Source organism: Shewanella livingstonensis (assembly GCF_003855395.1).
Taxonomy (GTDB): Bacteria; Pseudomonadota; Gammaproteobacteria; order Enterobacterales; family Shewanellaceae; genus Shewanella; species Shewanella livingstonensis.
In genome coordinates this window covers 115,343-230,685 of sequence record NZ_CP034015.1, presented here as the reverse complement: position 1 = coordinate 230,685, position 115,343 = coordinate 115,343, and the positions used below count along the sequence as shown (strand labels likewise).

Genomic DNA, 115,343 nt, shown 5'->3' with positions numbered 1-115,343 from the left:
CAACGATGGTTTCTCTCCTGTTGAAGTGATTGCCCCTGGTGTTATTGAACGTAAGTCAGTATCACAACCAATCCAAACTGGTTATAAAGCCGTTGATGCCATGATCCCTATTGGTCGTGGTCAACGTGAATTGATTATTGGTGACCGTCAGACTGGTAAAACAGCGATGGCAATCGATGCAATTATCAACCAGAAAGATTCAGGCATTAAGTGTGTCTATGTAGCCATCGGTCAGAAAGCTTCGACCATTGCTAACGTAGTACGCAAGCTTGAAGAACATGGTGCATTAGCTAACACTATCGTTGTAGTTGCATCAGCTTCAGAAGCTGCCGCACTGCAATATTTAGCGCCATATTCTGGTTGTTCTATGGGTGAATACTTCCGTGACCGCGGTGAAGATTCTTTAATAGTATATGATGATTTGTCTAAGCAAGCAGTTGCTTATCGTCAAATTTCGTTACTATTGAAGCGTCCACCAGGACGTGAAGCTTACCCAGGTGACGTTTTTTATCTACACTCTCGTTTATTAGAGCGTGCTTCACGCGTAAACGTGAATTATGTAGAAAAGTTCACTAAAGGTGCAGTAACAGGTCAAACTGGTTCGTTAACCGCTTTACCTATTATTGAAACCCAAGCTGGTGATGTGTCAGCGTTCGTACCGACCAACGTAATTTCGATTACCGATGGTCAGATCTTCCTTGAAACAGACTTGTTTAACTCAGGACTTCGTCCAGCCGTTAACCCAGGTATTTCTGTTTCTCGTGTTGGTGGTGCCGCGCAGACTAAAATCATCAAGAAACTGTCAGGCGGTATTCGTACAGCACTTGCACAGTATCGAGAGCTTGCTGCGTTCTCACAGTTTGCGTCTGATTTAGATGATGCAACACGTGCTCAACTTGAGCATGGTGAGCGTGTAACCGAATTAATGAAGCAAAAGCAATATGCTCCTATGAGCGTTGCTGCCCAGTCTGTGTCTATTTTCGCAGCTGAAAAAGGCTACCTTAAAGGTGTTGCTTTAAATGAAATCGGTCGCTTCGAAGCCTCTCTGCTTTCATACATGAACAGTCAACATGCTGACCTAATGAACACCATCAATGCTACTGGCGATTATAACGCTGATATCGAAGGTGAGTTAAAGGCAGGCATGGACAAGTTCATTGAAACCCAAACCTGGTAATAATGAACACGGGGTGTCATTAGGCACCTCAGGTCCCAGATTGGAGAGTAGAGATGGCTAGCGCTAAAGAGATTAAAACCAAGATCGCGAGTGTTAAAAATACTCAGAAGATCACTTCCGCTATGGAAATGGTAGCCGCCAGCAAAATGCGCAAAGCGCAGGAACGCATGGCAGCTAGCCGACCATATGCAGAAAATATGCGTAAGGTGATCGGTCACGTAGCGCAAGGTACTCTCGAGTATAAACACCCCTATTTAGAGGTGAGAGATGCCAAGCGGGTTGGTTACATTGTTGTAGCAACCGACCGTGGCCTTTGTGGTGGTTTGAACGTCAATCTATTTAAAAAGGTTGTGTCAGACGTTAAAAAGTGGAAAGAACAAGGCGCAGATATTGAGTTTTGCCCAATTGGTGCCCGTTCTGTTCAGTTTTTTAAAAGCTTTGGCGGTGAAATATCTGCCCATGCATCAGGTTTAGGCGATGCGCCCAAACTTGTTGATTTGATTGGCACAGTACGTGTCATGTTAAAAGCTTACAACGAAGGTAAACTGGATCGTCTGTACATTGTATTTAACAAGTTTGTTAATACAATGACCCAGACTCCTGTGATCGAACAGCTGCTACCTTTACCTAAATCAGATGAAGAAGTAGCTAGTTATCCTTGGGATTATATTTACGAGCCAGATCCAAAAGAAGTTTTGGATGTATTGTTAACTCGTTATGTAGAGTCTCAAGTATATCAAGGTGTTGTTGAGAATATTGCCTCTGAACAGGCTGCCCGTATGGTAGCAATGAAGGCGGCAACAGATAACGCTGGCGAAATGATCGATGATTTGCAACTCGTCTATAACAAAGCTCGTCAGGGTGCGATTACGCAAGAACTGTCGGAAATTGTGTCAGGCGCTGCAGCGGTTTAGGTTTAGGTAACGAAATCAAGTTTAGAGGATTAATCATGAGCACAGGTACTGTTGTCCAAGTAATTGGCGCGGTTGTGGACGTAGAGTTTCCACAAGATTCTGTACCTCGAGTATATGACGCTCTGAAGATCACAGGTGAAGGCCCATGTAATGGTTTGGTGCTGGAAGTTCAGCAGCAGCTAGGTGGTGGTGTTGTTCGTACCATCGCTATGGGTTCTTCTGATGGTCTGCGTCGTGGTCTAGAGGTAGCAAACTCAGGTTCACCAATTACTGTTCCGGTTGGGGTTGCAACCCTTGGCCGTATTATGAACGTATTGGGCGAGCCTATCGATGAAGCGGGTCCTATCGGTGAAGAAGAACGTTATGTTATTCACCGTGCAGCTCCTTCATACGAAGAGCAGTCAAATTCAACTGAGCTTTTAGAGACGGGTATCAAGGTTATCGACCTTGTTTGTCCTTTCGCTAAAGGTGGTAAAGTCGGTCTGTTCGGTGGTGCTGGTGTTGGTAAAACAGTTAACATGATGGAACTGATTAACAACATCGCTAAAGCTCACTCTGGTCTTTCTGTTTTCGCTGGTGTTGGTGAGCGTACCCGTGAGGGTAACGACTTCTACTACGAGATGGAAGATTCAGGCGTATTAGACAAAGTAGCCATGGTTTATGGTCAGATGAACGAGCCTCCAGGAAACCGTTTACGCGTAGCGTTAACTGGCCTGAGTATCGCTGAAAAGTTCCGTGACGAAGGTCGTGACGTATTGTTGTTCGTGGACAACATTTATCGTTACACTCTAGCCGGTACTGAAGTATCTGCACTATTAGGTCGTATGCCGTCAGCAGTAGGTTATCAGCCAACACTAGCTGAAGAGATGGGTGTTCTTCAAGAACGTATCACTTCAACTAAGTCTGGTTCTATTACTTCTGTACAAGCAGTATATGTACCTGCGGATGACTTAACTGATCCGTCACCAGCCACAACCTTCGCTCACTTAGATGCGACTGTTGTATTGTCTCGTCAAATTGCTTCTTTGGGTATCTACCCAGCGGTTGACCCATTGGATTCGACTTCACGTCAGTTAGATCCACAGGTAGTTGGCCAAGAGCATTATGATGTTGCAAACGGTGTACAAACTGTATTACAGCGTTATAAAGAGCTGAAAGACATTATTGCTATCTTGGGCATGGATGAGTTGTCAGATGATGACAAAACCATGGTATACCGAGCTCGTAAGATTGAGCGTTTCTTATCTCAGCCTTTCTTCGTAGCAGAAGTCTTTACTGGTTCTCCTGGTAAGTACGTTTCTCTTAAAGACACCATTCGTGGCTTTAAGGGTATCTTGGATGGTGAGTTCGATCATATCCCAGAGCAAGCGTTCTACATGGTTGGCTCAATCGATGAAGCTGTCGAGAAAGCTAACAAAAAGAAATAACTAGGCCGTAAAGCTTAGTTCTTTAAGGAGAACTTGATGGCAGCCAAAACAGTCCAACTTGATATTGTTAGTGCAGAAAACAGCATCTACCACGGCCAAGTTAGCTTCTTTGAAGTTAATGGTGCTGAAGGTGAGTTAGGTATTATGCCTAATCATGTTGCGTTACTGACAAAAATCAAGCCTGGTATGGCGCGCTTTATCAAGCAAGATGGCAGTGAAGAAGTGTTGTATCTATCAGGTGGTTTACTGGAAGTACAACCTACTGCAATTTCAGTGCTTGCTGATGTAGCATTACGTGCCGATGATATTGATGAGAAAGCTGCTTTAGAAGCCAAAGAACGTGCAGAGCAAGCAATTGCTAACGCGGGATCTGACTTTAATTATGAAGCTGCAGCAATGGAATTAGCCAAATCTTTGGCTCAATTACGTGTTGTTGAATGCATCAAGAAAAATATCACCAGATAATCTGATTATTTGACGCTTAAAAGGCGACTCTTTATGAGTCGCCTTTTTTATTGACCATTATTGGCTAAGTTGGCGCCTTTATTTTCCCTTTGGTTGATATTCCGCTAAAATGTCGACAAATCTCTATCCGTTCATTAAAGGAATGCTCAATGTCGTTAAATGTTGTGATCTTAGCTGCAGGAAAAGGAACTCGGATGCGCTCAGATTTACCTAAAGTGCTGCATCCTATTGCCCATAAAAGTATGGTGCAACATGTAATAGATACTGCCAATTCATTGGGATCATCTGCTATTCAGTTAGTGTATGGCTATGGCGCAGATAAATTACAAACAGCACTTGGTGAGCAACCATTAAACTGGGTATTACAGGCCGAACAATTGGGTACCGGTCATGCAGTTGCACAGGCAAACCCAAACATTAATGACCACGATACAGTATTAATTCTTTATGGTGACGTGCCGCTTATCCAACAATCGACCCTCGAAGCACTATTGATAGCACGTCCAGTCAATGGGTTAGCTATTTTGACGGTAAACTTACCTAATCCTAGTGGTTATGGCCGTATTGTGCGTGAGCATGGCAGCGTAGTAGGGATTATCGAGCAAAAAGATGCTAATGCCGAACAGCTAAAAATTAACGAAGTGAACACCGGTATTATGGCTGTACCGGGTAAACAATTAAAAGCGTGGTTAAATCGCTTATCAAACAACAATGCTCAAGGCGAATACTACCTTACTGACATCATTGCCATGGCTAAAACTGATGGTGTTGAAATTACCACATCTCAACCGCAATCGGCTATCGAAGTTGAAGGGGCTAATAACCGTGTGCAACTTGCGCAATTAGAACGTGCTTATCAGGCTCGAGCTGCAGAAAAAATGATGCTCGATGGCGCTAACTTACGTGATCCTGCCCGTATTGATATTCGTGGTGATGTTAGCGTAGGTATGGACGTGATGATTGATATCAATGTGATATTTCAAGGTAAAGTCACCTTAGGTAATAACGTGACAATTGGAGCAGGCGCGATTTTGATTGATTGCGACATTGCTGATAATGCAGAAATTAAACCTTATACAATCGTTGAAGGCGCCAAGCTTGGACAAGCCGCCAGTGCCGGACCTTTTGCTCGTTTACGCCCAGGGGCAGAGCTTAAAGAAGATGCCCATATAGGTAACTTTGTTGAAATAAAAAAAACTGTTTTAGGTAAAGGTTCTAAAGCGGGTCATTTAGCTTATTTAGGCGACGCTGTTATTGGTGCAGGGGTAAACATTGGTGCGGGTACTATTACCTGTAACTACGATGGTGCCAATAAGTTTATTACCACCATTGAAGATGGTGTATTTGTTGGCAGCGACACGCAATTGATTGCACCTGTTACCATTGGTAAAAATGCGACATTAGGGGCTGGTTCAACCATAACTAAAGATGTTGCAGAAAATGAACTGGTGATTACACGTGTTAAACAGCGCCACATTGCGGGTTGGCAACGGCCGATTAAAATCAAAAAGTAGATTTTTATACTGACTATTCTAAAGCGACCTTAGGTCGCTTTTTTATTATCTTAAAAATTATGAATATTAAACTGACTAAATAAAATAACAAATAAGAGGTTAATTAAGTTTAAATTAATTTTGGTGTGCAGACCCAATTCTTTGATTTTATATAATTTAGATCTATATCACAGTCAATTGTAAAGATTGAAAAGGAAGTTTAAATAAAAACGCTTCTCATTTATATTACTCTCGTTTGTTGGAGTAGAGGTTTCATTGAGGAGTTGTAAATGGTATTTAAATATTCAGTTATAGGTTTAGCAGTTGGTTCAGTATTAATCACGATGCCGGTAATGGCTGAAGTATCTAGTGATACAAACATAGAACGTATTAATGTTATGGGTCGAACTTTTAACGATTATAAAGTCGGTACAGCATCTGGTGCTATGCGCGGTGATATCGACCTAATGGATACCCCACAATCAGTCAATGTGATCCCCGATTTTGTTACCGATGAACAATTGGCAACTAACCTTGCTGAAGTATTAGTTAATGATTCAAGTGTAACGGCTGGGACTACACGCTGGAACCGCCAAGTTTTCAGTATCCGTGGCTTTGAATTAGATTCTGGTAATGGATATTTAATTAATGGCCACCAGCAGTGGTCTCACTACATACAGCCTATTGAAACCCTGCAACAAGTTGAAGTGCTGAAAGGTCCTTCTAGTATGCTGTACGGCCAATCCGGTCCTGGTGGTTTGGTCAATATGGTCACCAAAAAGCCGACTTATGATTCTATGCTTAAGGTAGGTGTCGACACCGATGGTTACGGATCTACCCGTGCGCAGATTGATGCTGGAGGCAGCTTAAATGACGCTCAAAGTATTCGCTATCGCGGCGTGTTAGTTAAGCAAGATACACAATACTGGCGCGAGTATTCTACCACCGAAGAAAATCAAGAGCGCGACCGTTGGTTAGGCTATCTTAATATGGAATTTGATTTAACTGATGATGTATTGTTGTCGGTTAAATACGATCATACCCAAGATAAGGCCGGTATTGATGCTGGTGGTTGGTTAGATGCTCAAGGTGATATTATTGGTAATAATAAAACCGTTTGGGATGCGCCCTGGGCTTTTACTGACAATACCGTTTCTAACTTAGGTGCTGATTTGACCTGGCACATTAGTGATGAGTGGAAAGTAAAAGGGGGATATAACGAACAACAATTTAATCGTCAACGTTTCGACTCTGCACCTCAATATACTACGGATCCTTTTAGCAATGGTTACAGCATAAAACCATTTGATCGCTATGACGACTGGCAGCATAAAACCGCTTATATCGATTTTACTGGCGAGTCTGACTTTGCAGGCATTCAACATCAGTTATTGATCGGTGCAAACTATCTAGATTATTTCTATCAACAACAGATCCAGCGTGGAACAAGCCAAACCGTTATTCCTGGGCAGTCAGTTATTAAGCCTGATCTTGATTATCACCAAAGTAGCAAAGGCGATCCCAGCGAATACAAATATTATGGTTTCTATTTACAAGATTTAATGACGGTAAACCAACAGTGGAAGTTGCTGGCTGGGGTGCGTTATGACGAGCAAAAGAAAGACGGTTTAGGTCAGAACAGTTATGCGGTATCGCCTAAGTTTGGGGCTATTTATTCACCAATGGAAAACGGCAGTATTTACGTTAACTATTCAAAAAGTTTTACTCCGCAAGGTGCTGTTAATAATCAATTTGACGTTAACGATGAACTGGATTTAAAACCTGAGTATGGCATTCAGTACGAAGTGGGTACTAAATGGGAACTGTTTAACGATAGCTTATTACTCACCGCTGCTGCTTTTGATATCACTGTTGAAAATATTACTATCTCTGAGACATTACCGACTCCAATAGATTCTTATACCGATATCACCACCCAAGGTGGTGAGCAGAAACATCGTGGATTTGAAGTGGGTGCTCAAGGTCAGTTAAGTGATAATTGGTTCATGACATCTTCAATGATGTACTTAGATGCTGAATATCACACTGGTGATGAACGTGAAGGTAAAACACCTATTGATGCACCGGAATGGTCAGCTAATATCTGGACTCGCTATGAAATGACCGAAGATTTTGCAATGAATTTTGGTGCTATCTATGTTGGTGAGCGTTTTGCTAATACCGATAACAGTATTAGCAAAGACGATTATGTCCGCTTTGATATTGGTGCTGCTTATACTATGAATATTATGGGGAAAGACGTCAGCGTGCGTGCCAATGTCAGAAATCTATTCGATACTGATTATATTGAAGGTGGTCAGTATAATATGGTTACCATTGGCCAAGACCGTAATTTCAGTGTTGCCGTAGAAGCTAAGTTTTAATAATAAATAAGATTTTATCCACTCGAAGACATTTTCATTTATTATTATCAAAAGCCTCTGCTTAGTGTAGAGGCTTTTTTTGTGCTTTTATTTCAAATTTTGCTGATAAGATCTAGATAAAGTTTCATTTGATGCTAAAATATCTTTCGCTTCGAAACTTATGTGAAAGATAGTTAATTTTAATGACGAAACGTAACACCCAACAACGTCGCCATTCGATCATTAAATTAGTTAATGAACAAGGCGAAGTCAGTGTCGATGAACTGGCGAATCTATTTGCCACTTCTGAAGTGACTATTCGTAAAGATTTAGCCATGCTCGAAACCCATGGACTATTGTTGCGACGTTACGGCGGTGCTGTGCCTGTGCCACAAGAAATGACCCAAATAGCTAGCGAAAACCTATCATTAAATAAACAAGCTATTGCCGCTAAAGCCGCTGAGCTGATCCGCGACCATAACCGGATTATTATTGACAGTGGAAGCACTACATCCGGTATTGTTCAGCAACTCAATGACAAACGTGGTTTGGTGGTGATGACTAACTCATTGCAGTTGGCCAATGCCATCCATGAACTTGAAAACGAACCGACATTATTGATGACCGGTGGAACTTGGGATCCTCATTCAGAGTCTTTTCAAGGTCAAGTAGCAGAGCAAGTATTACGCTCATATAACTTCGACCAACTGTTTATCGGTGCCGACGGTATCGATCTTAATCGCGGTACAACCACGTTTAACGAGCTAACCGGCTTAAGTAAAGTGATGGCAGAAATGTCGCGTGAAGTGGTAGTACTTTTAGAATCGACCAAAATTGGTCGACGTATCCCTAATCTAGAACTGCCGTGGGATGTGGTTAATGTATTGGTTACCGATGACAATATCACTAAAGATGCTGTCGACATTATTTCAGCGCATGGCGTTAGAGTGATACTCGCGCCGTATGCTAACTAAATTAAATTGAAACAATAAAGGAAATTATCATGTGTGGAATAGTAGGCGCCGTGGCGCAAAGGGATGTTGCAGAAATTTTAGTTGAAGGTTTACGCCGTCTTGAATACCGTGGCTATGACTCAGCAGGTATTGCTGTAATCAATAATGGTGAATTAAGCCGTACTCGCCGCGTGGGTAAAGTACAAGAATTATCATCAGCGCTTGACGCAACACCATTAAGTGGCGGCACCGGTATTGCTCATACTCGTTGGGCCACACATGGTGAACCCACTGAGCGCAATGCACACCCACATTTGTCTGAAGGCGATATTGCAGTTGTACACAACGGTATTATTGAAAATCACAACAAATTGCGTGAAAGATTAAAAGATTTAGGTTATGTGTTTTCATCTGATACCGACACCGAAGTTATTTGTCACCTTGTTCACCATGAATTAAAAACAGCCACTAACTTATTAATGGCAGTACAAGCAACCGTTAAGCAGCTTGAAGGTGCCTATGGCACAGTGGTTATTGACCGTCGTGATAGCGAGCGCATGGTTGTTGCCCGAAGCGGTAGCCCATTAGTCATTGGTTATGGCCTGGGTGAAAACTTTGTTGCCTCAGATCAATTAGCATTGCTACCTGTAACGCGTTCATTTGCCTTTTTAGAAGAAGGCGATGTAGCAGAAATTACACGCCGCGACGTTAACATTTTTGACGTGAATGGCAATGCCGTTCAGCGTGAAATAAAAGAGTCGGAAGTGACTCATGATGCGGGTGACAAAGGTGAATATCGTCACTACATGCTTAAAGAAATTTACGAGCAACCTACTGCTATTGCGCACACGTTAGAAGGTCGTATTGCGGGTGGTAAAGTATTAGATTCTGCTTTTGGTGAAAATGCTGCTGAATTTTTAAAAGACATTAAACACGTGCAAATTATTGCCTGTGGTACCAGTTATCATGCCGGTATGGCTGCGCGTTACTGGCTAGAAGATTGGGCTGGCGTATCATGTAACGTTGAAATTGCATCTGAGTTCCGTTACCGCAAGTCGCACTTATTCCCAAATAGCTTATTAGTGACTATTTCACAATCGGGTGAAACAGCGGATACCTTAGCGGCTATGCGTTTAGCAAAAGAGATGGGCTACAAAGCCACCTTAACCATCTGTAACTCAGCAGGTTCATCATTAGTACGTGAATCTGACATGGCGTATATGATGAAAGCTGGCGTAGAAATTGGCGTAGCATCAACTAAAGCCTTTACTGTACAACTTGCTGGCTTGTTAATGTTAACAACAGTTATTGGTCGTCATAATGGCATGTCTAGCGACATGGAAGCCGCTATTACTCAAAGCTTGTTATCAATGCCAGCTAAAGTGGAACAAGCGCTTGGCTTAAATGATGCAATTGCAGAATTAGCAGAAGACTTTGCCGATAAGCAACATGCACTATTCTTAGGCCGTGGTGATCAATATCCAATCGCAATGGAAGGTGCATTAAAGCTAAAAGAGATTTCGTACATTCACGCAGAAGCTTATGCTTCTGGTGAGCTAAAGCACGGTCCATTAGCCTTGATTGATGCCGATATGCCCGTTATCGTGGTTGCGCCAAATAATGAATTACTCGAAAAGCTTAAATCGAACGTTGAAGAAGTACGTGCTCGCGGCGGATTAATGTATGTGTTTGCCGATGTTGATGCTGAGTTTGAATCAGACGACACCATGAAAGTTATCCAAGTTCCACATTGTGATCAGTTCATGGCACCGTTAATTTATACCATCCCATTACAATTATTGTCATATCATGTGGCATTAATTAAAGGTACCGATGTAGACCAACCTCGGAACTTGGCTAAATCAGTTACAGTTGAGTAAGCTTTTGATTTAAATGTAATTTTAATGAAAAACGGTTTCTTAGGAAGCCGTTTTTTATTGGATATAACACTATTATAGTGAGCTGATTTACCATTAATATTTTTGCTGCACCTGTCTATTTCGATAGGGACATCTTATTCCCGATAAATATTATCGTCGCAGCAGTTTAAAATGGGGTTGAGCTAATTAAAGGTGCTGTTGGAGTCGTTGAAGGCTATTGAGGATTGTTTAAATATGGTGATTAAGCTGTCTTGGCAGTTAGTTACTTCGCAAGCAAGATATTATCAAAGCATTGATTAGTTACTATTGTGCACTGGCTTAAATCGTTCGGCACAAAAAATTGGGAGCATGGAGTGTATCCAATGCCCCCGACGGTACATTAATTGCTTATCAATTACTTAGGTAGTAGCACAGTGTCAATCACGTGGATTACACCATTGCTTGCGTTAACATCTGCCATGATAACTTTTGCATTGTTTACCATCACATTACCGTCTTTTACTTCAATGGTAATTGTTTGTCCTTCAACTGTCGTTGCGCTATCTAGCTTAACTACATCTGCAGCTAACACTTTGCCAGCCACAACATGATAAGTTAATACCGCAACAAGCTTATCTTTGTTTTCTGGTTTTAGTAGCATTTCGATAGTGCCTTCAGGCAACTTTGCAAATGCATCATCTGTTGGTGCGAATACCGTAAATGGACCTTTGCCTTTCAGCGTTTCAACAAGCCCTGCTGCTTTAACTGCAGCAACGAGAGTGGTAAACGAGCCATTTTCAGCCGCTACGTCAACAATGTCTTTTTTCATACCATGATGTTCGGCATAAGAAACAGATGAGAACGCTAAACTAGCCACTATGAGAGTCAGTATCGTAGATATTTTCTTTAACATTTTATCTTCCTTTTAGGTGTGTACCACTTTGAGTTCAGCATTAGTTACGCAGCAGTTAATCAACTAGATCAATTTTGTTTCAATGAGCTTGTGAGGTGACGTTGTGTACACTTTGAGGGTAAAAAATCACTAAAATAAGTTTAATTGCATAAATCTGACAGGAAGAGATAGTGATATTTAGCATAGATATTTTTATAGCTTGAAAGCTTGGATTATTCGATGTCGATAAAAATGAAACTCGGCATCCGATAGGGTTATTATTCAAGCATTTTATTAACGATTTACATGACTATTTCTTTGGTTAGTTCAGCATATACCTCATTAAAAGTAAGTGGTTAAGTATTGAAAATTTCAGCTGGCTTATAAGTATAGTTTTTGCCTGTTTTGCCTGTTTTGCCTGTGGCTCTTCTCGTTTATGTATTTTTATACTTAATGTCGTTTACTTTTTATCTAGAATTTAAGTCGCTTGGCATATTTATAGAGTACCTTGATTGTTAGGGTTTTAAGGGCTCTTAGCTGAGTGAGTGTGCTATCTTTACTTTCTTGGGTTACATTAAGCAAAAAAGGGAACAGATACTGTTCCCTTTTTTGATGCAGTGAGTGTCTAGCTATTACCAAACACGAGCAACCAGCCCTTTAAGGTAATAACCTTCAGGGAATGCGCTGCTAATCGGGTGGTCGCTAGCTTGATGCATACGCTCAATAAACTGCACTTCACGTTTGGCATCTAATGCGGCGTCTGCAACCACTTTTTGAAATAAGTCTGACTGCATTAAACCTGAACATGAAAAGGTTAACAGTATTCCACCAGGATTAAGTAACTGCATGGCAATCATATTGATGTCTTTATAACCCCGGCACGCGCCATCAAGTTGTGCCTTATTGTCGGCAAACTTAGGCGGATCTAATACGATAACATCGAAGGTTTTACCTTCATCTCTATATAGGCGTAGCAATTTAAAAACGTCAGCTTCTAGGTAGTTTACGTTGTCATCATTTAGATGATTAATTGCCATATTATCGCGGGCTGTTTGCAGTGCTAGTGATGATACATCGACGTTTTCAATACTCGTCGCTCCAGCTTTTGCGGCATATAAACCAAAGGTGCCAGTGTAACAAAAACAGTTAAGTACCGATTTACCTTTAACAAAACGAGCAGCCATAGCGCGGTTGTCACGTTGATCTAGGTAAAAGCCTGTTTTATGGCCTTTAATTACATCAACAGCAATCTTGATACCGTTTTCTTCAATGATAACAGGCATTGGCGGCAATTCACCGTGCAGTAGCCCTACCACAGGAACCAAACCTTCTTTCTTTCTCGAGTCTACGTCAGAGCGCTCGTAAACTGCGCAATCGGGATATTGAATCACCAACTGCTCTACTATAGTGTCGCGCCACTTTTCAGCGCCAGTGCTTAACAGTTGGCAAACCAATACGTTGGCATAGCGGTCTATGGTGATACCCGGTAAACCGTCCGATTCAGCGGCGATTAAGCGATAGCCGGTTAAGCCTTGTTCGCGGATCAGATCATCACGACCCGCTTGGGCTCTTTTTATGCGTCTGGCAAAGAAGTCGGCATCAATTGCTTCTTCTTTATCGAAGGTCCATATACGCACTTGGATTTGAGATTCTGGCGACCAGGCCCCGCGTCCTAGCCAGCGACCATCATGACCGACGACATCTACTGTGTCTCCGGGCTGTGGTTTTCCGCCATTGACGTTGTGAATACCGTTGGAAAATATCCAAGGGTGGCGTCGCTCTAATGAGCGTTCGCGGCCAGGTTTAAGTTTAATTCTGATAGCCATGGTACTGCCTAATATAAAGTATAAATAAAGAGATAATTACGCTGCGCCCGATAAAGACTGAGTATAGGCCTTGTTCTGGCTTATAAGAGATCATCTAAGCTATACGGCTCAATTTTTGAGGCTTATAAAGTTTAGGGCGACAATGGGGGGATCATAGCGTGTTTTGAGCCTAAAAACCTGACAAATAATAACATAGCGCCATTCGCATTAAGTTACTTACCCCGTTTATTGTTATTTACATTATGGTTTATCGCTGATGTTTTTATTAAAGGCGTATAGCGGCTCAGTCGTACGATAAATAGTTGGTGCTTGTGCTATCAAATGGATCTTCACTATCAGTGATGCTGGTTTCGATATGTTAGCTTGAGAGCGTTAAGCTAAAAAGTGGAATATGTTTAGTTAATGTCGTTTATTTAGAAACATCTTGGAAGGTACATATAGGCTAAACCTATTTAATAGGGGTTAGCCTTGCAAAGGTGTTAGGTTATGATTTTAAATTTGTTTTTTATAACTTAAATAACAATTGCTTAGTTTGTATTTTGCGATTAAGTCGCGGCGCTATCACGTGAGAAAAGCAGAATATAGCCTTTAAATGGTAGTGTTAAATAGTCGGTGTGTATGGGTTTTATATGGCTACTGGTAAACCCAAATTCGGCTAATTTTACACTAAGCTTATTTTTGCGACCGCGGCCTGGGTCGACAATGATAACGTCACATTTTTCGCTGGCATGATTTTTAATAAAATATGCCAATAGCTCCACATGTTCATCTTCATAGAGTAAATCGCTGCCGATGATAACGTCAAAAAGTCCCAGCTTACTAGTGTCATTCGCCCAGTCTACTCGCTCAAAAGTGATGCTTTTACCGTTGTTTAACTGTGTGTTTCTATTAAGGAATTGTTCAACTTCTGGGTGGTAGTCGGTTGCAGTAATATCGGCATTTTTTTCATTGAGTAATAAGCTTGATAGTGCTATTCCACAACCTATTTCCAGAATCCTTTTACCTTCAATTTGGTAATCCAACATATAATTAGCCAGTACTAAACTTGATGGCCAAACAATACCAAAAATTGGCCAGCTCGCAGAGGATATACCGAGTTTTTCGGCAATACCGGTAGGATCATAAAATTCTTGATTGTTGCGTAAAGTACATAGATGAATATCAATTTTACCAAACTCAACGGTTTGGTAGCATAATCGTAGGGCTGTCATTGGGCCGTCTCAAAATTGAGCGCTCTGCCAGCTATTGATAACAAATAAATGACGAAACGAGGGGGAGTTTAGCCAGATTATAGTAGTTTGCTATAAAGGCAATGTATTTAGCTAGTCCGTGCTCTATTAAGCTAATACGTTAATTAAAGACCTTTTAATTAACGCCATCATACTGGTTCTTTATCTACGCTTTGGTTTTTAATATGGTGAGCAATTCTGATACAAACATTACTATTTATGGGTAAAATCGTTATGTATTAATGATATTGTCCAATTATCCTGTCTATTTTCACTTCAACCACCCCCTCATTAGTATTGATTCTACATGTTATCAAAGCCAGTATTTATTTGAACATCTTTGATGTTAGCTCTCGGTTATGTTGTGACATTAATGACAATTAGTTGTTATTAGATATGTGATATACGTATCATAAACTTAATGATAATGGTTTGCATTAACATAACTGTTATGTATAATCCACGCCAATTTACATAGCTTTACATAACATTATAGTTACTCACATTGACTAAATCAGGATGAGAAAATGAAAAAAACGTTAATTGCTGCAACATTACTCGGTCTTTTTGCTAGCAATCAAGCTATCGCGGCTGACGAAACGACTGAATTACGCCAAATTATTGAGCAGCAGCAAAAAGTGCTTAAAGATCTTGAAAAGCGCCTTGAGCAAACTGAAAAGCGTGTAGAAACCACTGCTGATGCAGTAGAAGCAACCGCAACAAGTCAGTCGGCAACCACTATTGGTGGTTATGGTGAATTACACTATAACAATATTAGTAATAACCAAACCGGTGAAGATAAGAAAGAATTCGACTTCCATCGTTTTGTATTGTTTGTTGGCCATGAATTTAATAGCACAACACGTTTTTTCTCTGAGCTAGAAGTAGAGCATTCAATTGCTGGCGAAAGCAAAAAAGGTGAAGTTGAGTTAGAGCAAGCGTATATCGAGCATGACTTTAATGAGATGTTCACGGGTAAAGCGGGTCTATTCTTAATGCCTGTTGGTATTATTAATGAAACTCACGAACCAACTGTCTTTTACGGTGTTGAGCGTAACCCGGTAGAAAAAGACATTATTCCTGCAACATGGTGGGAAGGTGGTTTAAACCTTAATATTAAAGCGGCTCCTGGTTTAGCCTTTGACACTGCAGTGACTTCTGGTTTGTATTTAGATCAAAGCTCTGGATACAAAATCCGTAATGGTCGTCAAAAAGTATCTGAAGCCAAGGGTGAAGATTTAGCTTATACCGGCCGTGTAAAATATACTGCGGTTCCTGGTTTAGAGCTAGCTGCAACGGTTCAATATCAGTCTGATTTAACTCAAGGTACTGCTGGCGTTGATTCTGCCTCAGCAACACTGCTTACTGCACATGCGATTTACAGCATTGAAAACTTTACTGTAAAAGCGTTATACGCTCAGTGGAACATTGATGGTAAAGAAGCAGAAGCTTTAGGTCGTGATAAGCAAAATGGTTTCTATATTGAGCCTGCTTACCGTATTAATGAACAGTTTGGTGTGTTTGCCCGTTACAACGAATGGGATAATAATGCCGGTGATAGTGCCGACACCAAGAAAAAACAAACTAGCGTAGGTGTGAACTATTGGTTACATGAAAACGTCGTGTTTAAAGCGGATTACGAAAACATTGGCGGCGCAGCTGATTCAGACGGTTTCAACCTAGGTGTTGGTTACCAGTTCTAATCGTTGAGTATTCTGAGATAAGATAAACCGATATAACAGATTGTCGGTAAATGGGTGCCAACAGTGTATATTGTTGGCACCCGTATTTTTATGATTGCTGGAAGGCCAATATGCAGACAATATTACGATCATATTTGATGGTGTTTATGCTGGGATTAGCCGTTTGTTGTTCCGCCTTTAATGCTGTCGCTGCCTCACAATATCAGTCAAATGAGGCGTTTATTAGCCAAGCGTTTAATGGCAATAGTGGCGAGTCTAAAGTGTTGTGGCTTGACGATGACCTCAAAAAAACGGTTGAGGCCATTTTAGCTCATCGTTTCAATAAAATGCGTGTGCGTTATTGGTTACACAATAATGAAACCGTATGGATAATGGATGAGATAGGTAAAGAGTCGCCTATTACAGTGGCTATTCATGTAAAAGACCATAAAATTGTACGGACTAAAGTGTTAGTTTATCGTGAAAGTCGCGGTGATGAAGTGCGTCATGATTTTTTTACTGACCAATTTAAATCGGCTAAGTTAGACGAACAATACCAGCTCGATAAACATATTGACGGGATCACAGGGGCGACATTATCGGTCAGGGCGCTAACTAAATTATCGCGCATAGCATTATTACTTCATGCTCATGTGGTGCAATAAGCCATGTTTCAATTCTAGCAGATCATCTCAAGCAGGTTAGTGTGACAAAGACATCTCAACGTAACCGTTTTAGACTTAAGTTTTTACGTGCTCTACGTCCTTGGCATCGACGCTTAGGGTTAGCGAGTGCGCTATTTATCTTATTGTTAGTGTTTACTGGCGTGGCGATAAATCACAGTGATGATTTTGGTTTAGACCAAACACCTGTCACCCAGTCGTGGTTGCTTGATTATTATGGTATTCCGGCTCCTACACATGTTGCGATGTTTTCTGTATTAGATACCCCAAATTTACCGGCATTGCATGTTACCGATAATTTATTGTGGCGGGGTAAACGTGTCATTTTTGAAGGTACACAAACTTTAATTAGTGCCAGTTATGTTACTAACATGCTGGTGGCTATAGATGCTCAACAATTATATTTGTTCGATACCGCAGGGCACTTACAAGAAACTCAAAATAGTAGCACCGGTTTACCGACCGACTTATTAGCACTGGCAGTGGTGGATAATCGCGTGTGGCTAAACACTGATGCTGGAGTTTATCGAGCCGATGAGCAATTAATCGATTGGCAACTCATGGCGCCGATTAAACCATTGAGTTGGCTTATCCCTAATCTGCAAGTTGATGTTGAGTTTATTCAACGTGCCCGCAGTGCACATTTAAATTGGGAGCGGGTAATGCAAGATCTGCATAGCGGTCGCTTATTTGGGGCGTTAACCGTGTGGTTATGGGATTTGTTCGCGCTAGCATTGTTGTTGGTATCATTAAGCGGTTTTTGGATTTGGTATAAACAAAAACCGCCTCGATAATGATTCTATTGGGATTAATTTTTAGGGATTAACGTTCAAACAATTCAACGGTATTAGTGAGCTTACCTGCTAGTGAGCTTAGCTCTATGCCAGCGTCACTAATTTGATAATTACCAGCAGAAACGGTTTCGCCTAACAGTCTAAAGTCTTGCACTTTAAGCTTTACGGTATGGGCTTGTTGTTGCGAAGCTTGTGCCAGCATAGCTGACTCTTGGCTTACTGCCGCAAGAGACAAAATAAGTTGGCGGCTTTGTTCCAGTGTTAACACTAATTGCTTTGCCAATGACACTGACTGTTGAGCTTTTTGCTGATTAGACGCCATATTATCGACTGCAGATTGAATTGAATCGACAATATTGGCTAGCATTGAATTAATCTCCACTGTTGATTGATGGGTGCGCACCGCTAATGTGCGAACTTCATCTGCTACAACCGCAAAACCTCTACCTGTTTCGCCTGCTCTAGCCGCTTCAATTGCGGCATTCAATGACAGTAAATTCGTTTGAGAGGCAATTTCCGCGATGGTTTTTACGACGGTAGCGACTTGTTTACCTGAGTTTTGCAGTGTGAGTAACATGCTGGCTGTCGTTTCAATATCTTGAGCTAATACGCTAATACTGTTGGCCGTCTGTTCAACTTCTTTTTGTCCATCAGCCATGCTTTTCGCACCTTGCTGGGCTGAGTCGGAGGCACTTTGAGAGTGTTGTACACTTTGCTCCATTTGTTGTTCAAGCTGCGACATTACATCAACTAAACTGACTATCGTACTTTGAAGTTCGTCAACAGAGGCGGATGATTTTCCTGTGGTATTACTTAGTTGAGCAACGGTTTGACTAATACTCGCAATGACGTCGTGCACATCATTCATGCCTAGGCGGAATACATTAATTAAGCCATTTACACTGGTAGCAACATTACTAATTTCAACGATACACTCATCAGACAGTTTGGCTTTTAAATTACGATTTTGAGCAATACGGATAAGGTCATTTGACAGTTGTTGTATTGGGGTGGCAATTTGTTTTTGTGCAGCTAGGTATGCCCCAATTGCCACCACTAACATGAGTCCAACTAATACAAAAATTAACATGGTATTGTGACCAAGTTCATTTTGAATATTAATAGCATTGTGGCTAGCTTGGGCAGATATTTCTTCTGCGAGTATATCGAGACGATCTTTAAGATCGTTGGCACTGTTATTTAATGTTGTTAAATGATTACGTGCATTGTCCCAGTTTACCGATGACTTACTCATGGTGTTTTCAAGTGCAGATAACGCGGCATCAAGAGCATTAATTTGTGGCATTAATTGAGTTGATGTCACGGTATTTAACCGCTGGTATTGCTCGTTAAGACTTTTTTCAAGTTTGAGCTTTGTCTGGCTAAACTCGCTAACGTCTATGGTTGTGCCATATAAAGAGTAACCTATTAACACTAGTTCTTTGGCAAGACTTTGTACCCGCGTAATACTGTTAAGTGCGGGTAATGTGCCATCAACAAAGCCGACGACTTCTTGTTTTACTGTTTGGTTGCTGTTATTGAGTAAAATAGCTGCCACTATGGTCATTAACAAAATAGCTGCATAGCCCAGTAGAATACGAGCTTTGATAGTGTTAAAAGCGTTAAACATAGCTAATACCTTAATTGGGTCATTTTTGATCTTCGTATTGATCTCAGTATGGATAAGACCGGATATAAGAAGTGATCTGTTCATTTATTTACTAATATTAAACATATCGGCATATGAGTAAAATTCTTGATTAGAAAGGACTAAATTATCATAGGTTTGGCTCTAATAGCGCTAAAAAAGCGAGCATCTCGGGATGCTCGCAGTGGTGTACTTACTGCCTGTTAAGTCGTTTTAATTTCATCGCCAGAAGCAAATTGAATGGTGTTGCCAAATACAAAGCGATTTGTCACTAATGCGAAGGTAACACAGGCTGCTAAGGTTACTGGCATTAAGTGAATGTAGTGCCAACTTGAATAGAATGGAGAGAATTCAAACGTTAATGAGGCATATAACATTACCCCAAAGATCACCGCACCAATACCTGCTCTAGCATCAATGTTTTTAAACACTAAGCCTACAATAAATATCGATAAAATTGGCATGCTGAGTAAACCATTTAACTGCTGTAATAAGTTAATGATACTTTCTGCTTGTTGGTAAATAGGCACTAATACTAAGGTTAATATGCTGAGCAATAATGTTACCCAGCCACTTAAGCGCACTACGTTAGGATCTTTTTTGATGTAGGCCTCATGTATATCACACACATACAATGCGGTTGCTGAGTTTAATAGACTGTTATAGGTCGATAATACTGCAGCAGCCATTGCTGCAGCAAATACACCCGTTAACCACGTTGGCATAAGATCGCCCACAATACGCCCATAAGCGGCATCACCAATATCACCGTAGAGTTTGTATGACACAATCCCTGGAATAACTACTATTGCTGGTACAATTAAGATACGGATACCTGCTGCAGCAAAAACGCCTTTTTGAGCTTCTTTAAGAGTGGGTGCAGCCATAGCACGTTGGGTTATCGTTTGGTTAGTTCCCCAGTAGAACATTTGGATAAAAATCATCCCCGTTAACAGCGTAGGCCAAGGCAGAGGTGAGTCACTGGCGCCAATAAGGGTAAGCCTATCTGCTGGAATATCTGAAAAATCATAGTTAATAGCATTTAGGGCTAGAAATACCACAAAAATAGCCATGCCCAGTAATAATACTCCCGAGTAAGTATCAGATACCGCTACTGCGCGTAAGCCACCAAAGAAGGCATAAACTGCCCCTAACGACGCAAATGCGACGGCAATATACATCAGGGGAATATCGACGTTAAACATGGTTTGCATGAAGAGTGAACCAGAATAAATGACCGCAGGCATGTAGATAAACGCATTACCTAAAAAGAAAATAGAACCAATTACTGCGCGTATATGTTTGTTATTGTATCTTTTTTCGAGTAACTCAGTTGTGGTTGTGCAGTTGTATTTGTAGTAAACGGGTAAAAATAGTTTAGCCAGAATAATCAGCCCGATAAAAGCAGAAAACTCCCACCATGCCAATAACGCCATCTGATTACCGTTCATACCTACCAGTTGATCGGTACTTAAATTTGTTAACGTGATAGAGCCTGCCACAAAAATCCAACTCAAACCGCCCCCAGCCAGAAAATATTCTTTATTTTGTGTGCTTTGATGACGATTAGCTCCACGACACTTCATATACGTTAATAATCCAATCATTGCCGTTACCAAGGCAAAAACGGATATTTGAATAATATTTTCAGACATTATTGTTTCCTTTCCCAATTTTTGTATTGGGTATTGTTATGCCGCAGCTGAATTTTTACTGACTTCTAGTTTGATACTTTTTATTGGATTGAGTGCCGATATTTTATTATGTTTTTTGATCAACACATTGAGTTGAAATAATGACAATAGCATTGCTTGTAATGGTGCTAAGTAGCCTTGTTGATGCAGTTCGAATAACGTTTCTTGGCTCAGTGTTTGTAGCTTATCTTCATCGATGGTGTATAAACCCGATAAGCTGGGGCTCGTGCCATCTTGATGTTGGATTACAATATTAATGGGTCGCAGTAAACCCAGTTTACTGATGTGTTGGTTAAATTGTTGGGTGTGGATATCATTGTTTATATCAGCTTCAAGCAAGGCTTTTACTTTCGATAAATGCAGTGATGCTTTGCTGTTTGCTTCAAATATAGCTTGTCCTGCTGTCGTTGAAAAAACGGGATGATCTTGGTCAATACCAATAGTGTAGCTTTGTGGGTTATCTGGTGATGTCATTAAAAAAAAGGGGAAGGTTTGCATGTTTGTTGGGGTATATGACGCGGTCCATATACCTTGCTCTACAAACAAGTTACTACCTTGATCAAAGCTGGTAAATGCTGTTAATACCCATTGGCCATTATTGCTGTCACGCACAAATACAATTGGCATACTACACGCCGTTTGGCTGACTTCCGATACATGTACACTCATGATGTTTTGTTGATGAGCAAATTGAATTGCGCTGTCATTTGCTAGTCGTAAATGTTGATGCTGTTGAGGCGTTAATTCTGTTAATTTTTTCATATTATTATTATTCTATTGTTGAGAGTGAGTTAACCACTGTTCAATAAAGTCTCGGTGAGGCGGCAGGGTATTGAGCATCTGCTGCGTGAGCTGAACATTGCGGTTGAGTATCTGAGAAGCTTGGGCATGCTGCTGATATAAATGCGCATGCTGAGAATAGTCAGGACTAAATTCCATACCATAAAGGACATATTGATAACTGGCTGCAGGAAATAACTCGTTCGGACCATTAAAGTCTTTGCTGGTGGGACCTCTATAGGCCCATATACTTAGGTCATCTTGTAAGCTTTGTGGAATAGAGTCTGGATTACAGTGCGCTTGCCAATAAGGTTCAGGTCGCTTGGTTAACATATAGTGCAGTTTAAGAAAATCGACAATACGACCCCAGCGGTATGTCATTTGCTGGTTAAAGCGTTTGGCTGTTAATGCCATTATAGTGTCGTTAACGGGAAGGTTGTCGGCAATATAACGTGCTGATATTTCAACTAACATAATTGCAGTAGCTTCTAGAGGTTCAACAAACCCCGCAGCCATGCCAACTGCAACACAGTTATTTTGCCAATAACGTTCGCGATGACCGCTTTGATAACTGATTTTTTTGACACTTAAGCCTTCTGCTTGTGGTCCTATATAGCGACGTAAGTTAGCTTCAGCTTGTTCATCGGTCATAAACCGGCTGGAGTAAACGTGACCAACACCACGACGATGAGTTAAGCCGATATCCCAAATCCAACCTGAGTCTTGAGCTGTAGCGATAGTGTGCGAGGCAATAGGACTGTGGGGGTTACTGTATGGTACTTGCATCGCTATGGCGCGATCATTAAAGAGTACGTGATCTAACTTCACAAACGGTACATTGAGGGTTTTTCCCAATAACAGCGAAGCAAAACCGCTACAGTCGACAAATAAATCACCGTCGATTGAGTTTTGGTTGGTAATAGAAATATGGCTGATATTACCTTGATTATCGACATGGGCTTGTTCGACCGTGCCAATCACATGCTCGACTGCCAGCTTGGATTTGCAATGTTGCTTTAATAAGTCGGCAAAGGCTCCAGCATCAAGATGGTAGGCATAATTGCAAGTACCTTGGTATTCACCCTCAGCCATGCTGCGAGGCGCAAGGCCTGACTCACAAATGGCGTGTTGAAAGTTAGTTTGCTGAGCATAATCTTTGATGTTGTCAATATACGGGGCTAAGTCAAGACGACCATACCCTAATGGGACAGTAAATGGATGATAATAAAAATCGCCGTTACCGTGTACCCAGTTAACAAATTTTCCGCCTTGTTTAAACGTAGCATTGCAGGCTTTAAAGACTTCGCTTTCGCTCAAACCAATTTGCTGTAAGGTATTTTTCATGGTTGGCCAAGTACCTTCACCTACGCCAACGGTGGGAATGTCAGACGATTCCACTAAGATAATCTTTAAATCATGGCTGGTGTGGCTTTTGTGATGCGATGCAATGATGGCTGCCGTTAACCAACCCGCGGTACCTCCGCCCACAATGATAATTTTTTTGATTGCTTTTGCCATTGGGTTAACATCCTGTTTGCAATTAACTCAGTTTAATATCGGTAGAGACTAAACATTATCACAAGGTCGTTTTACACGTTATATACAAAAAAGACAGGCGCTAGGCGCCTGTCTTTTTTACAGCTTATAACTTAAAACTTACCTCTAACGCCTAAAGAGTAGCGAGAGCCGTTGTCTTCAACCGAATAAATCTGGTTAGCAAAGCGGCCTGTTTGAACTAGCTCTTCTTCAGTGATGTTAATACCTTCAACAAAAACGGAGACATTTTCAGTAAGATCATAGCTGGCGCTAATATCCCATTGACCAAATGTTTCTGTTTTGATTGGCTCACCGTTAAACCCGTTATCTAGCTGACGTAAGAAACCTTCACGATTGTTAAATGCTACACGAGCTTGGAAGTTATCTTGCTCATAAAACATGATTAAGTTTTGTGAGTTACCTAAACCTTCCAGTGCAAAACTTTGAGTACTATTGGCATCCACTTTTACATTGCTATCAACCACGGTAGCGTTAGCTGTAACTCCAAAACCGTTATCAAATATATGTGTTAAAGCCACTTCATAACCCGTAATACGTGCCGATTCACCATTACGTGGGCGCGTTACAGTATAGTCTTCAGATTGGCCATTTAGCTCTTCTGTTGTACCGGCGATAGCGTCAGAACATAGGTCTGAGTTAGTTGTACTACAGTTAAAATCTGGGCCAGTACGATCGGTCATCTGGTAAGTTTCATTACCTGTTAACGTCACAATAAAGTCATCAACTTCCTTGCTGAAAAATGCAAAGCTGAAGATACTCGCATCGTCGTAATACCACTCGTATGACACATCCCAGTTACTTGAGCGGAATGGCTCAAGTGATGGATTACCACCGCTTGCGGTTAAGTTTTGACGACGTGGCTCATTGAAATTAGTCGCAGGTGAAAGCTGTGACATAGTCGGGCGAGTTAATGAGTCGTATACTGCAAAACGTAACACCATATCATCTTGAAGATCTAACTTAACGTTTAAGCTTGGTAATAAGTTTGAGTAGGTTGTACCTTGAGTAATATTTGTTGCTGGACCATAAATATTTTGGAATAACGTTGCATCACTCGTTGGCACTACATCAGAGATATAACTTTGTACCGCACTCACTTCAACATCGGTTGTTGAATAACGAGCACCGACATCGACAGTTAATGGCATATCACCTACGTCATACATGAAGGTAAAGTTCATGTACAAACTGCTAACATCTTCGTTAATGGTATAGCGGTTATTTTGCAGTGTTGGCGTTATTGGATAACCTTCAGCAGCCAAATAATCAACCATGGCATCACCGTCGTAGGTGTAAAAGGTATTAATTAGGCCTGGGAAATAGTTATTGGCGGTATAAGGTCTGAAATTAATAGCATCAATGGGTGCTTCAGTACCGTAACCACAGAACTGACATTGGCTACCAAAAATTTGGTAACTAGACTTTTCACGTTCTTGACGATAAACCCCGAATTTTGCTTTGGTGAAGACTAATGAGTCGGGTGAATACTCGAAATCAGCCTTAAACTCAGTAATTTCATCTTCATCGGTAAATTGATTACCTTTTTCGTTATAGTGTAAACGAGCCAGATTGGCATCAGGTAAGTTACCATTTTCAAAACCACCGTGGAGTACTGTAGGTATTCCGCCTGTGCCGTCAAAGGTATAGCTGTTGGTCATGCCCACAACATTGAAGCGGTCACGGCCAGCGCGATCGTTTTCTGCATTTGAGTTTGATACATCAAAGGTTGCTTTTAGTTGTTCGGTTAGGTCCCATTTAACGTTTAGTCCTACGCCGCTGTTGGTCACATCACGTGAGTTACGAGTATGAGACACAAAGTCTGTTGCTGGGTCGCCACTGCCTTGATGTAACCCTACATCTTGGCTGAACGTTAATAAAGTGCCAGTAGCTGGGTCAATCGTAGCATTACCCACACGGTCTGGCTCAAACCAAGAAGCTAAGTCTGTAACTTGAGAGTCCACTTCGAATTTAGAGATAAAGCCATCAAGTGTAATGCTGACATCTTCAGAGGGTGCATACTGAAATACTAAGCTGCCGTTAGTCCTAGTACGGTCTTGTTGATCAACGATTTGGTCCCAGTTACGTGGGATATAAGCATTGGTAAACAAAACACCGTCACGAGAGTTCGAAATGGTTTGACCACCACGCCAGCCAGCGGTATTGATTTGGTTGATTTGAACTTGGCGCTCTTGGTGACTTACCGCCAGTAATACACCCATAGTTTCATCATTAAAGGTGTTACTGATCAAACCAGAAATAGAAGGTGAAACTTCTTCTGAAAGACTTTCATACATGCCTTTCACAGAGCCTACAAGTTGGAAGCCTGAATAATCAAAAGGTCGAGCCGTAGTGACATCGACCGTACCACCAATACCGCCTTCTTGCATGCTGGCATTAGTCGTTTTGTAAACATTAGCACCGGTAATTTGGTCGGCAGCTAAAACATCGAAGTTAAATTCGCGACCTGCACTGTCGGTTGCTAATTGGCGGCCGTTAACCAGTACAGTGTTAAATTGTGGACCAAAACCACGAACGGTTACAGCTTGGCCTTCACCGCCACTTCGGTCAATCGATACACCGGTAATACGTTGTAGTGATTCGGCAACATTTAAGTCAGGAAACTTACCTAAATCTTCGGCTGAAATGCCATCTGACACCACAGCAGCCGATTTTTTATCGGCCATCGAGTTTTTTAAACTGCTGCGTATCCCCTTTACAGCAATAACTTCTATTTTTTGTTCATTAGCTTGAGTATCTGCTTCTGCTGCAGAGACGCCGTGCACACTACCTAATGCCCCAGCAATGGCAAGTGCTATCGTTGTCCTTTTTCCAAAAGTAGCGATTCCTTTTGTCGACATTTTTCTTTCCCCAGTTGATGTTATTGTTTTTTTATAAACTTTCTTTTTAATTAAAGCTTATTTATCTTATAAATATAGCAATTAAGGTTAAATATCAACCTTTTCTTAACAATAAAGCCGCGATTTAATGATAACTTTTTATACTAACAACTGACTTTATAGTGATAAGTCGTTAATTAATTATCGTTTTTTACTTATTATTTTTTATTGTTAACTTATGTTTCTTATGATTATTTTTTTATTTTATTTATTAAGCTTATTATTTTGCGTCTTAGTCTATTTAGATTATTGGTTTAGTATTCGTTAAACCTTGGTATGGTTGATTAAAACCAAAAATTAACCAATGCTTAACACACCATATTTTTCTAAATGGATATTTATTGTTTTGCTGCTTTCATATCCCATGACATACCTGTGGCATAACGATGAGGGAATCCTTTCCATGCAGGGGTTGGATTTCCTTGTGAGTCCTGCTCATTTGATTGAGCGTTTAATTGTAAGTATGCACATTTATCTTGTTGATTTTTAACATGACAATCCATCATGGCTAACGCAAAGTGCTTATTGATGGTATTGAGTTGAGTATTGCTCCATGCCGGTTCAAAGTAATGGCCGAGGTCTATTTCATTTTGATAAGCAATTTGTGGGGCTGGATGCGGTGCTATATTGTGGCGAGCATTGTGAAAGGTGAGCATGTAAGTCTTGTCGCCACCGGTTTGCTGATATAGTGACTTAATGCCTTTATAACCTGATATATCATCAAGATCACCCGCTACATAGAGCGTTGGTGTCGTTATTTTGGCCAATGCTACAGGGTCAAATAGTTGATAGTTCTCCCCCCAAGGAGCCATGGCAATCATCGCTTTCCATTTAGGATCTACTTTTGCTGGAGCAACTTGACCACCTGCACAGGTATTAAGTAAAGTAATGGCACCATTAATGACATTAAGGTCTTTACTACCGGTAAAGGTAGCAGCAGTTTGTGGGGTAAACTGATAGCAGCCGCCAACAGTGTTAACTGCGCCATATCCTCCCATAGAGTAACCAATTAAACCTGCGCGCTTTGTATCGATAATACTGCTTACAAAATTATCAGCATCCGTAAAATAATCGAGGGTAAATTGTTGATCACGTGAACGGTTTAGTAAGGTACTAAAAAACCCACTAAACGGAGCATTCACCATATCAACATCGGCATTGGTTGAGTCGGTATGATCAATAGCTGCCACCACATATCCATGTGATGCTAGGTGTTCGGCTAAATAAAACATAATAGTACGGTAACCGGTATAACCGTGCGACAACACAATTAATGGAAAAGGTTGGCCTGTTAAATTAACCACTTCGGCGTTACGAGTAGCATTACCTTGTAATATAAACGGCAGCCCTAAACGAGTTTCGTTACGGTATACGGCTTTGGGTTTTATATTGGGTGTTTTGTTGGTTGGATACCACACTTCAACCGTCAACTTCCTGTCTGTTAATGTTTGCGTGCTAGGATTAAATTGCTTTTTATTGATCAGGTTAACTGTTTTGACACCCACTTGATAAATGCCTGTTTGCGCCAGTTCAGGTAACGCTTCTTTTGGTAATGTGTTGGGGTAAAGCTGTTCGGCAACTAATGATTTTTTGAGTGTGCCATTATTGATGCTATCTGCGGCAATCGCTCCAGTAGTACCTAAACATAGCAACGCAATAGAAATAAGTGATTTAGTAAACATTAGTGCTGTCCTTTTCAGTAATGCATGTTCTTCAACATGAGCTGTCTTATCGGGTCATTTTAAGGTGCGATGAGGGCGAAACTTCAGCCCATCGTTTTTAGTGTTCGGCGACCTCAATGTTATTGGCTAAGCGTTTTTACGGTTAATCCTTTGCCTGCGGTGCAAACATAAATATCGGCCTGCAGTTTAAATTGTGCAAAGTAGTGTTGTTCAACGGCGTGTTGAATTGCGGCGACATCTTCATTACGGCATAAGCACACAATGGCTCCGCCAAATCCACCGCCTGTCATGCGAACTGCGCCGCGATCGCCCAGTGCTTGTTGGCAAATTTGCACTAAACCGTCGGTGGCTGGCACCGTGACTTCAAAGTCATGTTTTAATGATTGATGCGATGCGGTCATTAAAATTCTTAGTTGCTCTATGTCGTTATTGACTAATGCTTCTGTTGCCGCAATAACCCGAGTATTTTCGGTTATCACATGATGAGCGCGAGCAAATTCGTTCGCACTCATTTGTGGCTTAGTTTGTATTAGTAAATCTAAATTGGCATCACGTAGGGTGGTTAGCCCCATCTTTTTGGCTGCTTGTTCGCAATCGATACGGCGTTGGTTATATTCGCTGTCGACCAGTTTTCTTGGATAGTTTGAATTCACAATGACGATGGATAAATCTGTCGGAATAGTGACCGATTTGGTATGTAAGTTTTGGCAATCAATTAATAGCGCTTGGTTTTGTTGGCCTTTAGCTGAAATTAACTGGTCCATAATGCCGCACTGGCAATCCATAAAGTCGTTCTCGGCTTCTTGGCCAAATAATGCGATTTGCTCTGCGGTTAAATTAAGGCCGCAAACATGATTAAACATACCTGCAATTGCCACTTCAAGAGCGGCCGATGATGATAAACCACTGCCTTGTGGCACATTGCTTTCGATTAATAGATCCACACCCTGCAGCTGGTGGCCTGCGCGATTAAGTACAAATGCGACTGCGCGAATATAGTTGCCCCATTGTGAAGCCCCGGCACTAATAGATTGATTAACCACAAAGCTTTCTTGCTCATTGGGATACATGGTTGATAACACATTGACAGTATTGTCATCGCGTAAACGATAAAAAACTTGTGTGCGAAAAGTGAGTGCGCACGGTAATACAAAACCTTGATTATAATCGGTGAATTCACCTATCAAGTTAACTCGACCAGGTGCGCTGACAACCCCTTGCGGTGTTGATGAAAACTGCTGCTGAAAAAATGCCTGTAGCGCGTCGTTATTCATTATGGTTTCCTTGAGAGTAATGTATGTCGCTGGCATTTTTTAAAATTTTTGCAGCTGTTTCAGGGCTTAAATCACGTTGACTTTCAGCGAGCATTTCGTAGCCGACCATGTGTTTTTTAACGGTAGCAGAGCGTAATAGTGGTGGGTAAAAATGCGCATGTAAGCGCCAATAACTATTATCGGTTAAGTTGCTTGGGGCGCTGTGCCAACCCATTGAATATGGGAAGCTACAATTAAATACGTTGTCATAACGGGTCGTCAGTACTTTAATGGCTTCAGCTAGCGTAGTAGATTGGGTATCGGTGAGTTGGCCGAACTGGCGGATATCATCTTTACATACTAATAAGGTTTCAAATGGCCATGCGGCCCAAAAAGGGACAATAACTAGCCAATGCTCATTTTCATAGACAACTCTCTCGCCATCTGCAGATTCATGCTTAACATAATCACCGAGTAAATTGCCGCCATGGTTTTGTTGATAAGTACGCTGGTTATCTTGTTCTAACTGTATTTCGGTCGACAGATGATTATGCGCCCACACTTGCCCGTGCGGATGCGGTTGTGAACAACCCATCACTTCGCCTTTATTTTCAAAAATATGCACGCAAGCATATTGCGCTGATAATTCGATATAGTTTTGCTTCCAGGTATCGACCACCGCGCGAATCTCTGCCACGGATAATTCTGGTAAGGTTTTATTATGCTTAGGTGAGAAACAAATTACTCTACACTCACCGGTGGCCTGTTCTATTTCAAATAATGGATTATCATTATTAAGAACTGCTGACGGGTCCGTCGCTTGAGTTGTTAATGCACCAAAGTCGTTAGTAAATACAAAGGTATTATCATAAGCAGGGTTGCAAGTGTCGTTTGCTCGGTGATTACCCGGGCACAAAGGGCATGTCGATTTGTATTCTGGTAGATTCGAAGGGGCGTTTTGTTCTGTCGCGCCTAACCAAGGACGATTATTTCGATGAGGCGACACTAGTACCCACTTGCCTGTTAATGGGTTTTTTCGTCTGTGGGTAAATTCAAACTGACTCATGACAATCCTTTTACTCTATATCTATCTTGTTCAGTAACCAGAACATGCATGATTTCATCTGTACTGATGTGATGATAAATTATGCATGTTAATTTATATGATAAATACTACTATTAAGTTTTTTATTTAACAAGATGTAATCAATTTCGACAAGATCTTTCTAATTTTTCTTGTCAATTAACGACGAGTCACTCTATGATATGGTTAATATATAGTATTTATCATATTTATTTTTGTTAGTGGGATGCGCAAATGGAAGCCGATATAGAAATTGTTGATGTTGTCGTGATTGGTGGCGGCATAAACGGTGTTGGAATAGCGGCCGATGCAGTGGGACGCGGCTTGCGTGTTTTATTATGTGAACAGAATGACTTAGCATCTGCAACATCATCTAATAGCAGTAAGCTTATTCACGGCGGTTTGCGCTATTTAGAACATTATGAGTTTCGTTTGGTAAAAGAATCGTTAGCCGAACGAGAAGTGTTGCTAAAAAAAGCCCCGCATTTAATTACCCCTTTAACATTTAGGCTTCCGCACCAAGCTCACTTGCGCCCAGCTTGGATGATCCGCCTTGGGTTGTTTCTGTATGACAACCTGGCATCTCGTGTCACGCTTAATGCATCTAAAAAAATTAAGTTCACCGAAGATAGTCCTCTAAAGTCAGACATTACTCGAGGCTTTGAATACTCAGATGCCTGGGTTGACGACTCTCGCTTAGTCGTATTAAACGCCCTTGCCGCTAAAGAATTAGGTGCGCAAATTTGTACACAGACTCGTTGCGTCAGTGCCGAACGCGATAATGGTATTTGGAAGCTCACCTTGCAACATCAAGGGGATAAGTCATTGCGTCAGGTGCATGCTAAAACGATTGTTAATGCATCTGGCCCTTGGGTATCTAGCTTATTCTCTAATGTGTTAAAACAGCCTTCACCGCAAAAAATTCGCTTAGTAAAAGGCAGTCATATTGTGGTGCCTAAAATCCATCAACAGCCGCATGCTTATATTTTACAAAATGAAGACCAGCGGATTGTGTTTGTTATCCCATTTGAAGATGACTTTTCATTAATTGGTACCACTGATGTTGATTTTAGCGGCGATCCTAAAGATGTGCACATTGATCAACAAGAAATCAACTATCTGGTTAACATTACCAATCATTACTTTAAAACCACCATCAGCGAACACGATATTGTGCACACGTTTTCAGGGGTTAGGCCGCTTATGGATGATGAGTCTGAATCAGCGCAGTCTGTCACTCGTGATTACACCTTTATTGTTGATGCACCTAAAGACAAAGCCGCTTTATTGTCGGTATTTGGCGGCAAAATTACTACTTACCGTAAATTGGCCGAAGCTGCTGTAAATCGCTTAAAGTTATTTCATCCGCACATGACTAAACCTTGGACAGCATCGCAGGTTTTACCGGGTGGTGATTTTACTGATTTAGTGACGCTTAATCGTATTTATCAGCAACAATACCCTTGGTTAACATCAAAACACATTAGCCGGTTATTGCGAACCTACGGTACACGTACTCAATATATTTTAAATGATGCTGCCAGTATTGATGCATTGGGGATTGATTTTGGCCATGGTTTATCTCAAGCTGAAGTTGATTATGTGATGGCCAATGAGTGGGCATGCTGTAGTGCAGATATTTTATGGCGCCGAACTAAGTTAGGACTGCACTTTTCTGCCGAGCAGCAGCAACATTTAACTGATTACGTGATCAGTAAATTGATCCCATCAGTTATTAAAAATCTAGAGCCACAAGCAAGCACAGTATAATGAAATAGCGTAATACTAAATCAATCTCCGATAAATTAACGTTTGTCGGTTTTTTGTTGTCCCAAGCAGAGGCTATTAACTCAAGTCGTTATTGAAAAATAACAACAGTGAGCACAATGTTAAGCCTTATTATTAATGAGCATTAAGGCGACAAGGTGTGTCGACGATACCAGTAACTTTATGCAACTGATAAATAAAAACATTACCCGACAACGGATAATCGATGAGTTGTTGTTGAGTGAGCTGAACTCGTGATGTGGTTACGATTAACCAGTCTAAATCTGGGCCACCAATAGCGACGCTTGATGGCTGCACTGCAGGTAAGATTAACTTTTCGACTATTTTTCCGTTGGGGTGATAACGTACCACGCTGTGATCGCCCCACTGTGCATTCCACATATAGCCTTGCGCATCCACAGTCGAACCATCGGGAAATACTTGTGTCTTTGTGGTCGCAAACAGCGTTTTATCACTTAGTGTGTGGTGTTTTTCATCATAATGATATTGATTGATACAATGTCGCTCAGAGTCGGCGTGGTACATGATACTGCCATCCGGGCTCCAACATAAACCATTAGAGATAAGAATATCATCGAGTATTTTATGACACTGCTGATGGGAATCGATGCGATATAAATGACCATATTGGCCATCATAGTGCTGCGTTTCTACCATAGTGCCTGCCCAAAAGTTCCCGTTTCGATCGGTACGACCATCATTAAAGCGATTACCCAATACCGTAGCCTCTGGTTGACTAACCCAGTGCAGTGCTTGAGTACCTAAATGGTACAAGGCTACGCCTTGCTCAAATGCCACAATAATATCAAAGTTTGTTGAATCGGCTAAAAAACTAAAGCTGCCAATGCGGTGAGGCAAGGTAAAAGTGTCATATTCTTTGGATGATACACAGTAGCGATGCAGTTGCCCTCGCATGATATCTATCCAATATATAGCTTGGTGCTGCGGGTGCCACAAAGCATTTTCACCTAGCTCATTTTGAGATGGGATAATATGCAATAACTCGCCAATACAAGTATTGATGCCGTTAGTCATGAGTCGATTGTAGTGCATGCTGATACACCACATTAAATCCGGTTAGGGTTGCTTCAGTTACATCCCATAATGTAGTACGAACATCACAATGATGCAGTACTTCAATAAAACATTGGCTTAAATGAGGTGGGCCGATAATGGCGACCGAAGCTAATTCTGTTAGTTGCCATTCTTGTGCCCCCATAGCAGCACGTACATCACAACCAATTAATAGACCTGACAAGTAAGCATGAGCTTGTTTAGTGGAGTACCCCTCAAAAAGCTGTTTGCTGCGAACACTAAATAATCCGTGATAAAAATTATCGTGAGCGGATGACAAGATAAAGTCAGCTCCTTGGATAAATGCCGCAAAATCGAACTCTAAGTCTGATACTTTCTCTTGAATGAGTACGCTGTTAGATGACAGTAGGTCATACAATTCACCTGTTAGTGCTGTTTTGAATAAAACGATCTTACCTTCTTCAATAAGCACCCATTTTGTATGGGTTCCCGGTAAGCACACCAAATGTCGACCGATGAGATGCTGTGGTGCCATGGCAAGCCAACCTAAAAGATGAAATTCTTCTCCGCGCATAGAATCATGAAGTTGATTATAAAGCTGACAACTTAGACCTGGAAAAATAATGACTTGATGGCCTTGGCTGTCAAAGCGAGTGCCAGCGGTGATTACTTCTGTGGGCGAAATAGGACAGGTAAGGTATTGGGTTTCTTTCCAGCCAATGCTTGAACCGATTTGACCTATCATCAATATCGGTAATTTGCCAAAGCGAAGAGCCCAAGGTGCAATACTGTCCATTAACGTGGTTTCAAAATCGGTTTCAATTTTTTTCACCCCGAGGTTATTGGCTTGTTCTAATACGGTGAGTGGTTCGTTGGCCTTAGCGAGGCAAAGATAAGCACGTAAATGACTTGTGCCCCAATCTACAGCAATAAAATGTTGATATTCAGCAAGCAAGCTACGCTCTCCCACCGTCAATATTGATACACTGTCCGGTGATCAATTCGCTATTTTCAGAGGCTAAAAACAGCGCAAGTTTGGCTACATCTGCAGGAGTGATACGACGTTTTAATGCCATCGCTTCTGTCCATTTCAGCTCTTCTTGCTCTGTTAGCCAGCTAGCCAACTGTTTTTCGGTGGCAACCCAACCAGGCAAAATAGCGTTAACGCGAATTCCCGCCTCACCAAACTCTCGCGATAATGAACGTGTCATACCTATTAAGCCTGCTTTAGCTGTAACGTAGCCGGTCATTTGTTGTGAACCTAATAATGCAGTAATAGAACTGAAATTGATGATGCTACCCGAATGTTGTTGCTTCATTAGGGTGTAGGCGGCTTGAGAGGCAAAAAATGCTGGGTCTAAGTTGATTTGCATGCACTTGTGCCAGTCATGGGCTGAAATAGTTTCAACATCTTGGCGAGCATCATTAGCGACATTATTGATGAGTACGTCAAAGCGGCCAAAGTGATCACCCACATCTTTAATGGCTTGTTGTAACAAGGTTGAATCAGTGGCATCTATTGCACGAAACCAAATCGATGACAGTTGATATTCTGCTAACTTTTTCTTGAGTGCTTCAGCAGCTTGATGGTCTATGTCAATAAAAGCCACTTTAGCTTGTTGGCGAGCAAAGGCTTCGACCATGGACGCACCTATGCCACTGGCTCCGCCGGTAATAAAGATGACTTTATCTTTTAAGTCTTGGTATTGGGTTAACTGACTCACTTATAACGCTCCAAACCTATTATTTTGATTATGGTTAACTAGCGGTTCTTTGAGATTAACGTATTAATCCGATAAATGTTGTTAATAATGCTAGTCATTTCTAACATTAACAACGGTTAAAACAAAGTTATATCGGTATTGCATTTAAATATGATATAACAGATTTATGTACTGAATATTGGACAGTAAAAGCATGAACAGTTCTCCACGTCAAAATTTAACTCATCAATTAACGCATGACTTAGGCATTGCCATCGTAAAAGGGGTTTACCCTGTTGGTGAAGGTTTACCGTCTGAAGCTGATTTATGTATTGAATATGATGTCAGCCGCAGTTCAACTCGAGAAGCGGTAAAAATGCTGTCTGCAAAAGGCTTGATTTCATCACGCCCAAAGCAAGGTATTCGGGTATTACCAGAAAGTAATTGGAATATGTTTGATACTGATGTGTTGAAGTGGATTTTAAGCAGCAAGCCCTCATTAGCATTATTGAAAGAGTTTACTCAAGTTCGGGTCGCACTAGAACCACAAGCAGCAGCGCTTGCAGCGATGAATGCGTCTGAAGCGCAATTAGCTGCGATTGAAAAAGCTCTTGAACGTATGGTTGAGGCTGAACAAGGCTTGGATGATCCTTTAGAGGCTGATATTGCCTTCCACACCAGTATTTTGATTGCCAGTGGTAACCGATTTTTTGTACAGTTGACCGAATTTATTGGCACGGCATTGCGCGTGAGCATTCGCTACACTAACAAGATTAAAGGTGTGTCGGGTGCCGATGTGCAAAAACATGCCGAAATATTTAATGCGATTAAAGCCCGTGATCCTAAGCTAGCTCGCACGGCAGTATCGATGATTTTAGATGAAGCCCTTGAGTTGATTGAGTCAAAGTTATAATCAACAAAACACTTATAATCAGACCAATAAAAAAGAGCATCTATATAGGTGCTCTTTTGCTTATGGGGATTAACAAAACGCGGTGTATAAAATATTACTTCAGTTGATTTAATTCAAAAATCAATGATGTTTGTGGGAACGTAACCGGTAACTGCATACCAAAGGTCATTAATGCTTCGCCGCTAAATGTTTGGTTCTCAATCACAGTTAATATCGATTGTGAATAGAATGAAAACCCTGCTGGCCATACGAGTGAAATTTTATAGTCTTTATCAGCATCCAAGCCTGCAAAATGATATTTCGGTGGATTAGTGCGCTGGGTTTCTTTAACACTGTTATAGGCAAACAAGGCCTGAGTTTGTTCTACATTCACAATACCAAAGTTGATTGAGTCACCATCGGTATTTAAACGTACTAACTTGCCGCTGTGAATTAATTGACGATGCTGTTTGTGCAGCTTAATGATTTGTTGTAACTGCTGACGTTCATCATCGGTAAGTTCACGCGGATCCATTTCAATACCCATATGACCAAAGAAAGCCACAGCAGCACGCATCGCGATATTGATATTACGACCAGTAATATGGCAATCACGCGGTCCCACATGAGCACCCATGACTTCAGCAGGGAAGAAGAACGAGCAACCTCGCTGAATAGTGAGTCGATCTAAGGCGTCATTTGAATCAGATGTCCAAACTCGGTCGGTATAGCGCAGTACGCCATAATCAACTCGTGCTCCACCTGATGAGCAGCTTTCAATTTCAACATGTGAGTTTGCTTGCTTTAGGCGTTCAATTAACGCATAAGCTGCTAGTGTTTGTTTATGTACTGCCGGTTTGCCGACTAGATTGCCTGCGTGATTTAAATCGCGGTTCATGTCCCACTTGATATAAAGAATTTTTGGGTATTCAACCAAGATATCGTTAATCGCATTAAATAAATAATCTGTTACCGCAGGGTTGGTCATGTCGAGTACCAGCTGCTTTCTAAATTGCAGTTGTTCATTACCTTCAGTTTGCAGCGTCCATTCAGGATGGTTGCGATATAAGTCACTGTCAGGGTTAACCATTTCAGGCTCAAACCACAACCCAAACTCCATACCCACGTTATTAACATGATCAATGAGGGGTTGCAGACCGTCGGGATAAATCTCACGGTCTACCGTCCAGTCACCTAAACCGGCAAAGTCACCACGACGACCTTTAAACCAACCGTCATCCAGTACAAAGCGCTCTGCACCAATATCTGCGGCTTGGGTTGCTAATGCTTGTAAAACAGCAACATCATGATCAAAGTAAATACCTTCCCAGGTGTTGTAATGCACAGGGCGTGGCTTTTGGCGTACTTTATCGGTAATTAACGACTGGCGTACATATTGATGGAAGTGGTGGGATAAACCGCTAAAACCTTGGTTAGAATAGGCTGTGTATAGCGTTGGGCTTGTATATGATTCATTAGGCGCTAGGGCAAGTTCTCCTGGCATTAATAGCTCGCCTAGTTGGGCGTAGCTGCGACCTTCTGCCAGTAATTCGGCACGCATTTTGTGGTTGCCGCTCCAGCCTAAATGGAAGCCGTAACATTCGCCGCCTTGTTCGTGGGTCAGTTTGTTGTGCATTACCATGCCTGGGAAGTTGTCGTGTGAGGTTTTACCTTTACGGTTTTCACGCACAAAACTGCCTAAGAACATATCAAACGATTTACGTTGAAACTCATTTGACCAACGGCCTTCAAACGACATGATTTGGTCTATGTGTAATGGCATCGGAATCGTCGGCGCGGCACACCAATTTACATTGACACTCGTGTTACCAAGGTTGGTTAATTCGGTGGTGGCACTTAATACATCTGAGTGTGGATTAAGTGTTAAATGATGCTTAACGCTAAGATTGCGCAGACTGTCTACCGACTCGAATATGACTTCGTTGGCATTAGGCTGGATGACTGACGTGAGCTTACCGCCAATAGACCAGGCAATATTATTATCAAATACTTCAATGCCAGGTGCGCCGGTAAAACCTTCACCCATTAGTGGCGATAAGGATATTGGCGCTTCAACCACAACTGAACATTTTGCTTCTTGTCGAGTGTTAAGCTGCTTCATCATGTCGAAGGTGGTTTTGTGTGATAGTTTTTTGCCAAAATAGAGAATAGCAGGCGTTTTATTACTGCAATCGACAACTAAGCTTGTCTGTTGTCCGTTCAGTAAAACGAATTGTGGGTGATGCGACATGATTTGACGTTCCTTGATTGAGAGTCTCGTTTAGCCGTTTGTTGCACAATTAACGTGTTATGCAGTGGATTGAGCCACTCGCATTTGCAACAACATAGCGACGATGTATAACCAGCATATTTAAAATACTATATATCATATAAATAGTGGGTTAGTATATTGTCTATTATTAAAAATTCGTCAAACAATCCCGTAATATTGCTTGTATCTGCAAGTTATAGCCTTAACTATATCGCAATTCGAGCCTGAGGTTTTACGCACAATTTATTGGAGATTATCATGTTAGGAGTTTGCTATTACCCTGAGCATTGGCCTGAATCTATGTGGCAACAAGATGCACAAGAAATGCGTCAGCTTGGATTGCAGTATGTGCGTATTGGCGAGTTTGCTTGGTCTAGAATTGAAACCTGCGATGGTGAGTATTCTTTTGAGTGGTTAGATCGTGCGATTGAAACCTTAGCCAATGAAGGGCTACAAGTGATCATGTGCACCCCTACGGCAACACCGCCAAAGTGGTTAATTGACAAATATCCTGACATTTTACCTGTCGACATTAAAACCGGCACCACACGTGGATTTGGTTCACGTCGTCATTATGACTTTTCGAGCGAAAACTACTTTCGTGAAGCGATGCGTATTTCGACCGTTATCGCTGAACGTTATGGTAAGCATCCAAGTGTGTGTGGCTGGCAAACGGACAATGAAATTGCTTGTCACGATACCACCCATAGTGGTTCGTTAGTCGCTAAACTGGCATTTCAGCAATGGTGTAAAGACTATTATCAAAATGATGTAGAAAAGCTCAATACGGCATGGGGTAATGTGTTTTGGTCGATGGAATACCAAAACTTTGAACAAATAGAATTGCCTATTTTAGCCGTGACCGAAACCAACCCTGCGCATCAGCTAGCCTATCGCCGGTTTAGTTCTGATCAAGTGGTCAAGTTTCACGATGCAATGGTTGATATTATTCGCACTCATGCGCCTAACCGCTTTGTTACCCACAACTTTATTCCTTTGGTCGACACGCAAACCGATAATTTTGCTTTAGCTAAAAACCTCGATTTTGTTAGTTACGATAACTATCCATTAGGCCGTTCAGACATGTTCTTTAAGCACATGCCTGCAGAGCAATTTAAGCCGTATATGCGTACAGGTCATCCTGACTTTTCAAGTTATTCGTTTGACCAAAGTCGTGGTGTAAGTAACAAAAACTTTTGGGTGATGGAACAGCAACCAGGGCCAGTGAACTGGGCTCATCATAATCCGCGTCCTGAAAAAGGCATGGTAAGACTGTGGTCATGGCAAGCATTTGCCCATGGCGCTGACTGCGTGTGCTATTTCCGTTGGCGCCAAGTGCCGTTTGCTCAAGAGCAGATGCATGCAGGTATTAAGCGTAACGACAATTCAAAAGCTGCAGCATGGGCTGAAGTGGAACAAATGCGTGATGAATTGGCCAAAGTCGATTTTACCATTAGCGATCCTGTACAAGCTAAAGTTGCTATTGTTACTGGCGCAAATAGCCAGTGGGTGACCGAGATTGAACGCCAAGGCGACAGTTATAATCACCAACGAGTTGAGTTTGCCTATTATTCGGCATTACGCCAACTTGGTTTAGCGGTAGATTTTGTGTCGGTAGACCATGATTTAACGCCTTATGCATTAGTGGTCGCACCGTGTTTACCGATAGTGCCGCAAGCTTTTGTTGATAAGTGTCAGCAAGCTAAGGTGCATTTGGTCATTGGCCCTCGATCGGGTAGTAAAACGGATGAGTTGTCATTAGTGCCAACTTTAGCACCGGGCGTATTTCAAGCTTTGGTACCAGTGCGGGTGCTATCTACTGAAACCATTCGTCCAGATTGCAGTGAAGTATTGCATTTTAACGGGGCTAAATTTGAAAGTCAGTGCTGGCGAGAAGAGCTAGAACTTGCTGATGGTGTGAATGTTGTCGCGACTTATCATGACGGTAACCCAGCGGTTGCACGTCATCAAAATACCAGTTATGTGGCGACATTAACCTGTGATATTTTTTTACTCGAGTACTTTAAAACACTCGCAACAGAGTTAGATTTAACCATACTTACCTTACCTAAAGATGTACGAGTTGTGCAACGTGGTCAGTATACTTACCTATTCAACTATGCTGGTTATCCGCAAACGGTACCTAGTGAATTACAAGGCCAATATGTGTTGGGCAGTGCAAGTCTTGCTGCCTACGATGTTGCTATTGTTAAACTTGCATAGTGTGTTAGTTAGAATGTACTAGTCAGTACATGTTGCTAAGGTCATGGTCATTAATATGGTCATGGCCTTAACCTACCAACTGTGCAGACTCTATAGATAGTTCAGCTTGCTGGATTTTTTTTGCCTCAATGTTTTTCCACACTTTGTCATGAAAATAAAACACCACGGTATTAACTGCTGGTTCAAGCAGGGCGATGGTGCCACCGATAATAATGCTACCGGTTAATAGGTAGGTAATCGTAAATGCGACACTAAAGTGTAAAATGGCAAAGCTAATAGTCTTTTTCATGGTAAATCCCCCTGTTGATTTATTTAAATGATAACAGTTATCATTATCATGTAAAGAGGGTTAATTCGATTATTACCAATGAAAATTTCGATTACGATTTTTAATCTTAATGCCTAAAATAATAAAAGCCCTTAAAAGGGCTTTAAGCTGGCAAATAAGATGAGTTAATTTAGCGCACACTTATTCGTTGAGATTAGTAATGCCAAGGAAAACGTGAAAAGTCTTGATCGCGCTTTTCTAAAAAGGCATCACGACCTTCTTGAGCTTCTTCGCTAGCATAAGCTAAGCGTGTCGCTTCGCCAGCAAACAATTGCTGTCCAACCAAGCCATCGTCAGCCATATTAAAGCCATACTTAAGCATGCGCATTGCCGTCGGCGATTTAGAGTTAATTTCTTTGGCCCAAACTAAGGCTTCTGTTTCTAATTCGGCATGGGGAATAGCACGGTTAACCATGCCCATATTAAAGGCTTCTTCTGCAGAGTAATTAAATCCAAGGAAGAAGATTTCTCGGGCACGTTTTTGACCAATCATCTTCGCTAAGTATGCACTACCGTATCCTGAGTCAAAACTGCCTACATCTGGGTCGGTTTGTTTAAAGATGGCATGTTCTTTAGAGGCTAAGGTTAAATCACACACTACATGTAAACTATGGCCGCCGCCAACAGCCCAACCCGGTACGACTGCAATCACTATCTTTGGCATAAACCTAATTAAACGCTGCACCTCTAATATATGCAGGCGTCCCATACGTGCGACATCTGGTTTACCTTCTTCGGCCCCTTCATACTTATAGCCATCTTTACCGCGAATACGTTGATCGCCGCCTGCGCAAAATGAGTACTGACCTTTTGCTGATGGTCCATTACCTGTTAACAGAACGCAGCCTACATCAGACCATTGTCTTGCGTGGTCTAAAGCAATAAAAAGTTCATCTACGGTTTTAGGGCGGAATGAATTAAGGCAATCAGGACGATTGATGGCGATACGCACTGTACCTTGGGATTTTGCGCGGTGATAAGTGATGTCTTCAAAGTTGAATCCATCGACAGCATCCCATAAGTCAGGGTCAAAGATGTCTGATACCGATTCAGTTGGTGATTGTGTCATAAAAAAACTAGCCCCTATTATAAGTATTACATAAAGGCTAGGCGTATTTGATACTTAGGTCAATTTGTTACCATAAAACCGTTAACTAACTCGAGTTATTAGATTTTATCGCAAATAAATTGTAAGTTTTCTTTGGTGAACACCGGGTGGTGAGCACTGCTATGGCAGTATTGATCTTTAAATTCTGCTATTGCTTCGTTACTGGTAAATACACCGTCTAACTCGCGAATTTCAATCGTTGATAAGCGCTCATATATTTCCGCCTTAATTTGCGGTAAGTGCTTGTCGATTTTAATGATTTTTGTGCCCGTCATCGAATCAAGCTTTTTGTCCGCCTTAGTAAAGATACTTTTAATGTCATTAATCGGCTTATCAAGCTTATCTGTTTCTGTCGCGAAATAATAAATAACCCCCGCAATTATTGCTAATCCTATCCAGCCTCTCATCTTTTTATCCAATAATGTGTTATTACCTATATAATAAGCTAGTTATCGTTCAATATTAAAGCAGTAAGGCTGTAACATGACGACAGAATCTAACCCCAAGGACTTTTCCAAACAACAACGTATTAAAATTCATCAACCTGATGCTAGTAAAGCAGACAGCTTCAATCCGCGCAACCGTATTTACGTAAGAGCTGTCGATGGCTTATGGACAACCCTACGACGTTATATGGGTTGGATTGCCATGCTGTTCTTCTTACTTCTTCCCTGGTTACCATGGGGAGATCGTCAAGCAGTTTGGTTTCATCTTGCCGAGCAAAAATTTCATGTGTTTGGTTTAACTATTTGGCCACAAGATCTTACCTTACTTGCGGCACTCTTTATGATAGCTGCATTTGGGCTGTTTTTCGTTACCACTTATCTAGGTAGAGTATGGTGTGGTTATACTTGCCCACAAACTGTGTGGACCTTTATCTTTATCTGGTTTGAAGAAAAGTTTGAAGGCGCACGTAATAAACGTATAAAACTAGATCAAATGCCATGGAGTGTTAATAAGCTATGGCGTAAAACAGCTAAACACACATCTTGGTTACTGGTTTCATTACTAACAGCAACTACATTTGTGTCGTACTTTATACCAAGCCGCGAACTCTACATCGATGTTTTTACTCTCAATGCTGGAGGTGGAATATATTTTTGGGTGGTTTTCTTTACCATTGCAACATACGGTAATGCTGGATGGATGCGGGAGATTATGTGTATTCACATGTGTCCTTATGCCCGTTTCCAAGCCGCCATGTTTGATAAAAATACCTATATAGTCGGTTACGACACCCAGCGTGGAGAAACACGTGGTCCTCGTACTCGCAAACAAGATCCAAAAGAGATGGGCTTAGGTGACTGCATCGATTGCGATTTATGTGTACAAGTTTGTCCAACAGGGATTGATATACGTAATGGTCTGCAATACGAATGTATTAACTGTGGTGCTTGTATCGATGCATGCGATAACACGATGGAACGAATGGGATACGACAAAGGGTTGATCAGTTACACCACCGAAAACAAACTGGATGGTATTGAAGAGAAAGTGTTAAGACCTAAGCTAGTGGGTTACGGTGTGGTACTAACCGTCATGATATTAATCTTCATCTATGCCAGCGCAACCATTGCGCCTGTGCGTATGGACGTTATTCGTGATCGAAACTCTCTTTATCGCCAAAACAACCAAGGCAACACCGAGAATACCTTTACGATTAAAATTCTTAATAAAACAGAACAACCACAAGAGTATGAGTTAAGTGTTGAAGGTTTGCCTAATGCTCAATGGATTGGCCCACAGCACGTATCAATAGAATCAGGTGAAGTTATAACCTTGCCAATTAGTATTGCTGTCGATCCTATCGAGTTAAAGAGAAGTATTACTAAAATTGACATTAAAATTACTGCAGTAATAGAAGGTAGTCCAATAGAAATCAAACAGGAAACTAGATTCTTCGGCGATTAGAACTGAGGCAAATAGGCATAAAAGGGACTAACAGTCCCTTTTTTGTTCTTTTCGATTGAAAAAGCACCTGTTAGTCATGTTTTTGCAATATTCAGTGTTTTTATGCTTGCACAAAATCTTGTGTTGCCTATAATGCGCATCCACTGACACGGCAGACAGCGAAAGCGGTCACCGAGTTGGGTTGAGTTAAGTGGTTAATAACACTGAATTCAAGGCGAAAAGAAAGTTTGAAAAAACACTTGACGCCGACACGGGAAAGCGTAGAATACGCACCCCAAGCCAACGACCTAGCGTCTTATGGCGATGTCTGAAAAATCGACATCACGTTCTTTAACAATCTAAACAAGAAATCTGTGTGGACATTCACAGGTATTGAGTTATTCGAAATTGTCTTCTGTTCTTCGGAATGTTGGCAATCAAAAAATTTAAACTCAATGCAACGATGAGTGTTCATAGTAATATGTACAAACGTTATCTAGGTTCTTCGGGATTTAGAAAACAAAATCAGAATTCATTGAGCCGATACATTCTTAAGGGGATGTGTCAAAAGAACTTTAATTGAAGAGTTTGATCATGGCTCAGATTGAACGCTGGCGGCAGGCCTAACACATGCAAGTCGAGCGGTAACACAAGGGAGCTTGCTTCTGAGGTGACGAGCGGCGGACGGGTGAGTAATGCCTAGGGATCTGCCCAGTCGAGGGGGATAACAGTTGGAAACGACTGCTAATACCGCATACGCCCTACGGGGGAAAGGAGGGGACCTTCGGGCCTTCCGCGATTGGATGAACCTAGGTGGGATTAGCTAGTTGGTGAGGTAATGGCTCACCAAGGCGACGATCCCTAGCTGTTCTGAGAGGATGATCAGCCACACTGGGACTGAGACACGGCCCAGACTCCTACGGGAGGCAGCAGTGGGGAATATTGCACAATGGGGGAAACCCTGATGCAGCCATGCCGCGTGTGTGAAGAAGGCCTTCGGGTTGTAAAGCACTTTCAGTAGGGAGGAAAGGTGATGTGTTAATAGCACATTGCTGTGACGTTACCTACAGAAGAAGGACCGGCTAACTCCGTGCCAGCAGCCGCGGTAATACGGAGGGTCCGAGCGTTAATCGGAATTACTGGGCGTAAAGCGTGCGCAGGCGGTTTGTTAAGCCAGATGTGAAATCCCCGGGCTCAACCTGGGAATTGCATTTGGAACTGGCGAACTAGAGTCTTGTAGAGGGGGGTAGAATTCCAGGTGTAGCGGTGAAATGCGTAGATATCTGGAGGAATACCGGTGGCGAAGGCGGCCCCCTGGACAAAGACTGACGCTCATGCACGAAAGCGTGGGGAGCAAACAGGATTAGATACCCTGGTAGTCCACGCCGTAAACGATGTCTACTCGGAGTTTGGTGACTTAGTCACTGGGCTCCCAAGCTAACGCATTAAGTAGACCGCCTGGGGAGTACGGCCGCAAGGTTAAAACTCAAATGAATTGACGGGGGCCCGCACAAGCGGTGGAGCATGTGGTTTAATTCGATGCAACGCGAAGAACCTTACCTACTCTTGACATCCACAGAAGAGACCAGAGATGGACTTGTGCCTTCGGGAACTGTGAGACAGGTGCTGCATGGCTGTCGTCAGCTCGTGTTGTGAAATGTTGGGTTAAGTCCCGCAACGAGCGCAACCCCTATCCTTATTTGCCAGCACGTAATGGTGGGAACTCTAGGGAGACTGCCGGTGATAAACCGGAGGAAGGTGGGGACGACGTCAAGTCATCATGGCCCTTACGAGTAGGGCTACACACGTGCTACAATGGCGTATACAGAGGGTTGCAAAGCCGCGAGGTGGAGCTAATCTCACAAAGTACGTCGTAGTCCGGATCGGAGTCTGCAACTCGACTCCGTGAAGTCGGAATCGCTAGTAATCGTGGATCAGAATGCCACGGTGAATACGTTCCCGGGCCTTGTACACACCGCCCGTCACACCATGGGAGTGGGCTGCAAAAGAAGTGGGTAGTTTAACCTTCGGGAGAACGCTCACCACTTTGTGGTTCATGACTGGGGTGAAGTCGTAACAAGGTAGCCCTAGGGGAACCTGGGGCTGGATCACCTCCTTACCTATACGACTAACTCAATACCTAAAGTGCAGCGATGCATGTGAGTGTTCACACAGATTACTTGTTAACTTCTTCGGAAGTAGAGTGAAATGCGCCGCGAGCCGGTTAGCATTGTTCTTTAACAATTTGGAAAGCTGATAGTACTAACTAAAGGCGCATGGATGATGATTCGTTGTCGTTTGTGTGATTATGTTAGTGCGAAAAACGTTAATGCGAAAGCATTAACACTTGAGTTCTCAATACACTGTTTAAGTGTCTTGAATATTCTAAAAGACTAAGGCGAGTCCACTTCCTGGTCGGGAGTGAGACAAGTAAAAACCAGCTGGTCATGATATGACCCAGAGTTCTTCTCTTGTTAATTCAAGAGTGTGAAACTCATTTGGGTTGTATGGTTAAGTGACCAAGCGTATACGGTGGATGCCTTGGCAGTCAGAGGCGATGAAGGACGTAATAACTTGCGAAAAGCGTTGGCGAGCTAGTAATAAGCATTTGAGCTAACGATATCCGAATGGGGAAACCCGGCCACATAAGTGGTCATCATAACGTGAATACATAGCGTTATGAGGCAAACCCGGGGAACTGAAACATCTAAGTACCCGGAGGAAAAGAAATCAACCGAGATTCCCCTAGTAGCGGCGAGCGAACGGGGATTAGCCCTTAAGTCTATGGGGTGTTAGTGGAATGTGTTGGAAAGCACAGCGGCACAGGGTGATAGCCCCGTACATGAAAACTAACCATAGATGAAAACGAGTAAGGCGGGACACGTGACATCCTGTTTGAATATGGGGGGACCATCCTCCAAGGCTAAATACTCCTGACTGACCGATAGTGAACCAGTACCGTGAGGGAAAGGCGAAAAGAACCCCTGTGAGGGGAGTGAAATAGAACCTGAAACCGTATACGTACAAGCAGTGGGAGCGGTTCTTGAGACCGTGACTGCGTACCTTTTGTATAATGGGTCAGCGACTTACATTTTGTAGCGAGGTTAAGCGAATAGCGGAGCCGTAGGGAAACCGAGTGTTAACTGCGCGTTTAGTTGCAAGGTGTAGACCCGAAACCGAGTGATCTAGCCATGGGCAGGTTGAAGGTTGAGTAACATCAACTGGAGGACCGAACCGACTTATGTTGAAAAATGAGCGGATGACTTGTGGCTGGGGGTGAAAGGCCAATCAAACTCGGAGATATCTGGTTCTCCTCGAAAGCTATTTAGGTAGCGCCTCGAGCGAATACCATTGGGGGTAGAGCACTGTTAAGGCTAGGGGGTCATCCCGACTTACCAACCCTTTGCAAACTCCGAATACCAATGAGTACTACTCGGGAGACAGACAGCGGGTGCTAACGTCCGTTGTCAAAAGGGAAACAACCCAGACCGTCAGCTAAGGTCCCAAAGTACTAGCTAAGTGGGAAACGATGTGGGAAGGCTTAGACAGCTAGGATGTTGGCTTAGAAGCAGCCATCATTTAAAGAAAGCGTAATAGCTCACTAGTCGAGTCGGCCTGCGCGGAAGATTTAACGGGGCTAAGCTAGTCACCGAAGCTACGGGTGCATTTCATTAGAAGTGCGCGGTAGAGGAGCGTTCTGTAAGCCGTTGAAGGTGAAGGGGTAACCCACGCTGGAGGTATCAGAAGTGCGAATGCTGACATGAGTAACGATAAAGGGAGTGAAAAACTCCCTCGCCGAAAGACCAAGGGTTCCTGTCCAACGTTAATCGGGGCAGGGTGAGTCGACTCCTAAGGCGAGGCCGAAAGGCGTAGTCGATGGGAAACAGATTAATATTTCTGTACTTCTGCTAACTGCGATGGAGAGACGGAGAAGGCTAGGCTAGCGCGGCGTTGGTAGTCCGCGTTTAAGGTGGTAGGTTGATTTCTTAGGCAAATCCGGGAAATCGTACTTTAATGTACAGGCTGAGAGCTGATGACGAGTCACTAAGGTGATGAAGTAGTTGATGCCATGCTTCCAGGAAAATCTTCTAAGCTTCAGGTTAGTAGGAATCGTACCCCAAACCGACACAGGTGGTCGGGTAGAGAATACCAAGGCGCTTGAGAGAACTCGGCTGAAGGAACTAGGCAAAATGGTACCGTAACTTCGGGAGAAGGTACGCTGCTGTTGGTGATGGGACTTGCTCCCTAAGCTGACGGCAGTCGCAGATACCAGGTGGCTGCAACTGTTTATCAAAAACACAGCACTGTGCAAAATCGCAAGATGACGTATACGGTGTGACGCCTGCCCGGTGCCGGAAGGTTAATTGATTGGGTTATCTTCGGAGAAGCTCATGATCGAAGCCCCGGTAAACGGCGGCCGTAACTATAACGGTCCTAAGGTAGCGAAATTCCTTGTCGGGTAAGTTCCGACCTGCACGAATGGCGTAATGATGGCCACGCTGTCTCCAGCCGAGACTCAGTGAAGTTGAAATTGCGGTGAAGATGCCGTATACCCGCGGCTAGACGGAAAGACCCCGTGAACCTTTACTATAGCTTGGCACTGAACATTGAACCTACATGTGTAGGATAGGTGGGAGACTTTGAAGCTTGGACGCTAGTCTGAGTGGAGTCAATCTTGAAATACCACCCTTGTAGTTTTGATGTTCTAACTCTGGCCCCTTATCGGGGTTGAGGACAGTGCCTGGTGGGTAGTTTGACTGGGGCGGTCTCCTCCCAAAGAGTAACGGAGGAGCACGAAGGTTGGCTAAGTACGGTCGGACATCGTACGGTTAGTGCAATGGCATAAGCCAGCTTAACTGCGAGACATACACGTCGAGCAGGTACGAAAGTAGGTCATAGTGATCCGGTGGTTCTGAATGGAAGGGCCATCGCTCAACGGATAAAAGGTACTCCGGGGATAACAGGCTGATACCGCCCAAGAGTTCATATCGACGGCGGTGTTTGGCACCTCGATGTCGGCTCATCACATCCTGGGGCTGAAGTCGGTCCCAAGGGTATGGCTGTTCGCCATTTAAAGTGGTACGCGAGCTGGGTTCAGAACGTCGTGAGACAGTTCGGTCCCTATCTGCCGTGGGCGTTGGATGATTGAGGGGAGCTGCTCCTAGTACGAGAGGACCGGAGTGGACGAACCGCTGGTGTTCGGGTTGTCATGCCAATGGCATTGCCCGGTAGCTACGTTCGGAATCGATAACCGCTGAAAGCATCTAAGCGGGAAGCGAGCCCCAAGATGAGTCATCCCTAGAGCTTTAAGCTCTCTAAAGGGCCGTAGGAGACTACTACGTTGATAGGCAAGGTGTGTAAGCGTTGTGAGGCGTTGAGCTAACTTGTACTAATGACCCGTGAGGCTTAACCATACAACCCAGATGGGTTTTACTGACCTTAGTGTTAGAATGAAGCGCTTAAACGGTGTGAAGAGACTCAAAGTAAGATAGAAGCAATCAGCTTTCCGAATTATTATTTAATGCCTAATGAAGAATTAGCGTGTTAGATATGCAAATTTGTCTGGAAACCATAGAGCTGTGGCACCACCTGATCCCATTCCGAACTCAGAAGTGAAACACAGTATCGCCGATGGTAGTGTGGGGTCTCCCCATGCGAGAGTAGGTCATTTCCAGGCGCCTAATTTCTCTTTTACGAAAGAGAAAGTCTACTGATAGTGACATATCAGCGACTTAAAAAGATTTAGCATCGTGCGTAAGCAATTTGCTAAAGGAGCGGTAGTTCAGTTGGTTAGAATACCGGCCTGTCACGCCGGGGGTCGCGGGTTCGAGTCCCGTCCGCTCCGCCAATTACATAGAAGCCTCGTCTTAGACGAGGCTTTTTTGTGTCTGCAATTTGGTCAAATGCGTCAAGACCTTAGCGGTATTATCTATTATTGCTGAGTTTACACCAGCATTTGCGTTATCGTTGAGCAAGTATTGTGTAATGAGTAGAGATTTTGCCATCAAAGCCACAATTTATGCGGCTAAACAAGCTTATCTCTATATAACAGTCTTTGTATTTTATTTGTCTAGATAGTTAACTCTTCACTTCTGTTTCATTGCGGGTCATTAAGTCAGTTCTTTTCTGTAAGGAATACTACTTTGTGCTCCGTTACGCGTTACGGCTATTGAAGATGCCAAATTAGCAAATTCAACAGCTTCAATTAAGGTTTTTCCTTCATCTAACGCCACCATGAGTGCACCGTTAAAAGTGTCGCCAGCTGCTACGGTATCTATAGCATTAACCGTCGGGGTCGGTATGATACTTCCTTGGCCTTTTTCACTGATATAGGCACCTTTACTGCCTAGGGTGATAATAACGATATTAACTCCTCTGCTATGAAGACTTTGTGCGGCTTGTTGCGCACTTTGTTGATCGATAACTTCTATTCCAGTTAAAGCTAAGGCCTCTGTCTCGTTAGGGGTAATAATATCGATTAAATTTAACAAATCGTTATTTAGTTTTGTCGCTGGAGCAGGATTAAGAATCGTAGTGCAATGATTTTGCTTGGCGAGTATTAATGCTTGATGAACACTCTCTAACGAAGTTTCTAGTTGGATTAGTAAGTAATTAGCTTGAGCAAATAATGCGTGTTGCTGCTGAATATGGTGTGCAGATAAATAAGCATTGGCGCCTGGTACAACTCCAATACTGTTCTCGCCATATTGATTAACAAATATTACCGCAGTGCCAGTACTCTTCTTAGCAATTTGATAACAGCCACTCAAATCGATTCCATCAGCGGTCCAATTTGTACGCATTGTTGCTGCATTACTGTCATCACCTAGAGCACTGATAAAATATACTTGTTGCATAGTATTTTTTAACCTAACAGCAGCCACGGCTTGATTGGCTCCTTTTCCTCCAAGTTCTAATCTATATTGCTGACTGATTAAGGTCTGTCCTGCTTGTGGTAATTCGTCGAATGTTAGAACATGATCGGCATTGGCACTGCCGACAACTAGTAATGTACTCATGTTTATCCTTAGTTAGCCATGCCGACAAATTAAATCTGCATGGCATGAGTTCGTTAATAATCGTTTAAACGCTCTACGATAAAGTCGACAAAACCCGTTCGGTTAATATTGAATAGTACTTTGGCATTATGTGGATTATTGGTTAATTGATAGCGATCAACCACTGTCATGCCTTGTGTATACTGTCCTTTAGTTTCAATACCAACCCAGCAATCTACTGCAGTAAATAGTGACGGGTTAAGTAACCATGCGATGGTACATGGATCGTGCAATGGTGCACCGGTAAAACCCCACTTAGGGTCGCGATGGTAAATCATGAAGAAATCGAGAAGTTCTGCAACACATTGTGCAACCGGATTATCAATCTTTCGAATTCGCTCAATATCCTCATCCATAATCTGGGCTTCATGTGTCACATCTAGCCCACACATTACAATTGGCAAACCTGATTTGAACACCATATCAGCTGCTTCTGGGTCGACAAATATGTTGAATTCAGCAGCCGGTGTCCAATTGCCCACACCTGCAGCGCCTCCCATTAGTACGATACTATCGATGTTGCTATGTAATTCAGGATGAGCGGCTAGAAAAAGCGCTATGTTAGTTAGCGGTCCTGTGGGAACAAGAGTGACGGGTTGTTTGCTGTTACGCACTTTATCGGCTATTAACTCAATTGCCGTTTGTGCTACAGGAGCAAAGGCGGGATCTGGTAATTTAGGCCCATCAAGACCGCTTTCCCCATGTACATTGTCAGCAATGATAAGCTCGCGGGCTAGTGGTTTAGGAGCGCCACTTGCAACCGGTATGTCATGCCTACCCAATAACGTAAGTACGCGTAATGCATTGTTTAAGGTCTTGTCTGGTGTTTGGTTACCTGCACTGGTCGTCACAGCGAGTACATCAAGTTTTACTGAGCTGAGTGCTAAAATAAGTGAGATAGCATCATCATGACCGGGATCACAGTCTAGAATTACAGGACGTTTCATGGATAATTTCCTTATTCAATAAGAGGGTATACCATACCATTATGGTCTGTCTCTTGATCAGATCTCATAAGCTCTCGCCATCAGCAATCATTTCTTTCGCGACTCGGTAGCCTACAACATGAGACTGTAATGTACTCCAACCTTCCCAAACCGCCGTCCAGCTTGCGATCCCTGTTCGTTTGGTATCGGTGAAACCACCCAGCTTTGCGATTGATTGATACGCCCACTTCAGACTCGGCGCTCCTTTATCTTTATGCCCTCTAGGCTTATTAAACCGCATTAGCACCTTCCATTCATCTTCTTCGAGCACCGTGTCACAGCGTTGAGCCTCCACTGCTTTGGCCTCCTCAAGCAGCCCTTTTTTACGTAAATAATAAGGGAGGGTGATGGCTTCTCTGAGTTGCAGTAAACGGACGCCGATAAACGCTAAGATTGAAACCGCTCTTTCTAAATTCTTAGGCTCTGTCATTCTTTGGCGCTCAGCTCCTGCACCCGTTTTCCATGCTTTATGAAAATCTTCAATTCGCCATCTTGCGGTGTAAATATCAATAATATGAAGTGCTTGAATTAACGTATCGATTGGCTCTGTTGTTAATAACATCCAGCGCAACGGCTCGGTCACGTTTTTTGATGTTTTTTCTTGAGCGTACACCACATTGACAGGCTGAGTTTCACCTTTTGCTTTGAAGGTAACCTGTGCCACTTTAATGGTTAGCTTGGCTTTTCTGGCTACGCGGTTTACAGGCTTCCCTTTACTATTTTTTGTCCCTTTCTGGGCGATATCGATAGTGTATTCACCCAGTTCTGCTTGTGACTCAAGGTGTTCAAATAACTTAGGTCCTGTCTCAACCAGTGCTCTTGAATGTTTCGCTCGAACAACGAAACGTTCATTATGCTTCTGCTTATCTTGAATATAACTCAATATATCTGCTTCTCTGTCACACACTGAAATGACCCGTGACATGATGTCTCCCAAGCGTTGACGGCAGAAATAGGACGCTTCTGACCACTTACCACTTTCTTTTTCGTCAGCATCTTCAGGGTTATTAGGACGAAGCCAGTATTCTTGATGAATAAGCCCGATAGTCTGAGTCGTGAAGCTGTCTAATAGCAGGGTTGAATGAACCCACCAACCACGTGATTTATCTGTCGTCGTCCCCAGTTTGCCAAGCTCTTGTGCTACTTGGTGTTTGTAACTCAACGCAGTGGTGTCATCAATGGCTAATATCTCAGCATAGGGCTGGGCAAGCTCTGCAGTATGTTGAAAACCAGAAGCTCTAATCACTTCTGGAGAAATGTTGTCATTACGGATCAATCGATAAGCCCCTTCAACTTTAGCTTCATTACCTCGACATGATAAAGCGATTGACTTACCGCTACAACGCGCCATGTCGGCAGCAACTTCGATGACACGGTCAGTGCGACGTGAGTCACCAAATGAACCGTTTTTAAAGTGATTGTATGACCATTGCTCTGCGTTGAAAATAGACATTATTAATCTGCAAATTGATTGAGTTACCAGATCTGATCATCGATTTGTCACAAAGTTCATTTTGCTTCAGATTTGTGTAGAAGAGTCAGCATTATGGTTGTTGTAGGCTTAATGCATAAAAACTAAAAATGTGAGCTAATATACGACAATGAAATAATTAAAAAAAATATATCAACAGTAACTTGCCTTAGGTTGGCCGCAGTTTCAATTATTGTAGTGATCAATAATGTAATTAAACATGTTGTTATAGAGATGAGATTTTACGCTATAGTGTTGTTTTACTGAGTAGGTAGGACTATGAATTGTCGTCTGGGTTGTGTGCTCTGCTGTATCGCGCCTTCTATTACCAGTGTAATACCAGGCATGCCCAAGGGTAAACCTGCTGGGGTGCGTTGTATTCAATTAAATGATGATAATTTTTGTATGATATTTGGTCTGCCAGACCGTCCCGATGTATGTGCTGAGTTTAGTGCAAGTATTGATGCTTGCGGTACGACAAATGAGCAAGCTTTATGGTTGATCACTGATTTGGAGTCTTCAACATGCTAACCTGCATTTATTACTCATCTTGGATATTTTAGACTATGCAATTAACCCGATATACAGATTTTGGTATCCGCATTTTAATGTATCTTGCGGTGCAACCTGAACGAGAAAGTTTATTTCGAATTGCAGAAGTGACGAGTGTATTTGAGCTATCTTCAAACCATGTCGCAAAGATTATTCATCAATTGGGTAAAATGGGATATTTGCAAACGGTCAGAGGCAAAAGTGGTGGCTTTAGATTAGCAAAAGTCGCAGATAAGGTATTAATTGGTCAATTAGTGCGTGATTTAGAAAACACGTTATCACCTATTGACTGTGAATCACCTTACTGCCGTTTTACACCTATATGCCAATTAAAAGGGGTTTTGGCTCAAGCTGTTACAGCATACTTGGCGGTTCTAGATCAATATACGCTAGCTGATATTGTTGCTAATAAATCTGAGATTTTATCTACGTTACCGGACTTATCTATTTCAGTGTTGCAGATAGATTAAGTTGGGTGGCTGCAGCGATATCCATATCATCAAATAATTGAGATGTTGGTACTAATGTGATGCCATTATCACTTAAGCGGGCTAAATTAGCGTTTAAAAAACGAATAGTTTGTGGGTAAGGATGCGCAATAACAATCAGTTTATCTTGCCGTTTCGATTGTGTAATCATCTGCTGGAACTGCTTTTCAAGTGCATGCTTGCTAATGTCATTATCTAAAAATATGTTTCTTCTAAGAGATGGAACTCCGAGTTGCATCGCCTTGTTGCTGGCTTTGGTATATTTAGTGGTAAAGCTATCAACAAAAAACAACTGCTGTTGTTTTAAGCTTTGCATTACCCATAACATCGGCTCATCCATTTGAGTCAGTAAACTGCCCATATGATTATTAGCTCCCTTAGCAAACGGGATACTAGAGAATGCTCTTTGTAATTGTTGTTTAATTTGCACCTCAGTCATGTCATTAGTTAACCCTCCTGGGCCTAATGCTTTGCCATTTAAGGCTTGCATTGGTAGGTGTAACATTATCTCATGGCCTTTTTTATAACCTTCGTTCGCCAGTTTTTGTCCTAACGGAGTGTGAGGTAATACCGATAAAGTGATAGCTGTTGGTAATGACAATGCAGCTTCGTCAGTTAATCGATAACCAATATCGTCAATGATAATGGCTATTTTGGCAGCCGTAGCGGGCATAATGCTACAGAGGCAGAGTAGAATTAATAGTTGATTGCGCACAAATTTAGCTTATTTAGTTGGGTGAATTATATTGTTCAATGATACTGGCACAATTATCGATACAGTTATAGGCACAATAATAGATACAGTTATGACCGTTGATATCGCTGCGGGGCAGCATTACTTTGCTGGGTATTAGTTTGTAAATTATTAGTTGGCAAGGTCTTAGCCAGTATTTATGCTCCGCGATAATTAATTATAGAATCTATAACATATCCTTAAAGTTAAGTTTAACGACAATAATAGGCTGGATCGACAGCTTTACCTTTATTACGGATCTCAAAGTATAGTCCTGGCACACTTTGTCCACCAGAGCGACCTACAAGCGCAATAGACTCACCTGTTTTAACCATATCGCCAGGTTGTCTTAGTAGTGTTTGAGCATGACCATAGAGGCTCATATATCCCTTGCCATGATCAATGACTAGCACCATACCAAAACCTCGTAACCAGTCGGCATAAATTACCTTTCCCGATGCAACAGCATTGATGTTTTGTCCTTCAGGTGCAGCAAGTACAGCACCTTTCCAAACAATTTGACCTGAGCGGCTGCTACCAAAACGGTTACTCATTCTACCGTTCGTTGGCCATTTTAATTTGCCTTTCTGGCTGACTAATCCATCCATCGTTGGATTGGCTTTGGCGGCAACCATAGCTTGTTGTACGATGCGTTTTAAACTCGCCTCTTCTATTTGCAATTGCTCTAACTCTGCCCCTTTACTTGATAGCGTTCGTTGCAATTGAGTTAATGTTTGTTGGCGTTGACCTTGCTCTTTAGTTAATTGCAGGGCCTGCTTTTTTTGTTCTATTACCAATACATTAAGCTTTTGCTGTGCCGTAACTTGCTGTTGTTTTACTTTGTCTAAGTCTATGCTGGTTTGCTTTAGCTGCTTAATCGCTTTAATGCGGGCATTATTTAGAAATTGATAGTAAGCCAGCATGCGCTCAACGGTGGCAGGGTTTTGTTGATTGAGCATCATTTTTGTGTAGTCATGATTCCCGGCCAGGTATGCACTAGACAACTGTTTTGACAGCGTCTCTTGTTGACTACTTTTGAGGCCAGCAAGCTCGACTTGTTGCTTATCAAGATCGCGAAGTTTGCTATTAACGGTCGTGAGTGAAGTTTGTGATTGATTGACTTTTTGAGCGGCCCTTGCAATCGCTTTCTCATCACTTTTAAGCAACGAAATGAGCTTCTCACGTTGCTTGGAAGTATCTTTGAGAGAATTTTGTTGTTGATTGATTTGTGCTTGAATAGACTTCAAAGCCGATTGACGTGAAGACAAATCAGCACTAGTTGCCGTAAATGAAAAGATTAGAAAGCCAGCACAAATGCTGGCTTTAACAAATAAACGAGTTATCACGAGTTAATGTTTACTCTTTAAGGTCAATGATACAGCGTCCACTCATTTCTTTGGGGATGCTTTGGCCCATTAAGGTTAACATAGTTGGCGCAATATCGCTCAAGCGTCCACCATCTTTTATTACCGCATCACGGCCGACATAAATGAAGGGGACTAAGTTACTCGTATGCGCAGTAAATGCTTGCCCGTTAGACGGATCTGTCATTTTCTCTGCGTTACCATGATCGGCAGTAATTAAGCATTCGCCATCGACTTTAGCCAAGGCTTCTACAACACGACCGATACAAGCATCAACAGCTTCACAAGCTTTAACTGCCGCTTCAAATTTACCGCTATGGCCTACCATGTCACCATTTGGATAATTACAAATGATCACATCGTACTTTGTCGACTCAATTGCAGCGACCAATTTATCGGTTAATTCTGTTGAGCTCATTTCAGGTTGCAAATCATAAGTTGCTACTTTTGGTGACTGAATTAAAATGCGATCCTCACCTTCAAATGGCTCTTCCTTGCCACCATTGAAAAAGAAAGTCACATGAGCATATTTTTCAGTTTCTGAAATGCGCAACTGAGTTTTATTTAGATTTTGCAGGGTTTCACCTAAGGTATTAACTAAATCACTCGATGGATAGGCTACCGGAGCATTAATATCTGCTGCATAGTCAGTCAGCATCACAAAGTTGATTTTTGGTGTTTTATTACGTACAAAACCATCAAAATCAGGATTCACAAAGGTACGCGTAATTTGACGAGCACGATCAGCGCGGAAGTTCATAAAGATAAGCGTATCGTTATCATTTAGCTCCACAGCTTCGCCTTGAGCATCAACAATCGCCGATGCCGCAACAAACTCATCGTTTTCGTCACGAGTATATGCCGTGTCAAGCGCTTCAGGCGCAGAACCATAAGTGAACTTGGCTTTACCTTCAGTAATTAATTCGTAGGCTTGTGATACACGGTCCCAACGATTGTCGCGATCCATAGCAAAGTAGCGGCCAATAATTGAGGCTGTACGGCCATGACCTAATTCAGCAAATAGCTCATCAAAGTGAACTAAGCTATTTTTAGCACTACGTGGCGGTGTATCTCGGCCATCTAGAAAGGCGTGTAAATATACCTTAGTTGCACCGCGTTTAACGGCCATACGACACATTGCTTCAATGTGTTCTTCATGGCTGTGCACACCACCGGCAGACAATAGTCCCATTATGTGTACTGCACCGTTAGCGGCAATCGCTTTATCTACTGCATCACTAAGCGCTGGGTTCTGTTCAAACTCATGGTCGGCAATCGCTTTACTAATACGAGTGAGTTCTTGATACACAATGCGGCCAGAACCAATATTGATATGACCGACTTCAGAGTTACCCATTTGACCATCGGGCAAGCCGACGTCAATACCTGAACCTGAGATAAGACTGTGTGCGTATTGTGCATTGAGCTTATCTAAAACAGGGGTGTTAGCATGAAAAACCGCGTTATCTTGCGTGTCTTCACTATGACCCCAGCCATCAAGGATAAGTAATGCGAGTGGACGTTTTTTTGTCATTATGCAAATACCTTATAAAAGTTAAAATAGAAGTGTTATAAAATTTTAATTGTATGAATATTACTACTTATCGATAGCCTACAAAAGGCATATAGGTTTGAAGATATAACCAAAGCTGCTGATAACGAGGGGCGAGTCACGAATAACTCTGCTTAAAGGGTTTATTTTCGGTGTTTCTTTAATGAAAACTACCGAGCAAAACGATATACTCGGGGCCATCTCATCTTAGTCATCGTCAGAGAAATCAGTAATTATGCAAGAATATATGGAATTTTTTAAAGCGAACCCTATGTTAAGTTTAGCGTGGGTCGGCTTGTTTGTAGCACTTGTTGTTAGTGTCATTAAGTCTGGTACATCAAAAGTGAAAAACGTCAGTCATCAAGAGCTAACCCTCATGGTGAATAAGCAAGATGCCAAAGTGGTTGATGTACGTGGAAAAGAAGAATTTAAAAAAGGGCATATTGTTGATGCGCTTAATGTGACCTTATCAGAAATTAAAAATAATCAAGTCTCTAGCCTTGAAAAGTTCAAAACTAGCCCCATTATATTAGTATGTAACTCAGGTATGACATCAGGCCAAGCAGCTCAACTTCTTACGAAACAAGGATTTGAAAACGTGTTTAACCTTAAAGGTGGCATGGGTGAATGGCAAGGTGCAAACTTACCAGTAGTTAAAAGCAAGCGTTAATATTGTTGCTTAATGGTATTCAGTGTTAACGCGTTTGGGAATGCGTTAACATTGTTTATTATCAAGATTTTGCTCGTTATCATTTTTCGAGCTAGATCAACTTTACGGGATAGCACTAATGTTAGATTAATTCTTTATACATTAAGTGTGTAAGCCCAACACAATTAGCTTCACAGAAAAGCTAAATAACATTGATAGGTAGGAAATTATGGCTGAAGTAGCAAACAACGAAGCACAAGCACCACAGTTCAACATTCAGCGTATTTATACAAAGGATTTGTCTTTTGAAACGCCAAACAGCCCAGCTGTTTTCCAGAAAGAATGGAACCCAGAAGTAAAGTTAGATTTAGATACTCGTAGCAACAAGCTGTCTGACGACACATTTGAAGTTATCTTATCGTTAACTGTTACCGCTAAAAATGGCGAAGATACCGCATTTTTATGTGAAGTTCAGCAAGCGGGTATTTTTTCTATTGTTGGCTTAACTGAACAACAACTTGCCCATTCTTTAGGTGCATATTGCCCTAACGTATTATTCCCATATGCACGTGAATTAGTCGGTAGCTTAGTGGGACGTGGTACTTTCCCACAGTTAAACCTTGCACCAGTGAATTTTGATGCTCTATTTGCTCAGTACGTTCAACAGCGTCAGGCTGCTGCAACTGAAGAAGCAACTGCATAATTTATGAATAACGCTACCGAAATTACGGTATTAGGGGCGGGGTCTTATGGCACCGCCCTTGCTATTTCTTTAGCCAGCAACGGCCATAAGACATTGCTTTGGGGTCACGATCCTAAAAGCATGCAAATATTAGCTGACAGTCGCTGTAACGAGCGTTTTTTGCCTGGTATTCAGTTTCCTGATTGTTTAGCAATCGAAGCTGATTTAGGCAAAGCACTCGCGGCAAGCAAAAATATCTTAGTCGTTGTGCCAAGTCATGTGTTTGGTGATGTACTCAAACAAGCCAAACCATTGTTGCGTAAAGATGCGCGGATTGTGTGGGCGACCAAAGGGCTAGAACCCGAAACCGGTCGTTTATTGCAAGATGTTGCCCGTGAACAATTAGGTGAACATTATCCACTCGCAGTGTTGTCTGGCCCTACGTTTGCTAAAGAGTTAGCAGCGGGTTTACCTACCGCTATTTCAGTTGCGGGTACTTGCCCACAGTTTACCCATGACTTAGTCGAATTGCTTCATAGCCCAAAACGCTTGCGTGTATACGCAAATGACGACTTTATCGGCATACAATTAGGCGGCGCGGTTAAAAACGTGATTGCCATTGGTGCCGGTATGTCCGACGGAATTGGCTTTGGTGCAAATGCACGCACCGCACTCATCACCCGTGGTTTAGTTGAACTGAGCCGTTTAGGTGAAGCTATCGGCGCCGATGCATCAACCTTTATGGGGATGGCAGGTTTAGGTGACTTGGTATTAACCTGTACCGATAATCAGTCGCGTAATCGTCGATTTGGCTTGGCTTTAGGTCAAGGCAAAGACGTGATCACCGCCCAAGAAGAAATCGGACAAGTTGTCGAAGGTTACCGTAATACCAAAGAAGTGTTTACCTTGGCTAAACGTTTAGGGGTAGAAATGCCGATTACCGAGCAAATTTACCAAGTATTATACCAAGGTAAATCACCGGTTGAAGCAGCGAAAGAGTTACTCAGCCGTGAGAAAAAATCTGAAACACTGAAAAAATAGTGCAACAGAGCGGCTAAGTTAACCGTGAGTAGATACCAAAAAGGATGCTAAAATAGCATCCTTTTTTGCATTTAATCTTTATCAATTAAATACAAAACAACCCATTTAAAGTGTGGAGTAAAACGTGAAACATCATGACGTAATTATTATCGGCGCCGGCGCGGCAGGATTAATGTGTGCTGCAACCGCGGGCTATCGAGGTCGTGATGTATTGGTGCTGGACAATGCCAAACAAGCTGGCAAAAAAATTCTTATCAGTGGTGGCGGACGTTGTAACTTTACCAACCAAAAGGTTGAGCCCCAGCAGTTTATTTGTGGCAATCCGCATTTTGTTAAATCTGCATTAGCTCGCTATCCTTCAAGCGATTTTATTGAGTTGGTTGAGCGTCATGGTATTGAATACCATGAACGCGATCACGGACAACTATTCTGTAATGACTCCGCTAAAGACATCGTTACCATGTTGATGACCGAGTGCGAATGGGCTGGGGCGAAAGTAACACTTCGCACTGAGATTTTATCGGTTAACAAAACTGATAGCGGCTTTCATTTAAGCACCTCAAGCGGTGATTTAAGTTGTGAGTCGTTAGTCATTGCCACGGGTGGCTTATCAATGCCAAAGCTTGGCGCAACACCTTACGGTTATAAGCTTGCTGAGCAATTTGGCTTAAAAGTATTAACGACCAGCGCTGGCTTAGTGCCTTTTACTTGGCATGCAGATCAAAAAATCCGCTTTGAGCCATTGTCAGGTATTGCTGTGCCAACCACTATCACGGCACAAGATGGCACCCAGTTTAGTGAAGCCTTATTGTTTACTCATCGCGGCTTGTCAGGCCCTGCCGTGTTACAAATTTCAAATTACTGGCATCCCGGTGAAGCTATTTCTATCAATTTACTACCCGGTGAAAACGCGTTAGATAAAATTGAATTTGCGCTTAAACATCATCCAAAACAAAGCCTACGCAATACCCTAAGTCAGTGGTTGCCAAAACGCTTGGTTGAAGCCCTATTTGAAGAGTCTCAACTCGATAAAGCATTAAACCAACTCGGCCACGGCGAGCGAGAAAAACTCGCTAACGACTTAAACGACTGGTCTATTACCATGAATGGCACCGAAGGTTACCGCACCGCAGAAGTCACTTTAGGCGGCGTTGACACCAATGAATTATCATCTAAAACCATGCAAGCTAATAAAGTCTCTGGATTGTACTTTATTGGTGAGGTAATGGACGTAAGTGGTTGGTTAGGGGGCTTTAATTTTCAGTGGGCTTGGAGCTCTGGTGTTGCTGCTGGGTTGGCTGTGTAATGTGTAAAGATGAAATTGCAACGAAGACTATTTGAATTCAACGAAGACAATCTTTTTGTGATAATTGTTTAATTTCAATCGATGGACTCTTTAGAAGGTAAGGTAGTAAAGCGAGACACTCAAGACTTAAATGCTTGCGAGGGACCAATGTTCGATAATATTTTTGAAGTTATAGATGAGGATAAAGCGATTTTTCTCAAAGATAGCTCAGATATGTGTATCGTTATTAGGGAAATTTTGACGGCAAATAAGATATCTAATTCTGCCGAGCATAAGCTAGCTTTGAAACGGATTGAGTAATGCAGAACTTAATGCTGAGTTGGGAAATGAGCTAGATGAGTCGGATGGAATTGTTTGCCAGTATGAAGAGCAATTCTTGAGTTAGTTGTGCTTTTAATTCTATGTGGGCTTCCTACAACAATGACTTGATATGTCGATTAAATCTTTTTTGTGTTGCTTCAAGCCGTGTAACTATGGCGTCAAATAGATCTGGAGTGGTAAAAAAACATACCGCCAGCTACGGCCTCGGCATGATCTTGTGCAATATCCGCTAATCTTTTAGTTTCTGGGATCAGTTTTAGTTCGCCTTGAAGTATCTCTTCGTAATCAACTCCAGGGCTGGCCCATCGGTGCTTTTTCATTTCGATAACGGCTAGCATGGCTTCTGATGTATTGAGGGGATCGGCAAAGTCCATATTTAGAAGGCAATCGACATCGTACCAATGTCGAGCGAGTCTATTTGGGTTGGGGGCTTTTTCTTGGGTTGAAAATTGGTGTAATGCCGTTAATTTCTCCCAGAGAATAAAATCCCTCTGATATGCCATTACGCTAGCTTTTGGTAATACTAGTGATGTGAAATCAGGAATGCTATCCATATAACAATCAACATCGATGATTTCAGTTGGCTTACCTCTGTTTCTACCGCCAAATTCCAATAATATATGATCAAGCTGGTAGTCATTATCGCTGTGGGTTACACGTGGAAAATGGATATCAATTTTTTCACCATGTGAGTCTGGTTCAAGCTCGGCAGACAGTCCTTCTATGTTGTACTGTGCAAGACGATGATTCAGCTTTTCAACTAAGTCGTTGCTCCACTGCATAAGACGTTTCTGTTGTTCATCTCTAAACTTCTTATTTTGGCTCTTGCTTAGAATGCTCTTTTGCCATGCTGCAAGCTCATCATCTTCTGACAATCCAGACAGATCAGCCCAATGAATCGATAAATCAATATCTTCGGAGAAACGCTCAATAGCGCCCCAGCATTTACTGAGTGCTGTTCCACCTTTAAATGCTACCGAGCAGTCACCGAGTAACTTTTCGTCGTATAGTAGGCGAAGAATTTCAGTAACCCAGATATCTTTTTCCAAAAAGTTAGCGACTAAACCATGCTCATGTTGTTGGGCGGCATATGAAAACATGTTTGCAAGGTCTTCATGTTTAGATTTATCGGCGTACAGGTCAAAAATACTCATGATTGAAGACTGTTTTCTAGCTGATTTAATTTAGATTTCCATATTACTAATGCAGGACTATTACTCAATTTTCTAATAACCCTAACAGCTTCTTTTTCTTGTAAATTTAAGCGTTTTATAGCCATCAGCAAGGTAGATACTGGGGTGTGTTCAGGCGAAAGGGAAAGTAACCCTCTAAATAAGGCTCCCTCAGGTTTGTTTATCCACTGCAACTTGGTTTCAGTCGTGTGTTTTACTTGGACAACTTCATTGCCGACGTGAAACTCACGAGATGGTCCTGTTGTCCAATATACGGTTTTAACTGGTGCCTGAGTTTGCATACCGAGCCGATAAGCCACTTCTAGCCCTTGAGGGGTTATTTTATACTTGTTACTCCGCGCCCATGTCTTCGCTACTTCTTCAGCTTTTGCTGTAATTTGAATAGAGGGAATACTGGTCAAGGGTTTTGGGCGGGAATAAATGCCTTTTGCTACACGAGCAACTTGCCCTTCCTTGGTTAATCGGCTCATCGCCTTTTGAACAGATGTCGTAGTGCCTAGAGAGTAAAAACTCTCTATGGAAAATGGAACTCCTCGTTTCATTCGAGATAATCTATTGGCAACTAACGCTGAAACAGACACTGTTAATATCCTGACAAGATGTAATGGGTGTGCTTTAATTGTACTCCAGTTAAAATAAGGTTTGTAGCTATATTTGTGTCAGAATTAATCAAGTCACAATGGGGTTGGGGTGCTAAGGGTTATGTCTTCAAATACTGAACTAGAAATTATAGATAAAAGACTTTCTGAACTAGAAAGTGAGCGACAAATCTTGCTCGCAAGACGCTCAGCTTTGCTGAACTCTAATCTTACGGTGTTACGCTTAAACACTGCTCAGAAGATAGATATCTATATGGGACTTTTTCGTGGACGAAAAGATATTTATGCTAATCGCTGGCAAAGTAAGGAAGGACGTGGCGGCTACTCGGTTAGTTGCCATAATGAATGGCAACAAGGCATATGCTTTAAACCTAAAGTAAAATGTACAGAATGTGTTAATCAAGCATTTAAGTTGTTAGACCAAAGCGCCATATACGGCCACCTTTCAGGTAAACAGACTGTAGGTTTATACCCACTTTTAGAGGATAATTCTTGTTGGTTGCTTGCTGCTGATTTTGATAAGTCAGATTGGCAAGTCGCAGTGCAAGCTTTTAGAAAAGCGTGTAATGAACTGAATATCTCTTGTAGTGTGGAGCGATCTCGCTCAGGCAATGGAGCACATGTATGGGTGTTTTTTGAATCACCAGTATCAGCGAAAGGTGCTAGACAACTAGGTTTTACATTGCTCGATAAAGCGATGGAGTTTCATGCAGGAATTTCATTTGAGTCTTATGACCGACTTTTTCCTAATCAGGATTTTTTACCGATTGGAGGGTTTGGTAACTTAATTGCACTTCCTTTGCAATATACTCCTCGTCAGCAAGCTAATAGTGTATTTATTAATGAAAACTTAATGCCATATGCTGATCAGTGGGCAATATTTGACCTCTATTAAAAAGGTGACTAAACAACAATTAAACGCGATTGTGATAGACACACCTGAGTTGAAGTCTGATTCAAGTAGGAAACCTTGGGAATTAAATTATTCAACAAAATCAGAGTCGATTAGTGGCTGCCCCAAAAAACTAGTATTAGTGTTAGCAAATCGCATATATGTGAACATTACTGAATTACCGCAACCTTTGTTGGCAAAACTAAAGCGAATTGCTAGCTTCTCAAATCCAGTCTTTTTTAAAACTCAAGCTTTACGTTTTTCTACCAATGGGATCCCGCGCTTTATTTGCTTAGCAGAATTAGATAATGGCTATTTATCATTGCCTCGAGGTTGTTTTGATGAGGTGTTACGTTTACTCCAAGACAATATGATTGAAATAGAGTTGGATGATAAACGTAAACTGGGAGTGCGCCTGATGGGATTAACTTTTAATGGTGAGTTGAGGTCTGATCAGAAGAAAGCTGTTGCTGTATTGACAAAGCATGACACAGGTATACTTCATGCACCAACGGCATTTGGTAAAACAATCACCGCAATTGGTCTAATCCATCGACGCAAAGTAAATACTCTTATTTTAGTCCACAGCCGACAGTTATTGGATCAATGGAAAGAGCGTTTAACGGCATTTCTTGACGGTTGCGATGTGGGTTCAATAGGCAGTGGTAAACGAAAACCAACAGGGCAAATTGATATCGCGACTTACCAGAGCTTGATTAACCGCAAAGATAATACTATCGCACCGTTGTTGTATGATTATGGTCAAGTCATCATTGATGAATGCCATCATATTTCAGCACCCAACTACGAAAGGTTGCTGAATGAGGTTCATGCAAAATATATCTTAGGGATCACTGCTACTCCGAATCGTCAGGATGGTCATCAGCCGATAATCTTTATGCAGGCCGGACCAATAAGGCATGTAGTGGCGAATGAAGAGAGTAAGTTTATTCAACAAGTTAAGCTCACAAAGTTACAATCAGAATTGCCATCAGAACTATTAGATGAAGATAGTCGTCCACATATAGCAGATGTTTATCGTTGGTTGATGAATGATGATAAGAGAAATGCCCTTATTATTTCTGATGTGTTAATGGCTGTTTCGCAACAAAGGCATCCTATCATCCTAACTGAGCGGCGGGAACATGCTGAGATATTAGGTGATTTATTGTTAAAAAATAAGATTAGCTTTTCGCTCTTGCGTGGTGCAATGGGCATTAAAGAGCGAGATAGTGTAATGGCGACAATTAATGACACTCAAGTCATCGTGGCAACAGGAAAGTATATTGGTGAAGGATTTGACTTGCCAAAGTTAGATACTTTGTTTCTTGTATTGCCTATCTCTTGGAAAGGTTCGCTTATTCAATATGTTGGTCGAATACAAAGGCAGTTTGCAGGTAAAGATAAAGTAGTCGTGTTTGACTATCTAGACTCTGCTTTACCTATGCTTAACAGAATGTATCAGAAGAGAGCTAAGGGTTATGCTGCTTTGGGGTATAGCATTACCGAGAAAAGCGGTGATTTGCTTCAGGCTAAACTCGTTTTTGATTTATAGGTCAATTTGTAAGCATCGTAATTTAAAAATATACAGATAATATTTCAATAATCTCGAGTTTGTTAACGCTTTACTTTGTAAATCACTAAAAGCAACAAGTATGTGTTAATTGTCATCTGTTAACAGTGACTTATGATTATCTTCGCTATAATTTCATTAAAGTGCTAAATATTGCCGTCCAGTAGCAAGGCCTGCAGTCCAGGGTAATCGCATGAATGTACGTTTTTTGTTCACAATGAATAGTATCATTACAGAACCACTTCCAATCACACATGAAGTGATAACGTCCTGAACAAATGTAGTTTTAAAAAAATACTGAATCTGTTCGTAAAACGTTCGCGATCTCGCCCTGGCCTGCAGCCTTACTTTGTCTTCGCTCTAATTACGCGCTTACAGGTTTTGTGGTCATTAGCGTTGGATTGACTAGATAAGCATTAATGCCGTTTATGTGTAGAGATTCATTTGGGGTTTCAACATCGTTGAACGCTAAACGACTGTTGTCGATTAGAGTTTTTTGTAATGATAATACAGCCAGACAATACTTGTTTATCTAAATGGGCAAGAACTGTAAGGTATGTCTTGTTAGCTAACTTATTTGTTATTATGCCTAGCTAAAATTGTGTTGCGTGAGTGTATTCATGATGCTTTTCCAGTTTGGGTATGCTGTCGATCCAAAATGTATTAATTGCCCATCAAACTTATCTTGTCCTCTGCCACTTAATTGATCATCTATCAATATATCCCCTTTTAGAAGACTTTTATTCGCGCAGATAATTAACTTTTCAGTGAAGGCGATGCCAAAATATTTTTCTATCCATACTCGTTTTTCTGTATATGACAGCGGGTTTCTGTTCGATGGGGCAGTGAGAATATAAGGGTCAAACTTTTCAGATTTGATCAGGGCATTTACACTTTCGACAGCACCTATTATAGGTGTTAGATTTGCGTAAAAACCATATTGTGACTGCGGAAATGCAATGGATGGTGTCAGATTAATAGCTTGATGAAAAGCGGCGGTATAATCACAGAGAACATCATCCATGTCGATGTATATAAGCATTGTCTTATCCTTAAACACTTAAATTCCGCTCAAAGTTAACAATGTCTACATCCGGTTTAATTTTATAAAGTTGGGCTAAACGGCCACCGGATTTAACTTTTTCATCTATCGTTGCAAACATTTCAGAAGCTTCAATACGACGAATTAAGCTCTTACGTTGAATCGATTTACCGATAATTGTTTCAATAACGGTTTTGAGTTGTCCAATCGTAAAATATTCAGGCAAGCAGTATACGGGGACCATGGAATATAATGCTTTTTGTTGAAGGCGCAGTTGCGCTTGCTCAATAATGTATTGATGGTCAAAAGCAATGGATAAGCTTTTTAATTGATTAACATCAATCCACTGCACGTCTTCAACCGTGTCTATATGCGATGACACATCTTGTTCAGCAATTAATGCAAAATAAACCAAGGTAACGCTGAATCCTCTTGGATCTCTATCGCTACTTGAAAATGCCTGTAGTTGTTCAATGTAAGGTGGCGCAATACTGGTTTTTTCTTTTAGCTTTCTCAGTGCGGTTTTATCCGTTGTATCATCAATATCAATATCAACAAACCCGCCAGGTAATCCCCAGCAACCTATAAATGGTTGGTTAGCACGCTTTACCATAAGCACTTTTAATGCCGCATCTTTTACGGTAAATAGCACACTATCTACGGTAAATAATGGGTTTTTGAACTGGTTGATATCGTATTCTTCAGTCATTTCTATTTATCACAACCTCTTTATGTCTTTACGACACATTAATGATTCGCCAGTGTTTCGTCAATTAAAAATAAACATTGACACAATAATGTCCCTGGGACAATAATAATTGTGTCAAAGAGACATTAATAGGAGGTTGTTATGTTTGGTTTAAAATATATAAAAGCAGATCCATCTACACACTTGATGCTATTTAAAAAAGGCAATGTTATTCAAGAAGGCGTAGGAGTCAGTTTTTTCTACTATGCGCCAAGCTCATCATTGGTAGCTATTCCAAGTAACAGTAAGGAACTTCCTTTTGTCTTCAGACTACAAACGGCAGACTTCCAAGAGTTAAGTCTTCAGGGACAAATTACTTATCGGATTGAAAAACCACGTGAGGCAGCAAAAATGCTCAATTTTACTATTGAGCCTACAGGGCAGTATGTTTCTGATGACCCTAAAAAATTAGACGAACGTGTTCAGCGAGCAGTACAAGTGTTACTGCGTAATCATATTGAATCCATGACATTAAAAAATGCATTAACATGCGCTCGACAGCTGACGTTAGACCTTAAGCAAGGATTGGCTAGTATTGACGCTATTACGAGTTTAGGGGTTGGGATTACGGATGTATCACTCACCGCAATCAAACCAACGCCAGAAACAGGCAAGGCACTAGAGGCGGAAATTAGAGAAAGTTTGTTGAAAGAAGCCGATTCAGCAATCTATGCAAGACGTCTAGCCAGTATTGAGCAAGAAAAGAGTGTTAAAGAGTCTGAGCTAGAGACAGAAAAAGCGATTCAAAAGAAACAGCAAGATCTTGAAACATCGAAGTTAGAAGCCGCGCGACTTCGCAAGCAACAACAATTTAAAATTAATCAAGAAACCATCCAAGCTCAAATAGAAGATGAGAAGCAATTAGAGCAGTTAGTTACCATTAATGCTGCAAACGAAAGAGCGCGTGGAGATGTGCAAGCCTATAAAATACAAGTGCAGATGCAAGCCTATCAAAATATTGATATTGAAAAGCTTAAAGTCATGAGTATGAGTGGCATGAAGCCAGAGCAATTGATTGCGCAGGCAATCGAAAACTTGACTCAAGGGGACAATAAGATTGGCAATCTAAATCTCTCACCTGATTTATTATTGGCGTTAACTAATCGACAAGATGGGAGCCGCGGATGATTTCAAACCGAAAAATGGTGGTCGTGACTCGCAAAACTCGGCTTGAAGAGCTTAAGCAAAAATATTGTACTTTAGGCCAAGCTAAGTTTTATATTGAGCATTTAGGTGAGTCATTTACCGATTACGAAGAAGAAAATCATCTTTACACTAAGGTCATCAATATTGCTGTTGATTATCTTAAAACGATTAGCCGCGTACAATTACTTGAACGAAGTGTATTGTCTACTTACCTATTTTCACCAGACGACATTGTTATAGTGATTGGACAAGATGGTTTGGTCGCGAATACTTTGAAGTATCTCAATGGACAACCCGTTATTGCGATTAACCCCATGCCATCAGTGTATGAAGGTAAACTGCTACCTTTTTTGATAGGGGAGCTAAAAGATATTGTTTTACAAACCTTAAGCGGTGCTGTCACCACTGACAATATTTCTATGGCAGAAGTGAACACCAATTTAGGCCAGACGCTTTTAGCCGTAAACGATATATTTATTGGTCCGAAAACACATTCATCTGCACGTTATACATTATCCATTAATGAGCAACATGAAGAGCAAAGTTCAAGCGGTGTGATCATCAGTACCGGCTTGGGTTCTACGGGTTGGTTTAAAAGTATTCTGGCAGGTGCAAGAGGTATCGCAAAGCAACCTATTCAGGATGAGCTTACAAACGGTTTTCCGTGGGCAAGCCCATATCTCTATTACTCCGTTAGGGAGCCATTTCCTTCAATTAAAACCGGTTGCGAACTCGTTTTTGGTCAAATTTCAAATCAATCTGGTTTTTCTATGGCATCAAAAATGCCTGAAAACGGAGTGATATTTTCAGATGGTATTGAACAAGACGCCATTGAGTTCAATGCAGGTGTCGTTGCCTATATTTCAATGAGTTCACGTGTTGGCCATTTGATTAAAAAAGAGTAATTTTTTTAATATCAGTTAGTTGAATTAGCTGTTACTCTTTTTCCTTATACACCAAAAATAGTGTCTCACTGACACAAACACCTTGCTTAAGATTAGCGTCTTTGTTATATTCAATAGTGTCCTACAGACACTATATTAAAGGGAGTTAACATGAATGTATTTAGTCACGATGTATCAGGAAATAAAACGGTATTTAACTATGACACTTTTACTTTTTCTGGCGGTGAAGAGCATATCCGCTTTAATATAGAAGAGATATTAACGTCAGTAAAAATCGAAATTTTTGCTCGTTTAACCAGTTCATCTCAAATTGTAAAATTAATGGTGGCAGTCGATGCACTAAGAAGACTGTCAAATGACAGTATCCCAATTGAACTCGTTATCCCTTATTTCCCTTATGCTCGCCAAGATAGAGTCTGTGTCGAAGGAGAAGCATTAGGTGCTTCTGTTATGGCAAACTTTATCAATCAACTTAATTTTTCTAAAGTCACAATATGGGATGCTCATAGTGACGTATCTCCAGCGCTATTACACCGAGTCATTAATATTCCTCAATTGTCATTGCTTATGCGCTACGAAGCATTATGCCAACGCCTAGCCACGGGAGAGTTAACACTTATTTCTCCTGATGCTGGGGCCAGCAAAAAAACGATAAAAATTGCTGAAGCATTTAAGGGCGAGCCTGAGGTTATTCAAGCTCAGAAAATTCGAGATCTTAAAAGTGGTGACATTATCAGTACCGAAATCTTAGGTGACGTTCAAGGCAAAAAAGTGCTGATTGCAGATGACATTTGTGATGGCGGACGTACTTTTATTGAACTTGCTAAGGTCCTAAGAGATAAAGGCGCTATTGAAGTTTCATTGTTTATTACCCACGGTATTTTCTCAAAAGGCTTAGATGTGTTTGAAGGGTTAATCGATACGATTTACACCACAGATTCGTTTAAACCCGCAGAAGAGTTTACACAAAATAAAAGCATAAAGTTACACATCATCGAGATGTAAGGAAACCCTCATGACTATTACCGCTGCAAGTATGCAAAAAGATGTTTATAAAGAATTTCATAGCCGTGCTTATCATCCAGACGTCACTGAGGTATATGCAAACTTTACCTCAAGAAGTGGCAAGCTGAGTAATGTAGATAATAACGACAAAGTTGCTTTTGTGGGTTTACAGTACTTCATTAAAAGCTATTTACAGGACGAATGGGCTGAATTTTTTAACGTGGATAAAGCCTCTGCCGTTGCCAATCATAAACGCATTCTGAGTGCGATGTTAGGTTACCCCGTTAATGTTCAATATCTAGAAGACCTTCACGATTTAGGTTATTTACCACTCAAAATTAAAGCGTTACCAGAAGGTACATTGGTTCCTTATTTGGTACCACCTATCACTGTTGTTAACACCAAAGAAGGTTTTCAGTGGTTAACTAACATGATTGAAACCGTGTTGAGTTGTGAAAATTGGCCCATTCAAACAAGTGCAACAACGTCAGTAGCCTATTTAAAAGTGTTCAAAGAATTTGCAGCGAAAACCGGGTTACCAATGGATTTTGTGCCTTTTCAGGGGCATGACTTCAGCTTTAGAGGCATGTTTGGTAAACAAGCTGCGGCAATGAGTGGTTTTGGTCATTTGGCTTCTGGTTTAGTCGGTACAGATACCATTCCAGCTGTACTGTTTGCTGAGAAATATTATGGGGCCAACGTTGATACTGAGCTTGTAGGTTGTTCTGTTGATGCGACTGAACATTCGGTGACATGTTCTTGGATCATGGAAGGCGAAATTGAGTTCTTTAGATATTTGATGAAAGAACAGTCGCCAAAAGGAATATTGAGTGTGGTGTCTGACACTTGGGACTTCTGGACGTTGGTGACGGAATATTTACCTCAGTTAAAGCAAGAGATCATGGCCCGTGAAGGCACATTAGTTATCCGCCCTGACTCAGGTGATCCGGTAAAAATTCTGACCGGATATAAAGTCTCTCCAGTCTCTGACTATGCAGAACTGTTTAATACTCAAAATGAGGCTGAAAAAGAGGCCATTATCAATGGTTATGAAGCTTACCGTTGGAATGGAAACTATTTTGCTTTTGAAGAAGAGCAAACCATTAGCTTAATGGATTTTGAAATCAAAGGGCTTATTGAATGCCTTTGGGATATTTTTGGTGGCACTACCACAGACAAAGGTTTTAAGTTACTTGATGAGCATATTGGTGCTATTTACGGTGACGCAATTACATTACCGCGCCAACGTCAAATATTACAGCGTTTAATGGATAAAGGCTTTGCGTCTAAAGTGGTTTTAGGCATTGGTTCGTATAGCTACCAGTATGTCACCCGTGATACTCATGGCTCAGCAGTTAAAGCAACCAGTGTGGTTAAAAACGGTGAGCGGGTCGCGATATTTAAAGATCCTAAAACAGATACTAAGAAAAAATCAGCTAAAGGCTTACTTAAAATCGAGCGCGTTGATGGTGAGTTAGTGTTGTTTGATGATGTTACAGAGATTGAAGAGGATCAAGGTTTACTTGAGACTGTTTTTGAAAATGGCACATTAGTGAAAGAAACGTCACTTGAACAAATACGACAAGTGATTAACGACCAAATTTAATAATAATATCCAATATTAAGCCTATTCATTATCCTGAATAGGCTTTTTTATTGCTGCAATCTTGTATATGTAAATATTCATATATACAATGTTTTTAAGATCCCAGCTGAGCCCGTCATCTATGAAAAAGAAAAGCGTATTGTTTTTGTGTACTGGAAATTCTGCCCGTTCACAAATGGCTGAGGCGTTATTAAGGAGCAAAGCCGCCGATCAATTTGAGGTATTCAGTGCCGGTACTGAGCCGGAGCAAGTTGACCCAAGAGCGATTGACGCAATCCAGAAGTTTGGTGTCGACGCCAGTCATTTAGTGTCTAAAAACGTGCAAACCTTTGCAGGGCAAGCCTTTGACTACGTGATTACGCTTTGCGATAAAGCCAATAGCGAATGCCGCCGTTTTCCTGGGGCTGGTAAGCAACTCGCCTGGGATTTCCCCGATCCTAAAACGCGCAAAGGTAACCATCCTTTCTCCAGCACTTTAACCGAGCTTAACAATCGCTTATCAATGTTTTTGCTGGTGGAAAGTAAGGCGTCTGCAACTGCAACGATGGAAACACCAATCGAAGTTGAACCGCTCGCCGAAGAGGCGCTAACCGATGTTGATCCCATCGCGTTTTATAAGTGCTTAACCGATGATATTCGCCTAAAAACCTTAATGTTGACCCATTATCATGGTGAGTTGTGTGTATGTGAGTTAATGGCGGCGCTAGATGAAGAGAGCCAACCTAAAGTGTCGCGTAATTTAGCCTTATTGAAAAAGGCCAATATTCTAAGCGACAGAAAACACGGTCAGTGGGTTTTTTATCGTATTAATTCAGCATTACCTTTATGGGTTAAGTCCGTTATCGCTCAAACGACAGAGAATAATATTGCCTTGATTTTGCCATACCTTGAGCGATTAGACCGTATGAATAACCGCCCTGATAAAGTCAGTTTCTGCCGTTAACTCATCTCAGTTTTGGCGTTAACTCTATAATGCTTGAGTGCTTAAATTTAGTTCAACTTACTTTAAATTAATGGAACATATCATGACAATTAAAATAGGCATTAACGGTTTTGGCCGTATGGGACGTTTATCAATGCGTGCAGCGTACGATTGGGACGACGTTGAAATTGTACATATTAACGATCCTGCTGGTGACGCGGCTACCTTAGCGCATTTAATGACCTTTGATTCTGTGCATGGGCGCTGGCATCACGAGGCGACTCATCAAGGCGATGCCATTGTGATTAATGGCAAAGCTATTCCATGTACTCAAAACAAAGCCACTCAAGATACCGATTGGTCACAATGCGATGTAGTGATTGAAGCGTCGGGTAAAATCAAAACCAAGGTATTGTTGCAAGCCTATTTAGATCAAGGCGTTAAGCGTGTCGTGGTGACAGCACCAGTGAAAGAAGATGGCGTGCTTAATATTGTAATGGGCGTAAATGATGGCCTTTATGATAAAGCGATTCACCCGATTGTGACGGCGGCGTCTTGTACCACCAACTGTTTAGCGCCAGTGGTTAAAATTATCCACGAAAAGATAGGTATTAAGCATGGCTCAATGACCACAATTCACGACATCACTAATACCCAAACCATTCTGGATGCCCCACACGCTGATTTACGCCGTGCCCGTGCCTGTGGTATCAGTTTAATCCCCACAACAACCGGTTCCGCTACCGCGATTACCCATATATTCCCAGAGTTGAAAGGTAAGTTAAATGGTCATGCGATACGGGTGCCGTTAGCCAATGCGTCGCTCACCGATTGCGTATTTGAAGTGGCTCGCGGAACCACAGTAGAAGAAGTAAACCTGTTATTGAAGCAAGCCGCTGATAGTGAGCTTAAGGGCATTATGGGCTATGAAGAACGTCCATTAGTGTCGGTTGATTATAAAACCGATCCGCGCTCAAGCATTATCGATGCGTTATCGACCATGGTGGTCAATGACACCCAGGTTAAGTTGTATGTGTGGTACGACAATGAATGGGGTTATGCCAACCGTACCGCAGAACTCGCGCGCAAAGTCGGCTTAGCAGATAAGGAATAAGCTTCATGGGGCTGGATTCATTGCGTACCTTATCACCATCGATAAAGCAGTATTTACTGATCACTAGTAATTACTGGGCGTTTACCTTAACCGATGGCGCTTTGCGTATGTTGGTGGTGCTGTATTTCCATCAATTGGGTTACAGCCCGTTAAATATCGCGATGTTGTTTTTGTTTTATGAGATTTTTGGCGTAGTGACTAATCTTATTGGCGGGTGGTTAGGCGCTAAATTAGGCCTTAACAAGACCATGAATATTGGTCTTGGGCTGCAAATTGTGGCGTTGACTATGTTAGCCGTGCCTGCCGATATACTAACTATCGTTTACGTGATGGCTGCGCAAGCCCTATCGGGTATCGCCAAAGATCTCAATAAAATGAGTGCCAAAAGTGCGATTAAAATGCTGGTGCCCAGCGATGCACAAGGCAAGTTGTATCAGTGGGTGGCGATTCTTACTGGCTCCAAAAACGCCTTAAAAGGGGTGGGTTTCTTTTTGGGTGGTTTACTACTGACATTATTAGATTTTCGCGGCGCAGTGCTATTGATGGCAGCCTTGTTAGCTTGTGTGTGGGCTATCAGCTTATTGAGCTTAACCGCGGATTTAGGCAAAGCAAAAAATAAACCTAAATTTACCGATATCTTTTCTAAAAGCCGAGCGATCAATCTGCTGTCGGCTGCGCGGATGTTCTTATTTGGTGCTCGTGACGTGTGGTTTGTGGTGGCATTACCGGTATTTTTAGCGGTTACGTTTGAATGGGATCATTGGTGGGTAGGTGTCTTTATGGCCAGCTGGGTGATTGGCTATGGCATAGTACAATCTTTTGCACCGTATTTTACCGGTAAAACACAAGGCAAGGTTCCAACAGGGCGTTCAGCCTTTTTATGGGCTAGTTATTTATTGCTTATCCCTGCCGCGATTGCATTGGCGTTACATTTTGATTTTTATATCCAGCAGTCATTAATTGGTGGCTTAATGTTATTTGGTGCAGTGTTTGCGATTAATTCATCGCTGCACAGCTACCTTATTATCAGCTATGCCGACAATGATGGTGTGTCACTCGATGTGGGCTTTTATTACATGGCCAACGCAATGGGACGGCTTATTGGCACTGTACTCTCGGGTCTTGTGTATCAAACATACGGTTTAGAAGCTTGTTTGTGGATATCGAGTGGGTTTATTGCTGTTACCACATTAATATCATTTAAGCTTCCGTATACAGTGTAATGCCTTGTGTTATTCTGACGGAGCTTATGTTTTGCTCCTTTTCTTTACTCATTTCGATGCTGGTTCGCTAGTATCTGAAACTCTTACCGGATAATCGGTAAAAATTGCCTACAAGTCTGTGGCTTTTCCATAACCTATTTTTGGTTTTATTTTAAAATCATTAAAAATCAAAGCCTTATGCTGTATCTTCAATGTTGGCACGGTGTTGGCATTAGTTAAAACATACATCGTTGTGTCAATGGTTAATTCTAGATAATTAGGTATGAGGTTTATACCAAAAGGATTGGTTCATCACGCATCATATTGTAAACCGTACACCAAGGAGGTTTTTATGTTGGGCTGGACATTAATGTTTTTAGTTATAGCCGTTATTGCAGGTCTATTTGGTTTTACAGGTATTGCTGGTGCAGCAGCAGGGATCGCAAAAATTATTTTCTTTATCTTCGTTGTACTGCTGGTGATTTCATTACTAGCCAATGCAATTAGAGGTAAAGGTCCCCGAGCATAGTGGTTAATCTGATCTCTCAATTAGAGGTAAGGTTAGCGATATAACGTTATTTGACTACAACCATCATCCAGGAGATGAATATGAAATTATTAAAATTACTAACAATGGCAAGTTTAATGGTGTTTTTAACGGCTGGTTTGTCAGCATGTACAGACAACAAAGCCGAGAATGCTGGCGAGAAAGTCGATGAAATGATGCAAGATGCTGGTAATGCCGTTGAAGATGCTTGTGAAGATGTGAAAGAAGGCATGAAGTCAGAAGATCCTGACTGTTAAATACTATGCCAATCAGATTAACTATTTAATCGGTTTAGGGCCATTAAACTTACTAACGTAATCAAGATGAAATGCTCTAGTAAGTGGCCCTGTATGATTAGATAGTTATAGTGAAAAGTATTGTATTAAGCAGCACGCATGTGCTGCTTTTTTTATAAAAAGGAGGACCACAATGCTCACCCGTATCCATATTAAATATTATTATACTGTTGGTGCGTTATTAGCTTTGTGCTTATGTGTGGCGCTTCCTTATGTGTTACTTAAGCTTGTTTTTGCGTGGATTGCATTGTCGTTAGGGCTAGTGAGTTCAGCTTATTGGTTTAATAGCGCAGGTATTTTCCGTAAAAGCCAAGATGGCAGTATTCCTTGGTATATCAGTTGGAGTTTTATTCCCTTTTTAATGGGTTCCCAGTTATATAACACCTGGGCGAGAAAAAATGACAAAGTCCCCGCAATACAAAAAATTGATAAGCAGTTGTATCTCGCTTGTCGATTATTTCCGAGCGATATAGACCGACTTAAGCATGAAAATATTGATGCTATCTTAGATGTTACTGCCGAGTTTGATGCACTTGAATGGACTTTGCTTGACGAGAACATTGCTTATTTAAATATTCCCGTATTGGATCACAGTGTGCCTACCGTTGCACAGCTGAATCAAGCTATTAATTGGTTACATAACCAAGTTAGTAGCGGCAAAAATGTGGTTGTGCACTGTGCGTTAGGTCGGGGACGTTCAGTGTTGGTGTTAGCGGCTTATTTAGTTTGTCGTGAACAAGGCCGTGATTTTAGTGATGTGCTTAAATCCATCAATAGTATTCGTCAAACCGCGCGGTTAAATAAATGGCAGTTAGCAGCGGTCGAAAAAATGCATAGTCAGAACCAGATTAATATTCATAAACGCGCTTGGTTGATTGTTAACCCTGTGTCTGGTGGTGGTAAGTGGCATGATGAAGCAGACCATATTATCCAAACATTAGCGGATTATTTTCAGCTTGAGGTTTTGTATACCGCTAAAGATAAGTCTGGCGTGCAACTAGCCGAACATGCCAAAAGTAAGGGCGCAGATATTATTATCGCTTGTGGTGGCGATGGCACTGTTAATGAGGTTGCCTCTGTTATTGTTGATAGTGATATCTACTTAGGTATTATTCCAATGGGTACTACCAATGCACTTAGCCACACTTTGTTTGGCGCAACCAGTAAATTTATTCCAGTATCACAAGCGCTTAACATTTTGATTCAAGGACATGCTAAGCGAATTGACACCGCCATGTGCAATGATCAACTAATGTTGCTGCTGGTGGGATTAGGCTTTGAGCAGAAAATGATAGAGAAGGCTGATCGCGACCGCAAAAATGAACTAGGGCAACTTGCCTACCTTAATGGTTTGTGGGAAGCGATAGATGAAAACCAGTCATTATCGATGAGATTACAACTTGATGGTGGTGATATTCAAGTGATTAACACTACCAGTTTAGTGGTTGCTAATGCTGCACCGTTTACCAGTGTATTAGCTCAAGGTAATGGTGAACCCAATATTACCGATGGTTTACTGGATATTACTTGGATTGAAGCCAGTGAAGTCTCGCAGCAACAATTATTGAGCATGACCGAGTTATTATTTGCTGGCTTAACAGGCGTACGTGAAGAGGAACAACAGAGTGGTATTCATCATTTACAAGCTAAAACAATTTATTTAAACACGGATTCGTCGTGTAAATATGTGATTGATGGTGAGTTATTTGAGTCTGAGGATTTGTGCATTAAGGTCAAACCCAAGTCACTAAATGTATTGCTGCCTGAAGCGAACAAACACATTTAATGACTTGGGATGATGTTATAGCTCTTCTGAACTGGTTTGGTCTTCGTATTTACTTAACTTGTTATAAAGGGTTTTAACACTAATACCTAACTGTTTTGCTGTTTCATTCTTATTGCCAGATGATTGATTAAGCGCCTGATAAATGGCTGCTTTTTCAAGTTCATCTAGGCGCATGCCCGCAGGTATTTGTACGTCGTCAGTTAACAGATCCGTTGAAGGTTCTAGAGGTGTCACTGTGATATGGCTAGGTAAAATTTCGTCTTCAGCCAGAATGTATGCACGTTCAATCGCGTGTTTTAATTCGCGGACATTACCGGGCCATTTATGTTGTTGGATAAGGTTAAGTGCATCATCTGAGAAGGCTTTTGTGAGTTTTTCAGCAGTATTACGATACGCTAAAAAATGCTGTGCTAGCCCACTTATGTCTTGTTCTCTGTCACGTAATGGTGGCACCTGGATAGGAAAGTGCGCTAAACGAAAATATAAGTCTTCACGAAAACGTCCAGCATCAATAGCATCAGTTGGATTGCGATTAGTGGCAGCAACAATACGAATATTAGCTTTTTTAAGATGTTGTGAGCCAACAGAGCGGTATTCATGGTTTTCGAGCACGCGTAATAGTTTTACCTGGTGTTCTAGCGGCATTTCGGTGACCTCATCAAGAAATAAGGTACCACCTTCTGCTTGCTCGAATACCCCGCGGTGATCACGATGAGCACCGGTAAAAGCACCTTTTACATGGCCAAACAGTTCGCTATCGACCAGTTCAGGGCTCAATGCGCCGCAGTTAATGGCGATAAATGGCTTGTCGACTCGGTAACTGGCTAAGTGGATAGTATTAGCAACCAGCTCTTTACCGGCACCACTTTCACCGACAATGAGTACGTTACTTTCGGTTACGGCAACTTTACGAACTGTGCGATATAACTTGTGCATTGCACGCGATGAGCCAACCAATAAACCATATTGGTCGAGTTCACTTGAAAATGGCTGTTTAAGCTTAGTTGAGTACGATTTAAAGTCTTGGGCAAAGTCTTCTAAGGTGTCGTTGATGATATCGGCATCGTAAGGTTGACGGAAATGATAACCCGCCATTTTTGACATTAAATGGTCTAAGTTAGGACTCGGTTTACCTTCGGTTAAGAAGATAAACTCAATTTCAGACATTAATGAACTGTCAACGAGCTCAGCGTATTCTTGTTGGCTTAATTGAGACAGCTCAACGATAGCAACATCTATAGAGTTACTTTTAATTTGGTCTAACCATGGCTGATCAACTGAGCTAGCAATCTTATTAAAGTGCTGGCTGCTCGGTAAGGCAAGGAGTCGTGTTTCGCCTTCTTGGCGACGATGTAAATGGTAAAAAAGTGTTGGACGCGGCATACCGATTCACTCCCTGTGGTGTTAAGTCCAATGTCTACCTGCGATGTTGCGATAACAATCAAAGGTGATCATTCTGTGTAGTTAGTCAATTAACTCAAACCTAGGCAAATTATAATAACGTTAACAATTATTAGGTTAATTAAATTTTGCCCATGTATATGGGGGATTGCAGTTTAGCTTTTGCTTAATTAGATGTGCAGTACCCCTATATGTTACACAACCCATATAACAAAGTACCAGTAAAATTATTAAATACAGGAGGATTTACGTTGAAATCATATACTCGAGACGAACAAGTTGAGTCCGATGTGTGGCTATTGCATGAGGCTATTGATTTGTGTCAAGAAGGTGAGCAATTTTATGCCCAAGCTACATTAGAGGCCGACGATTACAACATTAAACGGGTTTTTATCCATATGAGCGATATTAGAAAATGTATGCTATCGCGTTTAACTCCCTTACTGAATGTGGTGAAACCCAGTCAAGTAAGGCCTATAGAAAGTAAAACCTTTTACCAACAATCGTCATATAAATACTATGCTAAGGCTGAGTTATTAATCCATGAGCAACCACTGCAACAAGTGATCGCGGTATTAGTCGAAACCGAGCAACAAGTCCTGACCCAATTAAAGCATGCCGCTAAAAAAACTAATAATCAGCGTGTGGCAGGGCAACTGGCCGAAGGTATTGCATGGCTACAAATGAGTTGCGACACTATGAAGAGTCTCTCAATTGTTAGTACTTAGCTTGCTGCTAACAATAAAAACCCCATGGTAATAATTATTATCATGGGGTTTTTATTGTCCTTTTGGCGGGGTCACCTTTTATTCCAATAGCCGTTAAGTCATTGCGAATCGTAATGAGGACAAATTTACCTAGTGTCGGTAAAAAAGTCCGATAAGGTTACTGTTAACGTTTGTTTAGATATAAGTAAACGGTATTTTTCCTTTATTTAACAGTGCCTTGTCAATGTTGGCGCGGTTCGCGCATTATAATCCTTGATATTAACAGCGGAGGAAATCTTTATGAAAAAGACCACATTATCTGTAGTAATGAGCATTATGTTAGGTTCAATGGCATTCGGTGCAAATGCAGCACAAGATTGGCAGGATGATGCAAAAGATGCGTGGATCGATGGTAAAGCTGAAACCACACTTTTGTTAAACACTAATCTTAATTCATTTGATATTAATACCGATGTACATGATGGCAACGTGACCTTAACGGGTAAAGTTAATAGTAGTGTTGATAAAGCGCTTGCCGAAGAGTTAGTCAAAAGCTTAGAAGGTGTTAAAGACGTAGACAATAAGCTATCGGTAATGAAGCAAGCTAGTGATAAAGACACAAATGATTTAGCTGAAACACTGACTGATTCAAAAGTTGCTACCGTAGTGAAAACACGATTATTATTCTCAGCAGATGTATCGGGTACCGATATTAACGTTGATGTAAAAAATAGCGTAGTCACATTAAAAGGAACAGTATCGAGTGATGCTGAACGTGATTTAGCCGTAACGATTGCTAAAAATACTGATGACGTAAAAGATGTTGTCAACGAGTTACGCGTAACTAAGTAATTTATTCCGTTATACTTAAACCAGCCTTCAGGCTGGTTTTTTTATACCTAAAATAGCTAGATTTGAGGTTTAACTTAAGGATTTAGTGTTGATGATAACAGCTGGATCAACCCCAAGTTTATATTACTCGGATTGGTTAGTTGTGGGGAGTGTATTGGTACTAAGCGGTTGTAGCAGTGTGTTATGCCAAGCCCAAACCGATAAAGAAGTGGATCCAATCAAGCAATATGATGCCCAGACAAGCTGTGAACGTTTGGTTGATGAGCCTATGGATGATAGTCATCATGACGATGCAAATACGCTGTTACTGAAACAATCGATAGCACATAGTATTCGTCAGATTGATTCAGCTTCCTTCGGAGTATAGCAATAATCTAATCCATGACGGCTTGTATGGCAGAGGTTTAATGAAGCCAATATCTTTATGGATAATCGTTTGTGTATTAATTATGTAGAACAGTTTGCAGATAAAAGTGTCTGTTTTTGATTATTGATAACTAAAGTTAGCCGACTGGTCTATTCTTGTTTATCCTGTCTCTAAAAATGGAGGTTAAATGAATAAAAGTGCAGCAAGTAGACAGTCGATATGTGCCGTAGGCGAAAAGCTTTTTGCGTTACACGGTTATAGCGCAGTAGGTATTAAATTAATTCTCGACCAAGTGGGTATTCCTAAAGGATCTTTTTATCATTACTTTGCTAGTAAAGAGGTCTTTGCCGCTGCCGTTGCGGAACATTATTTTCAACAACGCATTCAACCTATTGCTATCGATCCAAGCGTGAGTTTTAAAGCTAACTTATCGGCGATGTTAAATGGATACCATCAACTTATTGATGAACTATTCAGTGGTAATGAGCCACGAGGCTGTTTAATGGGTAACTTGATGGTTGAGGTCAGTAGTCAATCGCCGGTATTGAACCAAACCCTGAATCATCTTTATGATCAATGGTTGAGCTTATTAAGTGCTCTTATCCAGCAAGGTCAACAGCAAGGGCATATTCGTGCAGACTTGCCGGCGTTAACATTAGCGAGTGTTTTTTGGTCAAATTGGCAAGGAACTATGCTACGCTGCCAAATTAAAGTCGATAAAATGGCGGCTAAACGAGCTTTAGTACAGTGTATGCAAATGATGACTCGTTAGATTTACCCGCTGCTAGAGTTATTTTTATTGTGTATTGTGACAAACATATTTATATTTCGGGTGTTTTTCGGTGTTTGGAGTTTTTTGAATTGGCTAAAAGATTATTATTTAGTTGTTTAGTGGTACTGCTGTCTGCATGTGCGTCTAACCCCAAAGTGGTTGTTGCATCTAAGCCTGTAGTAATCCCACCTATGCTTAAGCCCGTGGCACCTATATGGAGCGAGTCCAACCTACTAAGTTTTCATGATCAATGGAAAGGTACTCCGTATCGCTTAGGAGGTTTAAACCGAAATGGCATTGATTGCTCTGGTTTCGTATATTTAGCTTATCTCGATATTGTTGGCGACAAATTACCTCGTACCGTAAATGCGCAGCGGATTTTGGGCAAAGAGGTTCCTCGCAACCAACTTATTATTGGTGATTTGGTCTTTTTCAAAACCGGTAGAACGGCGCGCCATGTAGGGATTTATATGGGCCAAGATCGTTTTTTGCACGCCTCGACTAAGAAAGGGGTTAAAATTTCCAGCTTGAATAATATTTACTGGAAGCCGCGTTTTTGGTTTGCTAAACGCTTAAACAGACCAACCCAGCAACAGAATATATCGCTTGCTAGCCGAGTTCTTTATACGCCACAACAAGACGATTAATCATCTTTTTTGTTCAACGCCATGATTGGCTTAATGTGTTAACGCGGTTTGCTTTCCAATATCAATACAGCATATCAAACCGCTAGAGCAGATAGTGCTAATGCATTCACGGTATTGCTCAGTATAGGGTTTTGTTATGCGTTTACGTAGGCAGTATAGAATAGGCATAAGCATAAAAAAGAGGTCCCCTTAAGGTGACCTCTTTTTTTATCATTGAACCAATAACGTATTTAGTCGTGGGATATAGACGGTTGTGCTAACGCTACTTTATTTTTGCCGCGCTTAGCGAGGGCATAGTAAAACAATGGCGTTAGGATAAGACCAAAAATGGTCACTCCAATCATACCAGCAAACACCGCCACACCAATGGCTTGACGCATTTCTGCACCTGGTCCACTCGAGAACACCATCGGCACTACACCCATAATGAAGGCGATAGACGTCATTAGAATGGGGCGTAAACGTAAGCGGCCCGCTTCAAGAATGGCATCGAATGGTGATAATCCTTTGTCTTGCAGCTCTTTAGCAAATTCAACAATCAAGATGGCGTTTTTGGTCGCCAGCCCCACCAGAACAATCAGTCCGATTTGGGTAAAGATGTTGTTATCGCCACCGTAAATTAATACGCCACTGATTGCCGACAGAATCGTCATCGGAATAATCAAGATAATTGCCAGTGGTAAACTTAGGCTTTCATACTGCGCGGCTAATACCATAAACACTAATAAAATGATTAATGGGAAAATATACACGCCCGCATTACCTGCCAATATCTGTTGGTAGGTGATTTCAGTCCACTCGTAAGTCATGCCATTAGGCAGTGTTTCAGCCAAGATTTTTTCAATCGCAACTTGTGCTTCACCACTACTAAACCCAGGTGCTGCACCGCCGTTAAGCTCCGCAGTAGTAAAACCGTTATAGTGCATAACGCGATCTGGACCTGCGACATTGGCAACGTTAATAAACGAGCCAATCGGTACCATTTCACCCTGATTATTACGTACCTTGAGCTGAGAAATCTGCTCCGGTGTTTGTCTAAACTGTTCGTCAGCTTGAACATTTACCTGGTATGTACGGCCAAATTGGTTGAAATCGTTAGCATAAACCGACCCCATGTAGCCTTGTAGCGTGGCAAACAATTCGTCTAACGATACCGATTGCTGCTTGGCTTTGGTACGGTCTACTTCAACTTCAAGTTGTGGCACGCTGACCTGATAACTTGAGAATACACCCGCTAACTCAGGTGTTGCCCACGCTTTTTGCATCACTTGCATGGTGACTTTATACAATTCTTCGTAACCGTAATCACCACGATCTTGAATTTGTAATCTAAAGCCGCCAATCGTCCCTAAACCTTGTACTGGTGGTGGTGGGAAAATGGCAATAAATGCGCCGTCAATTGCGGCAAACTTTTGATTTAATGCTGCGGCAATGGCGCCTGCTGATAACGATGGATCTTTACGGTCGGCAAAGTCATCGAGCGGCGTAAACAAAATCGCGCTATTGGTACTGTTGGTAAAGCCGTTAATGCTTAAGCCAGGGAAGGCTACAGCATGGGCGACACCCGGTTGATCGAGTGCAATACGCGACATTTCTTTCACGATAGCTTCGGTGCGATCAAGTGATGCAGCATCGGGCAGTTGTGCAAAGGCAATCAAGTATTGCTTGTCTTGGCCTGGTACGTACCCGGTTGGCGTGCTGGCAAATTGTAAGCCAGTTACGCCGACTAAGCCGATATACAACACGCCCACAACCACACCAAAACGAATCACTTTTTTCACTATCCAGCCGTAACCGTCTGATAATTTTGCAAAGAAGCGGTTAAACGGTGTAAATAACCAACCCCCGAGCATTTTGTCCATGCCACGGGTTAAAAAATCTTTCTTATCGTGATGACTCTTAAGCAACAATGCGGCTAATGCAGGGCTTAAGGTTAACGAGTTAATCGCCGAAATAAAGGTCGAAATAGTAATGGTTAAGGCAAACTGTTTATAAAACTGACCCGTTAAACCAGACATAAATGCCGTTGGAATAAATACCGCGGCTAATACCAATGTGGTGGCAATAATCGGACCGGTCACTTCCTTCATGGCTTTTTGCGTTGCCGCTAAAGGGGCTAAACCTTCCTCAATATTACGCTCAACATTTTCCACTACAACAATGGCGTCGTCGACCACAATACCAATCGCCAGCACTAACCCAAACAGTGATAAAGCATTAAGCGAGAAGCCCATTAGGTGCATAAAGGCAAACGTGCCGACTAGCGAAACAGGAACTGCCACTAATGGAATAATAGATGCGCGCCACGTCTGTAGAAATAACACTACCACTAAGACAACTAACAATAGGGCTTCAAGCAGGGTGTGCACCACAGCTTCAATTGAACCGCGTACGAACACCGTCGGGTCATAGACTATGTCGTAAGTTAGGCCTTCAGGAAAGCTTGTAGACAGCTCTTTCATTTTGGCGCGAACGTCATCAGAAATCTGAATTGCGTTTGAGCCCGACGCCTGGAATACCGGTAATGCCGCAGCTTCTTTATTGTCTAACATTGAACGTAATGCGTACGTTGATGCACCTAATTCAACACGAGCAACATCTTTTAGGCGAGTGATTTGAGCCTGATCGCCTACTTTTACAATAATGTCTTCAAATTCTTCTACGTTACTTAAACGACCCTTTACGTTAATCAGTAGTTGAAAATCACTTTCTCCACTGGGTTGAGCTCCTAGGCTACCCGCGGCAGCTTGTTGGTTTTGCTCACGAATAGCGGCAACAACATCATTTGGCGACAAACCAATAGCAGCCATTTTATTAGGGTCTAACCACACTCGCATACTGTAGTCGCCAGCGCCAAATACACGCACAGCACCTACACCATTAATTCGTGCTAGTTCATCTTTAACTTTTAACACCGCGAAGTTAGACAAATAAAGCATGTCATAACGATTATCGGGTGAGGTTAAATGCACCACCATGGTCAAACTGGGTGATGATTTTTCGGTCACAATGCCTAAACGTTGTACTTCTTGTGGCAAACGCGGTTTAGCGCGTTCAACACGGCTTTGTACTTGGGTTTGGGCTAAATCAACATCAGTACCAATCGCAAACGTGACGGTTAAGGTCATGCGGCCATCAGAGGTGGCTTGAGATGACATGTATAACATGTTTTCTACGCCGTTAATTTCTTGCTCTAGTGGTGATGCGACTGTTTCAGCAATCACTTTTGGGTTTGCGCCAGGGTAGTTAGCGGTTACCACTACTGTTGGCGGTACCACTTCTGGATATTCGGTGATCGGTAATTGCCAAACCGCTATCGCGCCAGAGATAAAAAATAATAGCGATAAAACAGCGGCAAAAATCGGTCTTTTAATAAAGAATTGCGACAACATGAAAGTATTCCTTAGCCTTGACTTGCTTCATCAGCAATTTGTGCTGTAAGCGGCTGGTTATCTAATAGTAACTGCGCCTGGTGCAGTGCTTCTATTTGGCTGCTTTCAGCCATTTCGGTTAATTTTGGGGTGATAGTGACGCTAGGACGCACTTTTTGTAAGCTGTTAACGACAATTTTCTCGTCTGGTTGCAAACCGGCGGTCACGATACGTAAGCCGTGGATTTTTTCACCTAAAGTAATACTACGGTATTCAAGGGTGTTTTCATCGTTAACCACCAACACGTACTTGTTGTTTAGATCAGTAAAGATGGCCTTGTCGTCGATTAAAATACCTTGATATGACGCACTACCTGCAATGCTAATACGGGCAAATAAGCCAGGCATTAACATATTCTCTGGGTTAGCAAACGTAGCACGCACACGGATAGTACCGGTTTGTTGATTGACAGCGTTGTCGACAAAATCGATGACACCTTGATAAGTAAATTCGGTTTCATTGGCCAATGCCATTAATACCGTGTTGTTACCCGAGCGTGGATCTTGGCGTTTGTTTTCACCTGAAAGCGATGCATATTTAAGGTAAGTTTGCTCGTCGATATCAAAGTACGCATACATGTTTTCGATTGAAACTAGGCTAGTCAGCTGAGTTTGTCCCGCAGTGACATAGTTACCCGCGGTTTCATTGGCATAAGACACGCGGCCAGTAATTGGCGCGGTGACTTGGGTGTATTCAAGGTTTAGCTTGGCACTGGTTAACGCCGCTTTCACCGAGGCCACCGCTGCAGCTGTTTGGTGCATGTTGCTGCGACGAGTATCAATTAACTCTTCAGAAACCGCTTGTTGACTAAACAATTTGTTTGCACGGTCAAAGTCATTTTTCGCCAATTGATTAGCCGATTGCGCACTGGTTAACTCAGCTTGAAGACGTTCGACTTCAGCGGTAAACACATTTGAGTCAATGGTAAACAACACATCGCCTTTGTTAACCAACGCCCCTTCTTTAAAGTTTACTGATTCGATATAACCCGACACGCGCGGTACCAATGTGACTTTTTCTGGTGCTTGTAAGCGCCCAGTAAACTGGTCCCACTCGGTAATACGTTCATGAATGACGTTAGCAACACTCACTTCAGGGGCTGCAGGTGCACCTGCTTGTTGTTGTGCAGGAGCTTGCCCACAAGCCACAAGTAGCAATGCCGTTAGGCTAACTAACAACGTGGATTGAATTGATTTAAATATAGTCATGTTACTTTCCTCTAATCAATAGCTTTTACGTTGTTTAACGGGCTACTGGTTGCGTTACTTTTGTCTGTTACTACAATTTTATACCGATTGGTATTAAATTGTTCTGTACCGAACGGTAATATATAGATTAAAATAACCCTGTCAACGTATTTTGTACCGATGAGTATGAAATTATTTTGACCAGATGTTCATTTAGTGTAAAGATGAAATAAGCGCATACGATAAAGCGTTTGTTGTGGCACACATTAATCGGTAATTAATCACTCGTTTTGTGATAAACCTGCACACAACTAACACTATTTGTGGTTTAATAATGCGCATAAAATATGCCCGCCTTGGATTGGTATTTTTATTTAACACCATGATAATAAAGGGTTTGTTAATATATGAGGTACGGCTTATGACAATAACAAAAGCAGCTTGTGTTGGTCGCCCACGTGGGTTTGATATCGACATCGCTTTGGAGCAAGCGCTTCATGTGTTTTGGCGTAATGGTTATGAAGGGACTTCTTTAAACGAACTCACCGAGGCGATGGGCATTAAAAAGCCAAGTCTATATGCCGCATTTGGCAATAAAGAACAGTTGTTCTTTAAAGCTATCGACTTATATGAAAATCGACCAGACTCACTGTTTAATATTGCCTTTCAGCACGAGCACATTGCCGATGTCATCCGCGGATTATTGCTCGGTGCCGCCGCCCAGTTTACCGATTGCAGCCACCCACAAGGTTGTGCGTTAATTAACAGCACACTGTCGTGTAGTGAAGCGAGCGAGTCGATTAAACAAACCGTGTTAGCGCGTAAATTAAAGCATAAACAACAGTTGGTCGATCGATTTGAGCAAGCTAAGCACAACGGCGAATTACAAGAACGTTGTGAACCTGTGGTATTGGCTAGCCTGATGACGGCCTTGTTTCAAGGTTTGTCGATGCAGGCGTCGGAAGGGGCAAGCGTTGATGAGTTGCAAAAAGTCGCGACTATGGCTGCTGAAGGTATTTTAACGGTTAGTGTTAAGCGTTGATGCTTTTAAACGCCAGTAAGCTTTAAGCGCGAGTAAGGCTTTAAACGGTAGTACAGCTTTAAGCGAAAGTGCAGCGATAAACCCAATATCGATACAGCGGGTAAACTAGTGGCGAACAGTATCAATCTTGTGGATTTATTGGGTTCAATAGGGCACGGAATACTAACAGTCGCTGGTGGTTATAATGTAAGCTGTTGGTTCAGAAGTAAATTTAATTTACACTATAGCGCAAGTTACCGTTGTCGTTAGGAGTATAACCCTTTGGGTAAAAGTTCATAGATGTACTATTTTTCGGAAAAATAATCCCCAATCAGCGGTAATCGTATCTGTTGGATCCGTCATCACCTAAATGAACCATCAAGTGCTTTGGCAATATGTTCAGCAGGGACTGAAATATAACTTATGGTGGTACTAATCGTTTCCCCATTCAATGTCACTGAACCTGGGTCGGTTTTTTCCTGGCCAGCCAATACTGCTTTTAAATACACTAGTGCGTGTTGACCTTTGTATAAAGTTCATACAAAACTAGTTTGTAATCAAAATAACCTTTAAATACCTATTACAAATGGGAGAAATAGCTCGTTATACAAGTATTCACTGAAATAAAATTGCGCAAATTTACTTCAGCGAATAAAAAACGAACAAAAATCAATAGACCCTAAGATGTTAGCTGATTTTAATGCACCTTGTAAGCCATTTAAATTAGCAATTACCGCATCACTTTTTAAGTTTATAAACTTCGGCACAGCGACAACCGCCAAAATACCTAAAATAATGATCACTACGACTTGCTCGATAAGGGTAAAGCTGTGCGGTTGATTTGTATGCATATAGATAACTCTTTTTTGGTATCAAATTCAGCCAAAGGTGACCATCCTAGCGTATCAATAGCCCCTTAGGTGATGTCATTGTGTAAAGGGTGATCTGTTTATCGATCTGCTATTTTGTGAACTCGCATTTATTTGGTAGATTATCGGTCTATAAGTACATTATTGATTTAACCTCAACTCTAGCTGAGATTGATTTACCCACATTAGGGAAAGATAACCATGAGCAAAGCTAAAATCGGCATCGTAACTGTTAGCGATCGTGCCAGTGCTGGCATATATGAAGATCTGTCTGGTAAGGCGATTATTGATGTATTGAACGAGTATTTAACCTCGGAATGGGAACCGGTTTACAAGGTAATCCCCGATGAGGGTGACGTTATTGAAGCTACATTAATTGATTTAGCCGACAACCAAGACTGCTGTTTAATCGTCACCACCGGCGGAACGGGTCCTTCCAAACGCGATGTTACCCCAGAAGCTACCGAAGCGGTATGCGATAGAATGATGCCAGGCTTTGGTGAACTTATGCGCGCCGAGTCATTAAAGTTTGTGCCAACTGCTATTTTATCCCGCCAAACAGCAGGGCTACGTGGCGACTCATTAATTGTTAATTTACCCGGCAAACCTAAGTCTATCCGTGAATGTTTAGACGCGGTGTTCCCTGCAATTCCGTATTGCATCGACTTAATGGACGGTCCATTTTTGGTGTGTGACGAATCGGTGATTAAGCCGTTTAGACCTAAAGCAAAGTAATATATCTGGCTCTGTATTTGTCTGCTGTTGTTGCAGGAAAATACAGAGCTAATGAAATATAGCGATTATTCATTAATTTTTTTAGAACCGAGTTCATTTTCTGTGATTAATTTAAGTCTGCCTGCTTTGATTACTTTGTAAAAAGTACTTTGAGGTACATTTTCGTACTACACTGGTAATATATCTTCAATAGGGCTAGTCCGTTATGACGTTAAAACGTTTTTCGCTTGTATTATTGTCGTCACTATTACTGACTATAACCATGTTGTTGCTTAGCATTTATTATTTTTTCTACCTTCCAGGGATAAAATCGGAAGTACTAGATCAGCAGCAACAAGAATTTAACTTACTTCACTCTGCATTGTCCTTGTCAAAAAATAGCTTAACTACCTTGTGTTACGATTATGCCGTATGGGATGAGTTGGTTGAATATATCAGTAATCCTACCGATGATTTTGTTCAAAGCAATCTGCCTGACAATGCGTTTGAGGCGGCAAACATTGATGCTGTCTTTGTCATTGATACTAATAATAAGTTGATTTGGGATTATCAGGATGACTCATTAAAATCATCTCGAGCGTCACTCGTTCATTTATTTAATCAGCAAAATACTGAATCTTTTGCCATTTTGCCAACCGCAGATGAAATTGCATCACAAACAGTGTCTAGCCGCAGTGGTTATCTCGTTTTTGACGGGGCTATCATTTACTTTAGTAATACCACTATTTTACCCTCGACTGGTTATGGTGAAATTGCTGGCAGTTTAACGATGGTTCGCTTAGTGGATAAAGCGTTAATTAAAGATATTAGTCGGTTTTCTTTGGTGAAGTTTTCAATTGAGGATGTACAAACATCAACAAAAAATACGCAAGAATTTTTTAGTTTACAGCAAATTGAAACTATTGCTCCATCGCACAGTTGGCTTATCCGTAATACGTTTGATGACCAAGTGGTACAGGTGACTTTACACCATAAAAAAGTGTCGTTACCTAAGGCAGATTGGGTCTCGGTAATATCAATATTGTTGTCAATTGGGTTGATTTTTTCTCTCTCGTTAATGGCATTATCAAGACTGCTTATTAAGCCGCTTATTCATTTTAACAAAAGTATTAATGATTCATCAGATGATAATTTCATCAGCAAAATGGCTTCAAATCATTTTATTGATGAAATCGAAAATGTGTCTTACTCATTTAATCAATTACTGCTTAAGTTTAATGCGCAACAAAATTACTTAGAGACATTAACGGTTCAAGATTCGCTCACAGGTATAACTAACCGTAGAGGTCTTGAAGCATTTTCAAAGCGAATTATTTCACGCTGGCATCTAGAAAATGTTGGTTTTAGTGTGATGATGATTGATGTCGACAATTTTAAGTATTTTAATGATCAACAAGGACATCTTAAAGGCGATGATGCATTAATTACCGTCGCCACTTGTCTGGTTGAGGTTATGGCTCAATATGATGCGCTTGCTGCACGATATGGTGGAGAGGAGTTCTGCATAATTTTACCCGATAATCATCATCAAAATATATTGAAAGTTGCGGAAGATATTCGTGAGTCTATCGAGGAATTGCAGATCTCTAATAATATTGATGACCGAAAATGGCTCACGGTTAGTATTGGTGTGGTGGTGGTTGACGATAAATTAGCCAACATAGGAAAATATAACTTTAGCGATGTTCTGCAATATGCTGATGAGCAACTTTATTTGGCTAAACAAGCGGGGCGTAATACTGTCAGAGTGGCAAAGTTTGGCGACTAAATATGCCTAATACCGATGAGTTAACTCGATATTTGGCATTTTAGCGCAAACACTACAGCTGTTTAAACTGCTGCTTTAAATCAAAGTCACTGTCAGTGACTAGCCTTTCTAACACTTGTACCCGCTCAATCAATGCTTGGTTTTGGGCTTGTAGATCGCTAACACAGCCCGTGTCAGTTTGCTGCTTATGCTTTAAATACTGTTTAAACATTTCTGATGCAGTGGTACCAACAATCACTATAAATACCAGCGCGATGATCGCAATATCGTTGTCCATAATGTGCTCCTTGTTAAGATAATCTTTGATACAACTCAGTTATTCATTTTTATGTAAATCAACCAGCCTTGCCTCAAATAGGTAAGGCTGGAATCACATCGTTATAAATCAACTGTTATAAACTAGGCGTTTTAAACCATCTTCTTATAAACCAAAGACGACTTTTTCACTTTTAAGTGACTTTTCTAAGCCCGCAGCTAATGCAATGGCAATGATCAGTGTGGTCACAGACGAAATAATTAACTGCATCATTGGAATTTCACGGCCTTTAATAAAGTCCATTAAAGCTTGCTGTTGACCTGATACGGGTAACCACTGCAATACGTCTGGAGCTATGTTGTAACTGGCCGCCATAGAAAGTGCCAAGGGGACAAATAACACCATGGTTAAGTATGATTGCGCCTCTTTAAAGCTTTTAGCCATAAACGACACATACAGTTGTAAGGTTGCGGCCATCAAGGCGACTGGAATACCTACTAAGAACATTAAGCCCATAAAATCTTGGCTAATGTTGATGGTAAAGCCAATCTCTTGCCACGGTACAAAGGGGTAAGCCACTTTTGATACCAGTAATATCAAGATTAGCCCGAGCAAAGCAAAACAGGTTACGGCAATAATTTTACCGATGACCAATTGGCGAGTACTCATTGGATGGCTGAGTAATAACGCCAGTGAATTACGTTCGCGCTCACCCGCACTGGTGTCGATGGCGAGATTCATACCAGAAATAAATACTGAGTACATCATGGTAAAAATGGCAATGCCTAAAATCATGCCGCCTTTTGAGTCTGGGGTGGCTTGATCTTCAACATTGATTTTAAGCGGTTGGGTAATACGTGGATTAATACCGCGAGCAATTAAGCGAATACTGCCCATTTCGGCGCTATATGTTTGCAGCTGACGTTCAAGTCTGCGAATCGACTTTTGTAGCTTTTCATCTGAGTTATCTGCAATTAATAACACTTCTGCCGGTTTAGCTTTAGCCATGTTGGCAGCATAATCGTCACTAATAGTTAAGATGATTTTTTTGGCATCTTCGTCTTCACCATGGTTAATGCCGTTATTACTTAAATAGCGCACTAAATCTGGTGCGTTGTCGGCATTGTGGATGTTGATGTTTAAATCTTCTGGACTAGACAGTTGGCCAATTAACACCATAAACATGCCGCACATAATCAGTGGTGTACCGATGGCATAATACAGGCCAGCCATTACCGAGCGTTTGTCGCGTGCGGCATCGATGAGTTCTTTGCGCACCATTGCGAGTATCATTTTCATTATGCTGCAATCCCTTCGTCGGTACCGATAAGTTCGATAAATGCATCTTCTAGAGAGTTTTTACCTGTTTGCTGACACAGTTCGTCAGGGCTACCAATGGCAACCACTTTGCCATTGGCCATCACGATAACGCGATCACACAAGGCGGCGACTTCTTGCATCACGTGGCTTGAAAACAGCACGCAATGACCTTGGTCTTTGAGTTGCAATAAAATGTCGCGCAGTAAGCGGGTGCTCATGACATCAAGTCCGCGAGTCGGTTCATCCAAAATGATATTACTTGGTTTGTGGACTATGGCTTGTGCTAAAGCTGTTTTCATCCGCTGGCCTTGAGAAAAGCCTTTGCAACGACGATCGCTAATATCTTCCAGCTTTAATTGTGCAATTACATCGCTGGTGGCTTGTTTGGCTTGCTTACGCGACATCCCGCTGAGTTCGGCAAAGAAGCTAATGTATTCACGCGGCGTAAGGCGTTCATACAAACCAAAAGGGTCGGGGAATAAGCCCAACTGCTTTTTAGCGCCGATAGGATCAATTGCGACATCAATATCATTGACGGTAGCAGTACCTGAGTCCGGCTTAAGTAAGCCAAACAAGGTGCGTAAACAGGTGGTTTTACCCGCACCATTTGGGCCAAGTAAACCGGTAATTTGACCATTTTCAGCGCTAAAGCTTAAATCGTCTAACGCTTGCACATCGCCAATTCTTTTGGTTAAGTTTGCAACAGTAATCATGATTATTCCTTATCTGCAGCAGTGTTCGCTGGCGCTGTTGTGTCTATGTCTGACGGCGTATCGGCAACTGGCAATGCTTCTACAGTATTCGCATTGAGGTAAAAACTGCGACGTACGTCTTTTTGTAAGCATTCGCCATTAATGTCTTTTACCGATCCCTGTTCAACTAGTTGGGCGACTAAGTCATTACCACAGCTTTGTCCGGCCACGCCGTGAGTAGCGTAAGGAGCAATAAAATGTTTTGAGTGGGTGAGTTTCTCTTGTGCTAACGCGCCCCAGTTAGGTGGCGTTGCTGGGTCTAGCTCGCCAGATAACAATAGGGTTGGAATGTCACTGTGGATGGGTTCACTAAAATTCTCACTCTCAGAGGGCATTGGCCACGCTTGGCAGGTTTTTTCTAGCCCGTCTAGCATGTTGCCACTAATATAGGACTCTTTAGCATCTTTACGCATTTGTTCAGTAATTCGGTGAATATCTTCGCCACACACAACGGATGCGTGCATGCCGATAGCAATACCTGTGCTATCTGCGGTTAAGGTGTAAATGCCTAATATCGGTTGGTAATTACCTTGTGCAGCTTGATGAATTGCATGGGGGATTAGTGCCCGTATGTTTGGCATGTACATCGCCATTCTAATAGCGCCGCTAAACTTGCCACGGGTGAGCAAAAATTCGCTGAGTTCATCTGTCAGCGGATCGCGTACTTGCTGGCTAATGGGTGCTGTCGCTAATTGCAGATCGACTTTGTTGAACTCGTCAGCTAAATCAGGAAATTGCTGCTGGCAAGCCGGGGTGCTAATACAGTCACGCCATAATACATTTAAACCACGCTCTATGGAGCTGCCAATGGCGACAACACTTTGTTGCATTGGCACTACGCCATCTAATGTTACGGTTAATAAGGCTTCAGGATAATGGCGCATATAAAGTTGTGCCATGCGTGTACCATAAGAAATGCCATATAAATGCAGTTTTTGATAACCTAAAAATTGACGTACTGCTTCAAAATCTTTTAAGGCAGAGTTGCTGCCGTATTGGGTAATGTCGGCATCAATTTGGGCTAGGCACTTTTCGGTCATCGCAATCACATCAATATCGTCATCATTCATGCTCAGTAATGCAGTAGTGTCATCATCGCAAGAGAGAATATTCGACTGACCGGTGCCACGCTGATCGATAAGTAAAATATCGCGCTGCTGACGTACCTTTGACAGCATACGATTAAAACCAGCGGCATTTTCGATAGCCGATTGACCTGGGCCACCCGCAATTGCGAGTAAGGCTTCACCTGGATGGGTGTTTTTAATTGCTGGTAAAATAGCAAAATGAATGTCGATTTTTTTGCCATCAGTGAGCTTAGGGTTTTCTAACACACTAATTTTGCCACATTGAAACTGCTCGTCTAAACCGTCTAGGTAACAAGCACTGGTTTTAGCGGGCGCAGCAATATTCACTTCTGCTGCGTCGGCATAGCTATAATTGGCGAGCAAAATAGCAATAGCAACAGCAAACCATTTGCGAGTAAGCGTTACCGATTGGCATAAGCCTGGACGCTTAATCCGCTTGGCTAAGACTGTGTTGACAAACTTCCTGTTGATCATCGGAACGTTTCCTTTTTGCATTTCATGACGATTATGATACCTTAGCACTTAGTGTATGAGTGTATCAATGTATTAATACAGTTGTTAAAGGCTAATGTTAGAATTAATAAATGTCAACCCCAGCAGTGGTGAACCCATCTATCGACAGTTGCACGATCAAATCGTGCGCTTAATTGTCGGCGGGCAATTGCACCCCGAAGATGTTTTGCCTTCGGTACGCCAACTTGCCGAGCATTTAGCGGTAAACCCGATGACGGTATCACGTGCTATGCAGCAACTTGTCGACCAAGGTTGGGTTGAGCGCCGTCGTGGCCAGCCGTCACGCGTGGCCGCCAGAACCGCGGCCAATAATGATTCTGGCAGCAGTTTGTTGGCACCACAATTAACTGCATTAGTTGAGCAGGCACGGCAGCTAGGGGTCGATTATGACCAGTTACAAGTATTGTTGGAACAATTTTGGAATAAAGAATAGCCACAGTTGAGCTAATTTTTAAGGACATCATCTAGGAAGTCGATAATGGAAGCCGAACAACAGCCCGTTTTACGTTTTAATCATGTGAGCAAAACCTTTGCAGCTAAACACAAATCTGCAGCAGGTCATGCGGTGTTGGTCGACTTATCGATAACGCTCTATCCAGGTATGGTGGTCGGGTTATTAGGCCAAAATGGTGCGGGTAAATCGACGTTAATGCGTTGTGCATTAGGCATTGTGGGCATCGAACAAGGCGACATTTCAACCCTTGGCGAACCGCCTACCGCTTTATCTATTCAAGCAAAAGAACGTATTGGTTACGTACCCCAACAGCCTTTTGGTTATGAAGGCTTTACCATTGATAAAGCATTAGAGTTACACCGTAGCTTCTATCCAAACTGGGATATGACACTAGAGCAAGATTGGCTTAAACGTTTTGATTTAGATGCTTCTCAAGCGGTGCAAAAATTATCAGTGGGTCAGCGTCAATCATTAGCATTGATCATGGCTATGGCGTATCGGCCAACTTTATTATTACTCGACGAACCCGTTGCCAGTCTAGATCCTATCGCCAGGCGTCAGTTTATGAGCGATTTGTTCGATCTCGCGCTCGATTCAGGTTCTGCAGTGTTATTTTCATCGCATATCACCTCAGATTTGGAACGCGTTGCCAGTCATGTTGCCTTAATAAAAAAAGGCCAATTGGTATTATTTAAAGAAATTGATGCCCTGCGTGAAGAGGTTAAATTACTCACTATAAGCGACGATACACAATTGCCCTCTAGCTATAGATTACTAAATCAAACAGGACAAAATGTGCTGGTGGATACCCAAGGTTATCCAGACATTATTGCGGGAGTTCAAAGTGAAAAATCACTTAATTTAGAGCAGTTATTTATGGAGCTACATCGATGAGTTCGCTGCAGCCTAATGGCGGCAGTAGCTCATGGCGTAACCCCTACCGTGGCATGTTACGGATATGGCTATTTGACTTGGGTAGCGTTAGTTTTCTTGGTACCGGTGCATTAGGTTTAGTGGTTGGCTTGCTCTGTTTAATCAGTGGCGACATAGAGGGGGCTCGTATACTGTTCTCTATGACCATAGTGTCTACAGCTGCCGCGATTGCGTGGCAGCTAAACCGCTTAGCCGCCACAGAGTCGACCGGTCTAGTTCCTAGTTACCAGGCCCACGTACTACAACAAGCTGCGACCATTGCTGTGGGGGTTTTACTCCTACTTATACTGGCCTGCATTGGATTTTTCGCTGTCGAGGTTATTCCCAGGTTACTGATCGCTATTGTGGTGAGTTTACTGTTTATATGGGCCTGTTTATGGCGCAGTAACAGTTTTCACTTATCATTTGTGTTATTCATCACGGTGCCATTTTTAGATAAATTAGCGCCCACTATGCCGCCTTGGGTCATGCTGATTATTGCCGTGGTACTGTCTTATCGTGTTATCGGTTTATGTCGGCAGTTACGCTGGAACAATGAAGCGCGTGTGGTCTATCTCAATGCGGTACAAATGGGCTGGATGTGGTTACCCAGTATAAAGGGGTTTACTTGGGTAACTCGTGTTGAGCGTTTTTTTCATCCAATGAACTTTTTCATTGGTCCTATGCTGGTGTTGATGGTGTTGTGCTTGCCTATTATAACCCTCGGACTAATGCTGTTGTCGTGGTTTTTTGAGTTAAATTTACCAACATTATTTTTACTCGCGCAATTTTCGGTAATCACTTGTGCCATTGTTCATTGGAGCCGTATTCAGCGTTGGCGCGCGACTGAAACCCTGTTCTTATTGCCTTGTTATAGTGGCTTAACAGGCATGAAAGTGGCTTTTTATCGCAGTCAATATCGCTTTATTGCCGTGTTAGTGATAATGGTCAGTGTCATTGGATTGGTTAGTTTGGCTATTGATCCGCAATTGACACTGCTATTTGTGTTTCATTTAGGGTTAAGTACTTTTTGGGGATGTGCCATTATGCTGGGAGCTGGCTCTGCCAGTCGTAATAGTCATCAAGCGACCGCTGCCATGCTGATTGTATTTGTACATTCTATTTTGGTATCACTGAGCTTTGCAGCTCTCAAAAATGGCGACAGTATGATGATGTGGTTACTTGTTGATGCGCCGCTGGTGGTTATTGGTATTGCAACCTTAACCTGGGGTAAGCGCCAACTGTGGAAAAATGGTATTACAGTCGCTTAAAAAGTGGTCTAATTTTAGTCTGAACGTGACCTTTAGCTCAAAAATAGAGCAAAAGCTCTTATTGTTTGCTGTGGCTTAATGTAGAATATAAAAAGCGGAACACTTGTAAGCTAAAAGGCCACTGTCATATGTCATTAGATCAATACCACGTAGTACGACTCCTGCAACAACAAGGTCAATCATTAGGTAATAACATCGCGCTTGAAGGCTTTGATATGCCAGCACCTTGGCATACCGTCTCTTGGAGTGCATTCAATAGGATAACTGATTCAGTCGCACAGTTGTTAATTGAGTTTGGCTTACAAGTGCAAGACAAAGTGGTTATTTTAGCGCAAAACTGTCCGCAGTGGACCTGTGCTGATATTGGTTCCCTAAAAGCCCGTAATATAGTGGTGCCTGTGTACCCCACTAGTACTATCGATCAAGCTGTATTCATTGTTAATGATGCCCAAGCAAAATTAATTTTTGCCGATAATCAGCAGCAATATGACATGGCATGTGCTATTGCTGCACAAGCAGACTGCGTGCAAAATATTGTCGTTTTTGATGCTAACGTCACCTTGAATGCTGGCAATCATGTGTATTTTGATCAGGTATTAACGACACAATTTAACGCTGTTATTATTGATGAGCTCAATGTCAGATTAGCTGATAGCAATTTAGATGATTTATTTACACTTATCTACACCTCTGGCACCACCGGCAATCCTAAAGGCGTTATGCTCGACTACCGTAATTTTGCCTCGATGATTAAACAGCATGACAGTGAGTTGCCATTTACAGCGGGTGATGTGTCGTTGGCTTTTTTACCGCTTAGCCATGTGTTCGAGCGTGGTTGGAGCATGTATGTATTGTGTCGTGGTGGCCACAATGTGTATTTAAATGACACGCATCGTATTAAAGAAGCCTTAGTGGCAGTTAAACCGCATACTTTGTGTGTAGTGCCGCGATTTTTAGAAAAAATTTACAGCGCAGTACACGACAAAGTCGGCAAAGCCTCTAAAGCCAGACAAGCACTATTTGCATGGGCAATGCGAGTGGGCAAGCAACAGTTTGAAGTCAGCCAAGGGCGAGCTGCCAGCAGTTTATGGTTAAGCGTCCAGTGGAAATTAGCTCACAAATTAGTTTACAGCAAGTTACAACAGGTGTTGGGTGGGCGGTTAAAGTTTATGCCCGTCGGCGGCGCAGCGTTAGATACCAACGTAGGTAACTTTTTTCACAGCATTGATGTGCCGATATTGTGTGGTTATGGCATGACAGAAACCTGTGCCACGGTAACCTGTAATACTTTACATAATCGCGTTTCAGGTTCAAACGGTAAGCCGCTAGAGGCTATGCAAATCAAGCTTGGCAAAGACGATGAAATCTTAGTACGTGGCGACACTGTGATGCGCGGTTATTACAATCGCCCCCAAGATACCGCCGACGCCTTTGAAGACGGTTGGTTAAAAACCGGTGATGCAGGGCGGATTGATGAGCAAGGTAACTTGTATATTACCGATCGCATTAAAGAGTTAATGAAAACTTCAAACGGTAAATACATTGCACCACAGCGGGTTGAAGGTAAGGTAGCTTGTTGCCCATTTATCGAACAAGTCGCCATTGTTGCCGATGCGCGCAATTATGTATCAGCCCTAATCGTGCCAGCATTTGAAGCATTAAATACTTGGGCTAAAGCGCAAGGTATTCATGTTGAAAACCCAATTGAGTTGTTACGTCACTCACAAGTGGTGGCTCATTTCGAGCAGCGATTAATCGAGTTGCAACATGAGCTAGCTGGGTTTGAAAAAATCAAAAAATTCACCTTATTACATGAAGCATTTTCGATGGAATCTGGACTCATTACGCCGACATTAAAGCTACGTCGTAAAATGATTTACAGCAAATATCACAGTGAAATTAATGCCATGTATGGCAAGTAATTAACCATCAATTGTTATACCAAAGGACGCATTAGCGTCCTTTTTAGTAATACTTAGTGATAATTGCCTGTATTTTCAGTAGCGGTATAATACTCTATTTTAAAATTAGGCAACATAGAGGGAACTATGGACATTATCACGGTAAATGGAAAGCCTGTTTTTAGATCTAGCACTCAGTCGTTTTATGACAATCAATTTAGCCAAAAAGTATTGGCTAGTGGTATTTTTGAAGGGATGAGTGGTAAATGATCAACAATCCACAAAGTGAAGATGTTGCTGTTGGGATATTTCCGCCCTTGTTGTCATTTATAACCTTTTTAATTGCTTCTGTGCTGATGACTATATCATTCGGAGTCGGGGCATCTGTTACATTGAATTTTTATTTTGACCCTTCACCAGAAGCGATTTTAGGCGTGTTAGCCGTTTTATCTATCATTTTTTTCTTGGTGAATTACCAAGTTATTCTAGGTTCATTTTTTGCCGTCAAGGTTCTAAAGCTATTCCAATATGCTCTCTTAGTTTTACTGATCCCTATTGTGATAATAGAAGACTTTTCCGTGGAATTATTTATTGTTAAATTGATTTCAGCAGTTTTAGCGATGAGCTCAATTTTTATTTTAGGCAGTAAAAAATATCGAATTTTTGTTCAACATCGATTAAATAGTGTTAAAGACTATAAATCTGTTCTTGCGGAGATAGCTGCTGAAGAAGGCGCTAAATATTAAAACCGCTCTTCGTTGATTAAACTCACTTGTAGATCTGTTTTATTGGTCAAAAAGTGTAATCAGTCCTTGGTCATTACCCGTCTTAATTTACCTGGTGCTTCAGGTAAATTAATAAAATCTATGGCTCGAAAAGGCAACATAAAAAAAATATACAGGCAAACAAATTACTCATGCATTTCGTTTACATTTAATGGATGCCGTTGGAGCTTCAATGAGCGTTTCTGGTAGCCTATTCAATGGAACAATTGGAACAATGGCTATTGGTATATATGAAGAGCTAGCTGATTGATGAAAAGACAAACTAAAAAGAAAAGTGATGACGATATTGTCGGATTATTTCCACCTATGAAGTCCATAGCGGCTTTTTTGGCTGCGACACTATTCATGATAATCTCCATGTCGCTTTTAAATTTTCTCATTTTAGAGTTTTATTTTGGTATAGTTGATATAGGAAGCAAGCTTCTGTTCTTATATTTATCGACTTCAGTAATTGTTTTCAGTGGCTTCAATTATGCAGTTGTTAGAGGATCTTTCTTCGCCGTAAAAGTCTTACAATGGTATTTCTGTATTTTATTTATTATATTTTTGCCAACAGTGTTTTTAATCGCAGAACAGGCAACATTTATTTATGCGTACCTGTTAGCCGTTGTTTTTTTACTCATGTCACTTTACTTGTTACAGAGTAAATACTATCAAATTTTTGTTGAGTATCAGTTTGATGCCTTAGAAGACATCAAGGAAGTTCGTGCTGAAATAGCGGCTGAAGTTGCAGCAGATAAAGCTAAGCATGGAAATAAGTTCTAGTTGTTTGGCTTCGGAGTGACAAGATTTTCGCCGAGATTTGATGACATTTTGTCTGTTTAGTTGATTTTGGCCATTATAGATGAGTACGATACCCAACCGATAAAATAATTTTATTTAATTTTTTAAGATGATTACTGTTTTCTCCCCTAACATACCCCCCATAAATTCCTTCGCAATACAGACTTTTTTGATGACCTTTAGTGAGATGTGTCGTTAGAATGGGCTAATGACATTTGTTCATCGAGCAAAACGTCAATGGACTCAAAATAATAATAAAGGATTCTTTGTGACAGATACTCAATTTAGCATGACCCTCAAACCGCGCTTTTGTGAAACCGATGCGTTAGGACACATTAATAACACGGTTATCCCAGTGTGGTTTGAAGCGGCTCGTGAGCCGATTTTTGAAATCGTAAATCCAGGGCAAGATTTAACCAAGTGGAACATGATCATTGCTGGTTTTACTATCGCCTTTACCGCGCCAACGTATTATGGCGAAGAAGTTATCGTTAAAACGCACATTAGTCGTTTAGGCAATAGTAGCTTTGATATATTACAAAGCTGTTGGCAGCACGGTAAAAAAACCGCTGAAGCGACCACCACTATGGTGCATTACAATTACCAAACTGAAAAAAGCGAGCCACTTGCTGAGCTTGCTCGTCAACAATTAGCTGTATTAACTGGCACAGCTTAGGACTAACACAAAAGAAGCGATTAACGTAAAAACTTGGCTACGTAACTGCAACTGGCGTTGATGTTAAGTTTTTCTGCTTTTGCCCAAGCCAGTCCAGTACGAACCAATTTTTCGGCAATCCCTTGGCCGCGTAAAGCAGGTGGTACAAAGGTGCGACTAAAATCAATATTTTGACCATCTAAGTGATATTCAAGTACCGCCTCAACACCTTGAGTGATAACCACAAAACGATGTTGGCTAGCTTGGTGTTGCACGGTTACTGCGTTTTGATTGCTCATAGTGTGTTGTCCTATTACTTGTAATGCCGCTTGTTGATGTGGCTATTGATGTTATGACTCATACTGTTACTCATGTTCCAATAAGGCGCTGAGTAATTCTGGCGTGAGTTTGGCTTTTTTGCCGGTTTTAAAGTTAAACATCACCACTTTTGCCCAGCCGATAGTCGTCACTGCTTGCTGTGCTTTACTGAACACAGTGTAATGCATAACAAAGCGATCTTCATTGATATCGCTGATCTTTACCCCTACAACAATTGAGTCCGGAAAGGTTACTGGGCGCTTAAAGCGGGCATTTGTTTCACTTAATACTGGGCCGACACCCGTTGTTTTTAGATCGTCGAGTAGGTTAATTTGGTTAAAGAAATCGAGACGAGCGGTTTCAAAATACTTAAAATACACCGAATTATTAACATGTTGTAGTGCATCCATTTCACCCCATGCTACTTGAATGTCTGTGCTGATAGAATGTTGAGCTAAAAAGTCATTCATGGCGGTTCTCGTTATGAATTAATAAATTAAACGCTTGTTTAAATTTCAACTGTTAATTTAACAGTCCGGACGATGAACAACAAGGGACAGTGGTTATTACTGTGAGTATATCCAGTGAACTTATAAGGATTTTTACCTTGCGAAAAGAGACTTTTTTAACAACATCGAATTTATGGATATCGTCTTGCTGGACGGTATTTTGCAGTCGATTTACTGAATTACAAACCAAACTGAGTTTGCCGCAAAAATTGTATCTGGTGGCGATAGTCTTACTGTTTGCTACTGACTCGGTAGCGTGGGTGGCCATTATCAGCGTGATGGCGATGTCGATTGAGTTCTGGCATTTATTTGAACGTATGTGGCACAGCTTGGCTGGCAAAGCGGTGTTGTTATTGTTTTATGCGATAGTGGCCAATTTTGCCCTGGCTAGTTCAAGTTCAGTGGTTAACGATGTGGTTGGCGTCGCAGCCAGTAGCTTTAATTACACCCATAACTTCGCCATTTTGCTCTACATTCCGGCATGGAGTGTGGTGATGAGCTGTATTGTGCTGTTATTACTACAGCTTATTTTTCCGCTAATGTTTGGTGTGTCTTTTATACTCCGTCCCTTTGGTGTGACCAACTTTCGCTTGATTAATCATGTGCATTTTCATCGTACAACTTTTTGGGTGCGAGTTATTCTTGCTGCAGTGGTGTTGTATCACCTTGCCATGCTGATGGACCTTTATGGTCAGGTTGAAAAAGCGTTGGATGATCCACAAGTGGTGCAACTAGTTGAAGCAGAAACCGAAGAGGAAATACTTGCTGATGATGGCTTGTCGATCATTGTCAAAACAGACCCTGCTAAGAAAGAGCCACCCAAGTCTGAACCCAAAACAGCGAAACAAGTTGAACGCGAGCAAGAGCTCGACGCGATTGATGAAATAGCTAAGCAGCCTTATAACCATTTACGCAGTCAGTACTTTACCAGTGTGCGCAAAGCCATTGCCTTGTTTGCGTTTCAGTTGGAGGCTAATGCAAAATCACGTTGCCAAAAGCTGCCGCAATCACATGTGGTTGAGCTTAATGATTATGAAATTCTTGAAATAACACCCGATATCAATGCGGAATATGGTTATCATTTTGAAGTGAAAAAATGTATTTCACCTGCATTTCCCAGTTAACAGGCACTTTGCAGGCATAAAAAAACGACCAAGAAGGTCGTTTTTTTATATTTGATAAGGCAGTGCTAATCGAAGGTAAGCTCGCTAAAGCTACTGATTTTTTTACACTTAGCTTGGCGTTGGTCAGCAAAGCGGATCATTTGGCAAGTTGTCATGCCGGCAGCTTCTGCAGCAACAAGCTCTTCTGCTACGTCTGATACAAATAAAATCTGCTTCGGCTTTAAACTAATGGTATTGCAAATGTTGCAGTAGGCTTGTTTGTCTAACTTATTGCCCGTACGGGTATCAAAATGGCCATTGAAAGAGCTGGTTAAGTCACCTGCTTCAGTATGGCTAAATAACAGTTTTTGCGCTTCGACAGACCCAGAAGAGAAGCTGTAAATACGAATGCCTTTTTCTTTAATGCGCTCAATGCTATCGATAAAGTCAGGGTAAATGTGGCCAGTAAACTCTACGCGGTTATAACCTTGTTTCCAGATTAATCCTTGTAGGGTTTTAAGTGGTGTTAGTTTACGGTCTTCATCGATCCATTGCTGTAAAATCTCAGTGACTCGTTCGAGTGTCGCGTCTGGTTCTAAGGCAATATCTTTAACATCGCTGATGCAGTAATCAACCACAACGTTATGCTGGTTTTGCTCAAGAAATTCAGCCATCGCTTTTCGTGAGTAAGGAAATAACACATCCTGAATAAAGTTAAGATCGGTAGTGGTACCGGCGGTATCAACGATAATAGCTCTAATACTCATAAGATTTGTTACTCCAAAACAATAAATTAACGTAATGATGATCCTAAGCTTTATTGACGACTAAGGCTAGTGCTATTCGTGATATTGCACCCTAGTTAGATGACTTTGAATGCAAGATGTGAGCTAAGTTTAGATATTGCTAAATTGCCTTGTGTGATGTGGTCTGGTAGCTTCGGGTTAACTTAACTGTCACGTTTCACCAGGAAGGTACCATGCTTACAATAGGGAAAAAACGTTATGTAAAATGGCCGAGCTTATGGGCTAAAAGCCTGTCTATATGCGCATTATTACTGAGCTTTTTTCATGCTAGTGCGGTGTTTGCTACTGAAATGTTGCCGCCAACGACCGAAACCTTGAGTGTGAAGTCCGCTCTATTTAGCGAGCAAGCTGATTTTTTGGTGACCTTACCAGACAGTTATACTAAGCAAACGGATAAGCGTTATGTGGTGTTATTTGACTTACATCCGCGCAGCCATTTGTATTTAACAGGTATGCACGACTGGATGAGCCATAACGGTGGTTGGCCATGGTTAGAAACCATTATTGTTACTGCTCCCGATGGACATCAAGGCTTGGGGGAACTAAAAAAGCGTGCGATAGAGCAGCAAGGCGATCAAGCGCTATTGGATTTTTTTGAGCAAGATTTACTGCCTGCAATTGATAAACGCTATCGCACCAATGGCTTTCGTATTTTTAACGGCTTTACTGGCAATGCAGGTTTAGTGCTATACAGCTTAATTAATCGTCCTAGTTTATTTAATGCCTATATTGCTGCCAGCCCGGTATTATCAACAGACTTTGCTTATGTGCTCAATGATGCGCCTAAAATGCTCAAAAACATGCAAGGCAAACCAAGATTTCTATTTGTGAGTACCAGTGATAGCGACTTTGAGCAAAGGCAGCTGGATTCGTTTGCTAGGCTTGAAGATATTATTCAAACCAATGCCAATGCCAAATTGAACTATCAAATAAAGCGTTTTGACGGCAGCTATTATATGACTCAGCCTATCTTGGCGACGGCATTAGGCATCGAGAAGATATTTAACGATGTTCATACTGTTCTAGAGGCGGATTCAGAAGTATCGCAACAAGGATCTAAAGCGATTCTAGCCTATTATAAGCGACTGTCTGATGAGGTTTATGGCTTTGATGTGCCAGCAATTGATTCGCTGTTAGCCTTAGGTAATAGTTTAGTTAAAGCTGCACCACAGCAAGCGATTGGGGTTTATCAAGATACGCTGAAATCCTACCCTAAAGCACATTCGGCCTACCATGAGTTAGCCAGCGTTTATGCCGCTACAGGTAAAATGACTCAGGCTATCGAAGCGGAACAACAAGCGTTAGCAAGTACCGACCATCCGTTTTATCAAAACAAATACACTAAACAATTAGCCGCGTTTCAAAACCAAGCTAAATAAAACTGATCTAAGTTAAACCAAGCAGCAAAACGATAAATGACAATAAAGCCCCAGCACGAGTATTCGCCCTGTGGCTTTATTGTGTAACCTGCTCAAACAATATTATTCTGAGTTGAGGTTTAGTATTTCGAATTAAAGTTGATTACGCTGCTGTTTCGCTGGCTAACCACTGATTAATTTTTTGCTCCATTAAATCTAATGGTAATGCGCCATTTTCTAATAAGCGATCGTGGAATACTTTAATATCAAACTTATCACCTAAGACTTGCTTGGCTTTGGTACGTAGTTCGATAATTTTCAGCTCACCTAATTTATAGCCAAGAGCTTGGCCTGGCCAAACGGTATAGCGCTCAATTTCTCCGGTGGCTTCAGATAAATGAATCCCTTCAGTTACCACCGCGTAATCAATGGCTTGTTCACGGCTCCAGCCTTTGGCGTGCATGCCTGTATCAACCACCAGGCGAACCGCACGATGTAGCTCTGACTGCAAACGGCCAATGTTGTCGATAGGATCATTAGCATAAATGCCCATTTCGGCTGCTAAACGCTCGGCATATAAAGCCCAACCTTCGCCAGCGGCATTGGAATAAAACACTGTGCTTAGCAGCGGTAATTCATCAGATAAGCCAATAATGGTTTGTAAATGATGGCCTGGATTAGTCTCGTGGTAGGTCAAGGTCTGTAATGAATAAGATGGCAATGATGCTGTGTCATACAAGCTGATCCAGAAAGTGCCTTTGCGTGAACCGTCTTGTGATGGCGCATCATAAAACGCGCCGCTAGTAGAAGCCGCGCGGCTGTCTGGTACCACTTCAATAGCCACATCTTGATTAGGCAAGCGACCAAACCAGTCTGGTAATTTTGCATCAACCAAGGCTAAGTCGGCATCAATATCGGCCATTAGCTGTTGCTTACCTTCAGGGGTATTAGGGTAAAGATATTGTGGGTCGTTGAGTAACACCTGCATGCGCTCGCCGACGGTGCCATCAACATAACCGACTTCTTTGAGTAGTCCGTCCATTTCGGCAGTAATCCGGGCCACTTCAGCTAAACCGAGTTGATGAATTTCATCGGCAGTTTTGGTCGAATTGCCTAAATGCTGGATAAGCGTTTGATATAACTTCGCCCCTTGAGGTAAACGACCAATGCCAGCTTCATGAGTCGCCTTTGGGCGCAGGGCTTCTAAGGCGTTGATCAGTTGGCGGGTGGCGGCATAGTATTTAGTCTCGACCAGTTCAGTAGCAGACTTTACCAATGTATCACTATCGGCCACTTTTGCTGCGTTAAGTTTAGCGTTGAAGCTGGTCACTAAAGGATGGCTGCTTGCTGGGCCGCTGATTTGGGCTTGTAATCCACGCAGAGTGTTATCAATAACAAAGTCTGGTGGAATGACGCCCATATCCACATCGTGATTGAGTTTATCGACCAATGTGCCCATAGCGGCAGGGTACATGCTTAAGCGAGTTAAATAAGCCTCGGCTTCGGCGGTATTGGTGACGGCAAATTTGTCTTCCATGTAACCGGGGAATTCTATTTGCAAACCAGATAAGTGGTTAACTGCATAGGGCAAAAACCATACGCCATACTCGCCTAACACGTTGCCATAATTAACGACTTGAGCAGGTAATAAAGCGCCTTTCACTTCAGACTTTATCGCGTTTAAGCTGATTGTTTCTGAGGGCGTTAAGCTTGCTATATCAATGTCGTTGAGTTGACTCAGTATTGATTTTAGTCCTTTACGACGGTGGGTTTCACCAGATGGGCTGTAGTCGGTTAGCTTAGACATCACTTTGGCATTGATGCTTGCATCACTCACGCCGTAGTAAGTGGCTATTTCAGGTCTGAGAACAAAGTAATCTTTAGTAATCGACTCTACTTGCTGCTTAAGACTGAGCTTAGTGGCAGTCTCACTTGCTGTTGCTGAGTTTGAATTATTTTCCGGTGTTGCAGGATCTGAACATGCAGTGACGAGCAGGCTAATGATTAAGCCATTAAGAAGTTTTTTCATTGATTACTCATTAAGTTAATAGCGGCATTCAAGTACGAATATAAGCATATTCTAACAGTTATGGAGGTTAAGCTGTTGCAGTTTTTATGTGCTGGGTATTTGAAAGTACGAGGGTAAGTTTGACGATAAGGTGTAAATATGGTCTAACATTATTAGACATTGACATGAAAAGGAGAGAAGTATGTTAGGTGAAAGCCATGCGTTATTAGTTGATTTCCCTGAGTATCAAGACAAGATTTCATTGTTAACCGCCAATGATACTGAGTTTGCTGAAGATGCGAAGCGGTATCATCAATTAGATTCTGAAATTCGAAAGCTGGAGTTACGCAATACTCCGACTAGTGATGAGTTTATTGAGCAAGCAAAGCTTGACCGGTTGGTGTTAAAAGATAAGTTGTATCAGTTGTTTACCCAAGGTTAATTCGTTTATTCAGCTTTTTGGCCATGTCGGTATTTAGGTTGTGATGACATGGTCAATTTCTTGCTGTTATTTCAGTAATTCTTTTATTCTTTAGGTTTTATGGCCTGCGGCCACTAACGTCGTGGCGCTTCGCCCACACCAGACCAAGAGGAAACCAACGGCTGTTCCCTCTTGGAACTCCCAGCCGCCACATCAAAATTATCTGAAAAGCGATAATTTCGCGACGTGGTTGAATCCAGCTTTTGACTTCGTTTTGGTGTTCTTCGGCCTTATTCGAAAATGCTAACGCTTTCGGTGGTACATCCTGTACCTCGAAAGCTAGCCAGACATCCATGTCTGGACTCACGCTATTTTCTTCAACGTCCTCAATGTTATTGAGTTGCTTTTAAAAACGATATTTAGAGTTACAGGAATTGAGTGAGCATCAATACATCTGACTGTTAATACATTGATAATGTTTGAGATATATTTTACTTACCACGCTCGATATCAATTAAACATGCAAACTCGGTTTGTTTTATTCCTGTAGAGTAATTTTATCGCTTTACATCAATAAGATAGCAAATGTAGGATGATATTAATCAATAACTTAAACAGCCGACTTTATCGAGTAATACGTTCTACAAGTTATTAGGCATAAGTCAAGTTCAGTACCAAACTAAGAAGAAAAGTATTTTTATGAGTACATATACGCTTAATAGACTAGATTTTGATTTACTCGATGACATTCTTGAGATGGGTGGAGGATATGTTTTAGATTTTTCAAATCAGACTTATTCTGAATTCTTTAATGACGAGCTAGGAATTAACATTGATGATGATAGATATTACGATATAGGTACAAGCAAAGGTAAAAGGTTGCGTAGTTATTTCAAGCAGTCTAAAACCGAGGATGTTTTAAGAGTTCTGAATTCATTATGGAAATATCGAGAGACTAAACGTAAACGAGCAGGTAAAAAAGAGGATAATCCTGTATTAGTAATTGAATTTAATGAACTCTTGGTACGTCTGGGTGGAAAAACACCGACGACGAAAAATAGAGTTTTTTATACTCAACAGGAAGAGGCATTCGATGAAAGTGCAGCAAAAGAGCTTTTCGATTCATTAATGAAGTTGGCGGTAATGGCTCCCCACCCTAGAGGTTTTGCATTCGAAATATTTCTTAAAAAGCTTTTCGACATAAGTGGTATGTCTGGCAGAGCATCTTTCCGCTTGGTAGGTGAACAAATTGATGGAAGCTTCGAGCTTGATGGGGAAACATACCTTCTTGAAGCCAAATGGACTAATTTGCCAGTAAACGCAGCAGATTTGCGCTCATTCAACGCTAAGGTTCAAGACAAGGCAGCATGGTCTAGAGGTTTATTCGTGAGTAATAGCGGCTTTACTGAACAGGGCCTACATGCGTTTGGTCGGGGAAACAGTCTTATTTGTATGGATGGTTTAGATTTGAGTGAAATGTTAATGAGAAACATTGGATTTAAGAGCGTACTATCTAAAAAAGTTCGTCGTGCAGCGGAAACTGGTAATCCATTTGTACGACTACGAGATCTAATTTAATAAGAAAAAGATCAAATAAACGACGTTACACAAATGTCTAAACTTATGTGGTTTTTGTCCGTTTAAGCGAAATAAGCCGAGCTACACTTTGTTAAAGTTTTTAAAGCCAACAGGCTCCGAATATGCCGGAAAGGTTGGTCATGGTAATTTGCGAGTCGACCGTCCGCCCCATGGACGGGGCGGCCGAGCTACAGGGATGTACTTGTGCGTGTCGGAGAGTGAATGCCATGATGAACCCGTTAAATGGTTTTCCAGTGGTAAATTCTTGGGTTTAAGTTTTCAAGCTAGTTTAAACTTGCTCTTACATCTGCAATGGTGATGAACAGTTTGTTTTCTGCGTCTTGAAAAGCCTGAAATCCATAGCGTTCGTAGAAGTGTTTTGCGCCATCTTTTGCGTCAACAATGACGACTGGGAATGCTACGCTATCACTTGCCGCTAGCAGTTTTCGTAGTGCATCAATAAGTAACCATTCGCCAAAGCCTTGGCCTTTATAGCGGTCATCGATTGCTAAGCGGGCTATAAGGCCGCCAGAGGTTGATGATTGGTATTTTTTCTGCAGCTTATCCGGCAGAGCCTTTAGGTCAATGGGTGTCATTGTTAAGGTATAAAAGCCAATGATATACGAGTTATCGTTATCATCTTCTAAAATGAAAGTTCTGCTGTTGTCTTTCTTCGCTTGCTGACTCGCCATGACTTTTAGGTAGTTATTAAGAGCGTCAATACCACAGTTGAATCGGTTTCTATCGTGTTTAGCTTTATCTAAAAGTACCGTATTCATTATTGGGTTTTGCTTTCGTAACGTTCCGAAGCCGTTTTGAGTTTTGAGTTTGGTGTTGCTGGACTGTCTAGTGCTTCCATAAGCAACATCGCATCTGTTTGACTTAGTTTTAGTACTTGTTCACGCTCAATGATTTGTTTGGCTTTTTCGATTGCGGCACTTAGCACAAATGAATTAATACTCGACATACCAGCGATTGCTGCTGCCTTTGTCAGTAAATCTTGGGTGTCGACATCAACTCTAGCAGTGATGCGAGGTAAAGTAGTCGCCATAATATAATCTCCAATTGTGCCAAAGTGTCACATGGCTATTATGGTGTTAAAACGTACAACAAGCAATGCCTGTGTCACTTTTGCACACAGGCTGAAACGTTATTAAAACCAATTCTACTTATCTTACTTATCAATAAACCCTACTCAATGCAGCTTACTCTTTTGCAAATACCTTGCGGCCGTTGACCCAGGTGGCGATGACTTTGTTTTGCCAGATCTGTTGTGGGCCGATTGTAAAATAGTCATCTTCGACTAGGATAAAGTCTGCTTTTTTACCGGGTTCTAATGAGCCTAAAAGCTGCTCTTGATGGCCTGCGTAGGCGGCGTCGATGGTGAAGCTTTTGAGTGCTTCGATGCGTGATAGTTTTTCAGTAGCGAGCCAGCCGTCGAGTGGTTGGTTAACATGGTCTTGGCGGGTTACGGATGAGTGCAATCCAAAAAATGGGTTGGGCGATTCAATAGGGAAGTCTGAACCATTGGCGATGACGGCATTAGCGTTTAACAGCTTGCGCCATGCATAAGCACCGGCCAAGCGGGCTTTACCTAAACGGTTTTCTGCCATGTTTTTGTCGCTGGTGGCGTGGGTTGCTTGAATCGATGCGATAACCCCAAGTTGGGCAAAACGCGGTATGTCGGCTAAATCGAGAATTTGTGCATGTTCAATGCGATGGCGTAATGCTTTTGAGTCGGTTGCTGCTATGGCGGTTTGGTATTTATCGAGTACCACTTGATTAGCATTGTCGCCAATGGCGTGGGTATTAACCTGAAAGCCTGCTTGCATCGACTGTAAAATTAGTTTGCCGAGTTGCTCGTCTGAATACAGCATTAAGCCTTTATGGCCGGGTTGGTCTGAATATTCTTTGATTAATGCCGCACCACGGCTGCCAAGCGCGCCATCGGCTGATATTTTAACGCTGTCGACTTTAAACATGTTATCGGCAGTGGTGATGTGGCCTTGTTTTAAAATGCTAGTAAAGCGAGGGTCTTCAACCGACAGCATGCCATTAACCCGCACGCTCATGGCATTGTTCGCTGCTAATTGTTGGTATGCCTTGATGTTGTCGATGTTGATGCCGGCATCGTGCACACTGGTTAGCCCGTATGACGCTAGGCTATCCATCGCTAGGGTTAAGGTTGATTGTAATTGCTGCTGATTGAGATCGGGGACGATGTTAAACACTAAGTTCATCGCATTATCGATTAATACACCAGTAGGATTACCTTGCTCGTCTTTGACAATTTCACCGCCTTCTGGTGCCACTGTGGTTGACGAAATTCCCGCGAGCGCTAACGCTTTGCTGTTAACCCAAATGGCATGACCGTCAACTCGGCCAAATGATACAGGATTAGCTTTAAAGGCTTTATCTAGGCTTTCTTTAGTCGGGAATTGTTTGCTGTCCCATAACTCTTGGTTCCAACCGCGGCCCATTAGCCAGCCATTAGTGGGTTTTTTCTTACTGAATGCTTGGGCGCGTGCAACGGCATCTTGCTCGCTACTGGTATTGGTTAAATCGGCGGTTAATAAGCTTAAGCCATAACCTAACACATGACCGTGGGCGTCGATTAACCCTGGCAGTAAGGTTTTACCTTTACCATCAATGGTGGTGATATCAGTTGCACTCGGTAAGGCTTGGTTTAAGGTAAATAGTCGATCAATTTTGTCGTCAGTAAATTGGATAGCATTGAAGGTTTGCAGTTTTCCGTCAACGAGCGTGTAGCCATTAACGTGATGCATCAGTGTGGTTTGTGCCATGGTGTTTGCGCTTAAACTAGCCAAACTTAATGCCACTGATAGCGCTAAATATTCCTTTTTCATCTGTTTTCCCTTTTTATGACGACGATTAATCAGCATTCATTAAATGTTAATTAATGGTTAATGGCAAGGGGCTATGCAAGGAGTCATGAGGGGGAGGTTGATGTGGCTAGAGGAAATACTCATTGCTGTGTAAATTTATCGCCCAGCTAATACTAGGCGATAATCGTTAAGGCTAGTTGAACTTAGCTAGGGTACTGGCTAGTTCGTTTACATCCAGTACGTTGTAGTCTGGTTGAGCTGCTAGCGGGAACAACACTTTACCTTGGCGACGAATAAAGGCGGTTTGTAAGCCTGCTTTATCTGCACCGGCAATATCCCAACCGTGTGCGGCAACCATTAACGCTTCATCTGCATTAACGCCTAAATCTTTAATGGCCCAGTGGTACGTTTTTAAATGCGGTTTAAATACTCCAACAGACTCTATGCTTAAGTTGGCATCAAAATACTGGCTTAAATTAGCATTTTTAAGCTGTAAGGTTACGCCTTCTAATGATGAATTGGTTAAGGTGACTAGTTTGTAGCCCTGAGCTTTTAATTTAGCTAAACCTTCTGCAACATCTGGGTGAGCGGGTAATGAACGAAGTGGCGTTAGAATGGCGGTTTTAGCTTGTTCTGGTGTGATGGCAATACCGTTGATTTCGGCGACCATTTGCAATGAAGCAACGCCAATGCTACCAAACGTTTGGTAATCACCTGTAGCTGAAACTACTAAAGAATGATGCAACATGGTTGAGAACCATAATGGCAGCAAATCTTCACGACCATTAAGCGCTTTACCCACAGAGGCGCGCATATTTTCAAGATCTAACAAGGTTTCATTCACATCAAAAATAATCACTTTAGGTTTAGTGAGTTGAGTGTGTGGTTCTTCTGATTCAGCTGCGAAAGCACTGCTGCTGTTAAGTAACAAGCATGCTGTAGCGAGTGATAATAATGCACGGATTTTCATAACACCTCTAATAATGGTGGCTAAATTTAGATTAAACGATATTGAACGATCGTTCATAATTTACCTAGACTAAATGAAATAGACCTTAAAATCACCTTATTATTAGTATTGGATGATGGCTTAGCTCGCGAGTGTCTGTTTGGATGTGAGTGTAGAATGAGTATCAAATGAGTATCAAATGAGTAAACACCGTCGTTAGTGATAATGCATTAACGACGGTGGAGAGTCATTAGTATGATGGATAAATAGAGTGCAGATTAGCGCGGCAGGGCAACGACTTGACCTTTTTTGACTACGGTTTGGCACGGGTTAACCCCGTAGGCATAGGCCAGTTGTGCTGGAGTGGTGATATCCCACAAGCAAAAATCGGCTTGTTTACCCACGGTAATACTGCCGACATTATTGTCGATACCCAGTGCTTTTGCAGCATTAATGGTTACACCTTGTAAGGCTTCTTCAGGGGTGAGTCTGAATAAGGTGCAAGCCATATTGAGCATTAATAAGGTGGAGCAAATAGGCGATGACCCCGGATTAAAATCGCTGGCAATAACCATTGGCACCTTGTATTGGCGCAGTAAGTCGATTGGTGGTAATTGGGTTTCACGTAAA

The 115,343-nt window shown here is 41.8% G+C and carries 99 protein-coding genes, 1 tRNA gene and 3 rRNA genes (2 of these 103 running past the window's edge); 57 read left to right on the top strand and 46 right to left on the bottom strand.

The window, feature by feature from the left end:
- The 8 genes from atpA to glmS all read left to right on the top strand — a co-directional run.
- A protein-coding gene (gene atpA, locus EGC82_RS01020) for a F0F1 ATP synthase subunit alpha (protein ID WP_124729121.1) crosses the window boundary here: on the top strand, positions 1-1,177 show its 3' portion. The gene continues 365 nt to the left of window position 1, outside the view; 1,177 of the gene's 1,542 nt are visible here — the last part of the coding sequence; the start codon falls outside the window, past its left edge; it ends in the stop codon at positions 1,175-1,177.
- A 53-nt stretch (positions 1,178-1,230) separates the two neighbouring features.
- Positions 1,231-2,091: a F0F1 ATP synthase subunit gamma gene (atpG, locus tag EGC82_RS01015; RefSeq protein ID WP_124729120.1), complete on the top strand. Its 861-nt coding sequence runs from the start codon at positions 1,231-1,233 to the stop codon at positions 2,089-2,091.
- Between the two features lie 35 nt (positions 2,092-2,126).
- The gene (gene atpD, locus EGC82_RS01010) at positions 2,127-3,518 is read left to right on the top strand and encodes a F0F1 ATP synthase subunit beta (protein ID WP_124729119.1); all 1,392 of its coding nucleotides are present in this window, start codon (positions 2,127-2,129) and stop codon (positions 3,516-3,518) included.
- Positions 3,519-3,554: 36 nt separating this feature from the next.
- Positions 3,555-3,983, top strand: coding sequence for a F0F1 ATP synthase subunit epsilon (locus tag EGC82_RS01005; protein WP_124729118.1), 429 nt, complete (start codon positions 3,555-3,557; stop codon positions 3,981-3,983).
- A 149-nt stretch (positions 3,984-4,132) separates the two neighbouring features.
- On the top strand, positions 4,133-5,497 hold the full coding sequence (gene glmU / locus EGC82_RS01000) for a bifunctional UDP-N-acetylglucosamine diphosphorylase/glucosamine-1-phosphate N-acetyltransferase GlmU (RefSeq protein ID WP_124729117.1): 1,365 nt from the start codon (positions 4,133-4,135) through the stop codon (positions 5,495-5,497).
- A gap of 269 nt (positions 5,498-5,766) precedes the next feature.
- Positions 5,767-7,860 carry a TonB-dependent receptor gene (locus EGC82_RS00995; protein WP_124729116.1) on the top strand — a complete coding sequence of 698 codons (2,094 nt, stop codon included), beginning with the start codon at positions 5,767-5,769 and terminating at the stop codon, positions 7,858-7,860.
- 182 nt (positions 7,861-8,042) lie between these two features.
- Positions 8,043-8,813: a DeoR/GlpR family DNA-binding transcription regulator gene (locus tag EGC82_RS00990; RefSeq protein WP_124729115.1), complete on the top strand. Its 771-nt coding sequence runs from the start codon at positions 8,043-8,045 to the stop codon at positions 8,811-8,813.
- Positions 8,814-8,842: 29 nt separating this feature from the next.
- Positions 8,843-10,672 (top strand): glutamine--fructose-6-phosphate transaminase (isomerizing), encoded by a 1,830-nt coding sequence (glmS, locus tag EGC82_RS00985; RefSeq protein ID WP_124729114.1) that lies wholly within the window; start codon positions 8,843-8,845, stop codon positions 10,670-10,672.
- Between the two features lie 394 nt (positions 10,673-11,066).
- On the opposite strand, the gene EGC82_RS00980 is transcribed toward glmS, so the two are convergent.
- From EGC82_RS00980 to EGC82_RS00970, 3 genes are all read right to left on the bottom strand, one after another.
- Positions 11,067-11,564, bottom strand: a complete 498-nt coding sequence (locus EGC82_RS00980; RefSeq protein WP_124729113.1) for a fasciclin domain-containing protein — start codon at positions 11,562-11,564, stop codon at positions 11,067-11,069.
- A gap of 611 nt (positions 11,565-12,175) precedes the next feature.
- Positions 12,176-13,369, bottom strand: coding sequence for a class I SAM-dependent rRNA methyltransferase (locus EGC82_RS00975; protein ID WP_124729112.1), 1,194 nt, complete (start codon positions 13,367-13,369; stop codon positions 12,176-12,178).
- A 545-nt stretch (positions 13,370-13,914) separates the two neighbouring features.
- Positions 13,915-14,580, bottom strand: coding sequence for a class I SAM-dependent methyltransferase (locus EGC82_RS00970; RefSeq protein ID WP_124729111.1), 666 nt, complete (start codon positions 14,578-14,580; stop codon positions 13,915-13,917).
- 545 nt (positions 14,581-15,125) lie between these two features.
- Here EGC82_RS00970 and EGC82_RS00965 point away from each other — a divergent pair.
- The 3 genes from EGC82_RS00965 to EGC82_RS00955 all read left to right on the top strand — a co-directional run bounded on the left by EGC82_RS00965 (position 15,126) and on the right by EGC82_RS00955 (position 17,757).
- A complete protein-coding gene (locus EGC82_RS00965) occupies positions 15,126-16,301 on the top strand; it encodes a porin (protein ID WP_124729110.1) in 1,176 nt (391 codons plus the stop codon).
- 110 nt (positions 16,302-16,411) lie between these two features.
- On the top strand, positions 16,412-16,945 hold the full coding sequence (locus tag EGC82_RS00960; protein ID WP_124729109.1) for an FMN-binding protein: 534 nt from the start codon (positions 16,412-16,414) through the stop codon (positions 16,943-16,945).
- A 41-nt stretch (positions 16,946-16,986) separates the two neighbouring features.
- Positions 16,987-17,757: a PepSY-associated TM helix domain-containing protein gene (locus tag EGC82_RS00955; RefSeq protein ID WP_124729108.1), complete on the top strand. Its 771-nt coding sequence runs from the start codon at positions 16,987-16,989 to the stop codon at positions 17,755-17,757.
- A 28-nt stretch (positions 17,758-17,785) separates the two neighbouring features.
- Here EGC82_RS00955 and EGC82_RS00950 read toward each other — a convergent pair whose 3' ends face one another.
- The 8 genes from EGC82_RS00950 to EGC82_RS00915 form a co-directional block, all read right to left on the bottom strand.
- Positions 17,786-19,387, bottom strand: coding sequence for a methyl-accepting chemotaxis protein (locus EGC82_RS00950; RefSeq protein ID WP_164839073.1), 1,602 nt, complete (start codon positions 19,385-19,387; stop codon positions 17,786-17,788).
- 221 nt (positions 19,388-19,608) lie between these two features.
- Positions 19,609-21,060, bottom strand: a complete 1,452-nt coding sequence (locus EGC82_RS00945; RefSeq protein ID WP_124729106.1) for an SLC5 family protein — start codon at positions 21,058-21,060, stop codon at positions 19,609-19,611.
- Between the two features lie 36 nt (positions 21,061-21,096).
- Positions 21,097-21,861 carry a SapC family protein gene (locus EGC82_RS00940; RefSeq protein ID WP_124729105.1) on the bottom strand — a complete coding sequence of 255 codons (765 nt, stop codon included), beginning with the start codon at positions 21,859-21,861 and terminating at the stop codon, positions 21,097-21,099.
- A gap of 12 nt (positions 21,862-21,873) precedes the next feature.
- Positions 21,874-23,397 carry a tryptophan halogenase family protein gene (locus tag EGC82_RS00935; protein ID WP_124729104.1) on the bottom strand — a complete coding sequence of 508 codons (1,524 nt, stop codon included), beginning with the start codon at positions 23,395-23,397 and terminating at the stop codon, positions 21,874-21,876.
- A gap of 131 nt (positions 23,398-23,528) precedes the next feature.
- Positions 23,529-26,294 carry a TonB-dependent receptor gene (locus EGC82_RS00930; RefSeq protein ID WP_124729103.1) on the bottom strand — a complete coding sequence of 922 codons (2,766 nt, stop codon included), beginning with the start codon at positions 26,292-26,294 and terminating at the stop codon, positions 23,529-23,531.
- Between the two features lie 377 nt (positions 26,295-26,671).
- Positions 26,672-28,015, bottom strand: coding sequence for an alpha/beta hydrolase family protein (locus tag EGC82_RS00925; protein WP_124729102.1), 1,344 nt, complete (start codon positions 28,013-28,015; stop codon positions 26,672-26,674).
- 119 nt (positions 28,016-28,134) lie between these two features.
- Positions 28,135-29,289: a galactokinase gene (galK, locus tag EGC82_RS00920; RefSeq protein WP_124729101.1), complete on the bottom strand. Its 1,155-nt coding sequence runs from the start codon at positions 29,287-29,289 to the stop codon at positions 28,135-28,137.
- Positions 29,282-30,334: a UDP-glucose--hexose-1-phosphate uridylyltransferase gene (locus EGC82_RS00915; RefSeq protein ID WP_124729100.1), complete on the bottom strand. Its 1,053-nt coding sequence runs from the start codon at positions 30,332-30,334 to the stop codon at positions 29,282-29,284. Before EGC82_RS00915 ends, galK begins: the two co-directional genes overlap by 8 nt.
- A 252-nt stretch (positions 30,335-30,586) precedes the next feature.
- Here EGC82_RS00915 and glpD point away from each other — a divergent pair, with 252 nt between their 5' ends.
- Complete coding sequence (gene glpD, locus EGC82_RS00910) at positions 30,587-32,122, top strand: glycerol-3-phosphate dehydrogenase (RefSeq protein ID WP_124729099.1); 1,536 nt, start codon at positions 30,587-30,589, stop codon at positions 32,120-32,122.
- 132 nt (positions 32,123-32,254) lie between these two features.
- On the opposite strand, the gene EGC82_RS00905 is transcribed toward glpD, so the two are convergent.
- The 3 genes from EGC82_RS00905 to EGC82_RS00895 are packed head-to-tail and all read right to left on the bottom strand — an operon-like array spanning position 32,255 to position 34,899.
- Positions 32,255-33,193, bottom strand: a complete 939-nt coding sequence (locus EGC82_RS00905; protein WP_244212516.1) for an SMP-30/gluconolactonase/LRE family protein — start codon at positions 33,191-33,193, stop codon at positions 32,255-32,257.
- Complete coding sequence (locus EGC82_RS00900) at positions 33,168-34,130, bottom strand: 2-dehydro-3-deoxygalactonokinase (RefSeq protein WP_124729098.1); 963 nt, start codon at positions 34,128-34,130, stop codon at positions 33,168-33,170. The genes EGC82_RS00905 and EGC82_RS00900 overlap by 26 nt, the downstream gene beginning before the upstream one ends.
- Before the next feature lies 1 nt (position 34,131).
- Positions 34,132-34,899: an SDR family NAD(P)-dependent oxidoreductase gene (locus EGC82_RS00895; RefSeq protein WP_244212515.1), complete on the bottom strand. Its 768-nt coding sequence runs from the start codon at positions 34,897-34,899 to the stop codon at positions 34,132-34,134.
- A gap of 193 nt (positions 34,900-35,092) precedes the next feature.
- On the opposite strand from EGC82_RS00895, the gene EGC82_RS00890 reads away from it, so the two are divergent.
- Positions 35,093-35,791, top strand: coding sequence for a FadR/GntR family transcriptional regulator (locus EGC82_RS00890; RefSeq protein WP_124729097.1), 699 nt, complete (start codon positions 35,093-35,095; stop codon positions 35,789-35,791).
- A gap of 94 nt (positions 35,792-35,885) precedes the next feature.
- Here the strand turns inward: EGC82_RS00890 and EGC82_RS00885 are convergent, their stop codons facing one another.
- Complete coding sequence (locus EGC82_RS00885; RefSeq protein ID WP_124729096.1) at positions 35,886-38,021, bottom strand: alpha-galactosidase; 2,136 nt, start codon at positions 38,019-38,021, stop codon at positions 35,886-35,888.
- 279 nt (positions 38,022-38,300) lie between these two features.
- Here EGC82_RS00885 and EGC82_RS00880 point away from each other — a divergent pair, with 279 nt between their 5' ends.
- A complete protein-coding gene (locus tag EGC82_RS00880; RefSeq protein ID WP_208646917.1) occupies positions 38,301-40,265 on the top strand; it encodes a beta-galactosidase in 1,965 nt (654 codons plus the stop codon).
- Between the two features lie 67 nt (positions 40,266-40,332).
- Here the strand turns inward: EGC82_RS00880 and EGC82_RS00875 are convergent, their stop codons facing one another.
- The 3 genes from EGC82_RS00875 to EGC82_RS00865 form a co-directional block, all read right to left on the bottom strand.
- Complete coding sequence (locus EGC82_RS00875; protein ID WP_124729095.1) at positions 40,333-40,554, bottom strand: DUF2061 domain-containing protein; 222 nt, start codon at positions 40,552-40,554, stop codon at positions 40,333-40,335.
- 193 nt (positions 40,555-40,747) lie between these two features.
- Positions 40,748-41,662: a 1,4-dihydroxy-2-naphthoyl-CoA synthase gene (locus EGC82_RS00870; protein WP_124729094.1), complete on the bottom strand. Its 915-nt coding sequence runs from the start codon at positions 41,660-41,662 to the stop codon at positions 40,748-40,750.
- A 98-nt stretch (positions 41,663-41,760) separates the two neighbouring features.
- Positions 41,761-42,108: a hypothetical protein gene (locus tag EGC82_RS00865; protein WP_124729093.1), complete on the bottom strand. Its 348-nt coding sequence runs from the start codon at positions 42,106-42,108 to the stop codon at positions 41,761-41,763.
- A 76-nt stretch (positions 42,109-42,184) separates the two neighbouring features.
- On the opposite strand from EGC82_RS00865, the gene ccoG reads away from it, so the two are divergent.
- The 5 genes from ccoG (at position 42,185) to EGC82_RS00840 (ending at position 49,439) form a co-directional block, all read left to right on the top strand.
- Positions 42,185-43,612, top strand: a complete 1,428-nt coding sequence (ccoG, locus tag EGC82_RS00860; RefSeq protein ID WP_124729092.1) for a cytochrome c oxidase accessory protein CcoG — start codon at positions 42,185-42,187, stop codon at positions 43,610-43,612.
- A gap of 555 nt (positions 43,613-44,167) precedes the next feature.
- A 16S ribosomal RNA gene (locus tag EGC82_RS00855) occupies positions 44,168-45,710 on the top strand.
- 390 nt (positions 45,711-46,100) lie between these two features.
- Positions 46,101-49,005: ribosomal RNA gene (locus EGC82_RS00850) — 23S ribosomal RNA — on the top strand.
- A 147-nt stretch (positions 49,006-49,152) separates the two neighbouring features.
- Positions 49,153-49,268, top strand: a 5S ribosomal RNA gene (rrf, locus tag EGC82_RS00845).
- The 16S, 23S and 5S rRNA genes sit together here with 1 tRNA gene alongside, the layout of an rRNA operon.
- Before the next feature lie 94 nt (positions 49,269-49,362).
- A tRNA-Asp gene (locus tag EGC82_RS00840) sits at positions 49,363-49,439 on the top strand.
- Between the two features lie 262 nt (positions 49,440-49,701).
- On the opposite strand, the gene rbsK is transcribed toward EGC82_RS00840, so the two are convergent.
- The 3 genes from rbsK to EGC82_RS00825 all read right to left on the bottom strand — a co-directional run bounded on the left by rbsK (position 49,702) and on the right by EGC82_RS00825 (position 53,088).
- Positions 49,702-50,610 carry a ribokinase gene (rbsK, locus tag EGC82_RS00835; RefSeq protein WP_124729091.1) on the bottom strand — a complete coding sequence of 303 codons (909 nt, stop codon included), beginning with the start codon at positions 50,608-50,610 and terminating at the stop codon, positions 49,702-49,704.
- Positions 50,611-50,663: 53 nt separating this feature from the next.
- Positions 50,664-51,596, bottom strand: a complete 933-nt coding sequence (gene rihA, locus EGC82_RS00830; protein WP_124729090.1) for a pyrimidine-specific ribonucleoside hydrolase RihA — start codon at positions 51,594-51,596, stop codon at positions 50,664-50,666.
- 64 nt (positions 51,597-51,660) lie between these two features.
- The gene (locus tag EGC82_RS00825) at positions 51,661-53,088 is read right to left on the bottom strand and encodes an IS4 family transposase (RefSeq protein WP_124729089.1); all 1,428 of its coding nucleotides are present in this window, start codon (positions 53,086-53,088) and stop codon (positions 51,661-51,663) included.
- 297 nt (positions 53,089-53,385) lie between these two features.
- Between EGC82_RS00825 and EGC82_RS00820 the strand changes: the two genes are divergently transcribed.
- Together EGC82_RS00820 and EGC82_RS00815 are read left to right on the top strand one after the other, a co-directional pair.
- The gene (locus EGC82_RS00820; RefSeq protein ID WP_124729088.1) at positions 53,386-53,637 is read left to right on the top strand and encodes a YkgJ family cysteine cluster protein; all 252 of its coding nucleotides are present in this window, start codon (positions 53,386-53,388) and stop codon (positions 53,635-53,637) included.
- 35 nt (positions 53,638-53,672) lie between these two features.
- A complete protein-coding gene (locus tag EGC82_RS00815; protein ID WP_124729087.1) occupies positions 53,673-54,128 on the top strand; it encodes an Rrf2 family transcriptional regulator in 456 nt (151 codons plus the stop codon).
- Here the strand turns inward: EGC82_RS00815 and EGC82_RS00810 are convergent.
- The 3 genes from EGC82_RS00810 to gpmM all read right to left on the bottom strand — a co-directional run bounded on the left by EGC82_RS00810 (position 54,103) and on the right by gpmM (position 57,780).
- On the bottom strand, positions 54,103-54,861 hold the full coding sequence (locus EGC82_RS00810) for a divergent polysaccharide deacetylase family protein (protein WP_415837567.1): 759 nt from the start codon (positions 54,859-54,861) through the stop codon (positions 54,103-54,105). The genes EGC82_RS00815 and EGC82_RS00810 overlap by 26 nt on opposite strands.
- A gap of 230 nt (positions 54,862-55,091) precedes the next feature.
- Positions 55,092-56,225 (bottom strand): murein hydrolase activator EnvC family protein, encoded by a 1,134-nt coding sequence (locus EGC82_RS00805; protein WP_124729086.1) that lies wholly within the window; start codon positions 56,223-56,225, stop codon positions 55,092-55,094.
- Between the two features lie 10 nt (positions 56,226-56,235).
- Positions 56,236-57,780 carry a 2,3-bisphosphoglycerate-independent phosphoglycerate mutase gene (gpmM, locus tag EGC82_RS00800; protein ID WP_124729085.1) on the bottom strand — a complete coding sequence of 515 codons (1,545 nt, stop codon included), beginning with the start codon at positions 57,778-57,780 and terminating at the stop codon, positions 56,236-56,238.
- 250 nt (positions 57,781-58,030) lie between these two features.
- On the opposite strand from gpmM, the gene EGC82_RS00795 reads away from it, so the two are divergent.
- The 4 genes from EGC82_RS00795 (at position 58,031) to EGC82_RS00780 (ending at position 61,473) form a co-directional block, all read left to right on the top strand.
- The gene (locus EGC82_RS00795) at positions 58,031-58,465 is read left to right on the top strand and encodes a rhodanese-like domain-containing protein (protein ID WP_124729084.1); all 435 of its coding nucleotides are present in this window, start codon (positions 58,031-58,033) and stop codon (positions 58,463-58,465) included.
- A gap of 208 nt (positions 58,466-58,673) precedes the next feature.
- Positions 58,674-59,147 carry a protein-export chaperone SecB gene (gene secB / locus EGC82_RS00790; protein ID WP_124729083.1) on the top strand — a complete coding sequence of 158 codons (474 nt, stop codon included), beginning with the start codon at positions 58,674-58,676 and terminating at the stop codon, positions 59,145-59,147.
- 3 nt (positions 59,148-59,150) lie between these two features.
- On the top strand, positions 59,151-60,167 hold the full coding sequence (gene gpsA / locus EGC82_RS00785) for an NAD(P)H-dependent glycerol-3-phosphate dehydrogenase (RefSeq protein ID WP_124729082.1): 1,017 nt from the start codon (positions 59,151-59,153) through the stop codon (positions 60,165-60,167).
- A gap of 124 nt (positions 60,168-60,291) precedes the next feature.
- A complete protein-coding gene (locus tag EGC82_RS00780; protein WP_124729081.1) occupies positions 60,292-61,473 on the top strand; it encodes a BaiN/RdsA family NAD(P)/FAD-dependent oxidoreductase in 1,182 nt (393 codons plus the stop codon).
- Positions 61,474-61,952: 479 nt separating this feature from the next.
- Here the strand turns inward: EGC82_RS00780 and EGC82_RS00775 are convergent, their stop codons facing one another.
- Both EGC82_RS00775 and EGC82_RS00770 read right to left on the bottom strand, forming a co-directional pair.
- A complete protein-coding gene (locus EGC82_RS00775; protein ID WP_244212514.1) occupies positions 61,953-62,948 on the bottom strand; it encodes a nucleotidyl transferase AbiEii/AbiGii toxin family protein in 996 nt (331 codons plus the stop codon).
- Positions 62,945-63,568, bottom strand: coding sequence for a DUF6088 family protein (locus tag EGC82_RS00770; RefSeq protein ID WP_124729080.1), 624 nt, complete (start codon positions 63,566-63,568; stop codon positions 62,945-62,947). The genes EGC82_RS00775 and EGC82_RS00770 overlap by 4 nt, the downstream gene beginning before the upstream one ends.
- Positions 63,569-63,689: 121 nt before the next feature.
- Between EGC82_RS00770 and EGC82_RS21415 the strand changes: the two genes are divergently transcribed.
- The gene (locus EGC82_RS21415) at positions 63,690-64,481 is read left to right on the top strand and encodes a TOTE conflict system archaeo-eukaryotic primase domain-containing protein (protein ID WP_244212513.1); all 792 of its coding nucleotides are present in this window, start codon (positions 63,690-63,692) and stop codon (positions 64,479-64,481) included.
- Positions 64,468-66,033, top strand: a complete 1,566-nt coding sequence (locus tag EGC82_RS00765; RefSeq protein ID WP_244212512.1) for a DEAD/DEAH box helicase — start codon at positions 64,468-64,470, stop codon at positions 66,031-66,033. The genes EGC82_RS21415 and EGC82_RS00765 overlap by 14 nt, the downstream gene beginning before the upstream one ends.
- A gap of 607 nt (positions 66,034-66,640) precedes the next feature.
- Here the strand turns inward: EGC82_RS00765 and EGC82_RS00760 are convergent.
- Entirely contained in the window at positions 66,641-67,093 is a 453-nt protein-coding gene (locus EGC82_RS00760) for a 5' nucleotidase, NT5C type (RefSeq protein WP_124729079.1), read from the bottom strand.
- Between the two features lie 10 nt (positions 67,094-67,103).
- Positions 67,104-67,802: an NUDIX hydrolase gene (locus EGC82_RS00755; protein WP_124729078.1), complete on the bottom strand. Its 699-nt coding sequence runs from the start codon at positions 67,800-67,802 to the stop codon at positions 67,104-67,106.
- 141 nt (positions 67,803-67,943) lie between these two features.
- On the opposite strand from EGC82_RS00755, the gene EGC82_RS00750 reads away from it, so the two are divergent.
- The 10 genes from EGC82_RS00750 to EGC82_RS00705 all read left to right on the top strand — a co-directional run bounded on the left by EGC82_RS00750 (position 67,944) and on the right by EGC82_RS00705 (position 78,370).
- Positions 67,944-68,969, top strand: coding sequence for an SPFH domain-containing protein (locus tag EGC82_RS00750; protein WP_124729077.1), 1,026 nt, complete (start codon positions 67,944-67,946; stop codon positions 68,967-68,969).
- Complete coding sequence (locus EGC82_RS00745) at positions 68,966-69,892, top strand: NAD(+)/NADH kinase (protein ID WP_124729076.1); 927 nt, start codon at positions 68,966-68,968, stop codon at positions 69,890-69,892. Before EGC82_RS00750 ends, EGC82_RS00745 begins: the two co-directional genes overlap by 4 nt.
- A 150-nt stretch (positions 69,893-70,042) precedes the next feature.
- The gene (prs, locus tag EGC82_RS00740) at positions 70,043-70,897 is read left to right on the top strand and encodes a ribose-phosphate diphosphokinase (RefSeq protein ID WP_124729075.1); all 855 of its coding nucleotides are present in this window, start codon (positions 70,043-70,045) and stop codon (positions 70,895-70,897) included.
- Between the two features lie 10 nt (positions 70,898-70,907).
- Positions 70,908-72,503 (top strand): nicotinate phosphoribosyltransferase, encoded by a 1,596-nt coding sequence (locus EGC82_RS00735; RefSeq protein ID WP_124729074.1) that lies wholly within the window; start codon positions 70,908-70,910, stop codon positions 72,501-72,503.
- A gap of 121 nt (positions 72,504-72,624) precedes the next feature.
- Complete coding sequence (locus EGC82_RS00730; RefSeq protein ID WP_124729073.1) at positions 72,625-73,446, top strand: metalloregulator ArsR/SmtB family transcription factor; 822 nt, start codon at positions 72,625-72,627, stop codon at positions 73,444-73,446.
- An 82-nt stretch (positions 73,447-73,528) separates the two neighbouring features.
- The gene (locus EGC82_RS00725; protein WP_124729072.1) at positions 73,529-74,539 is read left to right on the top strand and encodes an ArsJ-associated glyceraldehyde-3-phosphate dehydrogenase; all 1,011 of its coding nucleotides are present in this window, start codon (positions 73,529-73,531) and stop codon (positions 74,537-74,539) included.
- Positions 74,540-74,544: 5 nt separating this feature from the next.
- On the top strand, positions 74,545-75,762 hold the full coding sequence (gene arsJ / locus EGC82_RS00720; protein ID WP_124729071.1) for an organoarsenical effux MFS transporter ArsJ: 1,218 nt from the start codon (positions 74,545-74,547) through the stop codon (positions 75,760-75,762).
- A 331-nt stretch (positions 75,763-76,093) separates the two neighbouring features.
- The gene (locus tag EGC82_RS00715) at positions 76,094-76,270 is read left to right on the top strand and encodes a DUF1328 domain-containing protein (RefSeq protein WP_124729070.1); all 177 of its coding nucleotides are present in this window, start codon (positions 76,094-76,096) and stop codon (positions 76,268-76,270) included.
- Between the two features lie 80 nt (positions 76,271-76,350).
- Positions 76,351-76,545 (top strand): hypothetical protein, encoded by a 195-nt coding sequence (locus EGC82_RS00710; RefSeq protein WP_124729069.1) that lies wholly within the window; start codon positions 76,351-76,353, stop codon positions 76,543-76,545.
- 172 nt (positions 76,546-76,717) lie between these two features.
- Complete coding sequence (locus EGC82_RS00705; protein WP_124729068.1) at positions 76,718-78,370, top strand: diacylglycerol kinase family protein; 1,653 nt, start codon at positions 76,718-76,720, stop codon at positions 78,368-78,370.
- 15 nt (positions 78,371-78,385) lie between these two features.
- On the opposite strand, the gene EGC82_RS00700 is transcribed toward EGC82_RS00705, so the two are convergent.
- Positions 78,386-79,753, bottom strand: coding sequence for a sigma-54 interaction domain-containing protein (locus EGC82_RS00700; protein ID WP_124729067.1), 1,368 nt, complete (start codon positions 79,751-79,753; stop codon positions 78,386-78,388).
- A gap of 269 nt (positions 79,754-80,022) precedes the next feature.
- On the opposite strand from EGC82_RS00700, the gene EGC82_RS00695 reads away from it, so the two are divergent.
- The 5 genes from EGC82_RS00695 to EGC82_RS00675 all read left to right on the top strand — a co-directional run bounded on the left by EGC82_RS00695 (position 80,023) and on the right by EGC82_RS00675 (position 83,116).
- Positions 80,023-80,499, top strand: coding sequence for a glutamyl-tRNA reductase (locus tag EGC82_RS00695; RefSeq protein ID WP_124729066.1), 477 nt, complete (start codon positions 80,023-80,025; stop codon positions 80,497-80,499).
- Between the two features lie 279 nt (positions 80,500-80,778).
- Positions 80,779-81,330 carry a BON domain-containing protein gene (locus EGC82_RS00690; protein WP_124729065.1) on the top strand — a complete coding sequence of 184 codons (552 nt, stop codon included), beginning with the start codon at positions 80,779-80,781 and terminating at the stop codon, positions 81,328-81,330.
- A 91-nt stretch (positions 81,331-81,421) separates the two neighbouring features.
- Complete coding sequence (locus EGC82_RS00685; RefSeq protein WP_124729064.1) at positions 81,422-81,697, top strand: hypothetical protein; 276 nt, start codon at positions 81,422-81,424, stop codon at positions 81,695-81,697.
- Between the two features lie 187 nt (positions 81,698-81,884).
- A complete protein-coding gene (locus tag EGC82_RS00680) occupies positions 81,885-82,469 on the top strand; it encodes a TetR/AcrR family transcriptional regulator (RefSeq protein ID WP_124729063.1) in 585 nt (194 codons plus the stop codon).
- An 89-nt stretch (positions 82,470-82,558) separates the two neighbouring features.
- Positions 82,559-83,116: a C40 family peptidase gene (locus EGC82_RS00675; protein ID WP_124729062.1), complete on the top strand. Its 558-nt coding sequence runs from the start codon at positions 82,559-82,561 to the stop codon at positions 83,114-83,116.
- 230 nt (positions 83,117-83,346) lie between these two features.
- Here the strand turns inward: EGC82_RS00675 and EGC82_RS00670 are convergent, their stop codons facing one another.
- Together EGC82_RS00670 and EGC82_RS00665 are read right to left on the bottom strand one after the other, a co-directional pair.
- On the bottom strand, positions 83,347-86,508 hold the full coding sequence (locus tag EGC82_RS00670) for an efflux RND transporter permease subunit (RefSeq protein WP_124729061.1): 3,162 nt from the start codon (positions 86,506-86,508) through the stop codon (positions 83,347-83,349).
- A gap of 11 nt (positions 86,509-86,519) precedes the next feature.
- Entirely contained in the window at positions 86,520-87,755 is a 1,236-nt protein-coding gene (locus tag EGC82_RS00665; protein WP_124729060.1) for an efflux RND transporter periplasmic adaptor subunit, read from the bottom strand.
- Between the two features lie 400 nt (positions 87,756-88,155).
- Here EGC82_RS00665 and EGC82_RS00660 point away from each other — a divergent pair, with 400 nt between their 5' ends.
- On the top strand, positions 88,156-88,776 hold the full coding sequence (locus EGC82_RS00660; RefSeq protein WP_124729059.1) for a TetR/AcrR family transcriptional regulator: 621 nt from the start codon (positions 88,156-88,158) through the stop codon (positions 88,774-88,776).
- A 341-nt stretch (positions 88,777-89,117) separates the two neighbouring features.
- Here EGC82_RS00660 and EGC82_RS21205 read toward each other — a convergent pair whose 3' ends face one another.
- Together EGC82_RS21205 and EGC82_RS00655 are read right to left on the bottom strand one after the other, a co-directional pair.
- Entirely contained in the window at positions 89,118-89,264 is a 147-nt protein-coding gene (locus EGC82_RS21205; RefSeq protein WP_164839072.1) for a hypothetical protein, read from the bottom strand.
- Positions 89,265-89,399: 135 nt separating this feature from the next.
- Positions 89,400-89,606, bottom strand: coding sequence for a type II secretion system protein (locus EGC82_RS00655; protein ID WP_124729058.1), 207 nt, complete (start codon positions 89,604-89,606; stop codon positions 89,400-89,402).
- A gap of 219 nt (positions 89,607-89,825) precedes the next feature.
- Here EGC82_RS00655 and mog point away from each other — a divergent pair, with 219 nt between their 5' ends.
- Positions 89,826-90,359, top strand: a complete 534-nt coding sequence (mog, locus tag EGC82_RS00650) for a molybdopterin adenylyltransferase (protein ID WP_124729057.1) — start codon at positions 89,826-89,828, stop codon at positions 90,357-90,359.
- 205 nt (positions 90,360-90,564) lie between these two features.
- On the top strand, positions 90,565-92,127 hold the full coding sequence (locus tag EGC82_RS00645; protein WP_124729056.1) for a diguanylate cyclase: 1,563 nt from the start codon (positions 90,565-90,567) through the stop codon (positions 92,125-92,127).
- Positions 92,128-92,179: 52 nt separating this feature from the next.
- Here the strand turns inward: EGC82_RS00645 and EGC82_RS00640 are convergent, their stop codons facing one another.
- From EGC82_RS00640 to EGC82_RS00625, 4 genes are all read right to left on the bottom strand, one after another.
- Positions 92,180-92,404: a hypothetical protein gene (locus tag EGC82_RS00640; protein WP_124729055.1), complete on the bottom strand. Its 225-nt coding sequence runs from the start codon at positions 92,402-92,404 to the stop codon at positions 92,180-92,182.
- Between the two features lie 144 nt (positions 92,405-92,548).
- Positions 92,549-93,682 (bottom strand): ABC transporter permease, encoded by a 1,134-nt coding sequence (locus EGC82_RS00635; RefSeq protein WP_124729054.1) that lies wholly within the window; start codon positions 93,680-93,682, stop codon positions 92,549-92,551.
- Positions 93,682-94,416, bottom strand: coding sequence for an ABC transporter ATP-binding protein (locus tag EGC82_RS00630; protein WP_124729053.1), 735 nt, complete (start codon positions 94,414-94,416; stop codon positions 93,682-93,684). Before EGC82_RS00630 ends, EGC82_RS00635 begins: the two co-directional genes overlap by 1 nt.
- A gap of 2 nt (positions 94,417-94,418) precedes the next feature.
- Positions 94,419-96,017 carry an alpha/beta hydrolase gene (locus tag EGC82_RS00625; protein ID WP_124729052.1) on the bottom strand — a complete coding sequence of 533 codons (1,599 nt, stop codon included), beginning with the start codon at positions 96,015-96,017 and terminating at the stop codon, positions 94,419-94,421.
- 94 nt (positions 96,018-96,111) lie between these two features.
- Here EGC82_RS00625 and EGC82_RS00620 point away from each other — a divergent pair, with 94 nt between their 5' ends.
- From EGC82_RS00620 to EGC82_RS00590, 8 genes are all read left to right on the top strand, one after another.
- A complete protein-coding gene (locus EGC82_RS00620; protein WP_011639383.1) occupies positions 96,112-96,489 on the top strand; it encodes a GntR family transcriptional regulator in 378 nt (125 codons plus the stop codon).
- A gap of 45 nt (positions 96,490-96,534) precedes the next feature.
- On the top strand, positions 96,535-97,404 hold the full coding sequence (locus EGC82_RS00615) for an ABC transporter ATP-binding protein (RefSeq protein WP_124729051.1): 870 nt from the start codon (positions 96,535-96,537) through the stop codon (positions 97,402-97,404).
- A complete protein-coding gene (locus EGC82_RS00610; protein WP_124729050.1) occupies positions 97,401-98,693 on the top strand; it encodes an ABC transporter permease in 1,293 nt (430 codons plus the stop codon). The genes EGC82_RS00615 and EGC82_RS00610 overlap by 4 nt, the downstream gene beginning before the upstream one ends.
- A gap of 128 nt (positions 98,694-98,821) precedes the next feature.
- Complete coding sequence (locus EGC82_RS00605; RefSeq protein WP_124729049.1) at positions 98,822-100,615, top strand: AMP-dependent synthetase/ligase; 1,794 nt, start codon at positions 98,822-98,824, stop codon at positions 100,613-100,615.
- Between the two features lie 126 nt (positions 100,616-100,741).
- Positions 100,742-100,864: a hypothetical protein gene (locus EGC82_RS21695; RefSeq protein WP_279630020.1), complete on the top strand. Its 123-nt coding sequence runs from the start codon at positions 100,742-100,744 to the stop codon at positions 100,862-100,864.
- Positions 100,861-101,340 (top strand): hypothetical protein, encoded by a 480-nt coding sequence (locus EGC82_RS00600; protein WP_124729048.1) that lies wholly within the window; start codon positions 100,861-100,863, stop codon positions 101,338-101,340. The genes EGC82_RS21695 and EGC82_RS00600 overlap by 4 nt, the downstream gene beginning before the upstream one ends.
- Before the next feature lie 288 nt (positions 101,341-101,628).
- Positions 101,629-102,144, top strand: a complete 516-nt coding sequence (locus EGC82_RS00595) for a hypothetical protein (RefSeq protein WP_124729047.1) — start codon at positions 101,629-101,631, stop codon at positions 102,142-102,144.
- Between the two features lie 307 nt (positions 102,145-102,451).
- Positions 102,452-102,838 (top strand): acyl-CoA thioesterase, encoded by a 387-nt coding sequence (locus tag EGC82_RS00590; protein WP_415837572.1) that lies wholly within the window; start codon positions 102,452-102,454, stop codon positions 102,836-102,838.
- Positions 102,839-102,858: 20 nt separating this feature from the next.
- Here EGC82_RS00590 and EGC82_RS00585 read toward each other — a convergent pair whose 3' ends face one another.
- Both EGC82_RS00585 and EGC82_RS00580 read right to left on the bottom strand, forming a co-directional pair.
- Entirely contained in the window at positions 102,859-103,116 is a 258-nt protein-coding gene (locus EGC82_RS00585) for a GNAT family N-acetyltransferase (protein ID WP_059746060.1), read from the bottom strand.
- 66 nt (positions 103,117-103,182) lie between these two features.
- Positions 103,183-103,605, bottom strand: coding sequence for an acyl-CoA thioesterase (locus EGC82_RS00580; RefSeq protein ID WP_011639375.1), 423 nt, complete (start codon positions 103,603-103,605; stop codon positions 103,183-103,185).
- 137 nt (positions 103,606-103,742) lie between these two features.
- Between EGC82_RS00580 and EGC82_RS00575 the strand changes: the two genes are divergently transcribed.
- Positions 103,743-104,768, top strand: a complete 1,026-nt coding sequence (locus tag EGC82_RS00575) for a hypothetical protein (protein ID WP_124729045.1) — start codon at positions 103,743-103,745, stop codon at positions 104,766-104,768.
- Between the two features lie 65 nt (positions 104,769-104,833).
- On the opposite strand, the gene mtnC is transcribed toward EGC82_RS00575, so the two are convergent.
- Positions 104,834-105,514, bottom strand: a complete 681-nt coding sequence (gene mtnC / locus EGC82_RS00570) for an acireductone synthase (RefSeq protein WP_124729044.1) — start codon at positions 105,512-105,514, stop codon at positions 104,834-104,836.
- 212 nt (positions 105,515-105,726) lie between these two features.
- Here mtnC and EGC82_RS00565 point away from each other — a divergent pair, with 212 nt between their 5' ends.
- Positions 105,727-106,932: an alpha/beta hydrolase-fold protein gene (locus EGC82_RS00565; protein ID WP_124729043.1), complete on the top strand. Its 1,206-nt coding sequence runs from the start codon at positions 105,727-105,729 to the stop codon at positions 106,930-106,932.
- Between the two features lie 142 nt (positions 106,933-107,074).
- Here the strand turns inward: EGC82_RS00565 and EGC82_RS00560 are convergent, their stop codons facing one another.
- Positions 107,075-108,940 (bottom strand): DUF885 domain-containing protein, encoded by a 1,866-nt coding sequence (locus EGC82_RS00560; protein WP_124729042.1) that lies wholly within the window; start codon positions 108,938-108,940, stop codon positions 107,075-107,077.
- Between the two features lie 181 nt (positions 108,941-109,121).
- On the opposite strand from EGC82_RS00560, the gene EGC82_RS00555 reads away from it, so the two are divergent.
- Together EGC82_RS00555 and EGC82_RS00550 are read left to right on the top strand one after the other, a co-directional pair.
- Entirely contained in the window at positions 109,122-109,361 is a 240-nt protein-coding gene (locus EGC82_RS00555; RefSeq protein ID WP_124729041.1) for an HP1242/YdcH family protein, read from the top strand.
- A 678-nt stretch (positions 109,362-110,039) separates the two neighbouring features.
- Positions 110,040-110,918: a restriction endonuclease gene (locus EGC82_RS00550; protein WP_124729040.1), complete on the top strand. Its 879-nt coding sequence runs from the start codon at positions 110,040-110,042 to the stop codon at positions 110,916-110,918.
- A gap of 284 nt (positions 110,919-111,202) precedes the next feature.
- On the opposite strand, the gene EGC82_RS00545 is transcribed toward EGC82_RS00550, so the two are convergent.
- The 5 genes from EGC82_RS00545 to hutI form a co-directional block, all read right to left on the bottom strand.
- Positions 111,203-111,700, bottom strand: coding sequence for a GNAT family N-acetyltransferase (locus EGC82_RS00545; RefSeq protein ID WP_124729039.1), 498 nt, complete (start codon positions 111,698-111,700; stop codon positions 111,203-111,205).
- Positions 111,697-111,969, bottom strand: a complete 273-nt coding sequence (locus tag EGC82_RS00540; protein WP_011639367.1) for a type II toxin-antitoxin system TacA family antitoxin — start codon at positions 111,967-111,969, stop codon at positions 111,697-111,699. The genes EGC82_RS00545 and EGC82_RS00540 overlap by 4 nt, the downstream gene beginning before the upstream one ends.
- A gap of 154 nt (positions 111,970-112,123) precedes the next feature.
- The gene (locus EGC82_RS00535) at positions 112,124-113,785 is read right to left on the bottom strand and encodes an amidohydrolase (protein ID WP_124729038.1); all 1,662 of its coding nucleotides are present in this window, start codon (positions 113,783-113,785) and stop codon (positions 112,124-112,126) included.
- A gap of 172 nt (positions 113,786-113,957) precedes the next feature.
- Positions 113,958-114,734, bottom strand: coding sequence for a haloacid dehalogenase type II (locus EGC82_RS00530; RefSeq protein WP_124732522.1), 777 nt, complete (start codon positions 114,732-114,734; stop codon positions 113,958-113,960).
- Between the two features lie 257 nt (positions 114,735-114,991).
- Positions 114,992-115,343 carry the final stretch of an imidazolonepropionase gene (gene hutI / locus EGC82_RS00525; RefSeq protein WP_124729037.1) on the bottom strand. It continues 881 nt past the right edge of the window, so the window shows 352 of its 1,233 coding nt (coding positions 882-1,233); the start codon falls outside the window, past its right edge; it ends in the stop codon at positions 114,992-114,994.

What these genes read in the sequence shown, in the direction of transcription:
- atpG (WP_124729120.1), top strand. Translation starts at nt 1,231, where the DNA reads ATGGCTAGCGCTAAAGAGATTAAAACCAAGATCGCGAGTGTTAAAAAT.
- atpD (WP_124729119.1), top strand. Translation starts at nt 2,127, where the DNA reads ATGAGCACAGGTACTGTTGTCCAAGTAATTGGCGCGGTTGTGGACGTA.
- EGC82_RS01005 (WP_124729118.1), top strand. Translation starts at nt 3,555, where the DNA reads ATGGCAGCCAAAACAGTCCAACTTGATATTGTTAGTGCAGAAAACAGC.
- glmU (WP_124729117.1), top strand. Translation starts at nt 4,133, where the DNA reads ATGTCGTTAAATGTTGTGATCTTAGCTGCAGGAAAAGGAACTCGGATG.
- EGC82_RS00995 (WP_124729116.1), top strand. Translation starts at nt 5,767, where the DNA reads ATGGTATTTAAATATTCAGTTATAGGTTTAGCAGTTGGTTCAGTATTA.
- EGC82_RS00990 (WP_124729115.1), top strand. Translation starts at nt 8,043, where the DNA reads ATGACGAAACGTAACACCCAACAACGTCGCCATTCGATCATTAAATTA.
- glmS (WP_124729114.1), top strand. Translation starts at nt 8,843, where the DNA reads ATGTGTGGAATAGTAGGCGCCGTGGCGCAAAGGGATGTTGCAGAAATT.
- EGC82_RS00980 (WP_124729113.1), bottom strand. Translation starts at nt 11,564, where the DNA reads ATGTTAAAGAAAATATCTACGATACTGACTCTCATAGTGGCTAGTTTA.
- EGC82_RS00975 (WP_124729112.1), bottom strand. Translation starts at nt 13,369, where the DNA reads ATGGCTATCAGAATTAAACTTAAACCTGGCCGCGAACGCTCATTAGAG.
- EGC82_RS00970 (WP_124729111.1), bottom strand. Translation starts at nt 14,580, where the DNA reads ATGACAGCCCTACGATTATGCTACCAAACCGTTGAGTTTGGTAAAATT.
- EGC82_RS00965 (WP_124729110.1), top strand. Translation starts at nt 15,126, where the DNA reads ATGAAAAAAACGTTAATTGCTGCAACATTACTCGGTCTTTTTGCTAGC.
- EGC82_RS00960 (WP_124729109.1), top strand. Translation starts at nt 16,412, where the DNA reads ATGCAGACAATATTACGATCATATTTGATGGTGTTTATGCTGGGATTA.
- EGC82_RS00950 (WP_164839073.1), bottom strand. Translation starts at nt 19,387, where the DNA reads ATGTTTAACGCTTTTAACACTATCAAAGCTCGTATTCTACTGGGCTAT.
- EGC82_RS00945 (WP_124729106.1), bottom strand. Translation starts at nt 21,060, where the DNA reads ATGTCTGAAAATATTATTCAAATATCCGTTTTTGCCTTGGTAACGGCA.
- EGC82_RS00940 (WP_124729105.1), bottom strand. Translation starts at nt 21,861, where the DNA reads ATGAAAAAATTAACAGAATTAACGCCTCAACAGCATCAACATTTACGA.
- EGC82_RS00935 (WP_124729104.1), bottom strand. Translation starts at nt 23,397, where the DNA reads ATGGCAAAAGCAATCAAAAAAATTATCATTGTGGGCGGAGGTACCGCG.
- EGC82_RS00930 (WP_124729103.1), bottom strand. Translation starts at nt 26,294, where the DNA reads ATGTCGACAAAAGGAATCGCTACTTTTGGAAAAAGGACAACGATAGCA.
- EGC82_RS00925 (WP_124729102.1), bottom strand. Translation starts at nt 28,015, where the DNA reads ATGTTTACTAAATCACTTATTTCTATTGCGTTGCTATGTTTAGGTACT.
- galK (WP_124729101.1), bottom strand. Translation starts at nt 29,289, where the DNA reads ATGAATAACGACGCGCTACAGGCATTTTTTCAGCAGCAGTTTTCATCA.
- EGC82_RS00915 (WP_124729100.1), bottom strand. Translation starts at nt 30,334, where the DNA reads ATGAGTCAGTTTGAATTTACCCACAGACGAAAAAACCCATTAACAGGC.
- glpD (WP_124729099.1), top strand. Translation starts at nt 30,587, where the DNA reads ATGGAAGCCGATATAGAAATTGTTGATGTTGTCGTGATTGGTGGCGGC.
- EGC82_RS00905 (WP_244212516.1), bottom strand. Translation starts at nt 33,193, where the DNA reads ATGCACTACAATCGACTCATGACTAACGGCATCAATACTTGTATTGGC.
- EGC82_RS00890 (WP_124729097.1), top strand. Translation starts at nt 35,093, where the DNA reads ATGAACAGTTCTCCACGTCAAAATTTAACTCATCAATTAACGCATGAC.
- EGC82_RS00885 (WP_124729096.1), bottom strand. Translation starts at nt 38,021, where the DNA reads ATGTCGCATCACCCACAATTCGTTTTACTGAACGGACAACAGACAAGC.
- EGC82_RS00880 (WP_208646917.1), top strand. Translation starts at nt 38,301, where the DNA reads ATGTTAGGAGTTTGCTATTACCCTGAGCATTGGCCTGAATCTATGTGG.
- EGC82_RS00875 (WP_124729095.1), bottom strand. Translation starts at nt 40,554, where the DNA reads ATGAAAAAGACTATTAGCTTTGCCATTTTACACTTTAGTGTCGCATTT.
- EGC82_RS00870 (WP_124729094.1), bottom strand. Translation starts at nt 41,662, where the DNA reads ATGACACAATCACCAACTGAATCGGTATCAGACATCTTTGACCCTGAC.
- EGC82_RS00865 (WP_124729093.1), bottom strand. Translation starts at nt 42,108, where the DNA reads ATGAGAGGCTGGATAGGATTAGCAATAATTGCGGGGGTTATTTATTAT.
- ccoG (WP_124729092.1), top strand. Translation starts at nt 42,185, where the DNA reads ATGACGACAGAATCTAACCCCAAGGACTTTTCCAAACAACAACGTATT.
- rbsK (WP_124729091.1), bottom strand. Translation starts at nt 50,610, where the DNA reads ATGAGTACATTACTAGTTGTCGGCAGTGCCAATGCCGATCATGTTCTA.
- rihA (WP_124729090.1), bottom strand. Translation starts at nt 51,596, where the DNA reads ATGAAACGTCCTGTAATTCTAGACTGTGATCCCGGTCATGATGATGCT.
- EGC82_RS00825 (WP_124729089.1), bottom strand. Translation starts at nt 53,088, where the DNA reads ATGTCTATTTTCAACGCAGAGCAATGGTCATACAATCACTTTAAAAAC.
- EGC82_RS00820 (WP_124729088.1), top strand. Translation starts at nt 53,386, where the DNA reads ATGAATTGTCGTCTGGGTTGTGTGCTCTGCTGTATCGCGCCTTCTATT.
- EGC82_RS00815 (WP_124729087.1), top strand. Translation starts at nt 53,673, where the DNA reads ATGCAATTAACCCGATATACAGATTTTGGTATCCGCATTTTAATGTAT.
- EGC82_RS00795 (WP_124729084.1), top strand. Translation starts at nt 58,031, where the DNA reads ATGCAAGAATATATGGAATTTTTTAAAGCGAACCCTATGTTAAGTTTA.
- secB (WP_124729083.1), top strand. Translation starts at nt 58,674, where the DNA reads ATGGCTGAAGTAGCAAACAACGAAGCACAAGCACCACAGTTCAACATT.
- gpsA (WP_124729082.1), top strand. Translation starts at nt 59,151, where the DNA reads ATGAATAACGCTACCGAAATTACGGTATTAGGGGCGGGGTCTTATGGC.
- EGC82_RS00775 (WP_244212514.1), bottom strand. Translation starts at nt 62,948, where the DNA reads ATGAGTATTTTTGACCTGTACGCCGATAAATCTAAACATGAAGACCTT.
- EGC82_RS21415 (WP_244212513.1), top strand. Translation starts at nt 63,690, where the DNA reads ATGTCTTCAAATACTGAACTAGAAATTATAGATAAAAGACTTTCTGAA.
- EGC82_RS00760 (WP_124729079.1), bottom strand. Translation starts at nt 67,093, where the DNA reads ATGCTTATATACATCGACATGGATGATGTTCTCTGTGATTATACCGCC.
- EGC82_RS00755 (WP_124729078.1), bottom strand. Translation starts at nt 67,802, where the DNA reads ATGACTGAAGAATACGATATCAACCAGTTCAAAAACCCATTATTTACC.
- EGC82_RS00750 (WP_124729077.1), top strand. Translation starts at nt 67,944, where the DNA reads ATGTTTGGTTTAAAATATATAAAAGCAGATCCATCTACACACTTGATG.
- EGC82_RS00745 (WP_124729076.1), top strand. Translation starts at nt 68,966, where the DNA reads ATGATTTCAAACCGAAAAATGGTGGTCGTGACTCGCAAAACTCGGCTT.
- prs (WP_124729075.1), top strand. Translation starts at nt 70,043, where the DNA reads ATGAATGTATTTAGTCACGATGTATCAGGAAATAAAACGGTATTTAAC.
- EGC82_RS00735 (WP_124729074.1), top strand. Translation starts at nt 70,908, where the DNA reads ATGACTATTACCGCTGCAAGTATGCAAAAAGATGTTTATAAAGAATTT.
- EGC82_RS00730 (WP_124729073.1), top strand. Translation starts at nt 72,625, where the DNA reads ATGAAAAAGAAAAGCGTATTGTTTTTGTGTACTGGAAATTCTGCCCGT.
- EGC82_RS00725 (WP_124729072.1), top strand. Translation starts at nt 73,529, where the DNA reads ATGACAATTAAAATAGGCATTAACGGTTTTGGCCGTATGGGACGTTTA.
- arsJ (WP_124729071.1), top strand. Translation starts at nt 74,545, where the DNA reads ATGGGGCTGGATTCATTGCGTACCTTATCACCATCGATAAAGCAGTAT.
- EGC82_RS00715 (WP_124729070.1), top strand. Translation starts at nt 76,094, where the DNA reads ATGTTGGGCTGGACATTAATGTTTTTAGTTATAGCCGTTATTGCAGGT.
- EGC82_RS00710 (WP_124729069.1), top strand. Translation starts at nt 76,351, where the DNA reads ATGAAATTATTAAAATTACTAACAATGGCAAGTTTAATGGTGTTTTTA.
- EGC82_RS00705 (WP_124729068.1), top strand. Translation starts at nt 76,718, where the DNA reads ATGCTCACCCGTATCCATATTAAATATTATTATACTGTTGGTGCGTTA.
- EGC82_RS00700 (WP_124729067.1), bottom strand. Translation starts at nt 79,753, where the DNA reads ATGCCGCGTCCAACACTTTTTTACCATTTACATCGTCGCCAAGAAGGC.
- EGC82_RS00690 (WP_124729065.1), top strand. Translation starts at nt 80,779, where the DNA reads ATGAAAAAGACCACATTATCTGTAGTAATGAGCATTATGTTAGGTTCA.
- EGC82_RS00685 (WP_124729064.1), top strand. Translation starts at nt 81,422, where the DNA reads ATGATAACAGCTGGATCAACCCCAAGTTTATATTACTCGGATTGGTTA.
- EGC82_RS00680 (WP_124729063.1), top strand. Translation starts at nt 81,885, where the DNA reads ATGAATAAAAGTGCAGCAAGTAGACAGTCGATATGTGCCGTAGGCGAA.
- EGC82_RS00670 (WP_124729061.1), bottom strand. Translation starts at nt 86,508, where the DNA reads ATGTTGTCGCAATTCTTTATTAAAAGACCGATTTTTGCCGCTGTTTTA.
- EGC82_RS00665 (WP_124729060.1), bottom strand. Translation starts at nt 87,755, where the DNA reads ATGACTATATTTAAATCAATTCAATCCACGTTGTTAGTTAGCCTAACG.
- EGC82_RS00660 (WP_124729059.1), top strand. Translation starts at nt 88,156, where the DNA reads ATGACAATAACAAAAGCAGCTTGTGTTGGTCGCCCACGTGGGTTTGAT.
- EGC82_RS00655 (WP_124729058.1), bottom strand. Translation starts at nt 89,606, where the DNA reads ATGCATACAAATCAACCGCACAGCTTTACCCTTATCGAGCAAGTCGTA.
- mog (WP_124729057.1), top strand. Translation starts at nt 89,826, where the DNA reads ATGAGCAAAGCTAAAATCGGCATCGTAACTGTTAGCGATCGTGCCAGT.
- EGC82_RS00645 (WP_124729056.1), top strand. Translation starts at nt 90,565, where the DNA reads ATGACGTTAAAACGTTTTTCGCTTGTATTATTGTCGTCACTATTACTG.
- EGC82_RS00640 (WP_124729055.1), bottom strand. Translation starts at nt 92,404, where the DNA reads ATGGACAACGATATTGCGATCATCGCGCTGGTATTTATAGTGATTGTT.
- EGC82_RS00635 (WP_124729054.1), bottom strand. Translation starts at nt 93,682, where the DNA reads ATGAAAATGATACTCGCAATGGTGCGCAAAGAACTCATCGATGCCGCA.
- EGC82_RS00630 (WP_124729053.1), bottom strand. Translation starts at nt 94,416, where the DNA reads ATGATTACTGTTGCAAACTTAACCAAAAGAATTGGCGATGTGCAAGCG.
- EGC82_RS00625 (WP_124729052.1), bottom strand. Translation starts at nt 96,017, where the DNA reads ATGATCAACAGGAAGTTTGTCAACACAGTCTTAGCCAAGCGGATTAAG.
- EGC82_RS00620 (WP_011639383.1), top strand. Translation starts at nt 96,112, where the DNA reads ATGTTAGAATTAATAAATGTCAACCCCAGCAGTGGTGAACCCATCTAT.
- EGC82_RS00615 (WP_124729051.1), top strand. Translation starts at nt 96,535, where the DNA reads ATGGAAGCCGAACAACAGCCCGTTTTACGTTTTAATCATGTGAGCAAA.
- EGC82_RS00610 (WP_124729050.1), top strand. Translation starts at nt 97,401, where the DNA reads ATGAGTTCGCTGCAGCCTAATGGCGGCAGTAGCTCATGGCGTAACCCC.
- EGC82_RS00605 (WP_124729049.1), top strand. Translation starts at nt 98,822, where the DNA reads ATGTCATTAGATCAATACCACGTAGTACGACTCCTGCAACAACAAGGT.
- EGC82_RS21695 (WP_279630020.1), top strand. Translation starts at nt 100,742, where the DNA reads ATGGACATTATCACGGTAAATGGAAAGCCTGTTTTTAGATCTAGCACT.
- EGC82_RS00600 (WP_124729048.1), top strand. Translation starts at nt 100,861, where the DNA reads ATGATCAACAATCCACAAAGTGAAGATGTTGCTGTTGGGATATTTCCG.
- EGC82_RS00595 (WP_124729047.1), top strand. Translation starts at nt 101,629, where the DNA reads ATGAAAAGACAAACTAAAAAGAAAAGTGATGACGATATTGTCGGATTA.
- EGC82_RS00590 (WP_415837572.1), top strand. Translation starts at nt 102,452, where the DNA reads ATGACCCTCAAACCGCGCTTTTGTGAAACCGATGCGTTAGGACACATT.
- EGC82_RS00585 (WP_059746060.1), bottom strand. Translation starts at nt 103,116, where the DNA reads ATGAGCAATCAAAACGCAGTAACCGTGCAACACCAAGCTAGCCAACAT.
- EGC82_RS00580 (WP_011639375.1), bottom strand. Translation starts at nt 103,605, where the DNA reads ATGAATGACTTTTTAGCTCAACATTCTATCAGCACAGACATTCAAGTA.
- mtnC (WP_124729044.1), bottom strand. Translation starts at nt 105,514, where the DNA reads ATGAGTATTAGAGCTATTATCGTTGATACCGCCGGTACCACTACCGAT.
- EGC82_RS00565 (WP_124729043.1), top strand. Translation starts at nt 105,727, where the DNA reads ATGCTTACAATAGGGAAAAAACGTTATGTAAAATGGCCGAGCTTATGG.
- EGC82_RS00560 (WP_124729042.1), bottom strand. Translation starts at nt 108,940, where the DNA reads ATGAAAAAACTTCTTAATGGCTTAATCATTAGCCTGCTCGTCACTGCA.
- EGC82_RS00555 (WP_124729041.1), top strand. Translation starts at nt 109,122, where the DNA reads ATGTTAGGTGAAAGCCATGCGTTATTAGTTGATTTCCCTGAGTATCAA.
- EGC82_RS00550 (WP_124729040.1), top strand. Translation starts at nt 110,040, where the DNA reads ATGAGTACATATACGCTTAATAGACTAGATTTTGATTTACTCGATGAC.
- EGC82_RS00540 (WP_011639367.1), bottom strand. Translation starts at nt 111,969, where the DNA reads ATGGCGACTACTTTACCTCGCATCACTGCTAGAGTTGATGTCGACACC.
- EGC82_RS00535 (WP_124729038.1), bottom strand. Translation starts at nt 113,785, where the DNA reads ATGAAAAAGGAATATTTAGCGCTATCAGTGGCATTAAGTTTGGCTAGT.
- EGC82_RS00530 (WP_124732522.1), bottom strand. Translation starts at nt 114,734, where the DNA reads ATGAAAATCCGTGCATTATTATCACTCGCTACAGCATGCTTGTTACTT.